This is a genomic window from Polaribacter tangerinus, from assembly GCF_038024095.1.
Classification (GTDB): Bacteria; Bacteroidota; Bacteroidia; order Flavobacteriales; family Flavobacteriaceae; genus Polaribacter; species Polaribacter tangerinus.
The window spans coordinates 1-115,343 of the sequence record NZ_CP150668.1; the positions used below are offsets into that span (position 1 = coordinate 1).

A 115,343-nucleotide genomic window follows, 5' to 3' on the forward strand; every position below is an offset into this window, starting at 1 on the left:
ATGACATTAACTGCTGATTCAGTTTGGAATGATTGCTTGTCTTTCATTAAAGACAATATTAAACCACAGGCTTACAAAACTTGGTTTGAACCAATAAAACCCGTAAAACTTTCAGGAGAAGCGTTAACTATTCAAGTACCTAGTAAATTTTTTTACGAATGGTTAGAAGAACATTACATTAAATTATTAAGAGTTGCATTGGTTAGAAAGTTAGGAAGTGATGCAAAGCTTGTGTATGATGTAAAAATGGAAAATAACTATAGTAGTAATAGACCTCAAATAGTTAAAATTCCTAGTTCGAATAGAGATCCTTTAAAACCACAAAAAGTTACAGTACCATTTGATTCTGACAAAAGAGAACTAAGAAACCCTTTTGTAATACCGGGTTTGCAAAAGGTAAAAATAGAGTCACAGTTAAATCCTAATTACAATTTTGTTAATTTTATAGAAGGAGATTCTAACAGATTAGCACGTTCTGCTGGTATGGCAGTTGCAAACAAACCTGGTGGAACTTCTTTTAATCCACTATTAATTTATGGTGGAGTAGGTCTAGGAAAAACTCATTTAGCACATGCTATTGGTGTAGATATTAAAGATAAATATCCAGACAAAACGGTACTATATATATCTTCAGAAAAATTTACTCAACAATTTATTGATTCTGTAAAATCAAACACTAGAAATGATTTTATTCATTTTTATCAAATGATAGATGTTTTAATAATTGATGATGTACAGTTTTTATCTGGTAAAGCAGGTACTCAAGATGTTTTTTTCCATATTTTTAACCATTTACATCAAAATGGCAAACAAGTAATTTTAACTTCAGACAAAGCACCAGTAGATATGCAAGATATTGAACAGCGCTTACTATCTCGTTTTAAATGGGGACTTTCTGCGGAATTACAAGCGCCAGATTATGAGACTCGTATTTCTATCTTGCAAAATAAACTTTACAGAGATGGTGTAGAAATGCCAGAAGAGATTGTAGAGTATATTGCAAAAAATATTAAATCGAATGTAAGGGAATTAGAGGGAGTTATTATTTCTATGATAGCACAAGCCTCTTTTAACAGAAAAGAATTTTCTTTAGAGTTAGCAAAGCAAATAGTAGATAAGTTTGTTAAAAATACCAAGAAAGAGGTTTCGATAGATTATATACAGAAAGAAGTGTCTAAGTATTTTGATATGGATGTAGCCACCTTACAATCTAAAACAAGAAAAAGACATATTGTTCAAGCAAGACAATTGGCTATGTATTTTGCTAAAAGACTTACCAAAACTTCTCTAGCAAGCATAGGAAATCAAATTGGTCAGCGAGATCATGCCACTGTTTTACATGCTTGTAAAACTGTAGATAATTTAACAGAAACTGATAAACAATTTAGAAAATACGTAGACGATTTAACCAAGAAGTTAACATTTTAATTTTTCTCGTCTTCTTTATTCATGATTTCTTATGAAAAAAATACTCATGGTTTGCTTGGGAAATATCTGTAGATCTCCCTTGGCAGAAGGTATTTTAAAATCTAAAGTAAATGGAAAAGATGTTTTTGTAGATTCTGCTGGAACAGCCGCATATCATGTTGGAAATTTACCTGATGAGCGTTCTATCGAAGTCGCAAAAAAGCATCAAATTGATATTACTAACCAAAGCGCAAGAAAATTTACAATGAAAGATTTTGATATTTTCGATAGCATTTTTGTGATGGATAAAAGTAATTATCACAACGTTGTTGCACTGGCAAGAGATGATAATGACATTGCCAAAGTTTCTCTTATTCTAGACGCATCAGAAAAATCAACTTTGCTAGAAGTTCCAGATCCTTATTATGGAGGGAATGAAGGTTTTGATAAGGTTTACACTATGTTAGATGATGCTTGTAATGAGATTGCAAAAAGTCTTATTTAAAATTTTTTAGGCTTTACACTCATAAATAAATTAATTAAAAATGATAGGTAAACTTTATTTGATTCCCACTACTTTAGGAGAAACAGAACCTTTAGAAGTGATGCCCTTATCAGTAAAAAAAGTAGTAGAGCAAATAGATTATTATATTGTAGAAAACGAAAAGTCTGCACGTAAATTTATTAAAAAGATTTGTCCTAAAAAGTCTCAACCTTCTTTGCAGATTATGTCTTTAGATAAATATGCAGAAGAACTAGAAACTAGAAAATATTTAGATGTTTGTAACGAAGGTAATAATGTAGGTTTACTTTCCGAAGCTGGCGTTCCTGCCATTGCCGATCCTGGTGCTACTATAGTAAAACTTGCACACGAAAAAAATATTAAGGTGGTACCACTTGTAGGTCCTTCTTCCATAATTATGGCCATGATGAGCGCTGGAATGAATGGGCAAAATTTTGCGTTTAACGGCTATTTACCGATAGATAAATCTGAGAGAAAGAAAGCTATTAAAGATTTAGAAAAACTTTCTAAAGACAAAAATCAATCTCAAATCTTTATAGAAACTCCCTACAGAAATGATAAAATGTTTGCAGATTTAAAAGCAGTTTTATCCACCAGTACAAATTTATGTATTGCTGCAGATATTACACTGCCAACCGAGTTTATAAAAACACAAACTATTTTAGATTGGAAAAGTACTCCTGTTGATATTCACAAAAAACCAGCTATATTTATTATTCATAAATAGTTACAATACCAATAAGTAATTTGAAAATTTAAATAGCAGATTTTATTCTTGGTAATAAAAACGAAACCCCAATTTTATTAGATTGTTGCGTTTCTGTCTGCTTTGATGGTAGACAAATCGTAACCAGCAAACCTTTTTAAATACAGTTGTATGCTAGCTCCATATGCGTCTGAAAATCTTCTAGCACCATTACTTCTAAGGTATTTTTTTACATTTCCAGCACCACTTAAATGTGCAGCTGCTAAAATACCTGATTCAGTAATTTTTATGCCATTTATTGTTTTTCCTACCGAACGGCTTATATCTTTCCTAAGAATCCATTTGTTTACTTTACATAAGGCTACAAAAGCTTTTTCTTGGGTTTTAGGAGATTTTAAGAAAGCTTCTTTATTGTGAATTTTAAACCGCTTTAAAGTATGTATTCCAAATTGGTATTTACCCAAATACCCTAATGTGTTTACACTATTATATTTTCCTTGAGACTCTTTAAAAGCAACAGCTTCTTTAAAAGCAATGAAGTTTTTAGGTAAATATAAAATAGTGTTTTTAATTTCTAAAGGAAAACTTAAAGGAACAACACCATTTTTTGAGTAGTTTAATTCCTTTTTATTAGAAGTGCTAATTTTTGTTGCATTTATAAAAACTAGTATTATAATGCTTAAAAATAAATATTTAAGTTTGATAAAATTATCTTTCTGTTTTGCGGTGCAAAAATACAATACAATCTATGCCTTAAAAGCTAAAAATTGTTAAATTTAATTAAAAATATAAATAATGAAATTTTAACTGTCCTTTATTGTTAATTTCAAGTGTAGGAGATGGAATTTTTATGAAATTAATAACAGAAAAAATCGATTTTAGTACTTTAGAGTTTGTTTTAACTTTCGTTAAATCGACATCTAAACTAAGGTAAAACTGTCTGTAAGGCTTTTGTTGTAACAAATTTACAGTAGAATTTTTACCGTATAACATTCCTTCGGCCCCATATCCTACAGCAATATTTAACCATTTTGGTATTTCGCTTTGTTTGTAAAAAGACCAAATATTGGCAGATAACCAATAAGTTTGTCCGTTGTAATCTTTTAATGTTTGTTCTAAAAAGTTTTTACCAAGTGCAGATGGTCTTAGTGCTGCATATTTAGTTTGATTATTAAATGAATATTTTACAGTTATTCTTTGTTCCTGCCAAAGTAATTCTTGCCCAATTAAAAGACTCGTACCAGCAGCGTTTGCAAGAATATCTCCTGTAGACGCTCCCCATTCTTTAGAAAAGCCATCTAAAATTTCTACTGCAGTTAAAAATGAAAACCCTAAAGTAGCTCCATAAATAAGTTGATTTTTCTTTGAAACACCAGACCAATCCAAAACCTCCATACCAATTTTACCGAGATAGTAAGAGGTCATAAAATGACCAACTTTATCCATTTGTTGCCATTCTGTATTGTCATTTTTAAACCTGAAGCTTCCGCGTGCATAGTCTTTATACCAAAGTTCATTTAAAGCAATTAGTGTTCCTGAAGCCAAAACACTTTCTGTAATTATTACGGTATTTCTTCTTTTCTTGTTAAGGGTATCCGATTTTTTTAAAAAAGATATTTCTTGGGCTTTCGTACAAAAAGTAACCAGTAATACAATACCAATAAAAATGTTTTTTTGAAGCTTCAAAATAAATAGTGTTTAGTTTTAAGGTTACTTAAAATATTATCTGTTAACTCCTTTTTTACTTAACCATCTTTGGTACTTAATTGCGTTTCTGTTATGTTGATAGAGTGATTTAGAAAATTCATGAAAACCAATTTTTTCAATACTTGCACACATATAAAAGTAAGCGTGTTTTTCAGCATTTAAAACAGCATCTATGGCCGATACGTCTGGCATAGCTATTAGCGTTGGTGGTAATCCTTTGTGTTTGTATGTGTTGTATTTAGAGGGCAGTTCTAAATCTTTGGTTAATACTCTTTTCACACTATAATCTTGTCCTTTTTTTTCTCTAATAGCATAAATAACTGTTGGGTCGGCTTGTAATGGCCAGCCATTTTTTAATCTGTTTAAATACAACCCAGCTATAGTGGGTCTTTCAGAATTTTGTGCAGTTTCTTTTTGCACAATAGAGGCAAGTGTAATAACTTCATTTATAGTTAAATTAATAGCCTTAGCTTTCGCTATTCTCTCAGAATTCCAAAAACGTTTGTACTCCTTTAACATTCTATTTCTAAAGTTGTCGGCAGAAATTGTCCAGTAAAATTCGTAACTATTAGGTATAAACATTCCTAAAACAGATTTTTCAGTAAAGTTATTTTCAGTTAAAAATTTCTTATCTAAAAAAGAGTCTAATAATGAAATGGAGTCAGCTGCAATTTGATGAGAAATTCTTCCTGCAAGTTTTTCTAGAGTGTCTTGGTTGTTAAAAGCAACTTTTACTGGTGTTTGGTTGCCAACACGCAACATATTTACAATTTCATTGTTAGACATTCCTTTTTTTAAAAGGTAACATCCAGGTTTTGGTTGTTTTAAGTTTTTTTGAGCGGCAACAAATAAAAAGGTGTTTTTATGTGAAGAAAAAGGACTCATTTTTTCTTTTACATTTTGTAAGTTGTCCGAAGGATAAACAAAAAGAAGGGTAGTTTTTGTAATTGTTTCGCCAAAAATTTTTTGATAATAATTGTAACTAATAACAATACCAACAAACAAGATGGTAGAAATAACGGCTATGATAAATTTTTTACTCAAGTGATTTTTTTTTATTTTGATTGAATGCGTTGTACTAGTAATTCGTCTTTATATTTTCCATTAGATAAAATCCAGTCTTTTTTTACTCCTATTTTTTCAAATTTAAACTTATTAAATAAAGAAAAGCTTTTATCATTATCAATGGTAATATTTGCATATAACTGATGCAAATTTAAGTGTTTAAAACAATAATTTATAATCATGCTTAACGCATCTGAGGCAAAACCTTTATTTTGATATTCTGGGTGAATTAAAATACCAATACCGGCCCTTTTATGTTGTGGATCAAAATCAAATAAATCGATCATTCCAATGCTATTTTTCGACTTTTTCTCTTCAATTAATAATCGTAGTTGTTTGGTTTCATAAATATCTAAATGTGCATTTTCTATGTATTGCTTTAATATGTATTTAGAAAAAGGTGTTTGAGTATGGCTAATTTCCCAAAACAATTCGTTGTTTTCAATTTCAAACAAAAACTCTAAATCTTCTGGCTCTAAAGCCCTAAGGATTGTTTTATTAGTTGATAACAGCATAAAATAATAGTTTTTTTATGTAGAATTATAGTTCAATTAAACCAGAAAAAACAAATGTTGCAGGTCCTGTTAAAAATATATTAGAATACAAACCATTATTTTCGCTAAAAGAAACCTCTAGCTTACCGCCTTGTACAGGTAATGAAATTTTATTTTCTGAGGTTTTGTTCGTTTTATGCATCGCAATAGCAACAGCAGTTACACCTGTTCCACAAGCTAATGTTTCATTTTCAACTCCTTTTTCATAAGTTCTTACTTGAAATGTATGGTTGTTAATTTTTTCTACAAAATTTACGTTGCTACCAACACCTTGGTATGAATTTCTAATTTTTTGTCCGTTTTTAACTACTGGGTAATTTTCTAAGTCAGAAACCATTTCTACATGGTGTTGAGTTCCAGTATAAAGAAAAACACTATTTTCTGTAACTTTAATATCTTGAACATCAATCATTTTAAGAGATATAATTTCATTATGTATACTTGCAAAATGGGGTCCATCAACAGCTGTAAAATTTGTTTGATTAGATACGATACCTAATTTTTTTGCAAAAGCAACAGCACATCTAGCACCGTTACCACAAAAAGTTTCGCTTCCGTCTGCATTAAAATAGCGCATTCTAAAATCGAAGTCAGAATTATTTTCAATTAAAATTACACCATCTGCGCCAATACCGAAATTTCGGTTACAAATTTTAGCAATTAAATCTATGTTGTTTGCAGGAAAAAATAGATTTCTGTTATCAATCATAACAAAATCATTTCCGGTACCTTGGTATTTAATAAATTCAATTTTCATTCGACAAATATAGTTATAATAAGGAAAACTTTTGTTTGTTAAAAACCGGTTAAAGTGCGTTAAAATCAAGTTAAACACATTTTTTAATTCTGTTAAAATTATATATTTGAATGTAAAAATTAAATCAAAATTAAAATGAAAAAAGCATTTAGTTATTTAGGTATGGCAGTTTTAGGGGGCGCAATTTCATTAGGTGGCTACCAATTGCTTTTAGATAAAGATGTAAAAGCTGCAGACTCTTTACCCAAAAATCGTTTAGAAACTATTCCAACAAATTACACAACTACTTATAACAAAGTAAATTCTGTAGAGACGTACACCGATTTTACAGTTGCTGCAGAAAAAACGATACATTCTGTAGTTCACGTAAAAAATACTGCGGTAAGAACACAAACCAATCCTTGGGCAGAGTTGTTTTATGGAAGTGGGAGAGGCACAAGAAAGTACGAACAAGTTGGTACTGGAAGTGGTGTAATAATTTCTGCAGATGGTTACATTGTTACAAATAATCATGTAATTGAAGATGCAACAGATATTGAAATTACATTAAATAATCAGAAGAAATATGCAGCGGAATTAATTGGTACAGATCCAACAAACGACATTGCGTTGTTAAAAATTGAGGTAGATTTTGATCTTCCATATACACCTTTCGCTAATTCAGATTCTGTGAAAATTGGAGAGTGGGTTTTGGCTGTTGGAAACCCCTACAATTTAACATCTACAGTAACTGCTGGTATTGTTTCTGCCAAAGGAAGAGATTTAGAAGGAAATAGAAATATAGAGTCTTTTATTCAAACAGATGCAGCAGTAAACCCAGGTAATAGTGGTGGAGCATTGGTTAATACCCGAGGAGAATTGATTGGAATAAACACCGCTATATCCTCTAAAACAGGTTCATTTATAGGATATTCTTTTGCTGTACCATCTAATATTGCTAAGAAAATTATCGACGATATTTTGGAGTTTGGTAAAGTTCAGCAGGCAATTTTAGGAATAAATGTCGATTTAACTTACAAAGGAGAAGGTGTTAAAATTGCAGGTATTTCTGAACTCACAGAGAAAACTAAAACATTCGATTTAAAAGAAGGTGATATTATTACCCGAATTAACAATGTAAAAATTACCAAGTTTTCTGATTTAAAAGGTCAGTTAACAGCTAAAAGGCCTGGAGAATTTGTAGATGTTACTATTCTTAGAGACGGAGAAACTTTTGTAAAAAATGTGCAATTGTCTAAATCTGTAGAAAGATACATTGCAAGTAGTTTTAACTGGGAACTGAAAGATTTAAACAACGACGAAAAAAAGAAAATGTCTATTTCTAACGGTGTAAAAATTATTAATAGTGATAGAGATGGTGAGTTTTATAGTTTAAAAGGGTACATTATAACTAAAGTGAATGATAAAAAAGTAAGCAACGCGAGAGAAACAGCCCAATTATTAGACAAGCTATCTACTTCAAGGCAAAGAGTTTTTATAGAAATGTTGAATGAAGAGGGCGAAATTGAACGATATATTTTTCAATAAAATAAGTATTTTCAACTTTAAATCCTGATGTAAACATCAGGATTTTTTTATGATAAAAATTTTTTCACGAAATCGATTTCGTATTTGTAAAAATTTAAATACTTTTGCCGAAAATATAATTATACTATCAGTATTATGTCAACATTAATAGATTATAACAAAGAAGTCTTATTGCAAGCAAAGACCAGAAGAGCAACTGTAGAGTTTATAAATATAGTTAACGATTTATGGTATGATAAATCTATAGAATTAGTTCTTTTTAAAAATCCTTTGGTAGACAAAAGAGCTAGTGAAGTTTTAAAGTTAATAGATTATGCAAAAGAATTTGTAAACAAACCAATAACTGTAATAGATGCATTAGAAATTGCAAAAGCTATTCAGCAAATTGAATTACCGTCTGCAAAATTAGATATTGGAAAATTGGCATATGAATGCTATTTGAGCGCCAAAAAATGCGATGACAAAGTTGCTTTTGTAAAACAAAAGTTACAAAATGCCACTGCTGTTAAAGATATAGAGCCAAAGGATGTTGTTTTATATGGTTTTGGTAGAATTGGCAGGTTACTAGCAAGAGAGTTAATGACTAAAATGGGCAAAGGTTCTCAGTTACGATTAAGAGCCGTTGTAACCAGAGGAGAAATAAATAGAACTGTTTTAGAAAAAAGGGCGTCATTGTTAAGAATTGATTCAGTACACGGAGACTTTTTAGGAACAGTAACTGTAGATGAAGAAAATAATGCTTTACTAATAAATGGTACCACCGTATATTTCATTTCGGCAAAGCAGCCAGAGGATATAGATTACACAAGCTATGGTATAAACAATGCACTAATTATTGATAATACCGGTGCCTTTAGGGATAAAGAGCAACTAAGTAGGCACCTAAAGTCTAAGGGAGCAAACAAAGTTTTGTTTACAGCACCTGGTAAAGGCGTACCAAATATTGTTCATGGAGTAAACCATAAAGAGTACCATCCAGATACTACCGATATTTTTTCTGCAGCTTCTTGTACAACAAATGCAATAACTCCAATTTTAAAGGTGATAGAAGATAATTACGGAATTAAAAAAGGGCATTTAGAAACGATACATGCTTATACAAACGACCAAAATTTAGTGGATAATATGCATACTAAAAATAGGAGAGGACGTGCCGCAGCCTTAAATATGGTTATTACTGAAACAGGAGCAGGAGCAGCGGTATCAAAAGCTATACCAGCTTTAGAAGGTAAGCTAACTTCAAATGCTATTAGAGTTCCTGTTCCTAATGGTTCTTTGGCTATTTTAAACTTGCAGTTGCGAACATCTGTAACTAAAGAAACGCTTAATTCATTAATAAAAAAATATGCTTTAGAGGGAGATTTAGTAGAGCAAATAAAATATTCTTTAGATGATGAAATGGTTTCTTCAGATATTATTGGAACAACGGCTCCATCAATTTTTGATAGTAAGGCAACTATTACAGATAAAGAAACCATTGTTGTGTATGTTTGGTATGATAACGAATACGGATATTCTCATCAAGTAATACGCCTAGCAAAGCACATAGCAAAAGTGAGAAGATTTACCTATTATTAAAATACTCTTAGTGCAAATTCATTTGACATTTTGTTAAATGTAAAAAGCCAACAGGAAACTGTTGGCTTTTGTAATATTAATAATGTTTAGCTATATATTTATATAATTTTTTTAGTTGAAAGCCATTACTGCTGCCTTAAACAAATTTGCTTTTGCTTTAAAAAATTTATTTTCTAAATCTATGGCTTTTAATTTAGAGTCAATGAGCTTACTTTCTCTGGAATTTACTAAAAAAAGTGAGCTTTCTCCCAAGAAAAATTTACGTTCTTCTGCTTTTAGTAAAACATTGTAATCTTTAACAATGTTGTTTGTGTAGTTTGTTTGAATATTATAAGATAAAAGCTCTTGCCTTAACCCACTTAATTTATTAGCAATGGTTACTTTTGTAGCTTCGTTTTCTAACGTTACATCTTTGAGCTTTATTTTTGCTAATTTTAAATCGCCACGTTCTTTTCTTAAAAATAATGGCATACTAAATTGTAAACCTCCTTTAAAGTTATTGGCAGTAAGTGTATTAATTTGATTTCGGTTTTCTGTTAAAAAATTATACTGTAAATCTAATTTAGGTAATAACCCATTTAACTTTAATCTTCTTTCTACTTCTAAACTTTCTCTTTTAAAATTTAACGATTTAATTTTCGGATGTTCATCAATATTAAAGTCTTCACTATTAAATAGCGCAATATTAAAAATAGTATCAACAGTGTTTATGGTGTTAATATCAGGAATTATATGGTCTTGTAGTTCAATAGGAGTATTGTTATTTAACCATAAAAAGGTAGCCAACTCTAACGATGATTTTACCAAATTTATTCGGGCTTTTTCTAGGTTTAATTTTCTGGTTTGTAATGTTATTCCTGCCTCTAAAGTATCAATTGCTGGCTTGTCTCCTTGCTCAAATGCACGTTTTGTGCCTTGAAATCTCTTTCTAGCATTTTCTAGAAAATCTTCGTATATTTTTTTTTCATTGTAATTTTTTAACCATTTAAAGTATGCTAACGAGGCGTTGTATAAAATTTCATTCACCAAAATTTGTTGGTCTTCTTTGGCTTGTGCAACGAAAAACTTTGCTTGTTTTAAAGCAGCCATTCGTTCATTCATTAAAAAGCCTTTTGCTATAGAAACAGAAACTCCAGCGCTATACAAACCGTCTAATGGTAGGTTGGCTTCAGGGTTTAGAAACAAGCCATCATTTTCTTCAAAGTTTGCCTTAAACTCAACACCGTACCAAGTAGGAATTTTAAATGCTGCGTTTAATTTGGTAAAATAATCTTTTTCTTTAAACTGTTTTTTATCAAAGTCAACTTCAATTTTAGGATCAAAAGCACCTCTAGATTTTAGCAATTTAGATTCGCTATTATTTATAATTAAATTGGCTTGTTTAACAATCGGGTGATAGCTTTTTACATATCCTAAAAATTCAGATAATGTAAGTTCAGACGCTATTTTATCTTGCGCATTTAAGGAATGAATTACCAATAAAAAAAGTAGCATTAATTTTTTTGTCATAGTGCTATTATTTAGCTTCAGATTTTCCTTTTTTGTTGTTTTGCGGCTGGTAGTAGTTTGGTGGAAAACTGTTTAACTGTCTCCATAACTCAAACCATATTGGTACATCTTCAAGTAAAGCTATGGTTCTTGCGCCAGAACCAACTCGAATTGCCTCAGGCCATTTATGATCTTCTTCATCTGGAGCCAAAAGAATTCTGTACATTCCGTTATCGCTAATAAATGTTTCTATTGCTACTACTTTTGCTCCGTAAGTTCCGTAAGATACATTGGGCCACCCAGAAAAAACAATTGCTGGCCATCCATCAAACTGTACTCTTACTTTTTCATCTATATGTAAAAGAGGCAGGTCTATAGGTCTTACAAAAGTTTCTACAGCCAAATCATATTTTGCAGGCATAATGCCTACCAATGATTCTCCTTCTTTAAATGTGCCACCAATTCCTCCTTTTATTGCTTTATTTATATAGCCATTCTGAGGAGCTGTAATGTATAAAAGTTTATTTCTTACTTTATAATTGCTATTATTATTTTCTAATTTAGATACTTGAACTTCAGCATCATAACTGTTAGATTGGGCTGTTCGCATATCACTTTCGGCTTTAGAAATTTTACTCATATAATTGGCTTTTACTTGAGAAATTTCCAGTCTTGCGTTTAAAATTTCGTTTCTAGAAGCTAATAATTTATTTTCTTGAGTAACTAATTTTGCTTGAGTTTCTTGAAGTTTTAAGCGTTTTTCTTCCACGTCTTTTCTAGAAAAAATGCCCTCAGCCTCTAAAGTGGTATTTCTTTCAAATTGTCTTTCTGCAATTCGAATATTAGTTTTAGCTGCTTCAAATTCTATACTGTCGCTTTTTACTTTTAGTTTGGCTTGTAACAACTTATTTTCTGCTTGCTCTAATTTAAGTTCTCGTTCTTCTTTTAAAGCTGAAATTTGTCTATCTAATGCTGCTACTTTAGATTGATAAGCACTTACAGAAGACATTTTAGCATTAATTTGCATGTTTGTTCTTTCTATAAGTTTGTCATCAAAATACTCGCTTTTCACCTCAGAAATTCTTAAAATAGTGTCCCCTTTTTTAACAAAATCTCCTTCGTTAACAAACCATTCTTCAATTCTTCCAGGTATTTGAGATTGTATATCCTGTGGCCTTTGGTCTGGTTTTAATGTAGTAACAATTCCTTTACCAGAAATGTTTTGTGTCCAAGGTAAAAAAAGTAAAATTAGCATTAACACACCAAATATCAATAAAAATTTATTGAGTGCTTTGTAGTATTTTTTATCAAAAATGGTTTTTCCAGATTTAAACCCAGAAAAATCTATTTTTGTATGTAATTGATTGTTAGAAATATTTAACATAGCGTTTAGTTTGTAGTTTTAATTTCTCCTTTTTCTAGGGTAATTATTTGAGTACAGTTTGTTTCCCAGCTTTTTCTATTACTAACCACTATTAAAGACCAAGGTCTTTCTTTAGAAGTTAAATAGCCTATTATTTGCTGACTTTCTTCATAATTAAATTGATCTAACGGATCTTCTAAAATCATTACTTTCGGAGCTTTTATAATTGCTCTTGCTAAAATAATTTTCTTAGCTACTGTAAATGATATTTGTTTTCCTTCAGGAAAAATAATAGTTTCTAAACCATTACTTTGTTCTTTTATAAATTGATTTAAACCAACTACTTCAATGGCATTAAAAATTTGTCTGTCATTTACCGATTTATTACCAAAAATTAAATTGTCTTTAATAGTTCCTTCAAAAAGAGATTCATCGGAAAGCGAAAGTCCTAATTGAGACCTGTAATGATTTAAATTTAAACTGCTTAAAGACAAATTATTTATGTAAATATTTCCTTCTGTGGGTTCAATAATACCAGAAATCAATCTTAACAAGCTAGATTTTCCAGACCCACTCTCTCCATGAACTAAAATTCTACTGTCAGATTTTAACAAAATTGAAATGTTATTTAAAATTGTTTTTTTTCTATCTTTAACATTGTAAGAAACATCATCTAGTTCGATAGTTAGACCTTCTTTAAATAGTGGTTTTTCTCCTTCTTGAGATTCTAATTTTTTATCTACAACTTGTCCTATTTTTTCAATAGATGTTAATACATCGTAAAAGGACTCTAAACCAACAATTAGTTTTTCTACAGATTGTATTACTAAAAGAATAATTATTTCTGCAGCAACAAATTGCCCAATATTCATTTCCTGACTTAAAACGAGCGCACCACCTATAAGCAATAGGCTAGCAGTAACAACTACTTTAAAGCCTACCATTTGAGAAAACTGTAAGATTAAAACTTTAAAATGATTTTCTCTTGCTTGTAAGTATTTATCTACTAAAGCATCATTTTTTTGAAGTGCTAAATTGGTATTTCCAGAAAGCTTAAAACTAACTAAGGTTCTGGCAACTTCTTGAATCCAATGTGCAACTTTATATTTTATTTTAGATTCTATTAAACTCGTTTCTAATCCTTTTTTGGCAGTAAATTTAAATACCACATATATAAGAAGAAGTAACAGGATTCCAAAAATTATAAAAAATGGGTGATAAAACGATAATAGTATCAAAGCAAAAATTATTTGTAATAATGCTGTTGGTACATCTATTAAAATTTTTGAGAGTCCTTTTTGTATCGTTAATGTATCAAAAAAACGATTTGCCAATTCCGGTGGATAAAAATTGTGCAATTCGGTCATTTTTATTTTTGGAAAACGATAGCTTAGTTCGAAAGATGCTCTTGCAAAAATTCGTTGCTGTAACGTTTCAATAATTCTTAATTGCATTAATTGTAAAGCACCAGAAAAAGTTACCCCAATAGTTACAAGAACCACTAAAACAACCCAAGAAGTAGATACTTGAGCACCCTGAATTAGGTTAATAATTGCTTGGATTCCTAATGGTAAAGATAAGGAAACAATACCACCAAAAATTGCGTAGTAAAAGATTTGAAAAATATCCTTTTTTTCTAATTTTAGCAATCCTAAAAATCGTTGCCATGGTGTGAGTTGTTTGTTATTCATATATTATTGTATCGTATTTCTTACAAGTTGTGTAATAAAATCTGTTGGTGAGTTATTATTGTTGCAGTTAGTAATAGAGGGGAAATGTTCAATTAAAAAATGCTGATGTAAACCTCCTTCTAAAATAATACTAGCCAAGCTAAGTCCATATTTATAATCGGGTTTAATTTCTGTAATCATCTCATTTAGTCTGTTTATAAGCCTTTTATAAACCTCGAAATAACCTTCTTTATTTTCATTATCTACCTCTTTTGTTAAAAAGGATTTAGAACTTTCGTTTACAATTATTCGGTACAATACCGACTCATTAACATGAGAAAAATTGCTATCTATTTCTACCTTTCTAGTGATAACTTTAATTGCTTTGTCTAATTTTTCTCCTTTGTCGGATATGCTAAAAGTTTCTATAACTAATTGGTATTCTAACCAAGCCCAAAACCAAGAAGATAGGTATAATAGAAGCTTATGTTTGCTCTCAAAATATCTGTATAAAGAACTTTCATTAGAACCTATTCTTGTACCTAATTTTTTAAAAGTAAAGTTTTCAAAACCTATTTCATCAATAAGTAAAATGCTGTGTTCAATAATTCTTTTTCCAAGGTCTGATGTTTCTGGATCTTTGATGTAAATTTTATCTGGAACAGAAATTTTTAAAACAGATAATAAATTCTTCATATTTGGTAATTTGTTTGCAAATATAATAGTATTACTTTCAAAAATGTTTACATATTATTTTTTTTTGTAATTTTTTAACATACATAAAATAACTGTAATATTTAGAATAGAAATTGTATCTTTGCATTAATTAAGGAAAAATACACTTCTAGCATCAAAAAGTATAACTTCAACTTTACTACGATTAAGATTTCAGTTCGGTATTTTGTCTTAAACAGAACACTAATTATAAACTCTTAAATTATTAATGGCAAAATCTCAACAGACATTTAGTAAAAGTGAAAAGGAAAAAAAACGTTTAAAAAAGCGTCAGGACAAAATTAAAAAAATGGAGGCTAGAAAAGCCGAGAAAGAACAAAATGGTACTTCGGGTATACAGTTTGCTTATGTAGACCATAATGGAAATTTAACAGATACTCCACCAGACCCAGAATTAAAGGTTGAATATGAATTGGAAGATATTCAAATTTCTGTGACTAAAAAAGAAGATTTGCCAGAAGAAGATCCAGTAAGAAAAGGAAAAGTTTCTTTCTTTGACACATCTAAAGGTTTTGGTTTTATTATTGATGCAGAAAATAATGAAAAATATTTTACACACGTTAGTGGTTTGGTAGACGAAATTGCAGAAAATGATAAAGTATCTTTCGAGTTAGAGAAAGGTATGCGTGGCATGAATGCAGTTAAAGTTACTAAAATATAATTGCCTCACATAATATTGTATAGCCTTTTCAAAATTTTGAAAAGGCTTTTTTTATTTTAAAATATCAAATATATAGAAATTCATTTTACTTTTTTATTTTTCTTTGTAACCTCCTTTAATCTATTATTTTAATGAAAAGTAATACAAAACTTTTAGTTTGGTGCGCTTTAATGTTGTTTTATCAGGTTATTGCCGCGCAAATTTCTGGAAAAGTTATAGACAACGAAAATGGTTTTCCTCTTGAATATGCAAGTGTTGCAGTTTTTGAAACAAAATCTAAAAAGCTAGTTACAGGTGTTGTTACAGATAGCAATGGTTTTTTTTCTATTTCAAACGTTTCGCCAAATACTTATTATATAGAGGTTTCTTTTTTAGGATATTTAACTACTACTATTAAAAATATATCTCTTTTAAAAAAAGGTGAAAAAAGGTTATTAGGAGTTTTAAAGCTAACTTTAGCAAATTCAACTCAATTAGATAAAGTAATTGTAAAATCTTCTAAAAGTAGTGTAAAGCATAAGATAGATAAACAGATTTTTAATGTTAAAAAGTTTGAAAATTCATTGGGAGGAACTGCTGTAGATATTTTACAAAATTTACCATCTGTAAGCGTAAATGGTTTGGGAGAAATAAATTTACGAGGCAGTAGTGGTTTTACAATATTATTAAATGGTAAACCTACACAAGGAGATGCAACTACAATTTTAAGTCAGTTACCTGCAAATGCCATAGAAGCTGTAGAAGTTATTACTGCACCATCTGCAAAATACGACCCTGATGGTAAAGCAGGAATTCTAAATATTATTACAAAAAAAGGAACTTTAGATGGCTTTTTTGCTCAGATAAATGTACGTGGAGGCTTTCCATCAATAGAAAATTATAGCACAAAAATTCCTGCAAAACGGTATGGTTTTGATGTAGTTTTTAACAATAGAAGTGATAAATGGAATTTTTCTAGTGGTTTTAGTTATCAAAGAAATGATAAAACAGGTAGGAGAGAAGGAGAGGTTTTTGTTGTTAATAACCTAGAAAATAAAACTACTTTTTTGCCTTCTGATGGGGAACGAAGTTTTGATGAAATTACATATAATGCTCGTTTTAATGTAGATTATACTCTAAGTAAAAATGATGTTTTTTCAATTGGTTTTTTTGCGGGTAAAAGAACCAAAGAACGTTTGGCAGATATTGTTTATAATAATAGTGCTATTGATAATACCACAAATAAAAATCTTTATCAGTTTACTTATTTTAATCATAACTTAAGAGTTCGTAAAGGAGATTTTGCTTTGGCAAGTTTCGATTATTCACATAAATTTGAGAATGATTCTAAAATTTCTACTTCTATTTTATATGAGTACACTTTTTTAGGAGGACCAACGGAAAACGACAATTTGGGCTTTCCAGATAATTCGATTGTGTATCAAAGAGAGTTTAACACCAATGATAATCCTTTAAATGGAAATCGTTTAAACTTAGATTATCAATGGAAACCTTTTTCATTCGGTACATTAGAAAGTGGTTATCAATATAGAAATTTAAGCCATACCGGAAAATTTGTTTATCAAAGAGATGGAGATATAGTTCCTGAGTTTTCTAGTGATATCAGTTTAAAAAGAACTATTCATGCTGCATACACACAACTTTCTGGAGCCAAAAAAAAATGGGAATATGTAGCTGGAGTTCGTTTGGAATCGATGGACAGAAAATATACTGAAGCTTTACAAAGTGAAACCACCACAAATGTGTACGATTACGATTTTGTAAAATTATTCCCTTCAGCGTCTCTGCAATATATGGTTGATGATAAAACCAACATCAAAACAGCCTATAGTAAAAGAGTAGAAAGAACCACTACTTTTAAAATGAATAGTTTTGCAGAGCGTGAACATTCTGAGGTTTTTGAGCAAGGAGACAATACCTTACTGCCAGAATTTATCGATTTACTGGAATTAGGAATTACTAAAAAGTTAAAAGGAGGAAATTCCATTTATGCAACCGCTTATTACAGACATGTAAATAATGTAATAAATCGAGTAAACACATTGGCGTATCAAAATAACGGAGCGGTTTTAGATAGTATAATAAACAGAGTATATTCTAACGTAGGTAAAAGTAATTCCATTGGCCTAGAAATTGGTGCAACTCTAAAACCAACTAACAATTGGACAAATTTTGTTGGAGCAAATATTTACAATTACGCAATTAACGGTGTTTTAAATTTTAAACATAGAGATGGAATTGAAAGAAACTATAGTATAAATACAAATACGACTGTTTATTCTTTCAATATAAATTCGACCTATAATTTCTGGGAAAACGCTTCTTTACAGTTTACCTTTAATTATTTATCCGATAGAAATACAGCCATGGGAGAAGATTCTCGTTTTTATTCGCCAAACTTAACTTTTCGTAAAAAGTTTATGGACAATCGTTTAACAGCAACTTTGCAATGGCAAAATATAGATATGGGCTTTTTAAAAACAAACGAACAAAGAATTACAACATCCAGACCGAATCAATTTTTTACAACAACAAACTATAGATATGAAGTAGATATGGTTTCTTTGAACCTTTCTTATACATTTAACGCAGCTAAAAATAAATCTAAATTTATCGAAAGTGAGTTTGGAAAAAGAGAGTTTTAGAGGGTAAGAATTTTTTTTTGTAAAGTCCTAAATAAAATAAAGACTTACATGTAGAGAATACATTTATACAATGTAGAGTTTTTTGCAAGTGACTTGTAATCAACACATTGTAAGTAAAAAATTAAAATAGTTTTTTATATGCTTATTACAAAGTGTTTACGAACCTTACACAAACACAAAAAAAAATTATTTGGATGAAGGTAAATTTTTATAAAACTCTAGACTTTCCACAATCAATTCCTCAGGAACTTTACAATCTAATTGATAATTTTCATAATCTTCTAAAAGCACAAAATTTACTTGCCCATTAACATTTTTCTTATCGTGTTTTAGTAAATCTATAATTCCAGTAAAATCTTCCTTTAAGAGAGTTACTTTTTCGTAAATAGACAAAACAACTTCTTTAATTTCATTTAATTTTTCTCCAGGAAAATTTAAAAGTTTGTTGGAAATATAACTTTCACAAACCATTCCTATAGCAATTGCCTCACCATGAGTTAGGTTTTCTTTATCCACAGACTCTAAATGGTAAGACTCAACTGCATGCCCAATTGTATGTCCAAAATTTAATATTTTACGAAGACTTTTTTCCTTAGGATCTTGTAAAACAACTTCGTTTTTAATCTCTATAGATCTAAAAATTAAATCATTAATATTTAAGTTTTTATTTATTTTTATTTCATTAAATAGTTGAATATCATAGGTAACTCCATATTTAATAATTTCTGCCATGCCAGATTTTATTTCTCGCTCCGATACAGTGGTTAAATAATCAGTATCAACTATAACCATTTGGGGGTTTGCAAACAATCCAATCTGATTCTTTAAAACACCCAAATCAACACCCGTCTTTCCGCCCACAGAAGCATCAACCATAGAAAGTAGTGTTGTCGGTATATTTACAAAATCTATACCTCTCTTAAAACAAGAAGCCACAAAGCCTCCTAAATCTGTTATAACTCCACCACCCAAGGTAATCATTAAACTATTTCTATCACCACCCAGTTCTGTAATTGCATTCCAAACACCAACACAGGTTTCTAAATTTTTATTAATTTCTCCCGATTCAATTTCTATAACTTCTATGCGCTTGTCGGTTGCTAAATGTGGAATAAATTTTGGGTAACAATCACTAAAAGTATGCTCATCAACTAATATAAAAAGTGTTGAGTAATTATTTTTAGCAATTAAATTTGTCAATTCTTGATATCCTTTCTCCTGAAAATGAACAGGGTAACTAACCGCTTTTATAGATTTCATGTTGTATTTATTGAAATCGCAATTTAAAAAGAAAATATTGAATTATTTGTACTCTTAGAGTATCTTTGTACTATAAAATTTTATTTGAATGAAACTTTTTGATAATACTGAAGTTGCCTTTTCTTTAAAGTCAAACTCTGAGTTAGAAAGAGCCTATTTTCTCTTTAAAATGATTCAAAACCAACCATTGGTTAAAATAGGTACTGCATTAACAAATTTCGCTTTAAAAGCCCATTTACCCGTAGAAGGCTTAATTCGCGCAACGGTATTCGATCATTTTTGTGGTGGTATAACAGAAAACGACTGTATTTCTAGTATAGATAGGTTGTATACCAAAGGAGTATCATCTGTATTGGATTATTCTGTAGAAGGAAAAGAAAGTGAAGAAGAATTTGACCACACGCTAGAAAAAATTCTCAAAATAATTGACTTTAGTCAAGAGAAGAAAGCAGTACCTTTTGCTGTTTTTAAACCAACAGGCTTTGGTCGTTTTGCGTTATTTCAAAAAATTACAGAAAAAAAAGAACTTACTGCTGATGAAAAATCAGAGTGGCTTCGAGTAAAAGAACGTTTCGATACAGTATGTAAAGCAGCACACCAAAAAAACGTACCACTATTAATTGATGCAGAAGAAAGTTGGATGCAAGATGCAGCAGACAATCTAATTGAAGAAATGATGATGCGCTACAACAAAGAACGTGCACTTATCTTTAATACACTTCAAATGTATCGTCACGATAGATTGGCATATTTAAAAACTTTGCATCAAAAAGCTCAAAAAGAAGGGTTTCATATTGGCATGAAAGTTGTTCGAGGTGCATACATGGAAAAGGAACGCAAAAGAGCAGAAGAGAAAGGATACGAGTCTCCTATTTGTTCAGATAAATTAGCTACAGACATAAATTACGATGCAGCTGTTACTTATATGTTGCAATATAAAGACATGGCTTTATTTGCAGGTACACACAACGAACTAAGCTCTTATCTGGTAATGGATTTGGCAAGTAAACACGCCATTTCTAAAGAAGACAACCGTTTGTGGTTTGGTCAATTATATGGCATGAGCGACAATATTAGCTTTAACCTGTCTTCTCTAGGGTATAATGTGGCAAAATATTTGCCTTTTGGTCCCGTTAGAGATGTAATGCCTTACTTAATAAGAAGGGCAGAAGAAAACACATCTGTTGCTGGGCAAACAAGTAGAGAGCTCAATTTATTGCAAACAGAGCGAAAGCGAAGAAAAAAGTAAAATATGCAGTCCATAGATGAAATAAAACTGCTACTTCATAGAAATAAGCTGCGTTTGCATCAAGAGCTATTGCAAAGCAAAGAGGCAATGCAGCTCATTAAAAAAGCGACCAAAACAACTTTATCTGAAGAAGAAAAGCAAAAAGTTAAAATCCAGTTGCTAGACATTTGTAAAGCAATTCCAGCTTTTACCGTATTTATGCTTCCTGGCGGCGCGCTGTTATTACCATTATTAATAAAATTGATTCCAGATATTCTTCCCTCGGCTTTTCGTGAAGACCTACCAAGTGATAAAAAGTAAATCCAAGCGCAGCAATTAGTTTTTTTTTTTGTGTGGGTTTCCTTTTTTTAAGAAAAGGTCAGGCTTTACATTATATCTTTTTTGGTTTTGTTTTTTTGCTGATTTATTTTTTTTCGAGGTATTTATTTTTATCTATAGTTAAGTGTATAGTTTCCAAAAAAGGATGCCATTTCAATCCTTAACCCTTGTTTTTAAAGTTGTTTTTTACTTTTTTAAAAATAGGATTCAATTTCTTGTGTTTGTGTTGCTTTTTTTCTATCTTTAACCTCCTTTTTACCAGCTATTTACATTTTATTTTCAAAAAAGGGTAAAAAACGCTTTAAAAATAGTTGTGAGGTTTAAAATAGGGTGTATATTTGCACCCGCTAACGGCAATTTATTTTGGTTAGTGAAGTTCATTGCTTAGTTTGTTTTTTTTGCGAAAAAAAAAGTTTTTAATTTTTCTTGTGGTATTAAGAAATAAGTTTTAAGTTTGCACCCGCTAAGAAAACGGCTATAGTTCATTAAGGGATTTTGGAATAATTTTATTTAGGTAAAGTTAGTTAGTTCGAGTCTAACATTTCTACAATTTTAGTGTTTTAGGATACTAAATAAGTTCATTGAAAATATTGAAATTGACAGCGTAAACAAAGAGTAGAATAACCGCATTATTATATAATAGTGTAAATTCTTTTGAAACTTATTCATTCATATTATAAAGATATACAATGAAGAGTTTGATCCTGGCTCAGGATGAACGCTAGCGGCAGGCTTAACACATGCAAGTCGAGGGGTAACATTGTGCTTGCACAGATGACGACCGGCGCACGGGTGCGTAACGCGTATAGAACCTACCTTTTACTAGAGAATAGCCTTTAGAAATGAAGATTAATGCTCTATAGTATTTAGTTTCGGCATCGGGATTAATTTAAAGATTTATTGGTAAGAGATGGCTATGCGTCCTATTAGTTAGATGGTAAGGTAACGGCTTACCATGACTTTGATAGGTAGGGGTCCTGAGAGGGAGATCCCCCACACTGGTACTGAGACACGGACCAGACTCCTACGGGAGGCAGCAGTGAGGAATATTGGACAATGGAGGCAACTCTGATCCAGCCATGCCGCGTGCAGGAAGACTGCCCTATGGGTTGTAAACTGCTTTTATACAGGAAGAAACACTGGTATGTATACCAGCTTGACGGTACTGTAAGAATAAGGACCGGCTAACTCCGTGCCAGCAGCCGCGGTAATACGGAGGGTCCGAGCGTTATCCGGAATCATTGGGTTTAAAGGGTCCGCAGGCGGTCGATTAAGTCAGAGGTGAAATCCCATAGCTTAACTATGGAACTGCCTTTGATACTGGTTGACTTGAGTCATATGGAAGTAGATAGAATGTGTAGTGTAGCGGTGAAATGCATAGATATTACACAGAATACCGATTGCGAAGGCAGTCTACTACGTATGTACTGACGCTCATGGACGAAAGCGTGGGGAGCGAACAGGATTAGATACCCTGGTAGTCCACGCCGTAAACGATGGATACTAGTTGTTGGGGTTTACCTCAGTGACTAAGCGAAAGTGATAAGTATCCCACCTGGGGAGTACGGTCGCAAGACTGAAACTCAAAGGAATTGACGGGGGCCCGCACAAGCGGTGGAGCATGTGGTTTAATTCGATGATACGCGAGGAACCTTACCAGGGCTTAAATGTAGTATGACAGGACTAGAGATAGTTTTTTCTTCGGACATATTACAAGGTGCTGCATGGTTGTCGTCAGCTCGTGCCGTGAGGTGTCAGGTTAAGTCCTATAACGAGCGCAACCCCTGTCGTTAGTTGCCAGCATGTAAAGATGGGGACTCTAACGAGACTGCCGGTGCAAACCGTGAGGAAGGTGGGGATGACGTCAAATCATCACGGCCCTTACGTCCTGGGCCACACACGTGCTACAATGGTATGGACAATGAGCAGCCATCTGGCAACAGAGAGCAAATCTATAAACCATATCACAGTTCGGATCGGAGTCTGCAACTCGACTCCGTGAAGCTGGAATCGCTAGTAATCGGATATCAGCCATGATCCGGTGAATACGTTCCCGGGCCTTGTACACACCGCCCGTCAAGCCATGGAAGCTGGGAGTGCCTGAAGTCGGTCACCGAGAGGAGCCGCCTAGGGTAAAACTGGTAACTAGGGCTAAGTCGTAACAAGGTAGCCGTACCGGAAGGTGCGGCTGGAACACCTCCTTTCTAGAGAAAGATGGTGAGTTACAAAAGGGGATTTTTACTCTTTGCTGTTAATTTTATACAACAAGTTACTTAATTCAAGCTATTCTAGTCTCGTAGCTCAGCTGGTTAGAGCGCTACACTGATAATGTAGAGGTCGGCAGTTCGAGTCTGCCCGGGACTACAATTTATAAAGTAATTAGTTATAGGAAATTCTAGAAGCTAGAGAATTCTACATTGTCAATTCTGAATTCGTAATTCTGAATTTCAATTAATGGGGGATTAGCTCAGTTGGCTAGAGCGCTTGCCTTGCACGCAAGAGGTCATCGGTTCGACTCCGATATTCTCCACTAGGTAATGCCAAGAGATGATGTATATTATCTTAAGGGTATTGTAAGGATCAAGATTGATATATTATTATCGGTTTTGATTTGTAACGTTCATTGACATATTGGTAAAATGATATCGTAAGAATCAAAAAGATAGAGCGTTTAGAATAGCAATATTTTAAGCGATTTTTTATAAAAATATAAAAGAGCTCGTTGTAGTAGAGATACTATAGCAAAAAGTACAATAAGTTAAGTAAGGGCGTATGGCGGATGCCTAGGCTCTCAGAGGCGATGAAGGACGTGATAAGCTGCGAAAAGCTACGGGGAGGGGCACATACCTTTTGATCCGTAGATCTCCGAATGGGGCAACCCGTCATGTTGAAGACATGACATCTCGCAAGAGAAGTGAACCCGGTGAACTGAAACATCTAAGTAACCGGAGGAAGAGAAAACAATAGTGATTCCGTTAGTAGTGGCGAGCGAACGCGGATTAGCCCAAACCAATGTTGTTACGGCAGCATTGGGGTTGTAGGACCAAGACATTTGATGCTTATTGAATTAGAACTGTTTGGAAAGACAGACCATAGCGGGTGATAGTCCCTTATAAGTAAGATAAGTTATTGATATTGGTATCCTGAGTAGTGCGGGACACGAGTAATCCTGTATGAATCCACCGGGACCATCCGGTAAGGCTAAATACTCCTGAGAGACCGATAGTGAACTAGTACCGTGAGGGAAAGGTGAAAAGAACCCTAAGTAAGGGAGTGAAATAGAACCTGAAACCGTACGCCTACAAGCGGTCGGAGCTGCATTTATGTGGTGACGGCGTGCCTTTTGCATAATGAGCCTACGAGTTACTGTTTCTAGCAAGGTTAAGATTTTAAGAATTGGAGCCGTAGCGAAAGCGAGTCTGAATAGGGCGCTTTAGTTAGTAGTAGTAGACGCGAAACCGAGTGATCTACCCATGGGCAGGTTGAAGCTGTGGTAACACATAGTGGAGGACCGAACCAGTTGACGTTGAAAAGTCTTTGGATGACCTGTGGGTAGGGGTGAAAGGCCAATCAAACTCGGAAATAGCTCGTACTCCCCGAAATGCATTTAGGTGCAGCGTTGAGTAAAAGTTTTATAGAGGTAGAGCTACTGATTGGATGCGGGGGCTTCACCGCCTACCAATTCCTGACAAACTCCGAATGCTATAAAATGTTTCTCAGCAGTGAGGGCATGGGTGCTAAGGTCCATGTCCGAGAGGGAAAGAACCCAGACCATCAGCTAAGGTCCCCAAATATATGTTAAGTTGAAAAAACGAGGTTTGTCTGCCCAGACAGCTAGGATGTTGGCTTGGAAGCAGCCATTCATTTAAAGAGTGCGTAACAGCTCACTAGTCGAGCGGACGAGCATGGATAATAATCGGGCATAAACATATTACCGAAGCTATGGATTTGTATTAATACAAGTGGTAGGGGAGCATTGTAAACTGCGTAGAAGGTGTATTGTAAGATATGCTGGAGTGTTTACAAAAGAAAATGTAGGCATAAGTAACGATAAGGGGTGTGAGAAACGCCCCCACCGAAAGACTAAGGTTTCCTCAGCGATGCTAATCAGCTGAGGGTTAGTCGGGTCCTAAGGCGAATCCGAAGGGAGTAGTCGATGGCCAACGGGTTAATATTCCCGTACTTCTTATAATTGCGATGGGGTGACGGAGTATTGAAAGCACCGCGAACTGACGGAATAGTTCGTTGAAGGCTGTATCTATAGGATCTGTAGGCAAATCCGCAGATTTTGGAGAAGGTTGATAGTACCATAAGGCTTCGGCTGCGTGGATAGTGTGCCTAAAGGCTTCCAAGAAAAACCTCTAAGCTTCAGGTTATAAGAACCCGTACCGTAAACCGACACAGGTAGTTGGGATGAGAATTCTAAGGTGCTCGAGAGATTCATGGCTAAGGAACTAGGCAAAATAGACCCGTAACTTCGGGAGAAGGGTCGCCACGCCTTTGGCGTGGCCGCAGTGAAAAGGTCCAGGCGACTGTTTATCAAAAACACAGGGCTTTGCTAAATTGAAAGATGATGTATAAGGCCTGACACCTGCCCGGTGCTGGAAGGTTAAGTGGAGTTGTTAGCATTTGCGAAGCAGTGAAATGAAGCCCCAGTAAACGGCGGCCGTAACTATAACGGTCCTAAGGTAGCGAAATTCCTTGTCGGGTAAGTTCCGACCTGCACGAATGGTGCAACGATCTGGACACTGTCTCAGCCATGAGCTCGGTGAAATTGTAGTATCGGTGAAGATGCCGATTACCCGCAGCGGGACGAAAAGACCCCGTGAACCTTTACTATAGCTTAGTATTGGCTTTGGATAAGTAATGTGTAGGATAGGTGGGAGACTATGAAGCGGCGTCGCTAGGCGTTGTGGAGTCATCCTTGAAATACCACCCTTTGCTTATCTAGAGTCTAACTCAGAGATGAGGACAGTGCTTGGTGGGTAGTTTGACTGGGGTGGTCGCCTCCAAAAGAGTAACGGAGGCTTCTAAAGGTACCCTCAGCACGCTTGGTAACCGTGCGTAGAGTGCAATGGCATAAGGGTGCTTGACTGAGAGACATACAGGTCGATCAGGTTGGAAACAAGAGCATAGTGATCCGGTGGTTCCGCATGGAAGGGCCATCGCTCAAAGGATAAAAGGTACTCCGGGGATAACAGGCTGATCTCCCCCAAGAGCTCATATCGACGGGGGGGTTTGGCACCTCGATGTCGGCTCGTCACATCCTGGGGCTGGAGAAGGTCCCAAGGGTTGGGCTGTTCGCCCATTAAAGTGGCACGCGAGCTGGGTTCAGAACGTCGTGAGACAGTTCGGTCTCTATCTGCTGTGGGCGTTAGAAATTTGCGTGGATCTGACTCTAGTACGAGAGGACCGAGTTGGACTGACCTCTAGTGTACCTGTTGTTTCGCCAGAAGCATGGCAGGGTAGCTACGTCGGGAAGGGATAAGCGCTGAAAGCATATAAGCGCGAAACCCACCACAAGATGAGATTTCTTTAAAGGGTCGTGGAAGATGACCACGTTGATAGGCTATAGGTGTAAAGGCAGTAATGTCATAGCCAAGTAGTACTAATAACCCATAGACTTATGTACGTTTCCCGCCGCAAGGCGGGAGCCACTCTTTTTTAGTTTGTTGCTTACGATCTTATTTTACCATATGTTAATTTTATACAGTTATGTGAACACGTAGCTGAAAATTTTAGGGTGGTTATAGCATTAGGGCTCACCTCTTCCCATTCCGAACAGAGAAGTTAAGCCTAATAGCGCCGATGGTACTGCATTATTGTGGGAGAGTAGGTCGCTGCCTTTCTTATATTCTTTACATAGAATATGTAAAAGCCTTGTATCATTTGATACAAGGCTTTTTTTGTTAACACTTCTCAATAACTAATACCTAAATCTTAAGCTAAATTGTTATATTTGATAATCACATTAAAATTTTTTAGAATGAAAAAAATAGTATTCTTACTTATATTTACGACAGCTTCTCTTTTTTCTCAAAAAGTAGATCTATCTTATTATCTTCCTAAAAACGTAACGTTTAATTCTGATATTCCAACACCAAAATCAGTGATAGGTCATGAGGTAGGAGAGTGGCATATTACTCATGATAAATTGGTTGAGTATATGAAATCATTAGCTGCGTCATCAGATAGAATAAGTATAGAGAACAGAGGTTTTACATATGAGGATAGGCCACTTTTATTGTTAACAATAACATCGCAAAAAAATCACTCTGAAATAGAAAAAATAAGAAATACCCATTTGAGAGCAATTAACAATTCATCTGAAGATGTTTCTAAAAGTCCAATTATTGTATATCAAGGTTTTTCCATTCATGGAAATGAGCCTAGTGGTTCTAATGCAGCATTAGCATTGGCTTACTATTTAGCAGCGGCAGAAGGACCAGAAATTAATAAGATGCTTGATAATACTATTATTTTATTAGATCCATCTTTTAATCCTGATGGATTGCAACGTTTTGCATATTGGGCGAATACAAATAGAAGTAAAAACATTAATCCAGATCCAAACGATAGAGAGTATAATGAAATATGGCCAAGAGGAAGAACTAACCATTATCAATTTGATATGAATAGAGATTGGCTACCTGTTCAATTACCTGAAAGCAAGGCAAGAATAGCTACTTTTCATAAATGGATGCCAAATATTTTAACCGATCACCATGAAATGGGAAGTAATTCTAGTTTTTTCTTTCAGCCAGGTATTCCAAGTAGGACAAATCCTTTAACTCCCAAGTTAAATCAAGAATTGACTAAAGAAATAGCAACATATCATGCAAAAGCTTTTGATAAAATTGGCTCTTTATATTATTCAGAGGAGAGTTTTGATGACTTTTATTATGGGAAAGGATCTACTTTTCCTGACATAAATGGTAGTATTGGAATTTTATTTGAACAAGCAAGTTCTAGAGGACACGCTCAAGAAACTTCAAATGGGATTTTAACTTTTCCTTTTACTATTAAAAATCAATTTACTGCTGCATTATCTACCTTAGAGGCTGCAAACAGTATGCGTGTAAAAATTCTACAATATCAACAAGATTTTTTTAAGGATTCTAAAAAAACATATTCAAATAAGGCAATAGTTTTTGGTGATGAAAAAGACGCTGCAAAGACTTATCATTTAGCTGAAGTATTAAAGAGACATCAAGTTAAGATTCATGAAGTAAATCAAGATTTTGTAATAAATAATAAAATATTTAAGAAAGGATATAGTTATGTTGTTCCGATGAATCAGCAAAATCATCGATTAGTAAAAGCGATGTTTGATGTTCGTAAAAAGTTTGCTGACAGTTTATTTTATGATGTTTCTGCTTGGACTTTTAATCATTCTTTTGGTGTTGATTATGAGGAAAACATATCACTTTCTAAAGCTGGTGATGAAATTGATGAGCTTTTTTTTAAGGAAGGAAGTATTTCTATGAAAAGTGATTATGGTTATTTAATGCCGTGGAATGAATTTTATACTCCAAAGGTTTTAAACGCAATTCTTAAAAAAGGAATTAGAGCAAAAGTGTCTATGAAAAATTTTACGAACAGTAATATATCTTATGAATATGGTACAATTTTTATTCCTGTTCAGAATCAAAAGCTATCATCTGAAGAATTGTATAATTTTTTAAATACTTCGGTATCAAATACTGCAGTTCAAATAAATGGAGTTAGTACAGGTTTAAATAATGGAATAGATTTGGGATCAAACAATTTTAGACCAATAACTGTTCCTAAAGTAGCTATGCTTGTAGGTAATGGAATTACTGGTAATGATTCTGGAGAAATATGGCATTTGTTAGACCAACGCTTTAATATTCCTTTAACAAGAATAGATATGAGTTATTTTAATAGTGTGGATATTAGTAAGTATACCACCATTATTATTCCGAATAGCTATAGTTTGGGAAAAAATACTGAAGAAAAATTGAAAACTTGGGTAAAAAGAGGAGGCGTTTTAATAGGTTATAAGAATACTGCAAGATGGTTAAGTAATAATAAATTTATAAACCTTAATTTTAAAAAATCTTCTATTGATACAATTAAAAATGTCACTTTCGAAAATAGATCTTTACAGTCAGGAGCTCAAGTAATAGGCGGCGCAATTTTTGAAGCTAAAATAGACAGATCGCATCCTATAAATTTTGGATACAAAAATAATCAAATAGCATTGTTTAGAAATTCTACTTTATTTATTGAACCTGATAAAAGAAGTTATAATAATCCTATTCAATATACAACAAGCCCTTTATTAAGTGGTTATATATCAAAAGAAAATGCAAAACTAATTAAAAATACGGTACCCTTTAAAACTCAAAGCTTAGGACGTGGTCAAGTAATTATTTTTACTGATAATACAAATTTTAGAGGTTTTTGGTTTGGTACCAATAAATTATTGATGAATGCAATTTTCTTTGGGGATAAAATGTAATATCTAAGAATTCTTAAAAAAAATAGCCTATTATAATTATAATAGGCTATTTTTTAGGAATTTATTTATTTTTATAGAGTTTGCTATGAGTTTCTTTTTGTGGTAAAATTTCTTATACCTTCAGATTTATATTAAGATTGTGGTTATCTAGCTATTTTATTAAAATAGGTTAAAATTTTAGAATTATTTATATTAAGTTTTAATAAAGGAAACGAAATAAAGTTTATGTAACACTAGTTCCATCTTTCACTGAATTCAGTGTTTTTAGCAAAACTACTTCTCCTATATCATCATGTACACCAAGCACAAGTATTTCGCTCATGAAATTTGCAATTTGCTTTGGTTTAAAGTTTAATATGGCAATTATTTTTCTATTTATTAGGTTTTGTATCGTATAATTACCTGTTATTTGTGCACTTGTTTTTCGTATTCCTAATTGTCCAAAGTCGACTTTTAATTGAAAAGCCGCCTTATTAGCAATAGGAAAATCTTTTACTTCTATTATTGTACCAACTCGTATATCAATTTTATTAAAATCGTTAATTGTAATTTTTTCTTTTATAGTTTTCAAAGCCAATTTTTACGTTTTAATAGTTCTTTAATATGTGCAAAATGATGATTACAGTGCCATGCATATATTGCGATGCTTTCTTTTAAAGAAATTTCTTTTTTATCGGTTGGGTGATAAAAACTTTTCTCCAATTCTTTGAAGTTTAACGTATTTAATAAATATACCCATTTTGCGTGTAACGTTCTTAAGGCATTAATGGAAAGTGATATTGGTGCTTCTTTAGAGTCTTTTAAAGCTGCCCATCTTTCTTCGTAGTAAGGTTTTATTGTTGGTGTATTTTCAGTTAATGCCCATTTAAATCTATTATAAGAATTATGATGACTATCATAACAATGATGAATAACCTGTTTTATTGTCCAACCATTTGGCTTATAGGTTGTATTTAACTGTTCTTCAGAAAGGTTTTTAACTAATTCTTCAAGTGATTTTGGAAATTCCTCTAGAATCGCAATCCAATTAATGATGTCTTTTTCTGAGATGTTTTCAGGAATACTTGGCTGACCAATCGGATATTTTAGAGTCTCAATATTCATTTATTATTTATTCAATATTTTTAACATTCTTGTAGAGTTTCTATTTTCTGGGTTAATAGATGTTGATTTCTTGTAATTTTCTATGGCCTTTAAAGTGTCTTTATTTTTTAAAAATGCTTCTGCCAAACTATTATAAGCATTAGAGTTATTTGTGTATAATTGGGTATTGGTACTTTCCTGAAATAGGTTGACTAAAAATTAAACCATTAATTACAGTCACTTATGAAAACAAAAAATGAACACTGGCTAAAAAAAAGCTACCAAAAAGCAACTCTAGAAACCAAACTTTTAGTCGTTGACCAAATCTTAAACGGACAATTATCTAGAAGTGCTGCTTCTAAAAAATATGATATTCCTAGAACAACAATTACTTATTGGTTGAGAAAATATAGTACCTTAGTGCAACAAAACATAGGTATGAGCAAAAACGATCAAATTAAAAAACTTAAGGAAAAAATTGAAGAACTAGAGTTTGTAAAGGACTTTCAGCAAGATATTATTGCAGATATGGAACTCATTACAGGAGTCGATATGTCAAAAAAGTCATTGCCCAAAACATTAGCAAAAGAGATAGAACAAAAAAAGAAAAACCGTTTAAAAGAAAGTGGTTCTATGAGTGTTTTGGGATTAGTAAACAAGCTTTCTACAAAAGACTCAAAACACAACAAAAACAACAAATAGACCAACAAAAGCTAATCAAAATGGTTAAGGATTATCGCAAATCTGTAGGATCTAAAACTGGTGGTGTAAAACTATACCATGCCCTCAAAAAAGACTTCATTAATGCGGATATTAAAATGGGAAGAGACAAGTTCTATCGATTTCTAAGAAGCAATAACTTACTGATTCCTAAACGCAAAAATTACATCACCACAACAAACTCTAACCATATGTATAAGAAATATAAAAACCTAGTGAAAGACCACGTTCCTAATCGTCCTGAACAACTTTGGGTAAGCGATATCACATACATTAAAACCGAAAACGGGCACAACTATTTAGCCTTAGTTACAGATGCTTATTCTAAGCAAATTATGGGCTATAAAATCGACAATCATATGAAAACATCGCTTTGTAAGGACGCGCTTGCTATGGCTATTAAAAATAGAAAATATCCCAATAAAAAGCTTGTACATCATTCCGATAGAGGTTTTCAGTACTGTAATCCTAAATACACTGATTTTGCTGAAAGTAACGGAATCACAATGAGTATGACTGAGCAATACGATCCGTATGAAAATGCAGTTGCCGAACGTATCAATAGAACTCTTAAATATGAATATGGGTTAAAACAAACCATTAAAAACACCCATTTAGCCCAAAAAATGACTAAACAAGCTGTACACATCTACAACAATTTAAGGTTGCATTATAGTCTAGCGTTAAGAAATCCGGCAGAAGTGCATCTCAACCCTAATATCAAATACAAATCATATCGAAAAAATAATGTAAATTTACCTGAAATAAAGATCTAATAACTTAATTAGTTCAAATTATTTTTTTACCTCTTTAAAGGCTGAAAAAAATTGTTTGAACGTGTAAAAAAAAAGTCAACCTATATCAGTATAATACAATTTATTTTAAAAATTTCTATTGCCTTTTTGTTTTGATTTTTTCTAAGAAAACTGTACCCTAATTTATTTATTGTACTTCTACTGATACTAAGGTTTAAAGAATCTTGTTTTTTTATTTTTAGATATGCTTGTAACGCTTTGTCAAATTCTCCACTTTCAACTAATTCTAGTGGAGTTTTTTCGTTTTGTTTTAGTTTTTTAAAAAAATACTTCTCTCCTTTATGTTCCACTTTTTCAGCAAGTTCAATATGAACATTGGGCTTTGAAATAAATATGATTTTTTCATTTAATTCTTTCATGTAAAACGTACTATCGTTTACTTTTAAAGGTCGAATATTTTCATCACCTCTCCATTTAATAAAAAGCTCATTATTTTTAAAATAAATTTCTATTACCTCATTAGCATTAAAAAGATATCTTCCAGAAAACTCTTTTATAAAATTTTCTGAATTTTTTTGAGGAGAGCAGGAAAAGAATAGTAAGAATGTTAAAAGTAGTACAACTGTTTTTTTCATTGATAACTGTTATTTTAATTGCTCCTACAATGTATAAAAAATAGCATTAAAAAAAGTTTTTTTTGATTATAATCTGTAGCGTTTATAAAAAAATGTATTCAATTTATTAATTTAAGTAAAAAGTAAATTTCACTTTCCACTAGACATCGTATGGATAAAATGATTAAAATGTTGTTTTTTAAGTATTTACAGAAGTTAGAAAGTGTTAGAAATAATGCACAGTAGTTACAAAGAGGATAAAAACTTTAATTATTTGTTACTTTTGGTAATTGATTATTTTAGATAAAAAAATAAAAAATGGCAAAAACATTATTTGACAAAGTTTGGGATTCTCATGTAGTTCGTAGTGTAAAAGACGGACCTGATGTTTTTTTCATAGATCGTCATTTTATTCATGAAGTTACAAGTCCTGTTGCTTTTTTAGGATTAGAAAGTAGAGGAAATACAGTTCTGTATCCAGAAAAAACATTTGCAACTGCAGACCATAATACACCAACAATTAATCAACATTTACCTGTAAAAGATTCGCTATCGGCTAATCAATTAGATGCTCTAGAAAAGAACGCCGCTAAGTATGGTATTTCTCACTGGGGACTTGGAGATGAAAATAATGGAATAGTGCACGTTGTTGGTCCAGAAAACGGAATTACATTACCGGGTGCAACTATAGTTTGTGGAGACTCTCATACTTCTACCCATGGCGCTTTTGGAGCAATTGCTTTTGGTATTGGTACATCAGAAGTAGAAATGGTATTATCTACTCAGTGCATTATGCAACCAAAACCAAAAAAAATGCGTATTAGTGTAAACGGCAAATTAGGTTCTGGTGTTACACCAAAAGATGTTGCTTTGTATATAATATCTAAGCAAACAACTTCTGGTGCAACTGGTTTTTTTGTAGAATATGCAGGAGATGTTTTCCGAGAAATGTCTATGGAAGGGAGAATGACAGTTTGTAACTTATCTATAGAAATGGGAGCAAGAGGCGGAATGATAGCGCCAGATAATAAAACTTTCGAATATATTAAAGGTCGTTCTAAAACACCGAAGGGTAAAGATTGGGACAAAGCTATGGAGTACTGGGAAACACTTTACACCGATGAGGGTGCAACCTTTGACGCCGAGTTTACTTACAATGCCTCAGATATTGAACCGATGATTACTTATGGTACTAATCCAGGAATGGGAATAGGAGTTTCAAAATCTATACCAATGGCTGCAGATGCAGAAGGAGGTGCAGAAACTTACAAAAAATCTCTAGGTTATATGTCTTTTAACGAAGGAGAAGCCATGATTGGTAAGCCTATAGATTTTGTGTTTTTAGGCTCCTGTACTAATGGAAGAATTGAAGATTTTAGAGCTTTTTGCTCTATTGTTAAAGGAAGAAAAAAAGCATCGAATGTAACTGCTTGGTTAGTTCCTGGTTCCCATAAAGTTGTGGCACAAATTAAAGAAGAAGGTTTAGATACTATTATTTCAGAAGCTGGTTTCGAGTTAAGAGAACCAGGTTGTTCTGCTTGTTTAGCCATGAATGATGATAAAATTCCTGCTGGAAAACTATCCGTTTCTACCTCAAATAGAAACTTTGAAGGAAGACAAGGACCAGGTTCTAGAACATTATTAGCCTCTCCGTTGGTAGCCGCTGCTTCAGCAGTTCAAGGAGTAGTAACAGACCCTAGAACATTATTGTAGTAGTGTTTTAAATTAATAAACTTAAGTTAAATAAAATTAAATGGCTTACGATAAATTTAATGTATTAAAAAGTACAGCGTACCCTTTACCAATTGAAAATGTAGATACAGATCAAATAATTCCTGCTAGGTTTTTGAAAGCTACTGAGAGAGTAGATTTTGATAAAAACTTTTTTAGAGATTGGAGATATAATTCAGATGGTACTCCCAAAAAAGATTTTCCTTTAAATAATGAAATTTACAGCGGTTCTAAAATTTTGGTTGCCGGCAGAAACTTTGGCTCTGGTTCTTCAAGAGAACATGCAGCATGGTCTGTGTATGATTTTGGGTTAAGATGTGTAATTTCTTCAGCTTTTGCAGATATATTTAAAGGGAACTGTTTAAATGTTGGTGTTTTACCTGTTCAAGTTTCGCCCAAATTTGCAGACACATTGTTTGATGCAATTATGAATGACCCAAAAACAGTTATCGAAGTAGATTTACCAAACCAGAAAGTAACATTGTTAGCTACAGGGCAAAGTGAGTTTTTTGAGATTAACACCTACAAAAAAGATAATATGTTAAATGGTTTTGATGATATAGATTACCTGAAAAACATTGAACAAGAAATAACAACATTTGCCCAAACCAGACCATTTTAAATTTAATTACTCTTAAATATTAATCTTTTTTATTTCCAAAGATGATTGTTCGAAATGTTGAGATAATGGATACAACACTCCGCGATGGTGAACAAACCTCTGGAGTTTCTTTTTCCGTTTCAGAAAAATTAACAATAGCAAAACTATTGTTAGAGGAATTAAAAGTAGATAGAATAGAAGTTGCCTCTGCAAGAGTTTCTGAAGGAGAACTAAAGGCAGTTAAACAAATAACTAGCTGGGCACTAGAAAATAATCATCTTCATAAAATTGAAGTGCTAACATTTGTAGATGGTGGGAAATCGATAGAATGGTTATTAGACTCTGGTGCAAAAGTTCAGAATTTATTAACCAAAGGTTCTTTTAATCATTTAAAGTATCAATTAAAAAAAACACCTACTGAACATTTTGAAGATATTAAAAATACTATTTTATTAGCTGCAAAAAATAACATTCAAACAAATGTTTATTTAGAGGATTGGTCTAACGGAATGCGAAACTCTAGAGATTATGTATATCAATTCTTAGACTTTTTAACCACACAAAGTATCAAGAGAGTTTTACTACCAGATACATTGGGTATTTTAACACCTACTGAAACTTTTGATTTTCTCAAAGAAATACGATTAAAATATCCTGAATTACACATCGATTTTCACGGTCATAATGATTATGATTTAGGTGTTGCCAATGTAATGGAAGCAGTAAAAGCAGGAGTTAATGGTTTACACTTAACGGTAAACGGTATGGGAGAAAGAGCAGGAAACGCACCGATGGCAAGTGTTTTGGCTGTTATTAAAGATTTTTTAGTTGATGTAAACATTACAACTAACGAAAAATCACTTCATAAAATAAGTAAATTGGTAGAAACGTTTTCTGGATTTAGAATACCTGTTAATAAACCAATTGTTGGTGCAAATGTTTTTACTCAAACAGCTGGTATTCATGCAGATGGAGACAATAAAAATAATTTATATTTTAATGATTTATTGCCAGAGCGATTTGGTAGAAAACGAAAATATGCTCTAGGAAAAACTTCTGGTAAGGCAAATATTCAAAAAAACTTACAAGACTTAGGAATTCGTTTAAACGATGATGAACTCAAAAAAGTAACACAACGTATTATTGAATTAGGAGATAAAAAGGAAGTAGTATCTCAAGAGGACTTACCTTATATTATTTCTGATGTGTTAGACTCTGATACAATAGAAAAAAGAGTTATTGTAGAAAATTATGTGCTCGGTCATGCAAAAGGCATGAAACCCTCTACTACTTTAAAGTTAAAAGTAGAAGGTATTTCTTATGAAGCACATGCACAAGGAGATGGACAGTTTGATGCTTTTATGAATGCATTAAGAAAACTATATAAAACTCATAGCAAAAGAGAAATTCCTAGCTTAATTGACTATGCTGTTAGAATACCACCCGGAAGTCATTCTGATGCTTTGTGTGAAACTATTATTACTTGGAAAAAGGAAAAACATGAATTTACAACCCGTGGTTTAGACTCAGATCAAACTGTTTCAGCTATCAAAGCCACAGAAAAAATGCTAAATATTATATAGATAATTATCGAAAAAACAACTATAATTTACAAAATATGAAATTAAATATTGCTGTTTTGGCAGGAGACGGAATTGGACCAGAAGTTATTGATCAAGCGGTTAAAGTTTCGGATGCAGTAGCTAAAAAATTCGGACATGAAATTAACTGGAAACCTGCATTAACAGGAGCAGCAGCCATAGATGAAGTAGGTGAGCCCTACCCAGATGAAACACATGAAATTTGTAAAAGCTCAAATGCTGTTTTATTTGGTGCGATTGGTCACCCAAAATATGATAACAATCCATCGGCAAAAGTACGACCTGAGCAAGGATTACTTAAAATGCGAAAAAAACTAGGACTTTTTGCCAATGTAAGACCTACTTTTACATTTCCTTCACTACTAGATAAATCGCCTTTAAAAAGAGAACGTATAGAAGGTACAGATTTAGTTTTTTTACGAGAGTTAACAGGCGGAATTTACTTTGGCGAAAAAGGTAGAAGAGATGAAGGAGAAACAGCTTACGATAATTGTGTATATACAAGAAAAGAAGTTGTTAGATTGGCAAAAAAGGGATTTGAACTTGCAATGACAAGAAATAAAAAGTTGTGTTGTGTAGACAAAGCTAATGTACTAGAAACTTCGAGACTTTGGCGAGAAACTGTTCAGTCTATGGAAAAAGAATATCCAGAAGTTACCGTTTCTTATGAGTTTGTAGATGCTGTAGCTATGCGCTTGGTTCAATGGCCAAATAGTTATGATGTTTTGATTACAGAAAATTTATTTGGAGATATTTTAACAGATGAGGCCTCGGTAATATCTGGTTCTATGGGGTTAATGCCTAGTGCTTCATTAGGAGCTAATATTGGTTTGTTCGAACCAATTCATGGTTCGTACCCTCAAGCAACAGGTTTAAATATAGCAAATCCGATGGCTACAATTTTATCTGCAGCGATGATGTTTGAAAATTTCGGATTGCTAGATGAGGGTAAAGCAATTAGAAATGCAGTAAATAATGCACTTGAAAAGGGAATTGTTACTGAAGATTTATCGAATGGAGATAAAGCTTTTGGAACTAAAGAAGTTGGAGATTGGTTGGCAAATAGTATTTAATTCCAAATTATCTATTCTTACATAAAAAGTCATAAAAGCAACTAAATGCTTTTATGACTTTTTTATTTTATGAAATACTATTTACAAATTCCAAAAACACTTTTTTATGTAATGCTAAATTTAAATTACCAGAAACTGATGTTCTAACGATATAATCTTTATCTCCTTCTTTAGTAGTACCTTGAGTTGATGTAGCAGGTATAGTCCAATAGCAACCTTTTAATTGACCATAACTTACACAAAATTTACTTTCGTCTGGTATTTTAGTTATCATTAAATTAATTAATTGTAAGTTAAGTGCTCTTTTGTATGTTTCTTTCTCTTCCTCAGAATTTCCCTTTGTTGGTAGGTCTAAAGAAAATACAGAAGGTTTAAATCCCATTTCTGCTAAATCTTCAGAAACAAAATTTATTTTAGAATTGGGTAATATTTTTTTAATGTAGTTTACAAATTCTTTAGTGTTTTTATATGCCTCATCTATTCTTGTAATCATAGAAGGAAGTTGCTCTGCTAGTATTTTGTATTGAAGCGGTGTTGCTTCATTGTCGCATATTGTTAAATGCGTTGCAATTTTATGCTGATATTTTGTTGCTTTATTATTGGTAACACAATATCCTGCTGTACATCTTCCACCACTTGGAAACTTTGAGCCGCTGGCATAGGATATAACTTTAACATTAGAGAGTATTTCATTATCGCCTAAAAAATTTACATTCGGACAGAAAGTTTGGTCCAATATAAAAACTGGACTAACAGCAATTTCTCTGTCTTTTGTGTATCTTTTTTTATTTAACACTTTTTGTAAGTCGTTTAAATTTGGCACTTCAACTCTAGGGTTTGTTGGTATTTCTGCTATAATATATGGAACAGCATTATCAAGAGCTACACGCTCTAACACCAACTCGGTACTTTTTACCATGTTATTTTCACCATCTACCGGTAAGTCAACTATTTCTACATTATCAATACATTCTGCAACACGCCTAGCTTGGTCATTGGTTCCGCCATAACAATTAGGTGGAACAATAAATTTTATTTTCTTTGTTGGATGATTATCAATTGCATCATGAATCAATCCCATCATAATTGCATATTGTATAGATAAACCACTAGAAGCAACAATTGCATTAGATGATGTTTTTGTAATTTTTTTTAGAGCATTGATAACCTTATGTTTATCTAGCTCAGAGTTATTTGTAGGAATCGATAACGTAGATTTGTTTACAAAACTTTGTAAAAGATGTAAACAGTTTATCGGAGTCATAGCGATAGTTTCTCGCCTTCTAACATGTTGTATTTTTGAAATATATTGATTGTTTTTTATTGGTTCTATTATAAGTATGCTGCCATAAAAATCAAATATATGTAGATGGAAATCAGCTTTTATTTTTTTTGAAAAGGGTGAAATTTTAGTATGATTAGTTACATGAACAACACTTCCATCGAATTTGGGAGTATTCATAAAATGTTCTTCAGTGGTAATTTCAAAATTGTAATTATAGACATTTTTTAAAATTTCTGAATCTAAAAAATCTGTATGATTATTATCAGTAACAATTAATGTTTTTTTATTTTCTAATAAATTGGTTCTTAGAATAGCTAAAATAGGTGTCGTTTTTGAGGCAAAGCTAATAACATTATCTGACTCGATATTATTTAATTTAGCGATACTCCATTCTAACAAGCAAGATAACGGATGACCTAATCGAATATAATCATAAGCAGTTGGTAAATTTTCTAATTCTTTTATGGAATGTATATTTTTTTGGTATAGGTTTTCTAATTCTACTGTAAATTCCTTTTTTGCTTTAGATTCGTTATAAATATCTAATCTGTGAGTAGTTAAATGTAACCAATCTGAAGGCATATTTTTTAAAACTTCTTTTAGGTAATTTATCATAGTATGTTTTCTCTTTATTTTGATGCTTTTTTATCGGTTATACTTTTTCTTTTAAAGCTGCAATTTCATCACGCAGTTTTGCTGCAACAATAAAATCTAGATTTTTTGCTGCAGTTTCCATTTCTTTTCTTTTGTTACGAATTCTTTTTTCTATCTCTTCTTTGGGTAAATATTGAACCTCTTGTTCTGCCGCAACTTGTTTCGCATTTTCATAATGATAACTCGATACAGCAGATTTTGTTAAGGTATCTTCAATTTTTTTATTTATTTGAGTAGGTGTAATGTTATTTTTAATATTGTAAGCTATTTGTTTTTCTCTTCTTCGTTCTGTTTCATCAATAGTCTTTTGCATACTTTTGGTCATTTTATCAGCATACAAAATAGCCAAACCATTTACGTTTCTTGCAGCTCTTCCCACTGTTTGAGTTAGAGATTTTACATTTCTTAAAAAGCCTTCTTTGTCAGCATCTAAAATTGCTACTAAAGAAACTTCAGGTAAATCGAGTCCCTCACGTAGTAGGTTTACGCCAATTAATACATCAAATAAACCCTTACGCAAATCTTGCATAATTTCTACACGCTCTAAAGTATCAACATCCGAATGAATATAACGACAACGTATATTTACTCGAGTTAAATACTTGGTGAGTTCTTCTGCCATTCTTTTGGTTAGTGTGGTTACCAAAGAACGTTCGTCTTTTTCTACTCGAAGTTGTATTTCTTCAATTAAATCGTCTATTTGATTTAAGCTAGGTCTTACTTCTATTGGAGGGTCTAGCAGGCCAGTTGGTCTTATAATTTGTTCTACAAATACTCCTTCAGTTTTTTGTAACTCATAGTCTGAAGGTGTTGCAGAAACAAAAATTGTTTGATTTTGAATAGCCTCGAATTCTTCGAACTTAAGAGGTCTGTTATCCATTGCTGCTGGTAATCTAAAACCATATTCAACCAAGTTTTCTTTTCTACTTCTATCACCACCATACATTGCGTGGGTTTGAGGAACTGTAACATGGCTTTCATCAATAATCATTAAATAATCATCAGGAAAATAATCTAACAAGCAGAAGGGTCTTGTTCCTGGTTCTCTACCATCTAAATATCTCGAATAATTTTCTATTCCTGAACAGTATCCTAGTTCTCTAATCATCTCTAGGTCAAATTCTGTTCTTTCTTTAATTCTTTTTGCTTCTAAAGGTTTACCAATTTCATTAAAAAAGTCGACTTGCTTCATCATATCTTCTTGTATTTGATGAATTGCATTTTGTAGAATATCAGGTGAAGTCACAAAAAGATTTGCAGGATATATGCTTAATTCATCAAAGGTATTGATAACCGAGTTATTTTCTAAATCGAACAATTCAATTTCTTCTATTTCATCACCAAAAAAGTGAATTCGATAGCCATTATCTCCATAAGAAGGATAAATAGTAACAACATCTCCTTTTACTTTAAAGGTTCCGCTTTTAATTTCATGTTCTGTCCTAGAGTACAAGCTTTGCACCAATTGATGCAAGAATTTTGTTCTAGAAATTTGTTGACCAACAGCAACCGGAATTACATTTTTTTTAAATTCAGCAGGATTTCCAATACCGTACAAACATGAAACTGAGGCAACAACTAAAACATCTCTTCTTCCCGAAAGTAAGGATGATGAAGTGCTTAGCCTTAAGCGCTCAATGTCTTCATTTATAGATAAGTCTTTTTCTATATAAGTACCAGTTACAGGAATGTAAGCCTCTGGTTGATAATAGTCATAATAAGAAACAAAATATTCTACAGCATTTTCTGGAAAAAACTGCTTAAATTCGGAATACAGTTGTGCTGCTAAGGTTTTATTATGGGCTAAAACTAATGTAGGTTTTTTTACTTCTTGTACTACATTGGCTATCGTAAACGTTTTTCCAGACCCTGTAACCCCCAATAATGTTTGATACTTCTCTCCAGCTTTTATGCTTTCAGAAAGTTCTTTAATTGCTTGTGGCTGATCTCCAGTAGGAGAGAAGTCTGATACGAGTTTAAATTCCATACTGTAAAAATACGGATACTAATTGTATTTTTATTTTCTAATAAGACTAAAATTTTTAGTTTTTTTTGAAGAATGTTAGCACTAATTTATCCATCCTACTTTCTTTCTCCATGCTTCATAGCTTTGCTTAAGTTTTAATGCATCTTTAGGAGGATGTTGGTTTTCTTTTTTTGCGATATTATTTAAAATTTCAGTTTGTTCCTCTATAGAATTTAATCCAATTGATTTTCTTCTCTTGTTAACTTTTATTATACATTCAAGAGGATTCGGTGCTAACTTACCATTTTTATCCCAGTCAAATTGTGTACCAAAAAATTGTTTTTTATTCTCAAATACTGCAATTCTGTCTTTTAAATACGCATTATTTATTTTACTAGCATTGTTTTCTTTAACAACTATTTCTAGAAGTTTTTGACATTTTTTCATAAATTGTGGTTTGCTAATTGCATGCTGAATTATTAACCACGCTGCCTCATGTGCTTCTTTTCCAACTTTTTGAATTGTTGGATATCCATGTTTATCAATAATTGTTTCTAATATTTTAGCATTTTCAATATGAATTTTTTCCATTTCTGGGTGATATTCATCATTAAGTATACCTTTCCTAATTAATTCATCTCTAACTCTTATATCAGTATTTTTTAATTTTATAATTAGACTAGCTATTTTATCAAAATCAGCCATAAAACATTTTACCTTCTCAAAAGTGAGAAGTTTCCTTTTTTGTTGATTATTGGTTTGTTATTATCTGCAGGCACAAGTGTAATATTGTACCAATAATCGTCTGATGGGAGTAGTTTGCTGTTGTATGTTCCGTTCCATCCGTTGCTATCTATTGGTATTTCTGCTACGAGTTTACCGAATCTGTTAAAGATGGTAATTTTGGCATTAGGATAAAATGTTTTGTTGGCACCTTTTATAATCCAAGTATCATTTTTACCATCTCCATTAGGGGTAAAAAATTTAGGGAATTGCAATACAGATAATTGCAAAGTAGCATCAGGAGCACAGCCATTTTTATCATTTACAATTAGGGTATAAATTCCGCCTTCTAAGTTTTCAAAGATTGTTTCATCTTGAAAAGGAGTAGTGGTATTTAGATCTTCATTTCTCAGTGCAAATTGGTAGTTGCCAATTCCGATATTATTGGATATGGTATCAATAGAAACAGAGAGGTTATTTTCTCGATTCAAGGCATTTGCTTCATCAACAATTGTTACAAAGCTTCTTTCTATCGTTGCAGGATTAGAAGCGTTTACGGTTATGGTTTGACTTCTAGAGCAATTGGTTCCGTTGGTAGTGGTTGCGGTAACGGTGTAATTTCCTCCTTTGTTAATAGGCGCTGTTTGTGTATTCGCTACAATATTACCCAGCGCATCGGTCCATAGATAGTTGTAAATTCCTGCGGGATTTTCAGCTTCAAGAAACATTGGAGTATCATTTAAACAAATAATTTGCGGACTCGTAATAGCAAAGCTAGGTAAAGGGTTTACGATTACTTGAAAAGAGGCATCATCGTTTACACATCCAGTAGCTTTGTTTTGTATGCGCACAAAAAAGGTTTCTGTGGTATTGGTGTTTGTATATGGCGATGCTACGGCGTTTGTACCGTTGGTTGCTTGTTGTGGTGTTTTGTGAAAGGTTACCTCAAAATCGTCTGTGTCTTGAGAAGCACCAAGGAGTTTTGGAATTTGACTGTCTAAATCAATGGATTGAATAATTCCGTTTGTATCATCACCATCTGCATCATCATCGCAATAGGAGAGATTAGAGACAGGCGTAAACACAGGTTCTTTATTAATAATTACTTTAAAATTAGAGAGGTAGTTTACACAATTAGTTTCGGTATTTACAATTCGTACATAAATTGTTTCTTGGTATGGTGTTGTGTTTTCTATGGGAGAACTCAGCGGATTATTTCCGTTTTGAGCTTCTAAAAATTCTCTGTGATAGGTAATCTTAAATTTGGTAGGATCTTGAGTGCCAAGAATAGTACTTGTTTGTAATTCTAGATTGATGTTTTTAGAGTAACCGTTAATAGCCGAACCATCTAAGGCATCATCACAGACTTCTAAATCTGAGACAAAGTTTGCTGTAGGAACTTTATTAACAATTACAAAGAAAGAGGTGTGGTCTGTAAAACAACCGGTAATTTTATTGGTAACTCGAACAAATATTTCTTGCTGGTCTTTGGTGGTGTTTTTAAAAGGAGAAGCAAGCGGATTGCTGCCAGAGTTGGCTTCTTCTGCCGATTTGTGGTAGGTAACCTCAAAATCGGAAGGAGATTGAGAGCTGCCTAAAATACGCGCATCGTTGTCGGTAAGCATAAAACCATCTACAAAACCATCCGTAGAGAGTCCGCTAACAGCATCATCACACAAGGTTAAATTTTCTGCAGCATTGGCAATTGGAACAGAATTAATTTGAACATAAAATTGTCCTAAACCTTGGCAATCGTTATTTACATTGCTTAAAATTTTATAATAAATAGGAAATTGAATTCCTTGAGTTGTGGTAGTTACTTCATTTTTCGAAATATCATTTCTAAAGTTTGATATATCTATTTCGTTTAAGCTACTGCTTCGATCATCTTTATTTTCAAAGAAAGAAACGGTAGTATTAGCAGGAGCATTAATACCTGATAAAATGGCTGTCTTGTCTAGAGTAAAGGCAGAAATATTGTCTGTATCGTTGTTTAAACTTGGATTATCATCTCCATTTGGCGCAAGAAAATCGTCACAAACAGGAGTTTGAATAGTATTGTAGGCATTGTCTGATGTAGCACCAACATTAATGGTTAAGCTAACAATATCTCTTGTACACCCAAAAGAAGTGGTAACCTTCGCATAGACAGTTTTAGATGTATTAATAGGAATAGCGTATGAAGTAATATTTGTAATTTTTGTTGTTCCTAAATTATCTTCAAAATACTCAAATGAAATACCTGCACTTTCTGATATTGATGTCTCTGCGAGTGTTAAATTTACTGTGGTTGTGGTACTAGTATCGGTGTCACTTACACAATGATTAAAAACAGGATTAGGTTTAATTACAGGTAAAGGATCTACTATTAATTCGATGGTTTTGCTAGCGTCATAACAATCGGCATTATTTATGTTTTCTACTCTAATAAAAACAGTTGTATTGTTTGTAACGCTGTAATCGGTGTCTTTATTTATTATTGTGCTACTATCATTAGTTTCTGCACCAGCCAAAGAAGTATGATATGAAACATTAAACTGGGAGCTTGGTAAACTTCCTAATATTTCTGAGTCTCTGGTGTTTAATACAAATGTATTGATTATTCCGTCTGTATCGTCGCCACTTTCTAAATTATCACAAATTCTGTAGGGCTCAGGTTGTGTTGCAATAGGTAATTCTGTAACGATTAAGTTAAAATCAGTAATATCGTAGCAGGCACTTGGTGCTTTTTTATTTTGAACTCTGGCATAAATGGTTTGTGAGCCAAACGAAGTAAGGTTTTTATAATTAGATGGTATGGTATCAACTCCTATTGTTGCTTTTGCAAGATCATCAAAATATAAAATTTCAAAATTTGCAGGGTTGGCAGTACCCAAAATTTCTGATGCTGTTAAAGCTCTCAAGTCAAAAGTATTAAACCCGTCATTATCTTCATCACAAACAGGAGGTATATTTGTACTGTTTGCTTTAGCAGCTTCAAAAACGTCTACATTAAAAGTACCATTGTATTCTATATCATTTCCACATTCGTCTTTAAGGTTTATTTTTAATGTATAAGCTCCAATATCTGCTGTGCTAATATTATTTAAGTTTAATTTATAATCTGGTGCAGCAGCAGATAATATCGTTTTTGTGGTTCCGTTGTCAAACGCCCATTCATATATAATATCTGTTCCAGTAACTTTTTCTGGGGTAATCGTTTTATTTTCTCCAATACAAAATTGCAAATCTTTAAAGTTTATTACTTCATTGGTTTCCTTGTCTTTAATTTCTATTGGTAATAACAAAGATGATAGAAAAGGAGGTAAGCCTTGCGATGCGGTTACTGCGCCTTCTCCAACTTTAACAGATAAGTGAGAGTAATTGCAAGCATCTTTTAATTGTTCTGGTCTGTTAATTACACTAATAAAATTAGATTGGTTAGACGTCCAATATATTTTCCCATCAGGACCTAGTTGTAGTGCGCCTCTAGAATTAAAATAGGTATGAATTAAATAAATGCTTTCATTTATTTCTTCGATAGTTGGTTTGGTTAAATCTATTTGATAAAGTGATTCATTGGCATCTCTAAAGTTTCCGGTGGATAAATACAATCTAGAACTAGAAGGAGAGAACTCTACACCATAAACATTATCAAAAATATTTATTCTATTAGTAATCGTAGAATTTTTAAAATTAGTTACTTTCCCTGTTTGGTCATCAAAATCGAAAATAAAAGCTCCTTCTGGCATGTTACCAGCAACGAGTGTTGTTCCGTCTGGAGAAACTTTTAGGTAACCTCTTGGATCTTGGCTGGAGTATGTTGGAACTTTGCTGATAGTTGGATTGTTTATATTTACCCCAGAATTATCAACTTTATAGGCATAAAACGTATCAAAAAAAGTAGATATTACCCAAAAGGCATTACATTCTTTAGCTCTAACTGCGGTAACTTTTTCAGACCAATTTACATGGTTTACTACGCTTCCTAAACTAACAGGTCCGGCCACAACATCTCCATTACCGCCATTGGCAGACATATCTATAGTATAATACCAAAAACCAGCATTGTCACTAGAACGAGCACCTACTGTAAATAAATAATAAATATTCGGTTTTCCTGGTGCAGGTACTGTTAATGCTGCTTGTGAGCTAGATGCATCTCCCTGTAATCCCACTCCGTTTGGCATCGGGCTATTATTTTTATCCCAAACGGTTAAGTTTTTTGAATTTGTTGAGGGGGCACCCACATAAAACAATAAGTTTCCGTTTACATCAGAAAAAGAAGAGCACCCCTCTAGAGTGCTCAGACTACTGCCATTAACTGGTACTGGTTTCCCAGAGTTAAAATCTAATGCAGCATTGTTACCAAAGTACCAAAAGTTGGCTTCTTTTTGGGCAAAAGAAATAGATACAGTAAAAAAAAATAATATAGGGAATAAGTACTTCATTTGATGTTTTTAATATTCTAAAACTCAAATATATTTAAAAACTACTACAAATCCCTCTTTTTTAACAAAGCATAAGACAAATAGATGAATATAAAAGTCCAAATTAGTACAATACTTACACTAAAGAATTCTACCGAATAATTTTTTGTAAAAGTTTCGCCAATTTGAGAAGCTACAGATTTTACAGCTCCTAATCTAGAAAATGGTTCTTTAATAAGGTTTGAAAGAGCTTCTAAAGGTAAAAACTGCATAATAGCATTAACTTTCTCAGAAATATTTTCCTCTCCTCTAAGGTTAATGAATAAAAAACCTCGAAAAAGGTTTTCAATAATAGACCAAACAACCATAGCTCCTACAGCGAAGGCAGATCTTTTTACTAAAATTCCAAAGAATAAACCCATGCTAAAAAAGCCTACAAGCTTAATAAAAAAGGCAAACAAGTAGCTTAAATCAGTAACAATAATAGAAATTTCGTTATAGTCTGAATACACAAAACCTAATATTAAAGAAACAACAAAAACAAATAGGGTAGAAATACAAGCAAAAGCAAGCACAGCGTAAAATTTAGACAGTATAAACTCTTTTTTACTTAAGCCATCTATAAGGTTTTGTTTTAATGTTTTATAGCTATATTCATTAGACATCATTGAAACTATAACTAATAATAAAAAGAATTTTAAGATAGCGGCAATGTAAGTATTAAAGTGCCAGATATAAGGAAAGTTAAAAATTCCCATTTCGGCAAGATGAAACTTTATGGGACCAATATTAAATTTTATAGCAGCAATTAATGCAATACATGTAAGAAGTCCGAAATAAATTAGAGATAGTACTTTACTTGCTGTGTTGTATTTTAATTTATGAAACTCTATGGTTAAAAGGCGTAACATTTATGTTTTATTTTAGTTGATATTTTTTGAAAGTTTGCACTGTTTTAAACAATTTAATTATTGTTTGTTAAATCTAAAAACTGCTGTTCTAAACTTGGTTTCCTTTTAACAAGGTGACTTAAAACAATACCTTTCTTAAAGAGAAAAGCATTCATTTCTTCAGCAGAAATACTTTCGTTTAGAGTGGCAATAATAGTTTCTTGTTCTTTAGACACTTTGTGTATTGCACTTAACTCTTTAAGCGCTTTTATTAAAAGAGTATCATCTTTTGCTACTTTTAATTCAAAGAAGCCTTTAGAAGCAGTCATTTCATCAACTCTACCGCTGTACAATTTTATTCCTTTTCTAATAACTACTACATGAGAGCAAACTTTTTCTACCTCGTCGAGTAGGTGAGAAGCCAATAATATGGTAGTTCCTGTACTAGCAATTTTATTAATTATAGTTCTAATTTCGTGAATTCCTTGAGGGTCTAAACCATTTGTAGGCTCATCTAAAATAAGTATTTCAGGATCATTTAGTAGTGCAGATGCAATAGCCAAACGCTGTTTCATACCCAAAGAAAATGTTTTAAACTTACTGTTTTTTCTTTCAAAAAGATTTACTGTTTTAAGTTTTTCATCAATTTTTTCAGATGATATTCCTTTGATTGTACAGATTAACTTTAAATTTTGCTCAGCAGTCATGTATGGATAAAAGTTGGGTCTCTCTATAATAGCACCCACTTTTTTTAAAGCCTCGTGAGTAGATAACTTTCCGTTAAACCAAGAAAATGAACCAGAGGTTCGGTTTACTACATTTAAAATAATTCCTAGAGTGGTAGATTTTCCACTTCCATTTGGACCAAGTATGCCATAAACATTTCCTTTTTGTATATCAAAAGAAAGGTTATTAACAGCATGAACTGATCCGTATTTTTTATCGAGGTTTTTGAGAGATAAGATTGTTTCCAAGTAAAAAAGTATTTAGTCGATTATGTTATTTAAGACGACTAATTTACACTTTTGTTACCAAATGTGGTGATATCAAATAAAATTGTAACCAAAAAGTTACAAGATGAAAGTTTGACAAGTAAATTTTATGTTGATTATCTATGTGATATTAATACTCATTATAGTCAAAATCATCATCGAAATGACCATATTCATCATCATTATCATCGTCTGCAAAAGGATCTTCTAGTTTATCGGCAATAAATTCTTTATCGGGAGCTTTTTCTGGAATTTCCCCCACAGAGAGTATAATTTGAGGTAAGTTTTCTTTATTTTCTGTTGATATTTCAATCACCTCAACATAAAAAGTCCACATTTTTAAAAAATCGTAAACATAAATTAATTTATCATTCTCTTGAGGTAATGTTTCACTTAAAGTACAATTGTGCATACAAATACCTGTTCCTGCTTCCTCCATATTAAACAAAGGTATTTCTTCCCCTTGGTTCCATTCGTTATCAGTTCTGTAAAAAGAGGCCATTTCTTGCCCTTCAAAACCAAATGACTTGGCAATACTTAAATGAAAGCTTTCTAAACTAATAGAATCGCCTACTAAAATAGTTCTAATTACATCTTCTTTACTGTCTAAAATTACCCGTATTTTGTACATATTATGCTTTAACTTTTCTGCAACAAAAATACAATTTTTTATATGTATTTTTACATATTTAATATATGAATATGGATAAGTCTACTATTTTAAATGCCTTTAATGAACGGTCGAAAAATACACTAATGGAAACTCTTGATATTGAATATATTGATGTAGGAGATGATTTTTTAACAGCTAAAATGCCTGTTACTTCAAAAGTGCATCAACCTTATGGACAACTTCATGGAGGAGCCACTGCGGCTTTAGCAGAAAGTGTAGGTAGTGCTGCTTCTAATTTTTTTATACACAACGAGCGTCAATTTATAAACGGAATTCAATTGTCTATCAATCATATAAAGAGTATGAAAGAGGGAATTGTATTTGCCACAGCAAAAAATATTCACAAAGGTAGAACGACTCATTTGTGGGAGGTGAAAGTTACCGATGAGGAAGGTAATTTAATCTCGGTAGCAAAAATGACAAATATTGTTTTAGATATTAAAAAATAATACTTTTTACAAGATATTTATGAACTCTAAAATAGCAGATTTTTTTTCTAAGAAACTTCCTTTTGTGGTTTATAGAAAGCCAAACGAAAATTTAATAAATGGTTTATTTATGAACAATTCTAAGTTAGTCTTTACCCAAGATTTTAACGAAGAGGGTTTTGTTTTTGCTCCTTTTGATAGTGATAAAAAAGCTGTTTTATTTCCAATTGATAACGCTACTTTAATTTCAGAAAGTTTTCATAGTAACATAATTAACAAGCAAGTATTAGCTAAACAAAATAGTGTTGATGACATTAAAAACGCTCATTTAAAGATTGTAAAAAATGCTATAGAAAAAATTAGTCAAGGAGATTTAAAAAAAGTGGTCATTTCTAGAAAAGAGTTAGTATCATTAAATAGTTTTGATGTTATTTCTCTATACAACAAACTTTTAACTACATATGCAACTGCTTTTGTATATGTTTGGTATCACCCAAAAGTTGGTTTATGGTTTGGAGCTTCTCCAGAAACTCTTTTAGAAACTACCAATACTCATTTTAAAACAATGTCTTTGGCAGGAACACAATTAGACAAAGGAACAGCCAATATTATTTGGCAAGCTAAAGAGTTGGAGGAGCAGCAAATGGTTACCACTTTTATAGAAAAACAGCTTCGCGATATTTCGTCAGATTTAAAAACGTTTACCACAGAAACTGTAAAAGCTGGCTCTTTGCTACATTTAAGAACCAAGGTTACTGGTGTTTTAAAGCCTAAGACTTCTTTAAAAAATTTGATAAGAGCTTTGCATCCAACACCGGCGGTTTGTGGATTGCCAAGAGATAAGGCAAAGGAATTTATACTTCATAATGAAACCTATGACAGAACTTTTTATACCGGATTTTTAGGTGAAATTAATTTTAAAAGCCAAGAAGATAATACTCTTAAAACAGCACTTTTTGTTAATTTAAGATGCATGAATATTAAAGATAAAGATGCTTGTATTTATGTAGGAGGTGGTATCACTAAAGAAAGCGACCCACTAAAAGAGTGGGAAGAAACAGTTTCTAAATCTTTAACAATGAAAAAAGTACTTATTTAATTCTATACTATTATTATTCTTTCCTTCAATTATACAAAAAACCACCTTAGTAATTTAAGGTGGTTTTTAAAGCTATTAAATTCAAATTAATTACACAAAAGAGGGTTACAAAGCCTCTCTTAAAAATTAATTACCAAGTATTGTGCCAAACTGTAATATCTAATTAAAAATATAATTATTTTAACTTTAACTTAATTTTTTAACAAAAATAACGACTCCAATTATAGAATCGTTATTTTTAAGAATATTATAATATTTTATAGCTATTGCTTATATAGCATGTTTGTGAGCTTTGTATGAAGAGCGCACTAATGGTCCACTTTCCACATACATAAAGCCCATTTCTAAGCCTATGGTTTCGTATTTTTTAAACTGTTCTGGTGTTATAAATTCTTTTAGTGGTAGGTGCATTTTTGTTGGTTGTAAATACTGTCCAATAGTAATAATATCACAATTTACATCACGCAAATCTTTCATGGTTTGTATTACTTCTTCTTCTGTTTCACCAAGTCCCAGCATTAAACCAGTTTTTGTTCGCATTCCGTTTTGTTTTAAATATCTTAAAACTTCCAAACTTCTATCGTACTTTGCTTGAATTCTTACCTCCCTTGTTAATCTTCTAACAGTTTCCATATTATGAGAAACTACCTCTGGATGAACTGCTATAATTCTATCCATTTGTTTCGTATTTCCTTGAAAATCTGGAATTAAGGTTTCTAGAGTCGTATTCGGATTTGCTCTCCGTATAGCTTCTACAGTTTCTGCCCAAATTATAGAACCACCATCTTTTAAGTCATCCCTATCTACAGAGGTTATTACGGCGTGTTTAATACCCATAATTTTTATTGAACGGGCTACTTTTTCAGGTTCGTCCCATTCTACCGTTTCTGGTCTTCCTGTTTTTACTCCACAAAAGCCACAAGAACGTGTACAAATATTTCCTAAAATCATAAATGTAGCCGTTCCTTCTCCCCAACATTCTCCCATATTCGGACAACTACCACTTGTACAAATGGTGTTTAGTTTGTATTTATCTACCAAACCACGTAATTCGGTATATTTTTTTCCAACAGGAAGTTTTACACGAAGCCATTTTGGTTTTTTAGGTCTTTCTGGAGCTATTACAGATTCTATTGCCATTTTTATTGAATTTGAAATGCAAAGATACAAAGGAAAGATTAAAATTGTTGTTAAAATCTAACGAAGAGTGAGGGCTTTAGATTCTTTTAAGAAAAAATAATTTAATAATAAATTCTATGAAGTTATTTTTTTTACTAAAGAATTTTTTACAAACTAATTATAAACCATAAGCTAAAACTGATTAGAAAAATAATACCAATAATGCTTACTATTTTTAAATAAATACCAGGTCTGTAATTTTCTGGTGTATGTTTCCCAGTGATTAATTTGTAATTTAAAATAGCGTAAAAAGGAGCTGTTAGAAATGATAATATGGTCGCAATTTTAATAAGCATTCCCATATTGTTTATAAAATAGTTGAGAATACAAAAAGTGCCAATAAATAGTAGAAATATCCAAAACCAGTAACCTTTCTTAAAGCGAGTATTAAAAAGAAGATTCGTTGTTTTATTCATTGCTCTTGGCGAAGCATCTAAAGTTGTTATTGTCGTACTAAACATTGTTGTAAAAGCGGCAATTGCTATGAATATATATGAGTAGCTTCCTAAGTTTTTTGTATATAAGTTAATGAGTTGTTGTGCAAAAAGTCCTCCTTTATCAGAAAAATTTTCTCCAGATTTATACATCACTAAGGCCCCTAGAAGAACAAAACATATTCCTAAAAATAAGGCTCCTAAATATCCGATATTAAAATCGAATATCGCAGCATTTTTTGAAGCTCTTTTTAAGTTACTTTTGTCTTTTTCTACAGACCAAATAGAATGCCAAATAGAAATGTCTAGTGGTGCAGGCATCCATCCTAAAAATGCAATAAGAAATGTAATTTCTACACTACCAGATGGTAAAATTTGGGCAACATTAAAGGCTTCTTTTGTGTTTGTAAATGCAACTAAAAGTGCAATAATGGTGCTAATGGTTAGAATAGCTATTATGTACTTCATTAGGTTGTCTAAGAGTCTGTATTTTCCAAATAGCAGAATAAAAATACTCACTAACATTATAATAACAGACCACGTTACTAAATTTGTGGTAATGCCAAATATTTGAGAAGCTAAACCAGCGGTTACGATAGTTACAGCCGCTTGAATGGTAAACATGGTAGCAAAATTAATTAGGTAATAAATAGCGAGTAATGGTTTGCCCATTTTTTTATAACCATCTAACAAGGTTTCTCCTGTTGCTGCTGCATATCTTGGTCCAAACTGAAAAAACGGATATTTGAAAATATGTGCTAAAAAAACTGCCCAAATAAGTCCAAATCCAAATTCTGCACCAGCTCTTGTAGACTGTACCAAATGTGAAACACCAATTGCAGCACCAGCAAACAGTAATCCAGGTCCAATAGATTGTAGAATTTTTTTTCTCATTATCGGTTCTATTTTAAGTAGTTTTAAGCTAAAATAGTAGCACTTAAGTTACATTGCTAATATCAATTTTATAAAAAAGTTAGTTTTTGTTTATAATGGCAGCAAGTAGTTTTTTTGCTCTTAAAAGTTTAACCTTAACATTATTAATTGGTTCTTCTATTTGCATAGAGATTTCTTTGTAGCTTAATTCTTGAAAATAACGTAATTGAATTACTTGTTGGTATTTAGGCTTTAATTGCTTAATGTCTTGTAAAAGTTTTGCTAAGTTTTGTTCTCCTATTATTTTGTCTTCGGGAGTTGGACTTTCATCAATAACTAAATAAACCTTGTCTTCTTGCTCTTTTGTTGTTTCAATAGAGTTGTTTTTTTTTCGAAGTAAATCGATATGGATATTTTTAGATATTGTTATTAGCCATGTTTTAAATACATAGGTATCGTTATAACTTTCAATTTTATCAAAAGCTTTTGAAAATGTTTGAATAGTAATATCTTCAGCATCATTCTCGCTTTTTGTTCTTTTAAGCTGATAATTATATACTTGAGGCCAAAATAAATCTAGTATATAACGAAAAGCAGCCTGATTACCATTTTTTGCTTTGTTTATATAGTCCGATAAATTAGTGCGTTCTATTTCCAATGAGTTGGTTTTGATATAAAATTTGTTATAAAGATACTAAATTGAAATAATAATAAGCCAATTTCTAGTAAGGGTATATAAAATGTAATACCTCTTTCTTTAAACTTATTTGCCACTAAAGTTAGTACTGTAATCTGTACACCAAAATAGAGGCAAAAACTTACAGAAACAAATTCAAAAGAGTAGGAGATCGCCAAAAATATACCTATTATATATATCATAATTTTAGTAAAAAAGAAATTGGCAAGAAGTATTTTGTGCTTATTTTGATAATAATTAGCTGTAGAAATATGTCTTCTTTTTTGTCGAAACCATTTTTTAAATGAGGAGGGAGCATTTGAAATAGTAAAACTTTTGGGGTGTATGCAAAGAGTTGTGTTTTCTTTATTGGCAGCATCTTGTATAAATAAATCGTCATCTCCAGATTTTATATGCAAGTGACTTGCAAAACCTTTTACTTTATAAAACTCCTTTTTCTGATATGCCAAATTTCTTCCAACTCCCATATATGGAATTCCTATTTTGGCATAACTGAAATATTGAATTGCAGTTAATAAAGTTTCGAAACGCACAAACAAATTTACTAGAGTTTTGTTTCTTTTGTATTTACCATATCCTAAAACAATGGTCTTATTTTGGTTAAAGTACTTTGCTGTTTCAGAAATCCAAAATTTTGAGGCTGGTTTACAATCTGCATCTGTAAAAAAATAAGGTTTCATACTTTGCAGCTTTAATACCTAGGGTAAGTGCATATTTTTTATTCCCCCAGAAATTTTCGTTATTTTCTACATTAACAATTTTAACATTATCGTTCTCTTTTTGAAATTCTTTCATAACAGAAAGAGTTTCATCAGTAGAACCATCGTTTATAAGTACAACTTCAAAAGAATGGTAAGATTGATTTAGAATTGTTGGTATGTTTTCCCGTAGATTTTCAGCTTCATTTTTTGCACATACTAATACTGAAACACCATTTATGCCACTACTTTTATGAGTAGTGTTTTTGTGAAAAAGTAATGATGAAAATAAAATATAATACAGAATTTGTATGCCAATAAAAGCCACAAATATGCAGATAAGAATGGCTATAATCATCTATAAAAATGTAAATTAGTTGTGTTGTGGCTCAGAGCATGAAGCATATTCTTCTGGCGTTTTACCGCAAAAACCACAAGATTCTCCTTCTTTATTTAACATAGGATTTTGACTGGCACAAGTTCCAGCAAATTTACCGTCTTTTTTTGCCCAAATTTTAATAGCAATTCCGGCTACACCTAAACCTAATAATCCTAAAGTAAGAAGTAGTAATTTCATAAATTTAATTTCTAATACAAAGATACATAATCTACATTTTATCAAAAAAGAATAGATCACTAAATTTTTAAGTACTAATCATAAAGCTTCCTAAGCTTATAGGCTTTTAAAAATTAGTAATTAAATAGAATTTAAAATAGTTGTTATTGTATGATATTTACTTCAATTTCGAGTGAAATGTCAAATTTTTCGATAACAGATTTTTGAATTTTTTTAGCTAAATTATAAATTTCTATACCTGTGGCATTGCCATAGTTAACTAGTACCAAAGCTTGATTTTTATGAACTCCGGCATCACCAAAACGTCTACCTTTAAATCCGCAATTTTCTACAAGCCAACCAGCAGGAACTTTTACTAATGTTTCGGAAACTGGGTAGCTTGGTATTGAACTATATACCTTTTTAAGAGCGTTATAATGTGATAATTTTATAACTGGGTTTTTAAAAAAACTACCACTATTTCCTATTTCGTTTGGGTCGGGTAATTTCGATTTTCTAATGGCAATTACAGCATTAGAAATATCTTTTATTGTAGGAGATGTAATTTTTTGTGTTGCTAATTCTGTTTCAATAGCACCATATGAACTATTAATTTTATGCTTATTTTTTGTGAGTTTAAAACTAACAGAAGTAATTATAAAAAGATTTTTATGGGTGTTTTTAAAAATAGAATCTCTGTAACCAAATTTACATTCTTCACCAGAAAATGTAACTAATTTACCTGTTTCAATTTCTAAAGCTTCTACTTTTGTTATGGTGTCTTTTACTTCAACACCATAAGCTCCTATATTTTGTATTGGGCAAGTTCCAACATTACCGGGAATTAAAGATAAGTTCTCTAAACCTCCATAATTTTCGCCAACACACCATAAAACAAAATCATGCCAATTTTCTCCTGCATTCACAGTTAAAAAAACACTGTTGTTACTTTCTTTATCAATAGAAATCCCTTTAATGTCTATAAGTATTACTAACTGTTCTAAGTTTTTAGTTAGCAACATATTACTACCTCCAGAAATCAAAAAAAAGTCTTTTTCTGTTTTTAACAATTGTTGTAGTTCGTAAACAGAAGTAACTTTTACAAAACGTTTGGCATTTACAGAAATACCAAACGTATTGTATTTTTTAAGAGATATATTTTTTTGAATATTCAATTAATTTGGGTATTTTTTTAAAGCTTCTTCTAGAATTTTTACTGAATTTAATAAGTCTTGTTTATTCAAAACATACGCAATTCTAACTTGATTTTTTCCTTCACCTGCGGTAGAGTAGAAGCCACTGGCAGGAGCTACCATAACGGTTTCGTTTTGATAATTAAAACTTTCTAATAACCATTGTGCAAAATGGTCTGAGTCTTTAACAGGCAATTGAGCAACACAATAAAAGGCTCCTTTTGGTTTCGCTACTTTTACACCATTTATTTTTTCTAATGCGCTAATTAATGTATTTCTTCTTTCAACATACTCCTCTATTACGTTATCAAAATATGATTGCGGAGTGTCTAAAGCCGCTTCACTAGCTAGTAATGCATATGTTGGCGGACTTAATCTTGCTTGTGCAAATTTTATAGCTGTTTTTATAAAAGCTTCATTTTTAGAAACAATACAACCAATTCTTGCGCCACACATGCTGTAACGTTTAGAAACAGAATCTATAACAATTGCATTATTTTCTAACCCTTTAATAGACATTACAGAAGTATGTTTTAATCCGTCATAAGCAAATTCTCGATATACTTCATCTGCAATTAGAAATAAGTCGTGTTTTAAAACCAATGCTTTTAATTTATCCATTTCTTCTTCAGAATATAAATATCCAGTAGGGTTTCCAGGATTGCAAATTAAAATAGCTTTGGTATTTTTTGTAATTAATTTTTCGAATTCTTCAATTTTAGGCAATGCAAAATTATTTTCTATTTTAGAAATAACGGGCACAACATTTACTCCCGAAGCTGTAGAAAAACCATTATAGTTTGCATAAAAAGGTTCTGGAATTATAATTTCATCTCCCGGGTCTGTAATACTTCCAATGGTAAATAAAAGTGCTTCAGAACCTCCCGTAGTGGCAATAATGTTATTAGCGTTTACAGGAATATTGTTTTTTACATAATAATTTGCAAGCTTTTCTCTATATGTTTCCGATCCTTCAGATCTGGCATAAGAAAGCGTTTCGATAGTGTTGTTTTTAACAGCATCTAAGGCAATCTGAGGAGTTTTAATATCTGGTTGACCAATATTTAAATGGTACACTTTTACTCCTCTTTTTTTTGCATCTTCTGCGTAGGGCACCAATTTTCTGATTGGTGATTCTGGCATAGCGACTCCTTTTTTTGATATTGCTGGCATATTTTTTAAATCTTAATTTATTCAACGCAAATTTGCGAAATTATTTTCACATCTTTAAATTTAATATGGTTTGTTTGGCTGTAATTATCGCTTTTTTAATGTTTCTGAATAATCTCTTACTACACGTATTATTAAAGTTTTATAATACTGAACTTCGTTTCATATTTGTTTTTAAAAAAATACGAACTAATTTTCTACTAAAAATAGATAATTGTATTTTTGTCGACTATATTTAAAAAATAAATCCAAAGTATGACAATTCCATCTAAATATGATGCAAGCAAAGTAGAGGATAAGTGGTATAATTACTGGATGAAAAATAATTATTTTCATTCAACACCAGATGACAGAGAGCCTTATACAATTGTAATTCCACCACCAAATGTTACAGGAGTTTTGCATATGGGGCACATGCTAAATAACACCATTCAAGATGTACTTATTCGTCGTGCTCGTTTGTTGGGTAAAAACGCCTGTTGGGTTCCTGGTACCGATCATGCATCTATTGCTACAGAAGCAAAAGTTGTAGCAAAATTAAAAGAACAAGGCATTAAAAAGTCCGATTTAACTCGAGAAGAGTTTTTACAACATGCGTTTGATTGGAAAGAAGAATATGGAGGCATTATTTTAGATCAACTAAAAAAATTAGGAGCCTCTTGCGATTGGGAAAGAACGGCATTTACAATGGATCCAGAAATGTCTGAATCGGTAATTAAAGTTTTTGTAGACTTGTATAACAAAGGCCATATTTACAGAGGATATAGAATGGTTAATTGGGATCCTGAGGCAAAAACCACCCTTTCTGATGAAGAAGTAATTCACGAAGAACGCCAAGGAAATTTATATTATATAAATTATAAAATTGCCAATTCTAAAGAGGTGTTAACCATTGCAACAACAAGGCCAGAGACTATTTTTGGAGATACTGCAATTTGTATTAACCCTACGGATGAACGTTTTAGTCATTTAAAAGGACAAAAAGCAATAGTTCCTTTGTGTAACAGAGTTATTCCAATTATTGAAGATGAGTATGTAGATGTTGAGTTCGGAACAGGTTGCTTAAAAGTTACGCCAGCGCATGATGAAAATGATAAAAATCTAGGCGATAAACATCAGCTTGAAATTATTGATATTTTTAATGACGACGCTACTTTAAATTCTTTTGGTTTACATTATGAAGGAAAAGATAGATTTAAGGTTCGTAAAGAAATAGCAAAAGAGCTTGATGATAAAGGCTATTTAATAAAAACAGAAGTACATCTTAACAAAGTAGGAACTTCAGAAAGAACCAAAGCAGTAATTGAACCAAGATTATCAGATCAGTGGTTTTTAAAAATGGGTGAATTAGCAAAACCTGCAATAGAAGCTGTTCTAGGAGAAAATGCGGATGTAAATTTATATCCTAAAAAGTTTGAAAACACCTACCGTCACTGGATGGAAAATGTTCGTGATTGGAATATATCTCGCCAGCTTTGGTGGGGACAACAAATTCCGGCTTTTTATTACGGAGATGGGAAAGAAGATTTTGTAGTTGCCGAAAACATAGATATAGCACTCGAGTTAGCAAAAGAGAAAACAAATAATAACCAATTAACTACAGAAAATTTAACTCAAGATGAAGATGCTTTAGATACTTGGTTCTCCTCTTGGTTGTGGCCAATGTCTGTTTTTGACGGTATTAGAAACCCAGATAATGAAGAGATTACCTATTATTATCCGACAAATGATTTAGTAACAGGACCAGATATTTTATTCTTTTGGGTTGCTAGAATGATTGTTGCAGGATATGAATATAAAGATCAAAAACCTTTTAATAATGTCTACTTAACTGGTTTAGTTAGAGATAAACAACGACGAAAAATGTCTAAGTCTCTTGGGAATTCTCCCGATGCATTAAAATTGATTGAAGATTATGGTGCAGATGGAGTGCGAGTTGGCTTATTATTGAGTTCTGCAGCAGGAAACGATTTAATGTTTGATGAAGATTTATGTCAGCAAGGTAAAGGTTTTGCAAACAAAATTTGGAATGCTTTTCGTCTAATTAAAGGGTGGGAAATAGATACTAATTTGCCACAACCACAAACAGCAAAACTTGGTTTAGAATGGTATGAATCTAAGTTTCAGAAAGCATTAGCAGAAATAGAAGATCATTTTTCGAAGTACCGACTTTCAGATGCTTTAATGGTAATTTATAAGTTGATAAATGATGATTTTTCATCTTGGTTATTAGAAATTGTAAAACCTGCATACCAAAAGCCTATTGATAAAGTTACTTTCGACGCAGTTATTAATGTTTTAGAAAACAACTTAAAAGTTCTGCATCCTTTCATGCCTTTTATTACCGAAGAAATTTGGCAATACATATCAGACAGAAAAGCTTCAGAGGCCTTAATTATTGCAGAATATCCTACAATAACATCCTATAATTTGCAATTATTAAAAGATTTTGATTTTTCTACAGAAGTTATTTCAGGAATAAGAACTATTCGAAAAGATAAGAATATAGCATTTAAAGATGCTGTTGAATTGTTTGTAATTGATAATGATGATAATTCCGATATTTTTTATGACATTATAAAAAAATTAACAAACACCTCTAGCATTCAAAAAGTGTCTGAAAAAGTAGAAGGAGCTTCCTTTAGAGTAATGTCTAATGAATATTTTGTACCAATTTCTATAGAGAATATAGATGTGGAGGCAGAAGTTAAAAAGTTAGAAGCTGAGCTAAAAAGGGCACAAGGTTTTTTAGTAGGAATTTCTAAAAAATTATCTAATGAACGTTTTGTGGCTAATGCACCAGAACAAGTGTTAGCATTAGAAAGAAAAAAAGAAGCCGATACTTTAGCAAAAATTGCTACTATAAAAAGTAGTTTATCTTCTTTGCGGTAAAGTTAATTGCAATTAAAATATTTTTTAACATAAAAAACCTCATAATTTAAATTATGAGGTTTTTATGTATTTAAATAATATGATGTTTTATTTTACATCCATTAACTCAACATCAAAAATAAGTGTAGCATTTGGCGGTATAACACCACCAGCTCCTGCTGCACCATATGCTAAGTTTGCTGGTATTACAAAACGCGCTTTGTCTCCAACATTTAATAGTTGTATTCCTTCATCCCAACCTGCAATAACCTGACCAACACCAACATTAAAGTCGATTGGTTGTTTTCTTTTATAAGAAGAGTCAAAAACGGTACCATCTAACAACTGACCTTTGTAATGAACAGAAACACCAGCTCCTTTTGTTGCTTTTTTTCCGTTACCTTTTTGTAAAACTTGGTATCGTAAACCGCTTTCGGTTTCATCGTAGCCAGCTGCAACTTTATCTAACAATTCTTTTTGCTTGGCTTTTTCTTCTGCTATTCTTTTTTCTCTAGCGCCTTCAAAAGTTCTAAAAGCTTCAACAGCATTAAACTGTTCGGCCTCTTCACCAACTCTTACAATTTCTAAAGAAGTTAACTCGTCTCCTTGAGCAATTGTATCTACAACTTCTTGCCCTTCAACAACATTTCCGAAAACTGTATGTTTACCATCTAGCCAAGGTGTTGGAACATGAGTAATGTAAAATTGAGAACCATTTGTTGCTGGTCCGGAGTTAGCCATAGCTAGCTTTCCTGGAGCATCGTGTTTTAAATCAGGATGAAATTCGTCGTCGAATTTATACCCAGGATTTCCTGTTCCTGTTCCTAAAGGACATCCACCCTGAATCATAAAGTCTGGTATTACTCTATGAAATTTTAATCCGTTGTAATAAGGAGTTCCTTGTTCTTTTATAGCATTTTCTAAATTACCTTCTGCCAATGCAACAAAATTACCTACAGTTCCTGGAGCTTTTTCATTTTCTAATTGTACTAAAATTTCACCTTTAGATGTGGTAAATTTTGCATAGATTCCGTTATTCATATTCTTTATTATTTAATTAATTTTTATTTTTTGATATTTATTATAGAAAAATTATAACTAACACCAATATTTATATTTGTTGAGTTTACGTTACCAAAAGGAGACCACATTTGACCTCCAGAAACGAATGCCGAAAAATCTTCTGTTAAATGAAAGTTGATTCCTGCAGTTGGTCTAATTAAAACTCCTTCTCCAGTATCTACTCGTCCACCACCTGCAACACCTAAACCAGCTTCTGCAAAAATAGAATATTTTCCATCAATAAAACGATTGCTTTTAATTCCGAGCCCGAAAAGTCCGTGTGCATATCCACCAGATTTTCCTTGGTAAGCAAAAGATGCTTCTCCAGAAATGTAATATCTTTTAGTGATATCGTAATTTATCTTAACCGCTATTTGTTGCAAATCGCTACTTGGAATACCAAATTTTGCCACATCAAAATACGTTTGGTGTTGAGCACTTATTTCCATTCCTTGTGTTTTAATTTCACTAAATTTTTCTGAAGTAATAGGGTCTTTTATTCCACCACTTAAACCGTAATATTTTAATCCAAAACCAGCAGTATATGCTTCAAAAGTACCACCAATAGCTCTATGATATCCACCATGAACGCTCAAACCAAAATTATCTGTAATTCGAATATCTGCTCCTGCACTAGGATACATGGTTAAACCACCTTCTTGATAAATTCTTCCTCCTGCACCACCAATACCAAATTTTCCAAATACATTTAAGTATTTTGTTGATATAAAGTTTTTACCAGCACCAATAAACAAGTCCATAAATCCAGAAATTAATCCACTGTACATAGTATCTACATGTGCATATATAAAAGCATTTTCATTTAAATAGCGTTGGTATTCAAAACCGATAATATATAATGTATTTCTAATGGATTTATTTCCTTGGTAGGAATCTGTTCTGGAATCTCCTACAGGAAAGAAATAGTCAAATTTTACTTGTTGTACAGTTTTTACAGCAGGTTTTTTCCAAAAATTGTCTGTAGCGATATTGTCTATCATAAACTCTAATTGCGCATCTTCATAAGACGCAGCTCTAAGAGTACTTGGAATTTCTACAAAAAAAGAGATATTATCATTTTTAATGAATCCTGTAAAAAAGTCTACATTCCCATATTGTACACCAAAAGAATAATTTTCTTTTTTGTATTGCAAGCCTATATTTGAGTATACTATACCACCGCCATCAACCAAAACTCTGTAGCCTCCACCGCCACCAAAGTGAACGTTTGCATCGAAATATAAGTTTTTGTATATTTTTTTATTAACTCCTAAATTAACTCCTAATGTAAACAAGCCTCCTTGATCTCCGGTTACGGCAAAATGCATTCCGGCACCTGTATATAGCCAACTGTTTAAAGGGACATTATAGTTTATACCCACTAAACCCATGGTAGGTTTTAACTGAAACCCATTTCCATAAATGTTTTGTTCGTCGGGCATATGAACTGTGGTGTAGTTTAATCGAATACTGTTATTTAACTCTCTGGTGTTTAATTGTGAATACGATTTTTTAGTTTGAGAAAAACTAGCAAAATTGATAAAAATCAATACTATTAGGAATTGCTTTTTCATTGTATTATTTATTAAATTCGCTTGTAAAATGAAGGTTTACAGTAGGATATTTACTTTTTGTCATTTGTATAGTAAATTCAGAGTCTGCTAAAAATACAAGCTGACCTTGTTTGTCTTTTGCTAAGTAACGTTGTTTTACACGTTTAAATTCTTTAAACTCCTCGTTTTTATGGTCTTGAGGTTCTACCCAACACGCTTTGTAAACACTTAAATTTTCGTAAGAACATTTTGCACCATATTCATGTTCTAAACGATACTGAATTACCTCATACTGAAGTGCACCAACAGTTCCTATTACTTTTCTACCATTAATATCTAATGTAAATAGTTGAGCAACACCTTCATCCATTAATTGATCTAAACCTTTGTATAGCTGCTTAGACTTCATCGGATCTGCATTATTTACATATCTAAAATGTTCTGGCGAAAAACTTGGAATTCCTTTAAAGTTTAATTGCTCGCCTTCTGTAAGTGTATCACCAATTTTAAAATTTCCGGTATCGTGAATACCAACAATATCACCAGGGTATGATTCTTCTACAATTTCCTTTTTCTCTGCAAAAAATGCATTCGGACTAGAAAATTTTACTTTTTTACCATTTCTTACATGAAGGTATGGTGCGTTTCTTTTAAAAATACCAGAAACAATTTTAATAAAAGCGAGTCTGTCTCTATGCTTAGGATCCATGTTTGCATGAATTTTAAACACAAAACCGGTTAGTTTCTTTTCTTTTGAATCTACCAAACGCTCTTCTGCTTTTTTTGGTTGAGGCGAAGGGGCAATTTCTATAAAGGCATCTAATAATTCTTTAACACCAAAATTATTTAAGGCCGATCCGAAAAATACAGGCTGTAAAGAACCGTCTAAATATTCTTCTCTGTTAAACTCTGGGTATACTTCTCCAATCAGTTCTATTTCTTCGCGAAGTGTTTCGGCGGCTTTATTACCAATAATAGATTCTAATTCGGGGTTTGCCAAATCATCAAATTCAATACCCTCTGAAATTGCAGTTTTATTATCACCAGAAAATAAATTTAGTTTCTTTTCCCAAATATTATATATTCCTTTAAAATCGTATCCCATTCCAATAGGAAAACTCATAGGAGTAACGTGCAAACCTAATTTTTGCTCAACTTCATCTAATAAATCGAAAGCGTCTTTACCTTCTCTATCTAATTTATTTATAAAAACGAGCATTGGTATGCTTCTCATTCTACAAACTTCTACTAATTTTTCTGTTTGTGGTTCTACACCTTTAGCTACATCAATTACTACAATTACACTGTCTACAGCAGTTAAAGTTCTAAATGTATCCTCTGCAAAGTCTTTATGACCGGGCGTATCTAAGATGTTTATTTTTTTATCTTTATAAATAAATGCTAGTACAGAAGTGGCCACAGAAATACCACGCTGACGCTCTATTTCCATAAAATCGGAGGTAGCTCCTTTCTTTATTTTATTGTTTTTAACAGCACCAGCCTCTTGTATTGCTCCACCAAAAAGTAACAGTTTTTCTGTTAGGGTTGTTTTTCCAGCATCTGGATGCGAAATGATACCAAAAGTTCGTCGTCGTTTTATTTCCTCTAAAAAGCTCATCTACAAAATTTGAGCTGCAAATATAGGTTTTATTCTATAATTTAAAGAGAGAATTAATGTGCTTTGCTATTCAAAAAGGAGCAGTAATTTTTATGAATTACATTATTTTGGCACTTATAAACTTTAAAGGATATGTAAATGTATGTTGTAAAAAAAGAAAACCATATTTAATCTATTATTTCAATGGTCATTCGAATATCTTCTGTGGGCCATTCGTCTCTTCCAACAGGTACTTTAGATATTTTATCCATCGTGTCGAAACCAGCAATAACTTCGCCAAAAACGGTATGTTCATTGTTTAAGTGATGAGCGCCAGAACGACTGTGAACAATGTAAAATTCGAATGGATTAGATTTTTTATACGGATTATTTTCCCATTCTCTGGTGGCTGCAAGCGCACCATATTTATGAGTTCGATGTTTTTTAAATTCAGGATCTAAAGTGTAATTTCCATAGAGTCTTCTCTGATTCTGAGTATAAGTCTCGTCTGAATTTCCACCTTGTATTACAAAGTTTTTGGCAACCCTGTATATTTCTGTAGTATTAAAATACTTTATTTTAGTTAAAAAAATAAAGTTAGCTCTGTGTATGGGAACATCATCATAAAGTCGAATTTTAATATTTCCAAATTTAGTTTTTATGATCACTTTATTTTCTAAATGCTGTTTTCCGTAAGCAGTAAAAAAATTATTGACATTCTCTTTATTTAAGCTATCCCAACGTTTTTGAACTTGTTTTATTTCTTTTTTTTGAGATTCTTTCTTAGTGAAAATAGTATCCGTATTAATAAACTTTTCTTTTACAACCACTTCTTTTTTACATTGAAAAAATGTGTACAATACAATAAGTAGAAATAGGGTGGTAAATTTTTTCATTTTTCAAATATAAATCATCAAAATAAAAGAATAAAAAAAATGAATTGATTTAATATTTTTTTAGGCTTTATTGCTATTTCTATTTCTTATTTTTGTAACAATGAAAGAACAAGTTATTTTAGTAGACACTAAAGATACCCCAATCGGTTTAATGGAAAAAATCGAGGCGCATGAAAAAGCGCTTTTGCACAGAGCATTTTCTGTATTTATATTTAATGATAAAGGTGAGTTAATGCTGCAACAAAGAGCCGCATCTAAATATCATTCTCCTTTGTTATGGACAAATACTTGTTGTTCACATCAAAGAGATGGAGAAACAAATATAGCCGCAGGAAAAAGAAGGTTGCAAGAAGAAATGGGATTTGTAACCGACCTAAAAGAAGTGTTTTCTTTTATTTATAAAGCTCCTTTTGATAATGGTTTAACAGAGCATGAGTATGACCACGTAATGGTTGGGCACTTTAACGGAAAACCAATTCTTAACAAAGACGAAGCAGAGAACTACAAATGGATGTCTTTAGAAGATGTAAAAAAGGATATTGCTATGCAACCATCAATTTATACTGAATGGTTTAAAATTATTTTTGACAAATCATACGAAAAACTAAAAAATGCCTAAAGTTACCGTTCATAGAAAAGCACATTTTAATGCTGCACATAGATTGTATAGAAAAGATTGGTCTGACCAAAAAAACTTTGAAGTTTTTAATAAGTGTAGTAATCCTAACTTTCATGGCCATAATTATGAACTAATTGTTTCTTTAACTGGAGAGATAGATATAGAAACGGGTTATGTATATGATTTAGGTATCCTTAAAAACTTTATAAAGTCTGAAATAGAGGAGGCTTTCGACCATAAAAACTTAAATTTAGAGGTTCCAGAGTTTAAAGAATTAAATCCTACAGCAGAAAATATTAGCGTAGTTACTTATAATAAACTTAGACGTTTATTGCCCAAACATCTCGATTTAAAAGTAACATTGTACGAAACACCTAGAAATTTTGTTACTTATTCTGGGGAATAAATTTAATATATACTGTTTTTAAAAAATAAAAAACCTCGTTAAAACGAGGTTTTTTATTTAACATTTAATTGGTGTACAATTAATTTTTCTGTTTGTTTTTAAACTCACTAAATTTATCACCTTCCTTTTTAGGCCAATTATTGTTCGACGTATCAACATCTGCAGTTTCAAAATCTGGATCTACTACTATGCTTTTAATTTCTTTTGTAGAAGCAAATACTCTTTTTGCAGAAGTATCATCTTTCATCCAAATTTGAGCAGGAAAAGTTTCTCTTTTGGTAGTTCCGTCGGCATAGGTTAATTCCACAATTAAAGGCATTACCAAACCTCCTGGCTTTTCAAATTCTACAGAATAAATGTAAGAAGGTACTTCTTTACCATCTGCATATTTATCCATAGCATTTGGGTTTGCATCTTCTTTTTTATCTGTAATGTAAACCAAGTCTCCTAAACCATCAAAATATTGTTTGTACTGCTCTTTCAATTTAGCAACTCTTTCACTTGGTTTGTCGGTTAAATATAAGGGTTTTACTTCTTTAATACCAATATCTGTAACATCAGTTGTGTAAAACCATCCTCTCCAGAACCAATCTAAATCCATACCAGACGCGTCTTCCATAGAACGGAAAAAGTCTTCTGGGGTTGGGTGTTTAAACATCCATCTTTGAGAGTAAGTTCTAAATGCATGGTCAAATAACTCTGGACCCATTATTGTTTTTCTTAGAATGTACAAACCAGCAGCAGGCTTTGTGTATGCGTTCGGGCCGAATTGCTTTACATAATCTCCTTGAGACATAATAGGAGAGAGGTTAGATTGGTCTCCACCCATATACCTAGTTATGTTTTTTGCTGGATTAATAGCAAATAATTCTGGGTCATATTCTAATGAAGCTAAAATTTCTACAAATGAGTTTAATCCTTCATCCATCCATGTCCACTGTCTTTCATCTGAGTTTACAATCATTGGAAAAAAGTTATGTCCAACTTCATGAACTATTACACCAATCATTCCTTTTTTAGTTCTATCAGAATATGTTCCGTCAGGGTTTGGTCTTCCAAAGTTAAAGCAAATCATTGGGTACTCCATTCCTTGTCTTTCAGAATGCACAGAAACAGCTTTAGAGTATGGATAGTCAAATGTTAATTTAGAATATTCAATTAATGTTGTAGCGACTGCTCTTGTAGAGTGCTCTTCCCATAATGGGTTTCCTTCTTTAGGATAAAGAGACGTAGCCATAACAGTTTTACCGTTTATGTTTACAGCCATCGCATCCCAAATATATTTTCTTGAAGTTGCAAACGCAAAGTCACGAACTTTGTCAGCTTTAAACGTCCATGTTTTGGTTTTTGTAGAACGTCCTTTTTCTGCTTTTTCAGCTTCTTCTTGCGTTACAATTAAAACAGGATTATCGAAAGTTTGTCTTGCTTTTTCAAAACGTTTACGTTGTGTTTTTGTCAATACTTCCTTTTCGTTTTGTAGCGTTCCTGTAGCTTCTACTATGTGATCTGCAGGTACAGTTAAGTTAACTAGGTAATCTCCAAATTCTAAAGCAAATTCGCTACGCCCCCAAAATTGCATATTTTGCCAACCTTCCACGTTGTTATAAACTGCCAATCTAGGAAAAAACTGTGCAATTGTGTAGTTGTTGTTTCCATCAGGAAACGTTTCTAAACCTGAACGCCCACCATCTTTGTTGATGTCGTTTATTAGGTAGTTCCAAGAAATACTGAATTCGAATTTTTTACCAGGAGCTAACGGCTGTGGTAAATTGATTCGCATCATTGTTCTATTGATGAAGTGAGATAAAGGTTTACCGTCTGTTTCTACTTTAGTAATGTTGTAGCCAAAGCCTTTTTTTTCACCCATGTATGAACTTTTAAAGTTTTCTGGTGTTACAAAAGGAGCAGCACTATTAGACTGTGCCAAAGGTGTTTTAGAGTCATCTGCTCTCATGTTTTGGTCTAATTGTACCCACAAGTACTCTAAATGATCTTTAGAATTGTTGTGATAGGTAATTTTTTCATCACCGTAAATTCTGTTTGCACTTTCGTCTAAACGAATGTCCATTACATAATCTACTTTTTGTTGTGTGTACTGATGACCTGGTGCACCCGAAGCAGCATGTTGATCATTAGGAGTTGCGAAAAGATCTTTTAGTTGCCTAAACTTGTTTTCATCGGTGTGACCTTGTTGTGTTTTCTTTTTTTCTTTTACTTGTTCTTGAGCAATGGCTGAAAAACTAATAAAGAAAAGTGAAAATACGAATAAAGAAAGTTTTTTCATTTGTTGATATATTTTATAATACGCCGACTAATTTAAGAATATAACTGTGATTACTTTAAATTTTGTTAAAATTTAACATTCCTTTATTAATTAATATATCTAAGCATTTAAACTTTATAGCTTCTTTATTATTGTTTGTATTGAATAAAAAAAAGCCTTCAACTTTACTGCTGAAGGCTTAAATTGATACTATTACAAAGTATTAATTTTTAATATTCGATTTAAATTTACTAAACTTATCAGTCGTTTTTTTAGGCCAGCTGTTGTTGCTAGTGTCTACATCTGCAGTTTCTAAATCTGGGTCTACTGTTATCGAGGTTATTTGTTTACGAGAGTTTATTGCTTTGGTAACTTCCTTATCGTTATATCTCCATATTTCAGCAGGATACATTTTTTTATCTTTAGTACCATCCTCGTATGTAAACTCTACAATAATTGGCATTACCAAGCCTCCTGGTTTGTTAAATGTAATTTCATAAAAATATTGGTCAGATGCATTTTTAGATTTAGATATTTTTAAACCTTCAGAGGTGTCTTCAATAAAATTAATGGTGTTTTCATCTTGACTTTCTGCATAGAATTTTTTCACATTTTTAATTCCTATATCAGTTACATCTGTAGTGTAAAACCATCCTCTCCAAAACCAATCTAAATCTACACTAGAGGCATCTTCCATAGTTCTAAAAAAGTCGGCAGGAGTAGGGTGCTTAAATTTCCATCTTTTTGCGTATGTTTTAAATGCATGGTCAAATAATTCTTTACCCATAATAGTTTCTCTAAGCATCCACAAACCTGTGGCTGGTTTACCATAAGCATTGTTTCCAAAGCTGTAAACATTTTCTCCTTTTGTCATAATAGGAGCTAATGTGGCTTGATCTCCAGCCATATATCTAACAATATTTTTAGGGTATCCTCTAACGATAGGGAAATTTGGATCGTAATCTTTTTCTGCCAACATTTCCATAAATGAATTCAATCCTTCATCCATCCAGGTCCATTGTCTTTCATCTGAATTAACAATCATAGGAAAAAAATTGTGACCTACTTCATGAATGGTAACTTTTATCATTCTGTATTTTACTCTGTCTGAATAGCCACCATCTGGTAAGTCTGGTCTTCCTGGGTTAAAGCAAATTTGTGGATATTCCATTCCCATTTGACCATCTACAGAAATTGCTTTGTGGTAAGGGTAATCGAACGTGTATTTAGAATAAGTTTTTAATGTTTGCGCTACTGCTCTTGTAGAGTGGTCTCCATACAAAGGATTAGCTTCTTTAGAATATAAAGATTCTGCCATTACGGTTTTGCCATTTATATCTACAGCCATTGCATCATAAATAAATTTTCTAGAACTGGCAAACGCATAATCTCTTACGTTTTCGGCATAAAATTTCCAAGTTTTTGTTTTCTTAGATTTGGTTTTTTCGTTTTCTTCTGCCTCTTTTTGTGTTCTTATAATTACCGGATTGTCGAAAGTTTTTCTAGCTTTTTCTAACCTTTTTAATTCCTTTTTAGAAAAAACTTCTTTAGGATTTTTTAAAACTCCGGTAGCTCCTAGCATATGATCGTCTGGAGTTGTAATATTTACTGTAAAATCTCCAAACTCTAAAGCAAATTCACTTCGCCCCCAAAATTGGTCGTTTTGCCATCCTTCTACGTTGTCATATACACACAATCTTGGGTAAAATTGTGCAATTACATAATTGTTATTGTTATCTTCTGCAAAATGCTCGTAACCAGATCTACCACCTTGCGTTCTGTGGTTATTAATATTATACCACCATTTTATATTAAATTGAAATTTTTCTCCTGAAGCTAATGGTTTAGCTAGGTTAATTCGCATCATGGTTTGGTTTATGGTGTAAGACAACTTACTACCATCTGTATTAGTAACACTTTGTATTTTAAAACCACCATCAAAAGGAGCATCTACATAATTCGTTTGAAACCTGTTTTTTGCAATTTTATTAGGAATTTTTGTTGGCTGAATATCAGGAGTTTTTGAGTCGGCAGCTCGCATATTTTGGTCTAACTGCACCCATAAATAAGCCAAAGTGTCATCGGAGTTGTTATGATAGGTAATACGCTCATCACCATAAATTCTAGTGTTTTCATCATCTAGAATTATATTCATTTCATAATCTACTTTTTGCTGCGTATATTTTATACCTGGTGCACCAGAAGCAGTTCTTTGTAAGTTTGGTGTTGGCAAAAGATCTTTCATTTGCCTAAACTTATTTTCATTTGTATGTCCTTGTTTTGTAATTTTTTCTTGTGCAAATGCACTTGTAATAAAAACAAGAGATAGGAGGAGTAAACCTATTTTTTTCATAATTTGAATGTTTATTTGTTGATTTATTAATAGTTTAATTTTTCTTTAAAGGTCTCTTTAGTTAGCAATACACTTTTATTTTTTTTACCTACTTTAGATTTTACTAGATTTTGTTGTGTAGGAAAGTGTTTTAAAAGTATGGTGTTTGTAATATCTATATTAGAAACGCTGCTAATGTTTTCAATTTCTAAGTAAAAGAAAACAAGGTCTCCTTCATATTCTTTGCCAAGATATTTAAAATCTTTCGAAATAGTATTTATTTTGAACGAGAGTTTATCTTTCAAATATTTTTCAAAATAAATATCGTTATTTTTTAATTCAGCTTTTGTGGTAAGTTGTAAATCGATATTATAGTCATTGTTTAAGGCCAATTCAATATCATCCATAAAAACATTTATTATAATTTGAACCGACTTTTCTTCTTCGTTGTATTTTATTTGTGTTAAGCTAAGGTAATATTTGTGGGTTGCAAATGATAATAGTGGTATTGCTAATAAAAAAAGTAAATATTTTTTGATGTTCATTTTAAAATCTAAATTATGATGCCAATTTACTCTTTTTTTATAATTTCTAGATAACTTTTACTTTCTGTTTGAAAAATTTTAATAACCTCTAATAGCTTTTTTTCTTTATGTAAATTTTCTATTCCCAAAGGATTACAGTATTCTAAAAAATGAAAATAATTATCTACTGGTATTTTAAGCTCTTCGAAAAAGAATTTTTCACCAAGTTGTGATAATATTTTATACGGAAAAGCCTTTTTTCTTGCTAATTTTTTTCTAAGCGCCCATAAACGTTCAGAGTATTTAAAAGGGATATTTGCAGTAGCACCAGCACCTGCCATAGCAATTGCCCCAGACATTGTATTTACAATAGGCGGTTTTACTTTGTCCATATCGTCTGGTAATTCTACCACCTTCATATCTACCTCAGAAAAATCCATTACTGCATTTAGCAAAGAGTCTTTTTTATTTGTGGGAACCGATTTTGAGTCGATACTCAAACTTCCCATTAAATTATGCCTTTTAAGTTCGAAGGTATCTAGAACAATTGTTTGGTTATTTAATCTAACAGAAAGTAATTTATTTAAAATAATTTCTTTAGTAATTTTTACAAAGCTTGTTTTATGTTGAATGGAAGATATTCTGAGCGAATCTCCTGCTTTTACAAAAATTCTAAAAATTCCATTTTCGGAAGAAAATGTACCTTGAGCTGTTTTTAAATTGATAATATTTGCATTTTTAACAGTACTAAGTGAGTCTGAAACTTTACCATTTATAAGCGTTCTTCTTTCTTGAGAACACAAGAAAAAAGAATTAAATATAAGTACTAATAAAAATAGCTTTTTTGGCATATATTCATAATTTTTAGCAAATTAAGAAATTGTACGCTTTTATAATACATTTATAAACTAATTTTCTGTTAAAGGTACCATCCAGTTTTTAAGGGTTAAAAATATGTTTGCTTCTTTTTTTAGTGTTTTAATTAATAGCATAATTTTATCGTTTTGGTACTGTTCGAAAATTCCTGAAAAAGTGCAATAAGTTATAAATTGATAGTATTTTTCTTTTGGGATTTTTAATTCTTCATAAAAAAATACGGGACCTAATAAATGTAAAAGTTTATCTGGAAAAACCTTTTTTGCCAATAATTCTTTTTCTAACATTTTAACTTTTCTGATCCTGAACTAGTGGAAGTAGTAATACCAAAACCTTCAAATCTGTTGTTGGGTAATCTTATTTTGGTAGATTTTGTTAAATGTGTTTCGTTTAAATTTGTTCCCATTTTAGAAATTTTATAGGTGTCCATTTTTTTTAAGTCTTCAACAATTTTATTCACAATTTTATTTTTGTAATGAGTTGGTGTTTTTTTGATATCTATTTGTAATGTACCGACAAGTTTATTTTGCTCAATAACAATTTCAGCTAACACATTTACTTTTTTAGATAAAGTAATTGTATTTTTAGAAGTTTTATTTAAATGTTTGGATTTTACAGCAATAATTTTTGATGTATAGCCAATAGAAGTAATATGAAAAGTATCATTCTTATTTGCAACTATAGTGAATAAAGCGTTTTCATCAGAAAATGTACCTTTTTTCTGTTTTAGCATTTATAATATGCACATTTTTAACACTACCTAGAGAGTCTATAATTTTTCCATAAAATGTTTTTTTTATGTTTTGTGATGAACAAAAAAAGGAGATAAATGAAAATACAAATAATAATTTTTGTTTCATTTGGTATAATTAGTAACTTTTTTTAGTTATTTTTCTTAAAATCATACTAATAGAATTATAAAATGATGTTAAAGGGTTTTTACTTAAAATTATTATATTTTTGAGGTATGAAAAAAATGATTGTTGCAAGTACTTCTACTGTTTTTGGTAGTGATTATTTAGAATATTTACTCCCTACTCTTAGAGAACATTTTAAAAATATCGAAAATTTGATTTTTATTCCGTTTGCCAGACCTGGAGGAATTTCTTACAATGATTATACAGCTATTGCACGCAAAGCTTTTGCAAATATTGGAATAGATGTTAAAGGGATTCACGAATATAAAAATCCAAAAGAAGCGCTAGCTACTACAAAAGCGATTTTTACGGGCGGCGGAAATACTTTTGAGTTGGTTCATCAACTTTATAAGCAAGATGTTTTATCTACTTTAAAAAAGGTCATTGAAAATGGTACTCCTTATTTAGGAACTAGTGCAGGAAGTAATATTTGTGGTGTTAGCATGATGAACACCAATGATATGCCTATTGTGTATCCGCCAAGCTTTAATACTTTAGCTTGTATACCATTTAATATTAATGCTCATTATTTAGATCCTGTAGTGGGCTCCAAGCACATGGGCGAAACAAGAGAAACTAGAATTAAAGAATTTCATGTGTTTAATAACACTCCTGTTTTAGGTTTACGAGAGGGAAGTTGGTTAGAAGTGATGGATAGCACTGTTACTCTAAAAGGAAATTATAGCGCGAGATTTTTTCAAAAGGATGCCACTCCCATAGAAATAGCAAGTGGCAAAATAATTGGAGATTTTATCTAATTGATTTGTTCATAAAAGTACAAAAAAGTACTATTAGTAAGCAACATAATCTACAATTTCCAATCCGTATCCAATCATACCAACTCTTTTCGTTTGTTGTGAATTGGTAATTAGCTTTAATTTATTTACATTAATGTCATGTAAAATTTGCGCCCCAATGCCAAAGTCTCGATTATCCATTTTAATAGCAGGAGCCTTTAGATCTCCATTTTTTTGATTTTCTTTAAGTCCCTTTAATCTACTTAAAAGGTTTTGTGGTTGATACTCTTGATTAACAAAAATAATAGCTCCTTTTCCTTCTTCGTTTATCACTTTAAACATTTGATCTAACTTTTTATCGGCATTATTTGTTAGTGTTCCCAGAATATCATTATTTACTAAAGTGGAGTTTACTCTTGTTAAAACGCTTTCATTTTTTTTCCAAGAACCTTTTGTAAGAGCAATGTGAACTTGATTGTTGGTAGTTTGTTCATAAGCCCTTAATCGGAAATCGCCGAAACGAGTGGTAATATTAAAATCTTCCTTTTTCTCAATTAAGGAGTCGTGTTCCATTCTGTAAGCAACAAGATCTTCGATTGAAACAATTTTTATATCGAATTTTTGGGCAACTTTTAAAAGTTCTGGTAAACGTGCCATTGTACCGTCTTCATTCATAATTTCTACAATAACACCTGCAGGTTCTAAGCCTGCCAACCTTGCAAAATCAATAGCAGCTTCTGTATGCCCCGTTCTTCTTAATACGCCGCCCTCTTTAGCTCTTAAAGGAAATATATGGCCTGGTCTAGCTAAATCGAATGGCTTTGTTTCTTTACTAATTAAAGACTGTACAGTTAACGACCTGTCTGAGGCAGAAATACCTGTTGTTACTCCTTTTCCTCTTAAATCTACAGAAATGGTAAAAGCTGTTTCCATTGGATCTGTATTGTTTTGAACCATCATACCCAGTTCTAACTCTTTACAACGTTTTTCGGTTAAAGGTGTACAAATTAAACCACGCCCATGTGTTGCCATAAAGTTTATCATCTCTGGAGTTACTTTTTCTGCAGCAGCTAAAAAGTCACCCTCATTTTCTCTGTTTTCATCATCTACAACAATAATAATTTTACCATTTCTAATATCTTCAATGGCTTCTGAAATAGTATGTAATTGCGACTTGCGTGTGGATGTAGGTTGGGTCATATTTTAAGGTCTTTTTTAGACTTAAGTTTGTTAAAAAATAGTTGAATTGGTTGTAAAATAGCATCAATATTAAAAATTCCTTTATCTCTTGCTGCTCTACGAGTTAATAAGATTCCGAAAGGTATCATTACAAAAGCAGATATCCAAGACCCCAATAAAGAGGACAAAGAACTTTCTTCTGCTAGGTTTTTGCCAAAAGTATTGCCGAAAAAATAAATAACATATATAGAAATGGCGAGTATCATAGGGAGTCCAAAACCACCTTTTCGAATAATAGAACCAAGTGGTGCACCTATAAAGAATAGAATAAGACAAGAAAAAGACAGTGCAATTCTGCTGTAATATTCTGTATCGAAAAAATTAAGTGTTTTTCTTTTCCATTTAATACTATCCATATTATTTTTTACATTATTTAAAGCACTCGACATTTTGTTTGTAGCGCTGTTTAATATGGTAATTTTTTCTTGTAAATGATAGTTAGAAAGTGTACTAACAGTGTCTAAATCTTTAGGTTTTAGAGAGTCTTTGTATTTGTATAAATCTTTTGCAGATGTTATTGAAGCAATACTTTTTGCTCTTGCAGCCAACATTTCGTCATAGGTAGCTTTTAAAACTGGTATGGTGTCATTTAATTGCTCTAATGTTCTCATATTAAAGCTGTTTTTTACTCTTTCTTCTTCTAAAGCACCATCTCCCATAACATTAGAAATATCGATATTAAATTCGTACTCTTGAAATGTTGCTTGAGATGCAGGCATTTTTTCTCTTTTAGAGGGCGATCTAGAAGATTTAGTATGGTCTTCGTAATAGTAACCGTCATATAAAATGAAAGTCATATATCTGCTTCCTTCTTCTGAAAGAATTTTTCCTCTTTTAGCAGTTATCACTTTTTGATTTCCGTTTCTTGCACTAAGGTCGTATATCAAAACGTTTTTTAACAAGTTTTCATCTTCACCATATTTTTCATCAAATTTTATTTGATAATTTGGCAAATCGCTATTAAAACTACCTGCTACTAGAGCTAATGCAGGCTTTTTCATTTTAATATTATAGTATAAATTTCGTTGCTTTAGTGTCGCATAAGGAAAAATATTATTTAAAAATAAGAAGTTAATTCCGCTTAGTATAAAGGTTAAGAATATAAGCGGTCTTACTAATCTTTGTAGAGAAATACCTGCAGATTTTGCAGCAGCAAATTCGTAATTTTCACCTAAATTACCTAAAGCCATAATAGAGGAGAGGAGTACCGCAATAGGAAGTGCCTGAGGTACAATACTAAGTGAACTGTAATACAAAAATTTTAAGATAAACCAAATACTTATTCCTTTGCCAGCAATGTTTTCGAAGGTTTGCCATAAAACCTGCATTACCAATACAAATAGTACTATAAGAAAGGTTGCAACAAAGGGAACCAGAAAGGTTTTTAAGATGTACTTATCTAAAATTTTCATTGTCGCAAAAGTAGTTTCTTAAAATTAATTTAGCTACTAATTTTCTGTTAATTGAAATTGTTAATCAATAATATATCCTTTGTCTAAAAACTTTTGTTTGTTAAAAGAAAATAGACTGCTATCTAAATTTTCATTTTTTTTAAAAGTATCAATAGTAAAGGTTGTTTTAGCATTGTTCTCTCCGGTTTGGATTAATTTGTAAATATGCTTTGTTTTAGCATCTATACCTAATTCTACTTTTACTATTTCAGAGTTACTGTCTATGGGGTTTAATGTAATAAACTGAATATCTCTTCCTTTGATATTTTTTAATTTTCCCATTTTAAAATTGTAGCCTTCTTTGTAAAAAGTTAATAGTTTAGAAGGGTATATAAAACCATCTTCGCCTCCTAAATCTCCTTCGGTAATAGAAACCTCTTTTTCATCGTTATTGATAATGTGTAATTTATTACCATCAAAAATAAACTGGTTTCCTAAGTAGTTTAAGCTGTATTTTTCTCCTTGTAAGTTTATTTCTCCACGAATTGGTGGTTCATCGCCCTCTTTTATACCAGCATCTTCATTACTTAATGTCTGACTAAAACCAATGTACATATTTTTGTATGCACTCATTTTAGTAGAAACTTCATCAAGCATTTTTTTTGCTTGAACAGAGTTTTGAGAATAGGTATTTGTGTATGTGCTAATGATGAATAATAAGAATACTATTTTTTTCATGTGAATTAAAATTACTAGTTTATTACTATTATTTATTGTTGTTCATTTTCTAATAATTGTTCTAAGGCAATTAAATCAGGTACCAATACTTGTCTTGCTTTACTACCTTCAAAGCCTCCCACAATTCCTGCAGCTTCTAGCTGGTCTATTAATCTTCCGGCTCTGTTGTAGCCTAATTTTAACTTTCTTTGTAGTAAAGATGCAGATCCTTGCTGTGCTGTAACTATAATTTCTGCAGCTTCTTTAAACAATTTATCTCTATCAGCAATATCAATATCAATACTTGTGCCACTTTCATCATCTACATATTCTGGTAATTGATATGCTTCTGCATAGGCTTTTTGGGAGCCAATAAAATCGGTAATTTTTTCTACCTCTGGTGTGTCTACAAAAGCACATTGAATTCTTTCAATATCATTTCCGGCGGTATACAATAAATCTCCTCTACCAATTAATTGGTCTGCACCTCCTGCATCTAAAATTGTTCTAGAATCAATTTTAGAGGTAACTCTAAAAGCTATTCTGGCTGGGAAATTTGCCTTAATAATACCTGTAATAACGTTTACCGAAGGTCTTTGTGTTGCTACAATTAAATGTATTCCAATAGCTCTTGCCAATTGAGCTAAACGTGCAATTGGGGTTTCAACTTCTTTTCCGGCGGTCATTATTAAATCTGCAAATTCGTCAATAACCAAAACAATGTATGGTAAAAATTGATGCCCTTCATTCGGGTTTAATTTTCGTTTCTTAAACTTTTCATTATATTCTTTAATATTTCGAACCATTGCAGCTTTTAACAAGTCGTAACGGTTGTCCATTTCTATACATAAAGAGTTTAGTGTGTGAACAACTTTTGTGGTATCTGTAATAATAGCGTCTTCTACATCTGGTAATTTTGCTAAGTAATGACGCTCAATTTTATTAAAAAGTGTAAGTTCTACCTTTTTCGGATCTACTAAAATAAATTTTACTTCTGCAGGATGCTTTTTGTACAACAATGATGTAAGAACTGCATTAAGCCCTACAGATTTTCCTTGTCCTGTTGCACCTGCCATAAGTAAATGCGGCATTTTTGCTAAGTCTACAACAAAAGTTTCGTTTGAAATTGTTTTTCCTAATGCAATAGGAAGCTCCATAGGAGATTCTTGAAATCTTTTAGACGAAATAACAGAATGCATCGAAACAATGGTAGATTTTTTATTCGGCACCTCTATACCAATAGTTCCTTTTCCTGGTATTGGAGCAATAATTCGAATTCCTAATGCAGATAAAGAGAGTGCAATATCGTCTTCTAAATTTTTAATTTTAGATATTCTTATACCTGCTTCGGGTACAATTTCATATAAAGTAATTGTTGGGCCAACTGTTGCTTTTATTTCTGCAATACCAATTTTATAATTTTTTAAAGTTTCTACAATTCTGTCTTTGTTAGCCTCTAGTTCTTCTGGGTCTATAGAAATTGTTTCGTTGTACTGTTTTAATAAATTAAAAGAAGGGAATTTAAAATTAGAAAGTTCTAAAGTTGGATCAAATTCGCCAAAATCTTTAACAATTTTATCAGATAAATTTTCTGTACTCAGTTCTTCATCTTTACTGATAGCAACATCTATGGCAACTTCTTTTTCGTTTGTTGACTCTTCATTGTTATCATTATTATCAATTTTAAGAACAGGTTCTAAATTCTCTTCTTCAGAAAGTGATGCGTCTTCTTTTTGTGTTGTTACATCAGAATAGTTAGAGATAGTAGGCTTTAGGTCGATAACAGATTTTTCAAATTCTGATTTTTGTGACACCTCTAATTGTGCTGAATTACTAGTGTCTTCATTTGAAGTAATTTGGGTTTCATCATCTAAAAGATGCTGATTATGAGTGTCTTCTTCAAAGGGTTTTTCTGCAGTGTTTTTATTTTCTTTACGGGCTTTATATTTTTCTATAAAATGCTCGAAAGTAAGTTTATATCTAACAACAATATAACTTATAAAAAAGAAAATTAGTAGTATAATAAGTCCTGTTTTACCTATAAAAGTTTGTAAATACTCATTAATTTCAAAGCCAATAATACCAGATAAAACGGCTAACTTTTTATGTAAAAAACCTAGAGTTACAGAAATGAGAAGCATGGCAACTAAACCCCAATTCCAAGAAATTACCATTTTTGCAAGTTTGCGTTTGAAAAGAACAGAAACTCCGGTGACGAATAGTTGAAAGCTTACTATAAAAGCAGCAATACCGAAACCATCATATATAAAAAAATGACTTAAACTGGCGCCAATTTTACCTAACCAATTACTACTTTTTATTGATTTATCTGATAATTTGTTCAGAATACTTTGGTCTTCTTGCCAATTAAAGAAAAAAGAAACAAATGCAACAAATAAAAATAAGGCAAAGCACATTAAAAAAACACCAATAATTGTTTGTGCCTGTTTTGTTTTTAAAAAAGCAAAAAATGTTGATTTATTTTCAGAGTTAGGGGATGTACCAGTTGATTTTTTTATGCTGATTCTCTTTTTAGCCATGAACTGTTTTCTAATATTTTAATTTTAGCAATTAATAACTGCAGCTAAAATAATAAATTGATTTTTGGTATGTATATTAAGCCTGCAATTATTAGTGAAACAATTGCCGCAAATGTAGGTGCTCCAGCAGCAATATCTTTAATAAATCCTATTTTAACATGAAAATCTGGATGAACAAAATCGGCAACTTTTTCGATAGCAGTATTTAAAGCTTCTGCAACGAGCACCAAACCGATAGCCAAAAACTGTAGCATCCATTCGGTAGTAGAAATAGAAAAGTAGTATCCTAAAATGCTTGCAATAATTCCAAAAGCAATTTGAACTTTAATGCTATCTTCTGTAGTAATTAGTAGCCAAGCACCTTTAAACGCGTATTTTAAACTTTTTAGCCTTCCTTTTACAAAGCTATCATTTGAGTTTTTCATACTAAATATTAAATCGCTTTTAATGCAGTAGAATAGTTTGGTTCGTCTGCAATTTCAGAAACTTGCTCTGTGTGGGTAATAAATCCGTTTTCATCAATAACAATTACGGCTCTAGAGTGCAAGTTTGCTAACGGACCGTTACTAATTTCTAAACCATAATTTTTGCCAAATTTACCTGTGGCAAAGTCGGAAAGCATTACTACATTTTCGATGCCTTCTGCACCACAAAAGCGCGCTTGAGCAAATGGTAAATCTCTAGAAATACACAATACAACCACATTATTTAAGTTTGCTGCTTTTTTGTTAAATTCTCTTACAGATGTAGCACAAGTGCCAGTATCTACCGAAGGAAAAATGTTTAAAACAATTTTTTTTCCTTTAAAATCAGCTAAACTTTTAGTTTCTAATCCTACAGAAACCAAACTAAAGTCTGCTGCTTTTGAACCAATTTCTGGTAGGTTACCAACTGTGTTAACTGCATTTCCTTTTAGGGTAATTTGTGCCATATCTTTTAGAATTTAGTTTTTTCAAAAGTAACTATTTTTATTGAAAATAATTACTCAAAAACAGATTAGTTCATATTCATTTCTGTGCTTTGAAATATGTATCTTCGCAAACTCAAAATAAATAAAATTACATTGATTATTTCGCAATATACCAAAGAGTTCGCATATAATTGGAAGCTAGCAGCTCCTGTAATGTTAGGCATGCTGGGCCATACATTTGTGAGTTTTATAGACAATATAATGGTAGGTCAAATAGGTACTGCAGAACTAGCAGCAGTTTCTTTAGGAAATAGTTTTATGTTTATTGCAATGTCTATCGGTATTGGTTTTTCTACCGCTATAACGCCTTTAATTGCCGAGGCAGATGCTTCAGATAACTTACAACAAGCAAGGTCTGCCTACAAAAACGGACTTTTTTTGTGTACTACTTTAGGAATACTATTATTTTTGCTGATATTCTTTTCCAAGCCATTAATGCTTTTAATGCAGCAGCCAGATGAGGTTGTTGCGCTTGCAATTCCGTATTTAAATTTAGTAGCTTTTTCACTAATTCCCTTGGTAATTTTCCAAGCAATAAAGCAGTTTAGCGACGGAATGTCTATGACAAAATATCCAATGTATGCAACATTGTTGGCAAATATTATAAATGTAATTTTAAACTACCTACTTATTTTTGGTAAGTTTGGTTTTCCAGAATTGGGTATTGTAGGAGCAGCATACGGAACTTTAGTGTCTAGATTTGTGATGGTTATATACTTGTGGGTAAAGTTAAGATTTAACAATAGAAGTTTTAAGATTGTAAAAAATATTCAATTCTTTTCTTTGGATTTCTTGATGATAAAAAAAATTATAAACCTCGGTTCATTAAGCGCAATGCAAATGTTTTTTGAGGTTGCTATTTTTACATCAGCAATTTGGCTTAGCGGTCTTCTTGGTAAAAATCCTCAAGCTGCAAACCAAATAGCTTTAAATTTATCTTCTATGACATTTATGGTTGCAATGGGCCTAAGTGTTGCTTCTATGATACGGGTTGGAAATCAAAAAGGATTGCAAAATTATAGAGAATTGCGAAGAATTGCTTTTTCAATTTTCTTATTGGGTGTTATTTTTGCAGTCTTTTTTGCGCTTTTGTTTTTCATTTTTCATGAGAGCTTGCCATATATTTATGTAGATTTAAAAGATACACTTAACTATAAAGACAATATCGAAGTGTTGTCTATTGCATCAAATTTATTATTGGCAGCTGCTTTTTTTCAAATTTCAGACAGTATACAAGTTGTTGTTTTAGGGGCGCTTAGAGGTTTGCAAGATGTGAAAATACCTACAATTTTAACCTTTGTTTCTTATTGGATAGTAGGTTTTCCTGTTTCTTATTTTTTAGGAAAAGAAAATATGTATGGTAGTTTTGGCATATGGTTAGGCTTGTTGGCCGGTTTAACAACTGCTTCAATATTACTTTATATAAGATTTAATTCGCTAACTTTAAGGCTTATTAGAGAAAAACAAGAAAATGTTTCTTTAACATAAATAGATAAATACAAATTAATTTTTTAAACAATAGTTAATGGATTTACCAAAGTTTTTACTTGCAGATAATAGCAATTACCCAGATGATATTTTTGTATTGCATACAGAGTTTCCTCGTTTTATGATGAATTTAAAAAATGATGAAATAGAATGGTTTGAAGATTTAACTGGAGAAAAAGAAGAAGATATAACAACAGAATTAGCCGATTTAATGGATAAAGCTGGAAATTTTTACGATGAAGAAATGAAGAAATATGAAGATTAATAAGAATAATTTTAATAAAAAAATGCCTTGTAATTATGTAAATACAAGGCATTTTTATTGAGAAGTAAATTTATTCTTGTTTATTTTCTGTAATTACGATTCCTAATTTTTTTATCACCAAATCAGTAATATCATATTTAAAATCGATATACCCAAATTGGTTTCCTGTAGTTGTAAAAATTTGCGAATATCCATTTTCTTTTGCTACCGAAGCAATGGCATCATTAAGTCTTTTGTATAATGGACGCATTAGCTCATCTCTCTTTAATCCCATTAAAGTAGTTCCGTTTTTTTTGTATTTTTGAATATCTTGATCTAACGCAGATAATTCTGACTGAATTACACGCTTTTCAAGATCGTTCATTTCACTCTCTTTTTGCTTATAATCATCAAGCTTTTCTTTAAATTCTGCTACTTTAATACTAAAGGAAGAGTCTAATTTTGCACCATATTCTTTCGCGAGATCTACTACTTTTTTTGCCTCTGGCATATTATTAATAATGTAATCGCTGTCTATAGTTCCAACCTTGTTCTGAGCAACAGTAATTGTACAAATTAGGGAAATAAATAAAGTAATAATGTTTAATTTCATGAGTTAAGTTTAAGCCACAAAGATAAAAAAGCAGATGAATTACAAAAGCTAGAAATTAATTATTTAAATTTTTCTTTTTCTGCATCAATAGCAGTAACAATAGTTTCATAGGGTGTTTTATAGTCGAACCACAGAGTTTCTGAATCTTTTTTGAACCAGGTTAATTGTCTTTTGGCAAACCTTCTTGTATTCTTTTTTATTTCTGAAATAGCAAAATCTAACGTATAATTACCTTCGAAATACATAAAAAGTTCTTTATAGCCAACAGTTTGCAATGCATTTAAATTTTTGTATTGATATAATTTTTTGGCCTCTTCTATTAAACCGTTTTGTATCATTATATCTACTCGTTCATTAATTCTGTTGTAAATAATTTCTCTTTCGGCAAGCAGTCCTATCTTAATACTGTTAAAATTTCTAGGTTTTTTTGGTTTGTTTTTAAAAACGGAGTAAGGTTTTCCTGTACCAATACAAATTTCTAAAGCTCGCATTACCCTATGCGGATTTTGAAGTTCTATTGTTTGATAACTTTCAATATCTAACTTTTTTAGTTTTTTTTGTAAAACCTCAATTCCATGTTCCTGCAATTCTTGGGTAAGTACGTCACGAATTTTTGGTGATATTTCAGGAAAATAATCTAAGCCTTTTAAAACAGCATCTACATACAAACCACTTCCTCCAACCATTATCAAATTTGTGTTATTTTTATGTAATTCTGTAATTTTTGCCAGAGCATCTCTTTCAAATTCGCCAACATTATACGAATCAAAAATACTTTTATTTTGTATGAAATAATGTTTTGCAGCAGCCAATTCGTTAGGTTCGGGTACCGCTGTTCCAATAGCCATTTCTTTAAAAAATTGCCTTGAATCGCAAGAAACAATTGCTGTTTGGTAGTTTTTTGCCAGTCGAATACTCATGGCGGTTTTACCAATAGCTGTTGGTCCAACAATGGTAATTAATGTAGGTAGTTTGTTTGTAATCATTCGTTTAAGGTACTACCGCAATGATAGCAGTAAATAGCATTTTCTTTGTGGGAGTCTTTTAAACAATTAGGGCAAGCTTGTGTATTTGTTGGTAAATTGTTGGTTCTTGTCATTTCTGAACTTACAATTCCTGTAGGAATGGCAATAATTCCATATCCTAAAATCATAATTATACTTGCAATTAATTGCCCTAATGGTGTATGCGGATAAATATCTCCAAAGCCAACTGTGGTAAGAGTTACAATTGCCCAATAAACACTTCTTGGTATGCTTGTAAAACCATTTTCTGCCCCTTCCACCATATACATAACAGTTCCTAAAATGATGCACAAAATAATTACAAAAAACATAAAAACAGCAATTTTTGCTCTACTAGCTCTTATGGCTACCAACAACTTATTTGAGGCACCAATATATCTTGCCAATTTTAAAATTCTAAAAACTCTTAATAGGCGTAAGGCCCTTAAAGCTACTAAGTGATGGGAACCAACAAATATAAATGATAAATATTTTGGCAAAGTTGCCAATAAATCTATAATTCCATAAAAACTAAATATATATTTTAATGGCTTTTTTATGGCAATTATTCTCATAATGTACTCTATGGTAAAAAGGATGGTAATTACCCATTCGCCAATATCTAAAAAAGCATGATATTTTGTATCAAAACTTTCTATACTTTCTAACATTACCAGTAAAATACTGGTGATAATTGCTGTAAATAAAATGACATCAAAAATTTTACCTTTTTTGGTATCTGCTTCATAAATAATTTCATGAAGTTGATGTTTCCAGCTTAAATTCTTTTTTGAACTACTCAAAATGTGTCTAATTTTTACGTTTACAATATTACAAATATTTCATTAGATGTTCATGTGAACTCCAAACTTTCTCTATACTTTTCTATATCCTAAATCAATATGACATATTCTTTTTGTTAAAGTTTGGTATATTATATTTTTTACGATTATTGACCTAAACATTTTTTATTTATTAATTATTTTCGCATTTAAATTTTTAATTCATGAAATATAAAGGATACTTTTCACTATTGTTTGTGTTTATAACATTTGCTGCAGTTTCACAAATTTTAAAAGGGAATGTCGTAAATTCTTTTAACGAACCTTTAGAAGATGTTTATATCATCAATAAAAAAAATAATTACCATACACATACCAATCAAAATGGTTATTTTTTGATTGAAAATATTACTTTAGGTACTGTTTTAGAGATGAGTATTCTTGGTTACAAAAAAAGAGCGGTAACAGTTACAAATCAAATGTTACAAGAAGGCGTTGTAATTGTATTAGAAACTACATTTTACCAATTGGATGAATTGGTGCTTAGAAATGAAATTAATGCAATGCAAACAATTTCGAATATCGATTTGCAAGTAAATCCAGTAAATAATTCTCAAGAAATTTTAAGAAAAGTTCCAGGCTTAATTATTGGTCAACATGCTGGAGGAGGAAAAGCAGAACAGCTTTTTTTACGTGGTTTTGATGTAGACCACGGAACAGATGTAGCGTTAAATTTTGATGGGATGCCTGTAAATATGGTTTCACATGCACACGGGCAAGGATATAGCGATTTGCATTTTGTTATTCCAGAAACAATTCAAAAAATAGATTTCGGTAAAGGTCCTTATTATGCTCAAAACGGCGATTTTAACACCGCTGGTTATGTAAATTTTTCTTCCAAAACTACATTAAAAAATAATCTTTTATCATTTGAGTCGGGTCAATTTAACTCTAATAGAATTGTTGCGTTGGTAAATCTTTTTGAAGATAAAAAACAAGAAAGTGCTTACATAGCGCTAGAAAATATAAATACAGATGGGCCTTTCGAATCGTCACAAAACTTTAACAGATTCAATATTTTTGGAAAATATACTACCTTTTTAAAAGGAACAGATAGAGTATCGGTAAGTGCTTCTCATTTTACAAGTACTTGGGATGCCTCAGGACAAATTCCCGAGAGAGCTGTTAAAAATGGCACAATATCTAGATTTGGTGCTATAGATGACACTGAAGGAGGAACAACTTCTAGAACGAATATAAATATTCAATATCGTAAAACGATAGCAGACAATTCTTATTTTACAACTAATGTTTTTTACTCTAAATACGATTTTGAACTATTTTCTAATTTTACATTCTTTTTGGAAGATCCAATAAACGGAGACCAAATAAAGCAACACGAAGATAGAGCTATCTTTGGAGCAAATGCTCAGATTTTAAGCAATAATAATTTGGGTGATTTTACCTTTAAACTCACAAAAGGTGCAGGTTTTAGATTCGATAATATTAACGATAACCAATTGTTAAGAACTAAAAATAGAACCGAAATTCTTGAAGAAATTCAATCTGGAGATGTAAGGCAAAACAATATGTATGCCTTTTTAAATGCAGATTTTGAGATTGGAAAATTTAAAATTTCTCCAGCACTTCGTTTCGATTACTTTAAATTTAATTATAACAATGTTTTAACGACTAATTACAGTACACTGTCTAAAACGAAAGCCATTGTAAATCCGAAACTAAATTTTTTATACACTCCTAACCAGTCAATTCAGTGGTTTTTAAAATCTGGAATTGGTTTTCATTCAAACGATGCAAGAGTTGTGTTACAACAAGGAGCAGACAAAGTTTTACCGAGAGCTTATGGGGTAGATTTTGGGGCTATTTGGAAACCTGCCAATCAATTCGTGCTAAATGCAGCTGCCTGGTATTTGTTTTCTGAAGAGGAATTTGTGTATGTTGGAGATGCTGGTATAGTAGAGCCTTCTGGAGAATCGGAACGTTTTGGATTGGATATAGGTTTTCGCTACCAATTAACCGATTGGTTGTATATAGACTCAGATGCAACCATTACAAAAGCGAGAAGTCTAGAGGCAATAAAAGGAGAAGACTTTATTCCTTTAGCACCAGATTTAACTATTGCTGGTGGACTTTCTTTTAATAATTTAGGAAATTTTTCTGGAGGATTTAGATATCGTTTTATAGACGATAGACCAGCAAATGAGGATAATTCTATTATTGCTGAAGGATATTTTGTAGCAGATTTCAATATCAATTATCAATTAGGTAAAACTACATTTGGTATTGCTGTTGATAATATTTTTGATACCAATTGGAACGAAACACAATTCGCCACAAATTCTAGATTGCAAAACGAAACACTGCCAGTAGAAGAAATACATTTTACACCAGGAACTCCATTTTTTGCAAGAGCAAGTATTAAATATCAGTTTTAACTTCTAATTATTTGTTGATGTAAAGTTGCTAAAATTTAAAAGAATCAATTTGGTATCTTTGAGTTTTAAATCTTTATCACAATGAAAAAAACGGTTTTAGTATTTTTAGTTTCTTTATGGTTATGGTCTTGTAGTTCAAATTCATCTAGTGAACCCGTAGTTTATTTTAAGAAGTATGATGAAAAATTAGCGGTCGAGAAACAGCAAAATCACCCTAAAAAAAGGATGCAGTTTACAATGTTTCAATCGAAATATTTAGATTTAAATACTGTTTATGAGCCTTTTAATGATGCTTTGTCTGATTTTTCGGAATCAGAATACTTAAAACTAAAACCACTTATTTTAGAAAAAGACATTCCATTTTTACAACAACAAATACAAAACGGCAAACTTTCTTACGAAAAACTTACACTGTTTTATTTATATCGAATTAGAAAGTTTGAGAGCGATAGCCTTTTAAGTTTAAATAGTATTATTTCTATAAATCCATCGGTACTAAAAGAAGCAAGATTAAGAGACAAAAATAAGCCTAGTAATACAGAAAACTCTTTGTACGGTATGCCAATTCTGTTAAAAGATAATATCAATACAATTGGTATGCCAACCACAGCTGGTGCATTAGCATTAGCTAACAATAAGCAAACAACAGATGCTTTTATTGTAGAAAAATTAAAAGAAAATGGCGCGTTGGTTTTAGGGAAGGTAAACTTAAGTGAATGGGCTTATTTTTTCTGCTCTGGCTGTCCTTTAGGATATTCTGCCGTTGGTGGTCAAACCTTAAATCCTTATGGTAGAGCTGTTTTTGAGACTGGTGGAAGTTCTTCGGGTAGTGGTGTTGCAGTAGCAGCAAATTTTGCAGTAGCTGCAGTAGGAACAGAAACTTCTGGCTCTATAACTTCACCTTCTAGTTTAAATTCTGTGGTAGGTTTAAAACCCACTATTGGTGTTTTTAGTAGAACAGGTATCGTGCCAATTTCTAGTACTTTGGATACGCCAGGACCCATGACTAAGAGTGTTATTGACAATGCCATTTTTATGAATGCAATGAGAGGTTACGATAAAAGTGATAGCGCATCAAAAGAGCTAAAAGAAGATTACTTTAAAGAGGGTTTTTCTAAAAGTATTAAAAACGTGAAGCTTGTTTTTTTAGCGTCGCTGATGAAAGATTCAATTTATGCAGCTAGCATAGATAAATTTAAGAAAATGGGAGTAGAGCTGGTTGAAGAAAAACCAAGTTCAGTTCCTTTAAACGGCTTTATAACATTGTTAAATATAGATATGAAGCACGATTTACCAAATTACTTTTCTAATGCTGCAGCAAAAAATATTTCTTTACAATCTGTTAAAGATGTTACCGATTTTAATAGTAAAGATAGTTTGTTAAGGGCGCCTTATGGTCAGCAATTATTACATGGTATTGTAGCCGATACCACGAGTTTAAAAACCCTATCAGTTATTAAAAATAACCTTGCTACCTCAGGTAAAGAATATTTATCTAGCCTAGAAAAAGAAGGCGTTACTGCCATTTTATCTATTAACAATTATCATTCTTCATACGCTGCAGTTGCAAAATACCCAACATTAACTGTGCCAATGGGATACCGAAAGTCTGGCGAACCTGTTAGCTTAACATTTATAGGAAAGCCTTTTACAGAAAGAAAGCTTTTAGAAATAGGATATGCATTTGAGCAATTTACAAATAGTAGAAAAATGCCTAAAAACTATCAGTAGAAAGAATTTATGTTGTTCAAAAGAACTATTTTTGCAGCCGTTTAAAACAAGTGAATAAAATCAATAAATAAATAGTTTATCAATAAGTAGTAGAGTATTGGTAATAAATGAAGCATATGCGTACAAAAAGCATCAAAAAAAATAAAATTAACGTAGTTACTTTAGGTTGTTCTAAAAACGTTTATGATTCTGAGGTTTTAATGGGACAACTAAAGGCCAATGGAAAGGAAGTGGTTCATGAAGACCCCAATGATGATGGTAATATTGTTGTTATAAACACCTGTGGCTTTATAGGCAAAGCTAAAGAGGAATCTATAGATACCATTTTGCAATATGCCAAAAGAAAAGAAGCAGGAGAAATTGATAAAGTTTTTGTTTCTGGTTGTTTAAGCGAACGTTATAAACCAGATTTAGAAGCTGAAATTCCGAATGTAGATCAATATTTTGGAACGCACGATTTACCTAATTTACTTAAAGTTTTAGAGGCAGATTACAAGCATGAGTTAATTGGAGAACGTTTAACAACCACACCAAAACATTATGCGTATTTAAAAATTGCAGAAGGTTGTGACAGGCCTTGCTCTTTTTGTGCAATCCCTTTAATGAGAGGAAAGCACAGATCTACGCCAATTGAAGATATTGTTACCGAAGCAGAAAAGTTGGCTGCGAAAGGAATAAAAGAAATAATGCTTATTGCTCAAGATTTAACTTATTACGGATTAGATATTTATAAAAAAAGAGCCCTTGCCAAGTTGCTAGAGGAGTTGGCTAAGGTAGATGGTATTGAGTGGATTCGAATGCATTATGCTTTTCCTACCGGTTTTCCGATGGATGTTTTAGAGGTGATGAAAAGAGAGCCTAAAGTGTGTAATTATTTAGATATTCCTTTACAGCATATTAATACCGAGTTATTAAAATCTATGAAACGTGGTACTACTCACGAAAAAACTACGGCATTGATACAAAAGTTTAGAGAAGTTGTGCCAAACATGGCTATTAGAACGACTTTAATTGTTGGATATCCTGGCGAAACTGAAGAAATGTTTCAAGAGTTAAAAGATTGGGTAGAGGAAATGCGATTTGAGCGTTTGGGGGCTTTTGAGTATTCTCATGAAGAAAATACAGGGGCTTATGTTTTAGAAGATGATGTGCCAGCAGATGTGAAGTTTAGAAGGGTAAATGAAATAATGGAAATACAATCTCAAATTTCTTGGGAATTAAACCAAGAAAAAATAGGCAAAACATTTACCTGCCTATTTGATAGAAAAGATGGCGAGTATTTTTATGGTAGAACAGAGTCTGATTCTCCTGATGTAGATAATGATGTATTGGTAGATGCAAAAGAACATTATATAAAAATAGGGGAGTTTATAGATATAAAAATTCATGATGCTGGTGATTACGACTTATACGGAACTCCGGTAAAAGAGCAAGAAAAACCAATACCTTTGCATCAAAAAAGACAATAGTTTTTTTTTAGACTTTTACTCCTTTACAACAAGTTATTTAAAAGTTTATTTTATAATCTATCAGAATTTAGAAAGAAAACAGCATTGGCAACAATTAGCTTTCCGTTTTCCCAAAAAGCTCTAAATAATGGGTTGTTTGTCATATAAACTACACTACCATTACCAATGGTATCTTCACCAAATAATAAAGATTTTGGCACATTTTTTACTGCTTCTTTGCCCGCAAAGCCAGAAACGTTTTTTGTGTCTTCAGAAAAGTAAGCAACATTATATCCGTTTTCTAAATAATGGTAATTTTTTGCTCCTACTTTTAAAGAAAAATAATAGTTTTCGTAGCCAAAAGCAAGCGGGTGAGAAGTATCTACGTTACTTTTAAAAATGCTACCAGTTATCATTTTTTCTACACTTTTTCGCTCTCTTTTATCATAAGGTATCATTAGTGTAGAAGAAGCGTTTTGTTCATTAGATTTTTCTCGTAAAACAAAACCATTGGTATCTGCAAATAGCGATAATGCATTTCCCATTGCAACGATAGTACCGCCATTTGACACCCATTTTTTTAGATTTTCCAAAACTTTTTTATGTACAATATGACTGTAGTAACCACTTGGTAAAATTATTACATCATATTTAAATAATTCTACCTCTGGTAAATCTTTTGTTTGAAGTATAGTGATAGGGTATTGTAACTCTTTTTCGAAAAAATGCCATATTTCTCCGAAGTTTAAAGAATTTGTTTCATCACCAGAAAGCACCAATATTTGTTGCTTTTTTATGGGTTTTACAAAAGGAGAACCAAAATCTGCTCCCTCAGAAACCAATCCAGAAGTTACTACATTTAATTTTCGTTGATGCTTATTGGCAATTTCAATAAGTCTGGTATCAAAATCGTTGTTTTTATTATCATTTCTTAACAAAATTAGCGAACCCTTTTCGTAAAATTTCCCTGCTGTATTAAACGCTTTTTCTGAATACCTTGGAACTATATTATTTTGTAATAAATCTGCTAAAAAACGTGCATCTTTTACGCTGTTCCATTTAGAAATGTACGCATACGCATTTGTATTGATTTCATTAATAATAGGTTTGTTAGTAGCTTTATTTTTTGTAGATGCAACTTTGTTTTTACTTGCAATAGCTTTAAAACCGTAGGCATAAGGTATAGACCATGCAGTAATATCATATGTTAGAGAGTCTACAATTGCTGCTTTAGGCTCAAATAATACATGCACCATTTTCCCTTTTGGTTGATCTGTGTGAATGACCAAGTCGTTCTGCGAAACAAGCATTTTATCATTTTGTTGCGTACTATAATCATATCCTTTTACACTGCCATTTTTTGCTGCTTCATAAGTAATTTCATGAATATCTAAAAGTGCTTTTAAGCGGTTTATTTTGTCTTGATTATCATTTTTTAAAACAAAACTTTTGTAGGTTAAAGCATCATTTTTAAAGAATCTTGTAAACTCTATATTTAGTTTTTCGGCATTATTGTTTGCAATTTCAACAGTGGAAAGGCCAGAGGTAAGGTGGTGATACGCTCTATCTTTTAAAGTTAATATTTCATTTTCATCTGTTTTTACTCCCAAACCAGCTAAAGAATGTCCTGCTTGCTCATAAGTGAGTCCGATTGCCCCCATAAAACTCGGATAGGTGTCTCCGTAACTCGGATAAAACAAATCGAATCTTTCTTTGGTAAAATACAACCATCCTTTTTTATCAAAATACATGGCATTATTATTTCCTATTGCTACTTGAAAATCTCTTTGCCATTTAGTTATGTTAGTATGATAAGGTGCAGCAGCAGGTGCAAAATAGTAAGGGTTATTCATATATTGTTCATGAAAATCTACATGTATATGAGGCATCCATTTGTTGTAAACGGCAATACGATGCTTAGTTTCTACTTGTGTTGCCCATGCCCAATCTCTATTTAAATCGAATAAATAATGATTTGGTCTTCCGGATGGCCAAGGCTCATGATGTTCTTTGCCATTAATATCTGTGTTATATGGCGTACTTTTTACTTGATGATACCAATTTACGTAGCGATCTCTACCATCTGGATTTGAAGAAGGATCTATAATTACTAGAGTATTTTTTAATAAATGTTTTTGGGATGTTGCCAATTCAAAAAGCGTTAGCATAGCAGCCTCACTACTAGATGCTTCGTTTCCATGAACATTGTAGCTTAACCAAACAATGGCTTTTTTATTGGTATTATTATTTGAAGCCCCGCTCATTTGAGAAATATTACTTCTTCTAATTTCATCAATATTTTTAATATTTTCTTCTGAAGAAATGATACCTATATATAAAGAACGGTGCTCATTGGTTTCGCCATACTTTTCTAATTTTACGTTGGTTAGTTTATTGCTAACATATTTAAAATAGTCTATAACTTTATGATGTCTGGTAAAACGTTCTCCGATTTCATAACCAAGAAATTCAGCAGGAGATTTGATGTTGTTTGAAAAGATAGAAAAAGATACTAAAAATACTAGAGTACACAGTTTATGTAGAACTTTCATGAAATTTTTGTTAGAGGATTTTTTCAAAAGTAAGCAATAATCTTAATAATTATAAACTATTATCTAAAAAGCTGTTAAAAAAATGATAGTTTTATTATTTGATATTTTCCGACAGAAAAATATTGTATTTTTATCAAAAATTAAAGGGCTATTTATAGGCTCAATCAAATTTCTAATTTTTAAAGAAAATTAGTGTTTAATATATATGAAAGTAACACAAATACCTTTTAAAGATACTGGTTTTTTTTCTAAAATAATGAAAGATTATATAGATGAAAAGGAAACAATACAACCTTTTTATCATAATTTTCCATCAATTACTGGCTTTTATAATCAGTTAGAAGAAAAAGAAAAATCATTTCGTTTACAAAGTAGATTGGCTTTAGTTTCTGCATTAGATAAGCAATACAAAGGGTTTTCTGTTTCAGAAAAAACAGCAGATAATATTGAGTTATTAAAACGACAAAATACTTTTACAGTTACTACGGGGCATCAATTAAACCTTTTTACAGGGCCATTATATTTTATTTATAAAATTATATCTACTATAAATTTATCAGAAGAATTAAATGAGAAATTTCCCGACAAAAAAGTTGTTCCTGTATATTGGATGGCTACTGAAGACCATGATTTTGAAGAAATAAATTTCTTTAATTTTGAGGGCAAAAAAGTACTTTGGAATCATAGGAGTGGTGGAGCAGTGGGACGTTTTACAACTGATGGATTACAAGAAGTTTTTGAAGTTTTTTCGAAACAATTAGGTGGCTCTAAAAATGCCAATTATTTGAAAGAACTTTTTTCGAATGCCTATATTAATCATAAAAATTTAGCGCAAGCGACTCGATATATTGCAAATGAATTGTTTAAAGAATTCGGACTGGTAATTGTTGATGGTGATGATACAGTTCTTAAACAAGAATTTTTACCTTTTATAAATGATGAAATAGAAAATAAAACATCATTTAAAGAGGTTTCTGAAACTATAAAAATTTTAGAGAAAAACTACAAAATTCAGGTAAACCCGAGAGAAATTAACTTGTTTTATTTACAAGATAATTCGAGAGAACGCATTATTTATACCAATGGTGTTTTTAAAATAAACAATACAAATATTACCTTTAGTAAAGAAGAAATATTGGCGGAGGCAGCAGCGAACCCATTGGCTTTTTCACCAAATGTAATTATGAGACCTTTATATCAAGAGGTAATTTTACCAAATATTTGTTATATCGGTGGAGGAGGAGAGATTGCTTATTGGCTTCAATTAAAGGCTTATTTTAGTAAAGTATCCATTCCTTTTCCAATATTACTTTTAAGAAATTCAGTTCAAATTATTTCAGAAAAGCAACAACATAAATTAGATAAGTTGCATATTTCACATCGCGAACTATTTTTAAAACAACATCAATTATTGTCTAAAAAAGTAATAGAAAATTCGGATATAAAAATTGATTTTGATGCAAAAATAGCATATTTGAAGTCGCAATTTGCTGAGTTGCAAGAAGTAGCCAAAAAAACCTCATTTTCTTTTGTAGGAGCTGTAAATGCTCAAGAAAGAAAACAAATTAAAGGATTGGAAAATCTTCAAAAAAGATTGCTGAAAGCAGAGAAAAAAAGGCAAGAAGATTTGGTAGAAAGGATTAAAGAACTTCAAAATGATTTGCTTCCAAACCAAAGTTTAGAAGAAAGACAGCGTAATTTTTCTGAATTTTATCTATCCTACGGAAATTGTTTTATTAGTCATTTAAAGGAATCTTTAAAACCATTAAAATTAGAGTTCACCATACTAAATATCTAATTTGCAGTAATTTAAACTTGTTAATTTTACAGATTAATTAGTACTAATAACTATACATGAAAGAAAAACAACTTCATCCTAAAAATAAATTTAACAAAGGTTATAATTTTAACGATTTAATAGTTCTAAATCCGAGGTTACAACCATTTGTTAAGAAAAATAATTTTGATTTTTTTACCATAGACTTTTCAAATCCGATAGCGGTAAAAGAGTTGAATAAAGCCTTATTGTTTTCTTACAAAGAAATTAAAATTTGGGATTTTCCAGATGAAAATTTATGTCCACCGATACCTGGAAGACTCGATTATATTCATCATTTAAAAGCCTTAGTAGGCGAAGATAAAGACATCTCTATATTAGATATTGGTACAGGAGCAACCTGTATTTACCCTTTACTTGGAGTTGCTGAATATAGCTGGAATTTTGTAGGAACAGATATTGATTTAGATTCTTTAGATACAGCACAAGACATTATTGATGATAACAATTTAGCACATAAAATTTGTCTTAGAAGACAGTTTGATGAGCAAAACATACTAAAAGGAATTCTTGAAAAAAATGATTCTTTTTCTGCAGTAATGTGTAATCCTCCTTTTTACAAATCGGCAGAAGAGGCACAAGGCGCAAACAGGCGAAAGAGTAAAAATTTAGGAAATAACGCGGTAAGAAATTTTTCTGGAAATCATAATGAACTTTGGTATATTGGTGGAGAAAAAGCTTTTTTACACAACTATTTGTATGAAAGTTCTCTTTATAAATCTCAAAGCAAGTGGTTTACAAGTTTAGTTTCTAAAAAAGAAAATATAGAAAGTCTAGAAAAGTCAGCTAAAAAGTTAGGTGCGATACATTTTAAAATAATTCCATTAAATCAAGGAAATAAAGTAACTCGAATAGTGGCATGGCAATATTAAATACTGCTATTATTATTCATAATTTCTAACACCAATTCTTTTGTTAACGGTTTACCATTGGCCGCCTTTTTTATGTTTTCGAAAGAAAAAATAAAGCTACAACCTTCTTTGTAATTGGAGCAACCATAGGCATTTTTGCCCTTTAAAATATGTCCGGTTTTACATTTAGGGCATTGTATAATATCTGTTTTTTGTGCCTGAGCTTTGGTAGATTTTTCCTCTTTTTTAGGAGCAAGTTCTATGGTAAAATCATCTGTAAAATGGAGTAAACCAGTAACTTTACCAGAAGTTGTTGTAAACCCTTTTAAATTGGTAGTACATCCTTTATCTACTAAACGGATTAATTGATTTTCTGATATTTTTTTTCCAAAAATTTCAAAAGGAATTGTTAGGGTACACTGGTTTTTGTATTCCGAACATCCATAAGCAGATTTGCCTTTTAAAAGCTTTCCTTTCTTGCATTTCGGACATGTTTTTTCAAGAAGACTTTTTTTCTTTTTAGAAGTCTTTTTTGTAGTATTATTTGGTATATCTGTACTTAAATTATCTGCAGAAGAAATTCGTTTCGAAATTTTGTTTGCACGCACTTCATAGACTAGTTGGTCTACCATTTTTTTCATGTTGTTAATAAATGTACCTGCATTAAATTCTCCGCGCTCTATTTCTTTTAACCGTTTTTCCCATCTACCTGTAAGTTCTGCAGATTTTAATAGTTCGTTGTCTATAATGTTTATTAGGTCGATACCTGTTTGGGTGGGAAGTACCAGTTTTTTCTTTCGCTCAATATATTTTCTTCGAAATAATGTTTCAATAATACTTGCCCTAGTAGAAGGTCTACCAATGCCATTTTCTTTCATGAGTTCTCGCATTTCATCATCATCTACTTGCTTGCCAGCAGTTTCCATAGCCCTTAGTAAACTTGCTTCGGTATAATTTCTTGGCGGTTTTGTTTCTTTTTCTAAAAATGAAGGTTCATGAGCGCCTTTTTCGCCTTTTACAAAAGAAGGAAGTGTTTTGTTTTCGGTGTCGTTTTTAGCTTTTTCTTCACCTTTTGTTGTCTCAAAAACAACTCGCCAGCCTTTGGTAATAATTTCTTTTCCTGTTGTTTTAAAAGGTACAGTTGCAGCCTTACCAATAACAGCAGTATTAGAAACATCAGAATCTGGATAAAAAACTGCAATAAAGCGACGAGTAATAATATCGTATACTTTTTGTTGATTGTATTGAAGGTTACCTTGAATACCGGTGGGAATTATTGCATGGTGATCTGTCACTTTTTTATCATCAAAAACACGCTTCGATTTTTTTATTTTTTTACCCAGAAGCGATAGTGTTAATTCATTATAATTGGTAAGTTTGGATAAAATTCCTGCAACTTTTGGGTACACATCATTAGGTAAAAAAGTGGTATCAACTCTTGGGTAGGTTACCACTTTCATTTCATACAATTTCTGAACAATTTTTAAGGTCTCATCAGCAGAATAGCCAAATTTATTATTACAGTATACTTGTAAGCCCGTTAAATCAAAAAGTTTTGGAGCGTACTCTTTTCCTTTCTTTTTGGTTACAGAAACTATTTCAAACGGAGCTTCTTTAACTTTATTTGCCAATAATTGTCCATCTTCTTGTTTAAAAAATCGACCTTCTTCATAATTAAAAAGAGTATCTCTATACGTTGTTTGAAGTTCCCAATAGGGCTGTGGCTTAAAATTCTTAATTTCTAAAAAGCGATTTACCAACATGGCAAGGGTAGGAGTTTGAACTCTACCAACAGAAAGTACTTGTTTATAACCACCATACTTTACGGTATATAAACGAGTTGCATTAAGACCTAAAAGCCAATCTCCAATAGCACGAGAAAAACCGGCATAGTATAAATTATCGTATTTTTCGGCAGGTTTTAAGTTTTTAAAACCCTCTTTAATAGCTTCTTCCGTAAGGGAAGAAATCCATAAGCGTTTTACTTCACCTTTATACTTGCATTGATTGATTACCCAACGTTGAATTAATTCTCCTTCGGTTCCCGCATCCCCACAATTTATAACTAATGAAGCTTTTTCGAACAATGATTTTACAATATTAAATTGCTTTTTTATACCAGCATCTCCTGTAACTTTTGTACTAAAACGCTCCGGAAGCATAGGAAGGTTGTTTAAATCCCAACTTTTCCAATGAGGTTTGTAATCTTTAGGCTCAAATAACGTACATAAATGTCCGAATGTGTAGGTAACTGCATAACCATTTCCTTCATAAAAGCCATCACGTTTTGTGTTGGCTCCGAGTATATTGGCAATTTCTCTTGCGACACTTGGTTTTTCGGCTATACAGACTTTCAAATAAATTATTTTTAAAGCATCGAAAATAAGAAATTATTTTAATCAAAAAACAAAAGTATGTGTAACTTATTAAGACATTATATTTTGTTTTTAATTAAACAGAGTGATAGAAGTTTTCTTATTCCTTATATTAGCGTTCAAAAAACCTATTTAACATAATATAAATTATAGTACATTTTTAATTAGGGATTATCCAGTGGATGATTCATAATTAAAAGCTATTTAGAACAATCTTCGTATTTATTGCTGTGTAGCTATAATTATCTATTTTGTAAATATCCCACAAAGTTCTCGTAAGCTAATAAATATTGTTATTTGGGTGTTTTAACATTCGTCAACAAGTTCAATTATAATATCGTAGAATCTTGTAATTGATATTATTCAATGATATTATTGGATCAAATTAATAACTTAAAAAAGGTGTATTTATGAATACACCTTTTTTATTTAACAAACTTCAATTTTATTCAATATCATAAAGTTTAGCAAATGTCTTTTTCTGAATAAGTTTGATTTTTTCAAATTCTTCTTTACTGATAGTTTTCTCTCTTTTTTAAATGAATTTTCAAAATTGTTTAAACTCTCATAATTATTACTTTCAAAAATAGTCTCTATACTTTGTTTATTAGTCGAGTTATCTTTAATGATATCATCTTCATTGGTACATCCAATAAAAAACAAAGTAAATATTAAAATGGTAAAAAATTTAATCTTCATAAATTTATTTTTTTATTAATAAATAAAGTAACAAATATTATGCTACTGTTTCTTATACCTACAATTTACAAAAACATTAAAATATTTATAAATTAGTTAAAAATTCAATTTCATAAAATTTATGATTTTGCGACAAACTGATTAGAATATCAAAAAAAATATTCTAAAATACTTCGACAATTATTCTGGTAATGGTACAAAATCATTATCTCCAGTAATCGTTTGAAATTCTTGATTTTTCCAATCTTTCTTTGCTTTTTCTATTTTTTCTTTGTTCGAAGAAACAAAATTCCAGTGAATAAATCTTTCTTCAGGAAATGGTATGCCACCAAAAATAAATATGGTAGAATTTTCTTCAATTTCAAAAGAACAAAGTGTACTCTCATTCGCCACCAAAATTTGCTTTTCTGTATAGGTGTTTCCTTCGCTAAAAATTGCTCCTTTTAAAATGTAAATTCCACTTTCGCCATATAAATCTTTACCACAATTTATGGTTTTCTTTTGCGTACTATTTATTTCTAATAAAAACAACTCACTATGAACAGGAACTGGAGAAATTTTATCAAATGCTTTACCTGCAATTAGTTTATAATGCAAACCATTATCCAACCAACTAGGGAGTTTATCAGCAGAAATATGACTAAATTTAGGTTCTATATCTTCTAGCTCTTTCGGTAAAGCAATCCAAATTTGTAGACCATGAATTGCTTTTTTCTTACCTCTAAGCCTTTGTGGGGTTCTTTCGGAATGCACCACTCCTCTACCCGCTGTCATCCAATTTACAGCACCAGGATTTATCTCTATTTCTGTACCAATACTGTCTTTATGAACTATACTGCCCTCAAATAAATAAGTTAAAGTAGAAAGCCCGATATGAGGATGAGGTGGAACATCTAAATTTTCATTTTCAGACATTTTGGTTGGTCCCATATGGTCTATAAATGAAAATGGTCCAACCATCCTTTTAGATCTAAAAGGTAACAGTCTGCCAACTTTAAAGTTACCTATATTAGCTGCTCTTTCGGGAATTATTAATTGAATATTAGACATATTAGTTTGAAATATTGTAAGGTTTAGAAAAGTTTAAAAGTATGTAGTATCTTTACTAATTATTACAAATTTAGGTTAAAAGTTATAATTTTTTTTCTTTTTGATATGATTTATTAATTAGTTGAAACTTAGATATTGTTTAAATTGATGAAAGCAAAAGGTGTTAAAACATATCAAAAAGTCGATGCAAATAAAGAGCATGCAAGTTTTGGGATTTCTAAAATGGAAGATGTTTATGAGCAACGAAAAGGAAAAATAGATGCGCCCCATCGACATAATTATTTTACAGTATTAATTATAGAGAAAGCTTCTGGGAAGCATAAAATTGATTTTAATACTTATAAGCTCGATAATAAACAAGTTTATTTTGTGGCTCCTGGTCAAGTACACCAAGTGATTGAAGAGGATGTTTCCTATGGTTTTGTAATGACTTTTTCAAATCAATTCCTGATTGAAAACTCTATACCATTATCATTTATAGATAGTTTAAACCTTTTTAATAATTACGGTCAAAGTCCTCCTTTACTGCCTAATGAAAATCAGTTTGGTGATATTTTACAGTTTTCTGAACAAATTTTAAAGCTGTTTCATAGTAATTCTCCAATGAAATTACTGTCGATTGGGGCGTTTTTAAAACTATTATTAATAGAGTGTAACACCATTTGCTCTATCAATCCGGTAGATTTGGCAAGTGATGTTTCGAGTGATATGTTGGTTAGAAATTTTAAAAGTGAAGTAGACATTCATTATAAACACGAACATTCCACCTCATTTTATGCAGAAAAATTATTTATTACTCCAGATCATTTAAACCGAACTATTAAAGCTAAAATAGGAAAAACTGCTAAAGACTACATTCAAACAAGAATTATTATTGAAGCTAAAAGATTGCTATATTTTACAGATTTATCTGCTAAAGAAATTGGTTTTAATTTAGGATTTAATGAACCATCTAACTTTAGTACTTTTTTTAAAAAACATACAAACGTATCTCCTCATAACTTTAAGAAAAGTCAATTAAAATCATAATAATTACCAATATCGGATTTTTATAAGTTTTCCCCTTTTTTTTATATTCTACCCCTCATTCTTTACATATACCTTTGTACCGTACTTAAACGGTTACGATAAATACTGTTTTTAAAGTAACAAAATAATAGTCATAAATTTAAATATATAGTTATGAAATCAATACTTCACAAAGCAGCTACAAGAGGAAATGCAGATCATGGTTGGTTGCAATCAAAACACACGTTTAGTTTTGCTAATTATTACAATCCAGATAGAATGAACTTTGGTGTTCTTAGAGTTTTAAATGATGATAGTGTTTCCGAAAACAAAGGATTTGGCACACACCCACACCGAGATATGGAAATTATATCAATTCCGTTAGAGGGCGATTTAAAGCACATGGACAATATGGGAAATTCGACTGTAATTAAATCTGGAGATGTTCAAGTAATGAGTGCGGGAACTGGTGTGATGCATTCAGAGTATAATAACAGTGCAGAAAATCCTGTAAAATTTTTACAAATTTGGGTACTACCAAATAAAAAGGATGTAACGCCAAGATACGACCAAATTACTTTAGACGTATCGGACCGAGAAAATAAACTACAACAAATAATTTCTCCCAACCCCAATGATGCAGGAGTTTGGATACACCAAGATGCTTGGTTTTTTATGACAAAATTACACCAAGGAAAAAATATTTCTTATACTTTAAAAAAACCTAAAAAGAACGGAGTGTACGTATTTGTTCTTAGTGGAAGTGCCCAAATTAATTCGCAAGAATTAGATGAAAGAGACGGTTTTGGTCTGTGGGATATCGACACTTTTAATATTTCTGCAACAAGCGATACTGAAATTTTATTGATGGAAGTTCCTATGGAACTGAATAACTAAATAATAATAATAATAATAATAATAATAATAATAATAATAATAATAATAATAATAATAATAATAACAAATTTTAATAAAATGAGTACAAAAACAAACTGGGTCATAGACCACGCACATTCTGAAATAGCTTTTAAAGTAAAACATATGATGATATCTACTGTTACAGGTTTTTTTGAAGATTTTACAGCTTCAGCAGAAACAGAAGGAGATAATTTTGATAATGGAAACTTTACTTTTAGTGCTAAAACAGCCTCTATTATTACTAAAAACAACGATAGAGATGCTCACTTAAAATCTGATGATTTCTTTAATTCGGAAGCATTTCCCAACATGACTTTTGTATCTAAATCTTTTAATGGAGAAGAACTTGTAGGAGATTTAACTATTAGAGACGTTACCAAAGAGATTTCTTTAACTGCAGATTTTAATGGAATTGCAGTAGATCCTTACGGACAAACAAAAGCAGGATTTGAAATTTCTGGTGTAATTAATAGAAAAGATTTTAATTTAACTTGGAGCGCAGTTACAGAAGCAGGAAGTATTGTTGTTTCTGATAAAGTAAAATTGGTAGTTGATGCTCAATTTATAAAGCAAAATTAAGCTAACTTTTTTTTAATATTCGATAAAGAGACTACCTTTAAAGGTAGTCTCTTTTTTAGTTATTACTACAATAAAAAAGATACCTTTGTAAAAAATATTAATAATATGAATTCAGAAAATATCACTTTAAATGTGCTAAATACCCCTTTAGAAAGTTGCTCTTGCAATCCGTTAACTGGCTATTTTAGAGATGGTTTTTGTAATACTACACCAGATGATTTTGGTACACATGTAGTTTGTGCAATTGTAACAGAAGCTTTTTTAAAATTCTCTTTGTCTAGAGGAAATGACTTAATTACACCTAACTTACATTGGAATTTTCCGGGACTAAAACCCGGAGATAAATGGTGTTTATGTATTTCTAGATGGTTAGAAGCTGAAAAAGCTCAGGTTGCTCCTTTGATAGATTTAAAAGCTACCCATATAAATGCCTTAAAATATGTATCTATAAGCTTATTAAAAAAATATGCAGTATAATTAATCGTTTATAAACGGCACCTTGTAATCTGTAAAGATGGTGGTTTTATTTGTTACAAATCCACTGTAATAAATTGATGTTAAATACTATCTTTGCAGCCTAAAATAATTATATTTTATCGTTTTATGCCTTTTAAAAAACTACATCCTTATTTAAAAGAAAAGTTAGTAAGCTTACAAATTACAGCACCATCAACATTTCAAACAAAATGTATACCTACCATTAAAAGTGGTGCAAATGTTTATGCTGTTGCTCCTGAAGGAAGTGGAAAAAAAACATCCTTAATTCTTACTACATTGCATAAATTACAGTGCAAAGAAGAAGGTGTAGCGCCCAGAGCTGTAGTTTTGGTAGAAAGTAGAGAAAAAGCAATTGAAATGTATGAATCTTTTTTGGCTTTTACCAGATACTCAGATATTAGAGTGTATTTAGGTGATGAAAAAGAACATATAGATTTACTTAAGTCAGAGATTTTTGAAGGTATTGATGTACTTGTTTCTACACCGCTTATTATGAATAAACTTCTCTTATTAGAGGGATTAAATACCACTCAACTAAAAATATTTAATGTATATGAGGCTTCATTTTTAAGTCACAAACCTTCCTACTCTGCCCTTTTAGCTATTACACAAAGTATTCATAAATGTCAGTATGTTATGTATACAGATAAAATTACCGATCCATTAAAAAGATTAGAGTCATTTTTTATGGAACACGCAAAAAAAATTCACATATAACATTTTTAGTATTCTTTTTTAAGAGGTATTTATAACAGTAAAGCGATTTTTTTATGTGGATGTATTTAGGTTTATTGGCGGCTTTGTTTTTAGGCTTGCACAACTTGTGCAAAAAACATGCTGTACAAGGTAATGAAGTCTTTCCTGTATTGTTTGGTACTATTCTATCTGGGTTTTTAATACTCCTACCCTTTTTTGTAGCAACTATATATGCTCCTGAATTCATGAAAGATGTAGGTTTTTACATTTCTCCAATTTCATATAAAATTCATGGTTACATCATTATTAAATCTGTAATAATGGCAAGTTCTTGGGTATTGGCATATCAAGCTTTAAAACATTTACCCATAACTATTGTTGCTCCAATAAGGTCTGCTGGTCCGTTTTTTACTTTTATAGGAGCCATTTTAATATATAATGAACAGCCAAACTTTTCGCAATGGATTGGTTTTTTCTTAATTATACTATCAGTAATGCTTTATGCTAAAATTGGTAAAAAAGAAGGAATTGTTTTTAAGAGTAATAAGTGGATTTTTGCAATAATCGGCGCTACTTTTCTAGGAGCTTCTAGCGGATTGTACGATAAATTTTTGATACAGAAATTAACCTTAAATCCACAAACACTTCAGTTTTGGTTTTGTTTCTATACGGTTCTCATTTTACTTCTTATTTTGTCAGTTACTTGGTTTCCGTATTCAGAAAAAAGAAAGGCTTTTACATTTAGATGGTCTATTGTTGGTGTTGGTGTTTTATTACAATCGGCAGATTATTTTTATTTTAAGGCTCTACAAGATCCAGAGGCATTAATTATGCTACTATCTGCAATTAAAAGAAGTCAGTTAATTATTGCGGTTGTAGTAGGTGGACTTATTTTTAAAGAAAAGAATAAACGTAAAAAGTTACTTCCTTTAGCAGGTATTTTAATTGGTATTTTTCTTATCCTATACTCCTAACTTTTATTGCTCTATCGACTGAGCATCAAAAGCTATGATAGCACCATCTTCAAATTCGGGTGTTACTTCTATTGGATTACAACAAACCTCACAATCCTCTATGTAAGTTTGTTTGCGAATACTGGCATCTAAAATCATAGATATTTCTTCCCAACAATACGGACACTGAAAAAAATGTTCTTGCTCCATTATGAAAGTAATTAGTGTAACAATTTTTCAAAAATAGCATAAAAAAATCGTTACTAGATATAACTAATAACGATTTTTAAACAGTTGATTAAAAAAATGATTACAATTCTTTAAATATTGCATGCATCATTCTTTTCTTATCATTTATACTTTCTTCTAAGGCTATCATTGTTTCGGTTCTTTTAACACCTGGCACATCATCTATGGCATAAATAATGTCTTTAGCATCATTGGTTCCTTTAGCTCTTACTTTACAAAAAATATTATATTTTCCTGCAGTAACATACGCTACAGTTACATTTGGTATATTTCTCAAATTATTTATAACATCTTGTGTCATTGATGTTTTTTCTAAAAAGACACCTACGTGGGCTATAAAAGAATATCCCATTTTTTCGTAGTTTAAAGTTAATGTAGACCCCTGAATAATTCCTTCATCTTCCATTTTTTTTACTCGAACATGAATTGTTCCGGCAGAAACTAGTAATTGTTTTGCAATGTCTGTAAAGGGGGTTCTTGCATTCTCAATTAGAATATCTAAAATTTGATGATCGATTTCGTCTAAAATAAACTTTTTCATTATTTGTATATTATTCAATATTAGCCACAAATTTATGAATTAAATTTAACTAAACAATGAAAAAAGTAAGAAAAATCTAATAAAATTAGCTTTCGAAAACGATTTCGTGGTGTCCAATTTTGCCATTTAATGATTTTTCAGGTACTTTTTCTAATGAAGACACCAAAGAATTGTTAATTATTTCATCTTTATATTGAAAGGCAATATCATTTTCTGAATTTTTGTATCTATGAATAACATCATAAAAAATAGTATCGTTATTGGGGATTGTAAAGTAGCGTTCGAAAGAATCAAAAATGCTTGTTGTGGCAATATAAGATATCCCAGAGAGTATTGCTATAAAGGTGAATTTTCTAGATATTTCTCTATTGTAATCATTTGGGTAATGTCCGGACTCAATTAGAATGGTGTTATAACCAAGTTTTTGAAAATTATCTCCAGTGGCTGTCGGATAAAACTCATCAGTATACCTGCCAATAAAACCAGGAATTTGTTGCTGAAGTATATCGTTCATTGCTATAATAACATTCATTGTTTGTTTTCTCCCTTCAGTTAGCTTTCTAGTTTCCTCTTCCGAAGGTGCTAAAAAAGAAATGGTTGCAGGGTTTGTTGTTCCCGAAACATTAAATATTGTTCTTTGATCGTGAAGGTTGAAACAAAACTGCGGATTAAAATCTTCTAAAACAGCTCTCAATAATTTACTCTCTTTTGCAACTCTATCTACGGCATCTCTATTTAAATCTACATTATTTGCATTTACTCTTGTAAATGCTTGTGCTCCGTCTGGATTTAGCATAGGGATAAATAAAAGGGTGCAGTTTTCTAGAATAAAAGATAATTCTTTGCACTGCTCTGTAAAACAGTTAAAGAGGTCGAAAAGAGCTTTGGTTCCTGTTGCTTCGTTTCCGTGCATTTGAGACCATAGCATTATTTTTTTTTGGCCACTTCCTATTTTTAATTGATAAATAGGTCTGCCCTCTTCTGAAGTTCCAATTTTAGAAACTATAAATAGTGAAGCATGTTTTCGAAATAATTCTTCAATATCATTTAATGTTATCCATTTTCCAAATAAAGCTTCCTCTTTATATTGTGTAAATAATTGTTCTAAAAATTCGCTGTTTAATGTACTCATGTTATAATCTAATATTTTGTAAAAATAATAGTTTCATACGTGTCATCAAACTAAAATGTTACAATTGTAAAACACAGAAGTATTACAATTGTAAACTGTAAAACAACTCAGTTATTTTACTTTTGTAAACAAAAAGTGTTTTTTAAAAAATAATGGTTTATGTACTAGGTTTATAGCATAGTTAAATACTATAATTTATATATAAAATACTTTAAATTAGTTTATTATAGTATTTATATGAAGTTTTAATTTAATGCTATTTTAGGTGTTTTTAATATACGTTAAAATAATTATTGCATTTAAAAATTAAAGTTTTACATTTGTAAAAGTATAGTGATTTACAATGATAAACAGTATTGATTTTACAAATAGATTAAAAAAATTGATGGATTATTATGAAATCTCGGCATCTATCTTTGCAGATAAAGTTGGGGTTCAAAGGTCTAGTATCTCTCATATTTTATCTGGAAGAAATAAACCTAGTTTAGACTTTGTTTTAAAAGTTACTACAGAGTTTAAAGAGGTAACTCTGGAATGGCTAATTCATGGAATTGGAAATTTTCCAGCTAAAACAGATGTTGCGGCAGTTAACACTACTACTCCACTTTCTGTAAACAATAAAATAGCAACGGAAACATCTCACAAAAAAGTAATACAGAAAATATTGGTTTTTTACACAGATGGAACTTTCGACGAGTTTAAAAATTAGTGTAAGTGCAAGCTACAAAGTAATTTTATAAAGTACTAATAAGCGTCAACATCAATAATAAAACGAATGGGTCTAAAATCTTTTACTGCTTCGAACGTACTTTTAATGTTGTTTAACTGGTTTTTGGTTTGAAGTAGCGACTGTTTTGGTGGTATTTTAATAATAATATTCTTTATATATTGATTTCTAATTCTTGCAACAGAAGGTGCAGTTGGACCAAGAACATGTTCGCCAAAAGAGTTGTACAAAGCTTTAAACAACCAGTTAACGCCACTATCTAATTTTATATAGTCTCTGTGTTTTAAGGTAATTTTAATAATTCTGTAGTAGGGCGGATATTTATATTGCCATCTTTCTTGTAGTTGTTCTTTATACATTTCTGTATAGTTAGTGGTAGATACTTGCTGTAAAATTTGATGAAAAGGATTGTAGGTTTGAATGGCTACATTACCTTGTTTTTTACTTCTTCCTGCTCTGCCAGAAACTTGCACCATCATGTCATAGGCTCTTTCATGTGCTCTAAAATCTGGAAAATTAAGCATTGTATCTGCATTTAAAATACCTACTAAAGATACATTTTCAAAATCTAACCCTTTCGATAGCATTTGGGTCCCTACCAATATATCTATTTCTTTTGCCTCAAAAGCACCAATAATTTTTTGATATCCAAATTTACCTCGTGTAGTATCCAGATCCATTCTTCCTATTTTAAAATCTGGAAATAATGTTTTTAATTCTAATTCTATTTGCTCTGTTCCGAAGCCTTTGGTATCTAAAGTATTACTTCCGCAAGCGGCACAACTATTAGGCATTGCTCTTTGATAATTGCAATAGTGACAACGTAGTTCGTGTTTAAACTTGTGAAACGTTAATGTAACATCGCAATTAGGGCATTCTGGAGAAACCCCACAAGTGTTACAGGTTACAATTGGCGAATAACCACGCCTATTTTGAAACAAAATTACCTGCTCTTTTTCATTTAATGCATCTTGAATTAATTGTATCAATCGGTCGGAGAAATGACCGGTCATTTCCTTTTTACGATACTTTTCTTTAACATTAATAAGTTCTATTTTAGGCAACTGTACATTACCATGTCTTCTATTTAATGCAACAAAACCGTATTTTTTTTCTTGTGCATTATAATAAGATTCTAAAGAAGGTGTTGCAGAGCCTAAAAGTATTTTAGCATTGTGCATTTTTGCCAAAACAATAGCCGCATCTCGCGCATTATATCTTGGAGAAGGTTCAAATTGTTTGTAAGATGTTTCGTGTTCTTCATCTATAATAATTAAACCAAGGTTTGTAAATGGTAGGAAAATTGAAGATCTAGCGCCTAAAATAATTTTAGTTTTAGGTTGTTGTGTTAAAATATTATTCCATACTTCTACCCTTTCATTTATAGAATATTTGGAATGAAATACCGAAATCTGGTTTCCAAAATAATACTGTAGTCGTGTTATAATTTGTGTAGTGAGTGCTATTTCTGGCAACAGGAATAATACTTGTTTTCCTGCGTCTATAACTTCTTGAATTAATTTTGTATAAACTTCTGTTTTGCCTGAACTAGTAATGCCATGCAAAAGGGTTACATCTTTAGATTTGAAAGTTTCCTTAATTTCAGAAAGTGCTTTTTCTTGGTGCGGATTTAAAACTTTTAAATCATTTTCTTGGCCAGAAAATTGAACTCTATCTGTTTGAATTTCGTAAGTTTCAAAAATGTTTTTAGCTTCTAAACTTTTAATAATGGCAGAAGAAATTCCTGCTTTTTCTGATAAAGTTTTAACTTTTATTGGTTTTTTACTTGTGGCTAATTGAAAATAAGTAAGTACCGCTTTACGTTGTTTCTTGGCTCTAGATAGCTCTTCTAATAAACCATTTAAACTACTATCTGAATTGTAAGAAGCGTTCAAGCGAATGTATTTTACTAACTTTGGTTTGTACTGCTCGTAAATTTCTTCTTTTATATAAACTGCCGATTTTTTTATAAGTGAATTCACAATTGGCATCACTTTCTTTTTTCCTAAGATATCAGCTACTTGATGAATTGTTAGTTGCGACTGATGCTGCAACGCTTCAAATATTAAAAATTCATCGTCTTCTAACTCATTTTCATTTATAAAGGTTTCGTTTTTGTATACAATTGTTTCACTTTCTAATAAAAAAGCTGAAGGTAAAGAGGCTCTATAAACATCTCCTAAAGAACACATATAATAGTTGGCAACCCATTGCCAATGTTGCAATTGAAGTTCGTTTACTATGGGTGTTTCATCTAAAATTTGATGAATTTCTTTTGCTTCATATAACGTTGGTGCTGTGGTATGTATTTTAAAAACCAAGCCTGTATACATTTTTGTTTTACCAAAAGAAACTGCAACTCGCATCCCTTTTTTTAAGAAATTAGCTTCTTGTTCTGTTACAGTATATGTAAAAGTTTTTTGAATAGGAATGGGCAATATAAGATCGATGAAATGTTGCAAATCGGTATGCTAGAATATAATTTTTAATATAGTTTATAATATCTGTTTATCAACTTGTTAAAATTACACAATTTTGCTTTGGTATGTATAACTTATTATTTTCTGTTTTTAGCCCTGATTGAAGCGGCATCCTTTTTGTTGTTTTTACAAAAAGATACAGCGAAAAGCAGGAAATGGCTTCATACAAAAATATTAATCATCGGTATTATTTAGTTCTTTTACTTTACGACTTCCTTCGTATAATTCGTATTTTACAAATTTACAATCTAAATCGCCATTTTTAAGGGCTATCCTTTTCGAGGTTCTTAGTCCTACCGATTTTAAAGCATCGGTGTCTGAAGTAATTAGCCAAGCTGTAGAACCCGGATAATTGTGTTTTAATGTATCGCCAATTTTTTTGTAAAATTCTTGGGTATCAATATTTAATCTCTCGCCATAAGGCGGATTGAAAAGTATGGTAGTATTGCCAAATACTTCTTTTTTTGAGTTGAAAAAGTTTACATGATGCACGCCTATAAACTCATCTAAATTTGCATTTACAATATTATCTTGTGCTTTTTTAACTGCTGATGGCGCTTTGTCGAACCCCATAATTTTAAAATGAGAAGAGCGTATTTTCTTGAGAAGTGCATCTTGAATTGTAAAGTACAAATCTTCGTCATAGTCTTTCCAATGCTCAAAAGCAAAAAGTTTTCTGTTGATATTTGCCGGAATATTGTTAGCAATCATTGCTGCTTCAATTAAAATAGTACCGGAACCACACATAGGATCTATAAAATTTTCATCTCCAGTATATCCAGATAATAAAATCATACCAGCTGCTAAAACTTCGTTAATTGGTGCAATATTGGTTGCTGTTCGGTATCCTCTTTTGTGTAAAGAATCTCCCGAAGAATCGATAGAAACAGTAAGCCAATCTTTTTGAATGTGAACATGAATTTTTACATCCGGATATTTTAAATCTACATTCGGTCTTTTACTGTACTTATGTCTAAAATAATCGGCAACAGCATCTTTAGATTTTAAAGAAATGTAATGAGAATTACTTGTAAAATTTTTGGAGTTTACAACTGCACCAATCGCAAAAGTGCCTTCTACCTCGAGGTAATTTTCCCATTTTATTTTTTGAATAGCTTCATATAAATCTTCTTCATCATAAATTTTACATGTTTTTATGGGTTTTAAAATTCGAACAGCCGTTCTTAGTGCCATATTTGCTTTGTACATAAAACCTTTATCGCCCCTAAAAGAAACACTTCTTACTCCTTCTTTAATATCTTGAGCGCCAAGGTTTTTTAGTTCATTAGCCAATACTCCTTCTAAACCAAAGAGCGTTGTAGCTGTCATTTTAAAATCTCTGTCCATTTTTTCTTGTAAAATTGACTACAAAAATACATTTTATAAACAGGAATTAACAAAGTAAGAGTGTCATTTTTTAGTAAGTTATCATATAAAAAATACAAATATGTGTTGTAAGCTTCACAATTCTTTTGGTAATGACTTTATTGTATTTGATGTTTGTGCATTTTTCATTTTTTAAAATGTAAGATTTGGTTACTTTTACAGACTTAAACACCATTAAAAAAGTATAAATTATATACCAATCCTAACATTTACGAAATAAAGAAATTTAAATAATGAAAAATAAAGATTGGTTTACAGAGTGGTTTAATACCAAATATTACCATATTTTATATAAGGATAGGAATGACAACGATGCACAGTTGTTCATGAAAAATATTACTGAATATTTAAGACTTCCAAAAACAGCACATATTTTAGATTTACCATGTGGTAAAGGCAGACATGCTGTGTATTTAAATTCTCTAGGCTACCAAGTAACTGGTGCCGATTTGTCTGAAAATAGTATACAAGAAGCAAAAAAGTTCGAAAATGAAAAGCTACAATTTTATGTAAGCGATATGAGAGCTCCAATAGAACAATCTTATGATGCTATTTTTAATTTATTTACAAGTTTTGGTTATTTCGATGATGACCATGAAGATTTATTAATTCTAAAAAACATAAAGAATGCATTGTATAAAAACGGTGTTTTTGTGTTCGATTTTTTAAATGCAACTTTTGTAAAAAAACATTTAGTTACTGAGGAAGTAAAAATTATAGATGGAATACAGTTTGATATTAATAGAGCTATTAAAAACGGATTTATCTATAAAAATATCTCATTCTTTGCTGATGAGAAACAGCACGAATTTACAGAAAAAGTAAAATATTTAGATGTAAAAAAAATGATAGATTATTTAGAAAATGTTGGTTTTTCTATTGAACATATTTTTGGAGACTACGAATTGACTGATTTTAACGAATCTACCTCTAACCGATTAATTATTGTGGCAAAATGAGTTATTTATTATTAATTTTTTCAGTTCTTTTAGGTTCATTATTGGTATTATTATTAAAGCCAAGTAATAAAATTGTTCGCTTATTATTAGCGTTTAGTGGTGCGTACCTTTTGTCGGTTACTATTTTACATCTTATACCAGAAGTTTACACTCCTACTATAGACTCTAAAAGGATAGGTATTTTTATTTTAATTGGTATTATTTTACAGTCTATACTAGAATCGTTTTCTAAGGGTGCAGAGCATGGTCATATACATATTCATTCGAACGGTAAAAAATTTCCAATGTTACTTTTTGTAAGTTTATGCCTGCATGCTTTTTCAGAAGGATTACCAATTCATCATGCAAATGATAATTTATTATGGGCTATAATTGTACATAAAATTCCAATAGCCATAGTTTTAACTTCTTTTTTGTTATATACAAAATACCCAAAAAGAGTCGTTTTTACCTTTTTATTTTTCTTTGCATTAATGAGTCCGTTAGGAGTTTTAATAGGTAATGAAATTTCTTTTTTCACTACTTTTTATAGAGAAATAACTGCTTTAATTATTGGGGTGTTTTTGCATATTTCAACAATCATTCTTTTTGAAAGTACAGAAAATCATAAGTTTAATTTACAAAAGTTTATGGCAATACTTTTAGGTATTTTACTAACTATTTTTACGTTATAATATTTTTTAGTTTACAAACAATTGCTACACAGTGGTATTAAAGTTACTAATTATTTTAAATCAAATAAACTTTTATTTTTTGAAGCTTAGTAAATGATTAGACACAAAAAAAGAGGCGCTGTAAAGCGCCTCTTTCATTCTGTTTATAGATTAAAATTGGTTAATTGTCATTCTTTTTTTCTTCGTCTTTAGAAGCTTTATTCCAAATTTTTATTTCATCATCTTCAGTTACACCCTCTAAAACTTCTACGTTTACACCATCTGAAGTTCCTAATTTTAAAGTTTTCTTTTCATAAGTTCCATCACCGGTTTTAACTTCTACATATGGTTCTTCTGTTTTTTTATCAAATCTAAGCAATGCTTCTTTTATAGAAAGAACACTGTCTTTTTTTACCAAAACAATATCTGCATTTGCACTGTAACCAGCTCTAATAAAAAACTTATCATCTAAAGAAACATCTGCTTTAATTTTAAATTGAACAGCACCACCCTCTTCCGTTCCTTTCGGAGCGATGAAATTTAATTTAGCAGGAAATTTTTTACCTTCTATAGCTCCAATAGAAACTTCTATGTTAGTGCCCTTAACTAGTTTTCCAACTTCAGACTCGTCTACCTTACCTTCAAAAATCATTTTACTCATATCTGCAATTGAAGCAATAGTAGTACCAGCATTAAAGTTGTTTGATTGAATTACTTGGTCTCCTTCTTTAACAGGAATTTCTAAAATAGTTCCAGACATTTGCGCCAGAATATTTGTGTTTGCGGTTCCTGCAGAACCAGCAGATCCTTTTTTAATAATCAAGTAATCGTTTTGTGCATTTTTAAGATCTTGCTTTGCTTGGTTATAAGTTAGTTCTACTCCCTCATATTCTGCTCTAGCAATAACTCCTTTTTCAAATAAATTTTTAGTTCTATTGTATGAAATTTCGGCATTGTTTACTCTTAACTTTAAATTGTCTACTCTACCTTTAGCACTAATTAACGATTGCTCGTTAGGAACCACTCTTACAGTAGCAATTAAATCTCCTTTTTTAACTTTAGAGCCTTCTAGTAATACAACCTTATCTATAATACCTGTTATTTGAGGTTTAATTTCAATTTCTTCTAGAGGTATTACTTTACCTGTAGCTACAGTTTTTTTAACAATAGTTGTTTTAAAAGGTGTTTCTGTTTCATATTCTAAAATACTTTTTTTGTTCTTTTTACCGAACCAAATAAGTGCTGCAATAAAACCTATTGCGATAATAATTAAAATAATTTTTGATCTTTTGCTCATGATTTATGGTTAATTAATTTTATTCTTCTCTTAATGCTTCTATAGGTCTTACAATTGTTGCCATATGTGCAGGTATCAAACCTATTAAAGTACCCAGCACAATTAATGTGGTAAATGCTATTAAAATTATTGGAATATCTACCGTTGGATTTATAAGTGCGGCATCGGGTCCTTGACCAAATGCAGAGTCTATTAAATATAAGATTAAGCTACCAAAAATAATTCCTAGCATTCCTGCAATGGTGGTTAAAAAAACCGACTCTAATATTATTTGTTGACGAATACTTTTTGGTGTTGCTCCTAAAGCTCTTCGTATTCCAATTTCTTGTGTTCGTTCTTTAACTGTTATCAGTAAAATATTGCCAATTGCAAATACTCCAGCAATTAAAGTAGCAATACCTACAAACCAAGTTAAAAATTGCATTCCTGTTAAAAAGCCTGTTACTTTTCCGATTTCTTTTCCAAGATTAACACTTCCAAAAGCTCTTTCATCTTCTGGGTGTACTTTATGTAAACCTTTTAAAGTAAGCAGTACATCTTTTTCCATTTGTTCAATGTCTGTTCCTTCATTGGCGGTTATCATCATCCAATCTACATTATTGGCTGTATTGTACACTTTTCTGAAGGTAGAAAAAGGAATATAGGCACAATCTCCATCAAAATCTATAGTGTTCGATGGTTTGTAGACGCCAATTACTTTATAGTTGATATTGTTAATTTTTACATATTGTCCGATAGGAAACTCGCCTTTATCAAACAATTGTATGTACATATCTTCGGAAATAACGGTAACTTTAGCAGTAGATAAAATATCATTATCATTTAAAAACCT

At 31.5% G+C, this 115,343-nt stretch carries 95 protein-coding genes, 2 tRNA genes and 3 rRNA genes (1 of these 100 running past the window's edge); 43 read left to right on the top strand and 57 right to left on the bottom strand.

The genetic code is table 11. The features are described 5' to 3' along the window. From dnaA to WHD54_RS00015, 3 genes are read left to right on the top strand one after another with little or no spacing between them, the layout of a single operon-like run. Positions 1 to 1,428, top strand: a complete 1,428-nt coding sequence (dnaA, locus tag WHD54_RS00005; protein WP_088324872.1) for a chromosomal replication initiator protein DnaA — start codon at positions 1 to 3, stop codon at positions 1,426 to 1,428. Between the two features lie 31 nt (positions 1,429 to 1,459). Further along, complete coding sequence (locus WHD54_RS00010; protein ID WP_088324871.1) at positions 1,460 to 1,912, top strand: low molecular weight protein-tyrosine-phosphatase; 453 nt, start codon at positions 1,460 to 1,462, stop codon at positions 1,910 to 1,912. Positions 1,913 to 1,952: 40 nt separating this feature from the next. Next, the gene (locus tag WHD54_RS00015; RefSeq protein WP_088324870.1) at positions 1,953 to 2,657 is read left to right on the top strand and encodes an SAM-dependent methyltransferase; all 705 of its coding nucleotides are present in this window, start codon (positions 1,953 to 1,955) and stop codon (positions 2,655 to 2,657) included. Positions 2,658 to 2,734: 77 nt separating this feature from the next. On the opposite strand, the gene WHD54_RS00020 is transcribed toward WHD54_RS00015, so the two are convergent. The 5 genes from WHD54_RS00020 to dapF are packed head-to-tail and all read right to left on the bottom strand — an operon-like array spanning position 2,735 to position 6,719. Next, positions 2,735 to 3,376: a peptidoglycan-binding protein LysM gene (locus tag WHD54_RS00020; RefSeq protein WP_088324869.1), complete on the bottom strand. Its 642-nt coding sequence runs from the start codon at positions 3,374 to 3,376 to the stop codon at positions 2,735 to 2,737. Positions 3,377 to 3,416: 40 nt separating this feature from the next. Beyond that, the gene (locus WHD54_RS00025) at positions 3,417 to 4,322 is read right to left on the bottom strand and encodes a DUF2279 domain-containing protein (protein WP_088324868.1); all 906 of its coding nucleotides are present in this window, start codon (positions 4,320 to 4,322) and stop codon (positions 3,417 to 3,419) included. Positions 4,323 to 4,358: 36 nt separating this feature from the next. Continuing rightward, positions 4,359 to 5,387 (bottom strand): endolytic transglycosylase MltG, encoded by a 1,029-nt coding sequence (gene mltG / locus WHD54_RS00030; RefSeq protein WP_088324867.1) that lies wholly within the window; start codon positions 5,385 to 5,387, stop codon positions 4,359 to 4,361. An 11-nt stretch (positions 5,388 to 5,398) separates the two neighbouring features. Further along, positions 5,399 to 5,923 carry a GNAT family N-acetyltransferase gene (locus WHD54_RS00035; RefSeq protein WP_088324866.1) on the bottom strand — a complete coding sequence of 175 codons (525 nt, stop codon included), beginning with the start codon at positions 5,921 to 5,923 and terminating at the stop codon, positions 5,399 to 5,401. A gap of 25 nt (positions 5,924 to 5,948) precedes the next feature. Continuing rightward, complete coding sequence (gene dapF / locus WHD54_RS00040) at positions 5,949 to 6,719, bottom strand: diaminopimelate epimerase (RefSeq protein ID WP_088324865.1); 771 nt, start codon at positions 6,717 to 6,719, stop codon at positions 5,949 to 5,951. A gap of 135 nt (positions 6,720 to 6,854) precedes the next feature. Between dapF and WHD54_RS00045 the strand changes: the two genes are divergently transcribed. Both WHD54_RS00045 and WHD54_RS00050 read left to right on the top strand, forming a co-directional pair. Beyond that, positions 6,855 to 8,246 carry a trypsin-like peptidase domain-containing protein gene (locus WHD54_RS00045; RefSeq protein WP_088324864.1) on the top strand — a complete coding sequence of 464 codons (1,392 nt, stop codon included), beginning with the start codon at positions 6,855 to 6,857 and terminating at the stop codon, positions 8,244 to 8,246. 135 nt (positions 8,247 to 8,381) lie between these two features. Then, positions 8,382 to 9,824: a glyceraldehyde-3-phosphate dehydrogenase gene (locus WHD54_RS00050; protein ID WP_088324863.1), complete on the top strand. Its 1,443-nt coding sequence runs from the start codon at positions 8,382 to 8,384 to the stop codon at positions 9,822 to 9,824. 111 nt (positions 9,825 to 9,935) lie between these two features. Here WHD54_RS00050 and WHD54_RS00055 read toward each other — a convergent pair whose 3' ends face one another. From WHD54_RS00055 to WHD54_RS00070, 4 genes are read right to left on the bottom strand one after another with little or no spacing between them, the layout of a single operon-like run. Further along, complete coding sequence (locus tag WHD54_RS00055; RefSeq protein WP_198943175.1) at positions 9,936 to 11,333, bottom strand: TolC family protein; 1,398 nt, start codon at positions 11,331 to 11,333, stop codon at positions 9,936 to 9,938. Between the two features lie 7 nt (positions 11,334 to 11,340). After that, entirely contained in the window at positions 11,341 to 12,696 is a 1,356-nt protein-coding gene (locus WHD54_RS00060) for an HlyD family secretion protein (RefSeq protein ID WP_088324862.1), read from the bottom strand. A gap of 5 nt (positions 12,697 to 12,701) precedes the next feature. Continuing rightward, on the bottom strand, positions 12,702 to 14,366 hold the full coding sequence (locus WHD54_RS00065; protein WP_088324861.1) for a peptidase domain-containing ABC transporter: 1,665 nt from the start codon (positions 14,364 to 14,366) through the stop codon (positions 12,702 to 12,704). Positions 14,367 to 14,369: 3 nt separating this feature from the next. Next, positions 14,370 to 15,041, bottom strand: a complete 672-nt coding sequence (locus WHD54_RS00070; RefSeq protein WP_088324860.1) for a TetR/AcrR family transcriptional regulator — start codon at positions 15,039 to 15,041, stop codon at positions 14,370 to 14,372. Positions 15,042 to 15,288: 247 nt separating this feature from the next. Here WHD54_RS00070 and WHD54_RS00075 point away from each other — a divergent pair, with 247 nt between their 5' ends. Then, positions 15,289 to 15,741 (top strand): cold-shock protein, encoded by a 453-nt coding sequence (locus WHD54_RS00075; protein WP_088324859.1) that lies wholly within the window; start codon positions 15,289 to 15,291, stop codon positions 15,739 to 15,741. A 131-nt stretch (positions 15,742 to 15,872) separates the two neighbouring features. Then, positions 15,873 to 18,386, top strand: a complete 2,514-nt coding sequence (locus WHD54_RS00080; RefSeq protein WP_088324858.1) for an outer membrane beta-barrel protein — start codon at positions 15,873 to 15,875, stop codon at positions 18,384 to 18,386. 186 nt (positions 18,387 to 18,572) lie between these two features. On the opposite strand, the gene aroB is transcribed toward WHD54_RS00080, so the two are convergent. Continuing rightward, positions 18,573 to 19,646: a 3-dehydroquinate synthase gene (gene aroB / locus WHD54_RS00085; protein ID WP_088324857.1), complete on the bottom strand. Its 1,074-nt coding sequence runs from the start codon at positions 19,644 to 19,646 to the stop codon at positions 18,573 to 18,575. A gap of 88 nt (positions 19,647 to 19,734) precedes the next feature. Here aroB and WHD54_RS00090 point away from each other — a divergent pair, with 88 nt between their 5' ends. From WHD54_RS00090 to WHD54_RS00125, 8 genes are all read left to right on the top strand, one after another. After that, positions 19,735 to 20,895 carry a proline dehydrogenase family protein gene (locus WHD54_RS00090; protein WP_088324856.1) on the top strand — a complete coding sequence of 387 codons (1,161 nt, stop codon included), beginning with the start codon at positions 19,735 to 19,737 and terminating at the stop codon, positions 20,893 to 20,895. A gap of 3 nt (positions 20,896 to 20,898) precedes the next feature. After that, on the top strand, positions 20,899 to 21,195 hold the full coding sequence (locus tag WHD54_RS00095) for an LETM1 domain-containing protein (RefSeq protein ID WP_088324855.1): 297 nt from the start codon (positions 20,899 to 20,901) through the stop codon (positions 21,193 to 21,195). Between the two features lie 704 nt (positions 21,196 to 21,899). Further along, a 16S ribosomal RNA gene (locus tag WHD54_RS00100) occupies positions 21,900 to 23,417 on the top strand. Between the two features lie 86 nt (positions 23,418 to 23,503). Further along, a tRNA-Ile gene (locus tag WHD54_RS00105) sits at positions 23,504 to 23,577 on the top strand. Between the two features lie 92 nt (positions 23,578 to 23,669). After that, positions 23,670 to 23,743, top strand: a tRNA-Ala gene (locus WHD54_RS00110). Between the two features lie 221 nt (positions 23,744 to 23,964). After that, positions 23,965 to 26,845, top strand: a 23S ribosomal RNA gene (locus tag WHD54_RS00115). 107 nt (positions 26,846 to 26,952) lie between these two features. Beyond that, positions 26,953 to 27,062, top strand: a 5S ribosomal RNA gene (rrf, locus tag WHD54_RS00120). Together the 16S, 23S and 5S rRNA genes with 2 tRNA genes alongside form the textbook arrangement of a ribosomal RNA operon. A 137-nt stretch (positions 27,063 to 27,199) precedes the next feature. Beyond that, entirely contained in the window at positions 27,200 to 29,698 is a 2,499-nt protein-coding gene (locus WHD54_RS00125) for a M14 family metallopeptidase (RefSeq protein WP_088324925.1), read from the top strand. A 223-nt stretch (positions 29,699 to 29,921) separates the two neighbouring features. Here WHD54_RS00125 and WHD54_RS00130 read toward each other — a convergent pair whose 3' ends face one another. Beyond that, complete coding sequence (locus WHD54_RS00130; RefSeq protein ID WP_317043164.1) at positions 29,922 to 30,269, bottom strand: tRNA-binding protein; 348 nt, start codon at positions 30,267 to 30,269, stop codon at positions 29,922 to 29,924. After that, positions 30,266 to 30,802, bottom strand: a complete 537-nt coding sequence (locus WHD54_RS00135; RefSeq protein ID WP_088324924.1) for a YfiT family bacillithiol transferase — start codon at positions 30,800 to 30,802, stop codon at positions 30,266 to 30,268. Before WHD54_RS00135 ends, WHD54_RS00130 begins: the two co-directional genes overlap by 4 nt. A 222-nt stretch (positions 30,803 to 31,024) precedes the next feature. Here WHD54_RS00135 and WHD54_RS00140 point away from each other — a divergent pair, with 222 nt between their 5' ends. Next, complete coding sequence (locus WHD54_RS00140) at positions 31,025 to 31,483, top strand: helix-turn-helix domain-containing protein (protein ID WP_340766635.1); 459 nt, start codon at positions 31,025 to 31,027, stop codon at positions 31,481 to 31,483. Further along, complete coding sequence (locus WHD54_RS00145; RefSeq protein ID WP_340767760.1) at positions 31,429 to 32,277, top strand: IS3 family transposase; 849 nt, start codon at positions 31,429 to 31,431, stop codon at positions 32,275 to 32,277. Before WHD54_RS00140 ends, WHD54_RS00145 begins: the two co-directional genes overlap by 55 nt. An 80-nt stretch (positions 32,278 to 32,357) precedes the next feature. On the opposite strand, the gene WHD54_RS00150 is transcribed toward WHD54_RS00145, so the two are convergent. Beyond that, positions 32,358 to 32,891 (bottom strand): hypothetical protein, encoded by a 534-nt coding sequence (locus WHD54_RS00150; RefSeq protein ID WP_088324915.1) that lies wholly within the window; start codon positions 32,889 to 32,891, stop codon positions 32,358 to 32,360. A 297-nt stretch (positions 32,892 to 33,188) separates the two neighbouring features. On the opposite strand from WHD54_RS00150, the gene leuC reads away from it, so the two are divergent. From leuC to leuB, 4 genes are read left to right on the top strand one after another with little or no spacing between them, the layout of a single operon-like run. Next, a complete protein-coding gene (gene leuC / locus WHD54_RS00155; RefSeq protein WP_088324914.1) occupies positions 33,189 to 34,583 on the top strand; it encodes a 3-isopropylmalate dehydratase large subunit in 1,395 nt (464 codons plus the stop codon). Between the two features lie 40 nt (positions 34,584 to 34,623). Then, positions 34,624 to 35,223, top strand: coding sequence for a 3-isopropylmalate dehydratase small subunit (gene leuD / locus WHD54_RS00160; protein ID WP_088324913.1), 600 nt, complete (start codon positions 34,624 to 34,626; stop codon positions 35,221 to 35,223). Between the two features lie 41 nt (positions 35,224 to 35,264). After that, entirely contained in the window at positions 35,265 to 36,785 is a 1,521-nt protein-coding gene (locus WHD54_RS00165) for an alpha-isopropylmalate synthase regulatory domain-containing protein (protein WP_088324912.1), read from the top strand. A 35-nt stretch (positions 36,786 to 36,820) separates the two neighbouring features. Then, positions 36,821 to 37,876 (top strand): 3-isopropylmalate dehydrogenase, encoded by a 1,056-nt coding sequence (gene leuB, locus WHD54_RS00170; RefSeq protein WP_088324911.1) that lies wholly within the window; start codon positions 36,821 to 36,823, stop codon positions 37,874 to 37,876. Between the two features lie 67 nt (positions 37,877 to 37,943). Here leuB and WHD54_RS00175 read toward each other — a convergent pair whose 3' ends face one another. The 7 genes from WHD54_RS00175 to WHD54_RS00205 form a co-directional block, all read right to left on the bottom strand. Beyond that, positions 37,944 to 39,776, bottom strand: a complete 1,833-nt coding sequence (locus WHD54_RS00175; protein ID WP_088324910.1) for a PLP-dependent transferase — start codon at positions 39,774 to 39,776, stop codon at positions 37,944 to 37,946. Between the two features lie 37 nt (positions 39,777 to 39,813). Beyond that, positions 39,814 to 41,802, bottom strand: coding sequence for an excinuclease ABC subunit UvrB (uvrB, locus tag WHD54_RS00180; RefSeq protein ID WP_088324909.1), 1,989 nt, complete (start codon positions 41,800 to 41,802; stop codon positions 39,814 to 39,816). A gap of 81 nt (positions 41,803 to 41,883) precedes the next feature. Continuing rightward, the gene (locus WHD54_RS00185) at positions 41,884 to 42,486 is read right to left on the bottom strand and encodes a DUF6624 domain-containing protein (RefSeq protein WP_088324908.1); all 603 of its coding nucleotides are present in this window, start codon (positions 42,484 to 42,486) and stop codon (positions 41,884 to 41,886) included. Positions 42,487 to 42,494: 8 nt separating this feature from the next. After that, positions 42,495 to 46,934, bottom strand: a complete 4,440-nt coding sequence (locus tag WHD54_RS00190) for a T9SS type B sorting domain-containing protein (RefSeq protein ID WP_340767465.1) — start codon at positions 46,932 to 46,934, stop codon at positions 42,495 to 42,497. Positions 46,935 to 46,978: 44 nt separating this feature from the next. Further along, a complete protein-coding gene (locus tag WHD54_RS00195; RefSeq protein WP_088322661.1) occupies positions 46,979 to 47,824 on the bottom strand; it encodes an ABC transporter permease in 846 nt (281 codons plus the stop codon). 53 nt (positions 47,825 to 47,877) lie between these two features. Then, complete coding sequence (locus tag WHD54_RS00200; RefSeq protein WP_088322662.1) at positions 47,878 to 48,777, bottom strand: ABC transporter ATP-binding protein; 900 nt, start codon at positions 48,775 to 48,777, stop codon at positions 47,878 to 47,880. A gap of 148 nt (positions 48,778 to 48,925) precedes the next feature. Continuing rightward, positions 48,926 to 49,426: an IS1096 element passenger TnpR family protein gene (locus WHD54_RS00205; RefSeq protein ID WP_088322663.1), complete on the bottom strand. Its 501-nt coding sequence runs from the start codon at positions 49,424 to 49,426 to the stop codon at positions 48,926 to 48,928. A 65-nt stretch (positions 49,427 to 49,491) separates the two neighbouring features. Between WHD54_RS00205 and WHD54_RS00210 the strand changes: the two genes are divergently transcribed. Both WHD54_RS00210 and WHD54_RS00215 read left to right on the top strand, forming a co-directional pair. Beyond that, positions 49,492 to 49,917 (top strand): PaaI family thioesterase, encoded by a 426-nt coding sequence (locus WHD54_RS00210; protein WP_394364869.1) that lies wholly within the window; start codon positions 49,492 to 49,494, stop codon positions 49,915 to 49,917. 19 nt (positions 49,918 to 49,936) lie between these two features. Next, complete coding sequence (locus WHD54_RS00215; protein WP_233130948.1) at positions 49,937 to 50,995, top strand: chorismate-binding protein; 1,059 nt, start codon at positions 49,937 to 49,939, stop codon at positions 50,993 to 50,995. 270 nt (positions 50,996 to 51,265) lie between these two features. On the opposite strand, the gene lipA is transcribed toward WHD54_RS00215, so the two are convergent. The 8 genes from lipA to WHD54_RS00255 all read right to left on the bottom strand — a co-directional run bounded on the left by lipA (position 51,266) and on the right by WHD54_RS00255 (position 57,798). After that, positions 51,266 to 52,135, bottom strand: coding sequence for a lipoyl synthase (gene lipA / locus WHD54_RS00220; RefSeq protein ID WP_088322665.1), 870 nt, complete (start codon positions 52,133 to 52,135; stop codon positions 51,266 to 51,268). 146 nt (positions 52,136 to 52,281) lie between these two features. Then, a complete protein-coding gene (locus WHD54_RS00225) occupies positions 52,282 to 53,502 on the bottom strand; it encodes an Nramp family divalent metal transporter (protein ID WP_088322666.1) in 1,221 nt (406 codons plus the stop codon). A gap of 79 nt (positions 53,503 to 53,581) precedes the next feature. Further along, entirely contained in the window at positions 53,582 to 54,139 is a 558-nt protein-coding gene (locus WHD54_RS00230) for an RNA polymerase sigma factor (protein ID WP_198943126.1), read from the bottom strand. Next, the gene (locus WHD54_RS00235; protein WP_317043133.1) at positions 54,130 to 54,858 is read right to left on the bottom strand and encodes a glycosyltransferase family 2 protein; all 729 of its coding nucleotides are present in this window, start codon (positions 54,856 to 54,858) and stop codon (positions 54,130 to 54,132) included. The genes WHD54_RS00230 and WHD54_RS00235 overlap by 10 nt, the downstream gene beginning before the upstream one ends. Then, positions 54,824 to 55,234 carry a glycosyltransferase gene (locus WHD54_RS00240; protein WP_317043134.1) on the bottom strand — a complete coding sequence of 137 codons (411 nt, stop codon included), beginning with the start codon at positions 55,232 to 55,234 and terminating at the stop codon, positions 54,824 to 54,826. The genes WHD54_RS00235 and WHD54_RS00240 overlap by 35 nt, the downstream gene beginning before the upstream one ends. 15 nt (positions 55,235 to 55,249) lie before the next feature. Further along, complete coding sequence (locus WHD54_RS00245; protein ID WP_088322668.1) at positions 55,250 to 55,453, bottom strand: membrane or secreted protein; 204 nt, start codon at positions 55,451 to 55,453, stop codon at positions 55,250 to 55,252. A 143-nt stretch (positions 55,454 to 55,596) separates the two neighbouring features. Then, positions 55,597 to 56,607, bottom strand: a complete 1,011-nt coding sequence (murB, locus tag WHD54_RS00250) for a UDP-N-acetylmuramate dehydrogenase (protein ID WP_088322669.1) — start codon at positions 56,605 to 56,607, stop codon at positions 55,597 to 55,599. Next, the gene (locus WHD54_RS00255) at positions 56,608 to 57,798 is read right to left on the bottom strand and encodes a pyridoxal phosphate-dependent aminotransferase (protein WP_088322670.1); all 1,191 of its coding nucleotides are present in this window, start codon (positions 57,796 to 57,798) and stop codon (positions 56,608 to 56,610) included. Positions 57,799 to 58,050: 252 nt separating this feature from the next. Here WHD54_RS00255 and WHD54_RS00260 point away from each other — a divergent pair, with 252 nt between their 5' ends. Continuing rightward, positions 58,051 to 60,687 carry a valine--tRNA ligase gene (locus WHD54_RS00260; RefSeq protein ID WP_088322671.1) on the top strand — a complete coding sequence of 879 codons (2,637 nt, stop codon included), beginning with the start codon at positions 58,051 to 58,053 and terminating at the stop codon, positions 60,685 to 60,687. Positions 60,688 to 60,774: 87 nt separating this feature from the next. Here the strand turns inward: WHD54_RS00260 and WHD54_RS00265 are convergent, their stop codons facing one another. From WHD54_RS00265 to WHD54_RS00280, 4 genes are all read right to left on the bottom strand, one after another. Continuing rightward, entirely contained in the window at positions 60,775 to 61,707 is a 933-nt protein-coding gene (locus tag WHD54_RS00265) for a peptidylprolyl isomerase (protein ID WP_088322672.1), read from the bottom strand. A gap of 23 nt (positions 61,708 to 61,730) precedes the next feature. Beyond that, positions 61,731 to 63,302 (bottom strand): hypothetical protein, encoded by a 1,572-nt coding sequence (locus tag WHD54_RS00270; protein WP_088322673.1) that lies wholly within the window; start codon positions 63,300 to 63,302, stop codon positions 61,731 to 61,733. Between the two features lie 4 nt (positions 63,303 to 63,306). Further along, positions 63,307 to 64,899, bottom strand: a complete 1,593-nt coding sequence (locus WHD54_RS00275) for a peptide chain release factor 3 (RefSeq protein ID WP_088322674.1) — start codon at positions 64,897 to 64,899, stop codon at positions 63,307 to 63,309. Positions 64,900 to 65,066: 167 nt separating this feature from the next. Next, complete coding sequence (locus tag WHD54_RS00280) at positions 65,067 to 65,774, bottom strand: peptidylprolyl isomerase (RefSeq protein WP_088322675.1); 708 nt, start codon at positions 65,772 to 65,774, stop codon at positions 65,067 to 65,069. Positions 65,775 to 65,874: 100 nt separating this feature from the next. Between WHD54_RS00280 and idi the strand changes: the two genes are divergently transcribed. Together idi and WHD54_RS00290 are read left to right on the top strand one after the other, a co-directional pair. Beyond that, a complete protein-coding gene (idi, locus tag WHD54_RS00285; RefSeq protein ID WP_088322676.1) occupies positions 65,875 to 66,393 on the top strand; it encodes an isopentenyl-diphosphate Delta-isomerase in 519 nt (172 codons plus the stop codon). Beyond that, positions 66,386 to 66,799 carry a 6-pyruvoyl trahydropterin synthase family protein gene (locus WHD54_RS00290; RefSeq protein WP_088322677.1) on the top strand — a complete coding sequence of 138 codons (414 nt, stop codon included), beginning with the start codon at positions 66,386 to 66,388 and terminating at the stop codon, positions 66,797 to 66,799. Before idi ends, WHD54_RS00290 begins: the two co-directional genes overlap by 8 nt. Before the next feature lie 79 nt (positions 66,800 to 66,878). On the opposite strand, the gene WHD54_RS00295 is transcribed toward WHD54_RS00290, so the two are convergent. The 6 genes from WHD54_RS00295 to WHD54_RS00320 form a co-directional block, all read right to left on the bottom strand. Continuing rightward, the gene (locus WHD54_RS00295) at positions 66,879 to 69,083 is read right to left on the bottom strand and encodes a M1 family metallopeptidase (protein ID WP_088322678.1); all 2,205 of its coding nucleotides are present in this window, start codon (positions 69,081 to 69,083) and stop codon (positions 66,879 to 66,881) included. Positions 69,084 to 69,285: 202 nt separating this feature from the next. Beyond that, complete coding sequence (locus WHD54_RS00300) at positions 69,286 to 71,415, bottom strand: M1 family metallopeptidase (protein WP_088322679.1); 2,130 nt, start codon at positions 71,413 to 71,415, stop codon at positions 69,286 to 69,288. 26 nt (positions 71,416 to 71,441) lie between these two features. Next, a complete protein-coding gene (locus WHD54_RS00305; RefSeq protein WP_088322680.1) occupies positions 71,442 to 71,939 on the bottom strand; it encodes a DUF6702 family protein in 498 nt (165 codons plus the stop codon). Positions 71,940 to 71,965: 26 nt separating this feature from the next. Continuing rightward, positions 71,966 to 72,769: a hypothetical protein gene (locus tag WHD54_RS00310; RefSeq protein ID WP_088322681.1), complete on the bottom strand. Its 804-nt coding sequence runs from the start codon at positions 72,767 to 72,769 to the stop codon at positions 71,966 to 71,968. A gap of 57 nt (positions 72,770 to 72,826) precedes the next feature. Further along, positions 72,827 to 73,081, bottom strand: coding sequence for a hypothetical protein (locus tag WHD54_RS00315; protein WP_088322682.1), 255 nt, complete (start codon positions 73,079 to 73,081; stop codon positions 72,827 to 72,829). Beyond that, positions 73,075 to 73,527 carry a hypothetical protein gene (locus tag WHD54_RS00320; RefSeq protein WP_088322683.1) on the bottom strand — a complete coding sequence of 151 codons (453 nt, stop codon included), beginning with the start codon at positions 73,525 to 73,527 and terminating at the stop codon, positions 73,075 to 73,077. The genes WHD54_RS00315 and WHD54_RS00320 overlap by 7 nt, the downstream gene beginning before the upstream one ends. Before the next feature lie 234 nt (positions 73,528 to 73,761). Between WHD54_RS00320 and pepE the strand changes: the two genes are divergently transcribed. Continuing rightward, positions 73,762 to 74,469, top strand: a complete 708-nt coding sequence (pepE, locus tag WHD54_RS00325) for a dipeptidase PepE (protein WP_088322684.1) — start codon at positions 73,762 to 73,764, stop codon at positions 74,467 to 74,469. 33 nt (positions 74,470 to 74,502) lie between these two features. Here pepE and ribB read toward each other — a convergent pair whose 3' ends face one another. Genes ribB through tpx form a run of 6 tightly spaced genes read right to left on the bottom strand, consistent with a single transcriptional unit; the run spans position 74,503 to position 81,266 of the window. Then, complete coding sequence (ribB, locus tag WHD54_RS00330) at positions 74,503 to 75,648, bottom strand: 3,4-dihydroxy-2-butanone-4-phosphate synthase (protein WP_088322685.1); 1,146 nt, start codon at positions 75,646 to 75,648, stop codon at positions 74,503 to 74,505. Beyond that, the gene (locus WHD54_RS00335; RefSeq protein ID WP_088322686.1) at positions 75,645 to 77,099 is read right to left on the bottom strand and encodes an LptF/LptG family permease; all 1,455 of its coding nucleotides are present in this window, start codon (positions 77,097 to 77,099) and stop codon (positions 75,645 to 75,647) included. The genes ribB and WHD54_RS00335 overlap by 4 nt, the downstream gene beginning before the upstream one ends. Before the next feature lie 60 nt (positions 77,100 to 77,159). Next, positions 77,160 to 77,816, bottom strand: a complete 657-nt coding sequence (locus WHD54_RS00340) for a LolA family protein (RefSeq protein WP_088322687.1) — start codon at positions 77,814 to 77,816, stop codon at positions 77,160 to 77,162. Between the two features lie 32 nt (positions 77,817 to 77,848). Continuing rightward, positions 77,849 to 80,335, bottom strand: a complete 2,487-nt coding sequence (locus WHD54_RS00345; protein WP_088322688.1) for an FtsK/SpoIIIE family DNA translocase — start codon at positions 80,333 to 80,335, stop codon at positions 77,849 to 77,851. Between the two features lie 44 nt (positions 80,336 to 80,379). Then, positions 80,380 to 80,760 (bottom strand): diacylglycerol kinase family protein, encoded by a 381-nt coding sequence (locus tag WHD54_RS00350; RefSeq protein ID WP_088322689.1) that lies wholly within the window; start codon positions 80,758 to 80,760, stop codon positions 80,380 to 80,382. Positions 80,761 to 80,768: 8 nt separating this feature from the next. Next, positions 80,769 to 81,266: a thiol peroxidase gene (gene tpx / locus WHD54_RS00355; protein WP_088322690.1), complete on the bottom strand. Its 498-nt coding sequence runs from the start codon at positions 81,264 to 81,266 to the stop codon at positions 80,769 to 80,771. A 132-nt stretch (positions 81,267 to 81,398) separates the two neighbouring features. Between tpx and WHD54_RS00360 the strand changes: the two genes are divergently transcribed. After that, entirely contained in the window at positions 81,399 to 82,793 is a 1,395-nt protein-coding gene (locus WHD54_RS00360; RefSeq protein ID WP_198943127.1) for an MATE family efflux transporter, read from the top strand. 37 nt (positions 82,794 to 82,830) lie between these two features. Further along, on the top strand, positions 82,831 to 83,058 hold the full coding sequence (locus WHD54_RS00365; RefSeq protein WP_088322692.1) for a hypothetical protein: 228 nt from the start codon (positions 82,831 to 82,833) through the stop codon (positions 83,056 to 83,058). Positions 83,059 to 83,128: 70 nt separating this feature from the next. Here the strand turns inward: WHD54_RS00365 and WHD54_RS00370 are convergent, their stop codons facing one another. From WHD54_RS00370 to WHD54_RS00380, 3 genes are read right to left on the bottom strand one after another with little or no spacing between them, the layout of a single operon-like run. Next, positions 83,129 to 83,650: an OmpH family outer membrane protein gene (locus tag WHD54_RS00370; RefSeq protein WP_088322693.1), complete on the bottom strand. Its 522-nt coding sequence runs from the start codon at positions 83,648 to 83,650 to the stop codon at positions 83,129 to 83,131. Between the two features lie 59 nt (positions 83,651 to 83,709). Continuing rightward, entirely contained in the window at positions 83,710 to 84,636 is a 927-nt protein-coding gene (miaA, locus tag WHD54_RS00375) for a tRNA (adenosine(37)-N6)-dimethylallyltransferase MiaA (RefSeq protein ID WP_088322694.1), read from the bottom strand. Beyond that, positions 84,633 to 85,457, bottom strand: a complete 825-nt coding sequence (locus WHD54_RS00380; RefSeq protein WP_088322695.1) for an ion transporter — start codon at positions 85,455 to 85,457, stop codon at positions 84,633 to 84,635. The genes miaA and WHD54_RS00380 overlap by 4 nt, the downstream gene beginning before the upstream one ends. A 203-nt stretch (positions 85,458 to 85,660) precedes the next feature. Here WHD54_RS00380 and WHD54_RS00385 point away from each other — a divergent pair, with 203 nt between their 5' ends. From WHD54_RS00385 to rimO, 3 genes are all read left to right on the top strand, one after another. Further along, complete coding sequence (locus WHD54_RS00385) at positions 85,661 to 87,892, top strand: TonB-dependent receptor (RefSeq protein ID WP_088322696.1); 2,232 nt, start codon at positions 85,661 to 85,663, stop codon at positions 87,890 to 87,892. An 81-nt stretch (positions 87,893 to 87,973) separates the two neighbouring features. After that, entirely contained in the window at positions 87,974 to 89,623 is a 1,650-nt protein-coding gene (locus WHD54_RS00390) for an amidase family protein (RefSeq protein ID WP_088322697.1), read from the top strand. 116 nt (positions 89,624 to 89,739) lie between these two features. Further along, the gene (rimO, locus tag WHD54_RS00395; RefSeq protein WP_088323331.1) at positions 89,740 to 91,092 is read left to right on the top strand and encodes a 30S ribosomal protein S12 methylthiotransferase RimO; all 1,353 of its coding nucleotides are present in this window, start codon (positions 89,740 to 89,742) and stop codon (positions 91,090 to 91,092) included. A 50-nt stretch (positions 91,093 to 91,142) separates the two neighbouring features. Here the strand turns inward: rimO and WHD54_RS00400 are convergent, their stop codons facing one another. After that, a complete protein-coding gene (locus tag WHD54_RS00400) occupies positions 91,143 to 93,623 on the bottom strand; it encodes a M14 family metallopeptidase (RefSeq protein WP_088322698.1) in 2,481 nt (826 codons plus the stop codon). 205 nt (positions 93,624 to 93,828) lie between these two features. On the opposite strand from WHD54_RS00400, the gene bshC reads away from it, so the two are divergent. Both bshC and rlmF read left to right on the top strand, forming a co-directional pair. Then, complete coding sequence (gene bshC / locus WHD54_RS00405) at positions 93,829 to 95,421, top strand: bacillithiol biosynthesis cysteine-adding enzyme BshC (RefSeq protein WP_088322699.1); 1,593 nt, start codon at positions 93,829 to 93,831, stop codon at positions 95,419 to 95,421. Positions 95,422 to 95,477: 56 nt separating this feature from the next. Then, positions 95,478 to 96,332, top strand: a complete 855-nt coding sequence (rlmF, locus tag WHD54_RS00410) for a 23S rRNA (adenine(1618)-N(6))-methyltransferase RlmF (RefSeq protein ID WP_088322700.1) — start codon at positions 95,478 to 95,480, stop codon at positions 96,330 to 96,332. Here the strand turns inward: rlmF and WHD54_RS00415 are convergent. Together WHD54_RS00415 and WHD54_RS00420 are read right to left on the bottom strand one after the other, a co-directional pair. After that, on the bottom strand, positions 96,329 to 98,668 hold the full coding sequence (locus WHD54_RS00415) for a type IA DNA topoisomerase (RefSeq protein WP_088322701.1): 2,340 nt from the start codon (positions 98,666 to 98,668) through the stop codon (positions 96,329 to 96,331). The genes rlmF and WHD54_RS00415 overlap by 4 nt on opposite strands. 897 nt (positions 98,669 to 99,565) lie before the next feature. Beyond that, on the bottom strand, positions 99,566 to 100,435 hold the full coding sequence (locus tag WHD54_RS00420) for a pirin family protein (protein ID WP_088322703.1): 870 nt from the start codon (positions 100,433 to 100,435) through the stop codon (positions 99,566 to 99,568). 147 nt (positions 100,436 to 100,582) lie between these two features. Here WHD54_RS00420 and WHD54_RS00425 point away from each other — a divergent pair, with 147 nt between their 5' ends. From WHD54_RS00425 to WHD54_RS00450, 6 genes are all read left to right on the top strand, one after another. Next, positions 100,583 to 101,464, top strand: a complete 882-nt coding sequence (locus WHD54_RS00425; protein WP_088322704.1) for an AraC family transcriptional regulator — start codon at positions 100,583 to 100,585, stop codon at positions 101,462 to 101,464. A gap of 153 nt (positions 101,465 to 101,617) precedes the next feature. Continuing rightward, positions 101,618 to 102,340, top strand: a complete 723-nt coding sequence (locus WHD54_RS00430) for a pirin family protein (RefSeq protein ID WP_088322705.1) — start codon at positions 101,618 to 101,620, stop codon at positions 102,338 to 102,340. A 78-nt stretch (positions 102,341 to 102,418) separates the two neighbouring features. Next, positions 102,419 to 102,940, top strand: a complete 522-nt coding sequence (locus WHD54_RS00435) for a YceI family protein (protein WP_088322706.1) — start codon at positions 102,419 to 102,421, stop codon at positions 102,938 to 102,940. Positions 102,941 to 103,045: 105 nt separating this feature from the next. Next, a complete protein-coding gene (locus tag WHD54_RS00440; RefSeq protein ID WP_198943128.1) occupies positions 103,046 to 103,417 on the top strand; it encodes a DUF2237 family protein in 372 nt (123 codons plus the stop codon). 126 nt (positions 103,418 to 103,543) lie between these two features. Beyond that, positions 103,544 to 104,155, top strand: coding sequence for a DEAD/DEAH box helicase (locus WHD54_RS00445; RefSeq protein ID WP_088322707.1), 612 nt, complete (start codon positions 103,544 to 103,546; stop codon positions 104,153 to 104,155). A gap of 53 nt (positions 104,156 to 104,208) precedes the next feature. Next, on the top strand, positions 104,209 to 105,108 hold the full coding sequence (locus WHD54_RS00450; protein ID WP_088322708.1) for an EamA family transporter: 900 nt from the start codon (positions 104,209 to 104,211) through the stop codon (positions 105,106 to 105,108). A gap of 3 nt (positions 105,109 to 105,111) precedes the next feature. Here the strand turns inward: WHD54_RS00450 and WHD54_RS00455 are convergent, their stop codons facing one another. The 3 genes from WHD54_RS00455 to WHD54_RS00465 form a co-directional block, all read right to left on the bottom strand. After that, positions 105,112 to 105,297 (bottom strand): CPXCG motif-containing cysteine-rich protein, encoded by a 186-nt coding sequence (locus WHD54_RS00455; RefSeq protein WP_088322709.1) that lies wholly within the window; start codon positions 105,295 to 105,297, stop codon positions 105,112 to 105,114. A gap of 100 nt (positions 105,298 to 105,397) precedes the next feature. After that, positions 105,398 to 105,877 (bottom strand): Lrp/AsnC family transcriptional regulator, encoded by a 480-nt coding sequence (locus WHD54_RS00460; RefSeq protein ID WP_088322710.1) that lies wholly within the window; start codon positions 105,875 to 105,877, stop codon positions 105,398 to 105,400. Positions 105,878 to 105,962: 85 nt separating this feature from the next. Further along, entirely contained in the window at positions 105,963 to 107,009 is a 1,047-nt protein-coding gene (locus tag WHD54_RS00465; protein WP_088322711.1) for a M14 family metallopeptidase, read from the bottom strand. A 343-nt stretch (positions 107,010 to 107,352) separates the two neighbouring features. Here WHD54_RS00465 and WHD54_RS00470 point away from each other — a divergent pair, with 343 nt between their 5' ends. Continuing rightward, positions 107,353 to 107,718 carry a helix-turn-helix transcriptional regulator gene (locus WHD54_RS00470; RefSeq protein WP_088322712.1) on the top strand — a complete coding sequence of 122 codons (366 nt, stop codon included), beginning with the start codon at positions 107,353 to 107,355 and terminating at the stop codon, positions 107,716 to 107,718. A gap of 35 nt (positions 107,719 to 107,753) precedes the next feature. Here the strand turns inward: WHD54_RS00470 and priA are convergent, their stop codons facing one another. Both priA and WHD54_RS00480 read right to left on the bottom strand, forming a co-directional pair. Further along, entirely contained in the window at positions 107,754 to 110,198 is a 2,445-nt protein-coding gene (priA, locus tag WHD54_RS00475) for a replication restart helicase PriA (protein WP_198943129.1), read from the bottom strand. Between the two features lie 192 nt (positions 110,199 to 110,390). Next, on the bottom strand, positions 110,391 to 111,563 hold the full coding sequence (locus WHD54_RS00480; protein ID WP_088322714.1) for a THUMP domain-containing class I SAM-dependent RNA methyltransferase: 1,173 nt from the start codon (positions 111,561 to 111,563) through the stop codon (positions 110,391 to 110,393). Between the two features lie 272 nt (positions 111,564 to 111,835). Between WHD54_RS00480 and WHD54_RS00485 the strand changes: the two genes are divergently transcribed. Together WHD54_RS00485 and WHD54_RS00490 are read left to right on the top strand one after the other, a co-directional pair. Further along, complete coding sequence (locus WHD54_RS00485; protein WP_088322715.1) at positions 111,836 to 112,561, top strand: class I SAM-dependent methyltransferase; 726 nt, start codon at positions 111,836 to 111,838, stop codon at positions 112,559 to 112,561. Next, positions 112,558 to 113,235 carry a ZIP family metal transporter gene (locus tag WHD54_RS00490; RefSeq protein WP_088322716.1) on the top strand — a complete coding sequence of 226 codons (678 nt, stop codon included), beginning with the start codon at positions 112,558 to 112,560 and terminating at the stop codon, positions 113,233 to 113,235. Before WHD54_RS00485 ends, WHD54_RS00490 begins: the two co-directional genes overlap by 4 nt. A 160-nt stretch (positions 113,236 to 113,395) precedes the next feature. On the opposite strand, the gene WHD54_RS00495 is transcribed toward WHD54_RS00490, so the two are convergent. Both WHD54_RS00495 and WHD54_RS00500 read right to left on the bottom strand, forming a co-directional pair. Further along, positions 113,396 to 114,511 carry an efflux RND transporter periplasmic adaptor subunit gene (locus WHD54_RS00495; RefSeq protein WP_088322717.1) on the bottom strand — a complete coding sequence of 372 codons (1,116 nt, stop codon included), beginning with the start codon at positions 114,509 to 114,511 and terminating at the stop codon, positions 113,396 to 113,398. Between the two features lie 19 nt (positions 114,512 to 114,530). Further along, positions 114,531 to 115,343, bottom strand: partial view of an ABC transporter permease gene (locus WHD54_RS00500; RefSeq protein WP_088322718.1) — the 3' portion only. Its footprint extends 432 nt past the window's final position; 813 of the gene's 1,245 nt are visible here — the last part of the coding sequence; the start codon falls outside the window, past its right edge; it ends in the stop codon at positions 114,531 to 114,533.

What these genes read in the sequence shown, in the direction of transcription:
- dnaA (WP_088324872.1), top strand. Translation starts at nt 1, where the DNA reads ATGACATTAACTGCTGATTCAGTTTGGAATGATTGCTTGTCTTTCATT.
- WHD54_RS00010 (WP_088324871.1), top strand. Translation starts at nt 1,460, where the DNA reads ATGAAAAAAATACTCATGGTTTGCTTGGGAAATATCTGTAGATCTCCC.
- WHD54_RS00015 (WP_088324870.1), top strand. Translation starts at nt 1,953, where the DNA reads ATGATAGGTAAACTTTATTTGATTCCCACTACTTTAGGAGAAACAGAA.
- WHD54_RS00035 (WP_088324866.1), bottom strand. Translation starts at nt 5,923, where the DNA reads ATGCTGTTATCAACTAATAAAACAATCCTTAGGGCTTTAGAGCCAGAA.
- dapF (WP_088324865.1), bottom strand. Translation starts at nt 6,719, where the DNA reads ATGAAAATTGAATTTATTAAATACCAAGGTACCGGAAATGATTTTGTT.
- WHD54_RS00045 (WP_088324864.1), top strand. Translation starts at nt 6,855, where the DNA reads ATGAAAAAAGCATTTAGTTATTTAGGTATGGCAGTTTTAGGGGGCGCA.
- WHD54_RS00050 (WP_088324863.1), top strand. Translation starts at nt 8,382, where the DNA reads ATGTCAACATTAATAGATTATAACAAAGAAGTCTTATTGCAAGCAAAG.
- WHD54_RS00055 (WP_198943175.1), bottom strand. Translation starts at nt 11,333, where the DNA reads ATGACAAAAAAATTAATGCTACTTTTTTTATTGGTAATTCATTCCTTA.
- WHD54_RS00060 (WP_088324862.1), bottom strand. Translation starts at nt 12,696, where the DNA reads ATGTTAAATATTTCTAACAATCAATTACATACAAAAATAGATTTTTCT.
- WHD54_RS00065 (WP_088324861.1), bottom strand. Translation starts at nt 14,366, where the DNA reads ATGAATAACAAACAACTCACACCATGGCAACGATTTTTAGGATTGCTA.
- WHD54_RS00070 (WP_088324860.1), bottom strand. Translation starts at nt 15,041, where the DNA reads ATGAAGAATTTATTATCTGTTTTAAAAATTTCTGTTCCAGATAAAATT.
- WHD54_RS00075 (WP_088324859.1), top strand. Translation starts at nt 15,289, where the DNA reads ATGGCAAAATCTCAACAGACATTTAGTAAAAGTGAAAAGGAAAAAAAA.
- WHD54_RS00080 (WP_088324858.1), top strand. Translation starts at nt 15,873, where the DNA reads ATGAAAAGTAATACAAAACTTTTAGTTTGGTGCGCTTTAATGTTGTTT.
- aroB (WP_088324857.1), bottom strand. Translation starts at nt 19,646, where the DNA reads ATGAAATCTATAAAAGCGGTTAGTTACCCTGTTCATTTTCAGGAGAAA.
- WHD54_RS00090 (WP_088324856.1), top strand. Translation starts at nt 19,735, where the DNA reads ATGAAACTTTTTGATAATACTGAAGTTGCCTTTTCTTTAAAGTCAAAC.
- WHD54_RS00095 (WP_088324855.1), top strand. Translation starts at nt 20,899, where the DNA reads ATGCAGTCCATAGATGAAATAAAACTGCTACTTCATAGAAATAAGCTG.
- WHD54_RS00125 (WP_088324925.1), top strand. Translation starts at nt 27,200, where the DNA reads ATGAAAAAAATAGTATTCTTACTTATATTTACGACAGCTTCTCTTTTT.
- WHD54_RS00135 (WP_088324924.1), bottom strand. Translation starts at nt 30,802, where the DNA reads ATGAATATTGAGACTCTAAAATATCCGATTGGTCAGCCAAGTATTCCT.
- WHD54_RS00140 (WP_340766635.1), top strand. Translation starts at nt 31,025, where the DNA reads ATGAAAACAAAAAATGAACACTGGCTAAAAAAAAGCTACCAAAAAGCA.
- WHD54_RS00150 (WP_088324915.1), bottom strand. Translation starts at nt 32,891, where the DNA reads ATGAAAAAAACAGTTGTACTACTTTTAACATTCTTACTATTCTTTTCC.
- leuC (WP_088324914.1), top strand. Translation starts at nt 33,189, where the DNA reads ATGGCAAAAACATTATTTGACAAAGTTTGGGATTCTCATGTAGTTCGT.
- leuD (WP_088324913.1), top strand. Translation starts at nt 34,624, where the DNA reads ATGGCTTACGATAAATTTAATGTATTAAAAAGTACAGCGTACCCTTTA.
- WHD54_RS00165 (WP_088324912.1), top strand. Translation starts at nt 35,265, where the DNA reads ATGATTGTTCGAAATGTTGAGATAATGGATACAACACTCCGCGATGGT.
- leuB (WP_088324911.1), top strand. Translation starts at nt 36,821, where the DNA reads ATGAAATTAAATATTGCTGTTTTGGCAGGAGACGGAATTGGACCAGAA.
- WHD54_RS00175 (WP_088324910.1), bottom strand. Translation starts at nt 39,776, where the DNA reads ATGATAAATTACCTAAAAGAAGTTTTAAAAAATATGCCTTCAGATTGG.
- uvrB (WP_088324909.1), bottom strand. Translation starts at nt 41,802, where the DNA reads ATGGAATTTAAACTCGTATCAGACTTCTCTCCTACTGGAGATCAGCCA.
- WHD54_RS00185 (WP_088324908.1), bottom strand. Translation starts at nt 42,486, where the DNA reads ATGGCTGATTTTGATAAAATAGCTAGTCTAATTATAAAATTAAAAAAT.
- WHD54_RS00190 (WP_340767465.1), bottom strand. Translation starts at nt 46,934, where the DNA reads ATGAAGTACTTATTCCCTATATTATTTTTTTTTACTGTATCTATTTCT.
- WHD54_RS00195 (WP_088322661.1), bottom strand. Translation starts at nt 47,824, where the DNA reads ATGTTACGCCTTTTAACCATAGAGTTTCATAAATTAAAATACAACACA.
- WHD54_RS00205 (WP_088322663.1), bottom strand. Translation starts at nt 49,426, where the DNA reads ATGTACAAAATACGGGTAATTTTAGACAGTAAAGAAGATGTAATTAGA.
- WHD54_RS00210 (WP_394364869.1), top strand. Translation starts at nt 49,492, where the DNA reads ATGAATATGGATAAGTCTACTATTTTAAATGCCTTTAATGAACGGTCG.
- WHD54_RS00215 (WP_233130948.1), top strand. Translation starts at nt 49,937, where the DNA reads ATGAACTCTAAAATAGCAGATTTTTTTTCTAAGAAACTTCCTTTTGTG.
- lipA (WP_088322665.1), bottom strand. Translation starts at nt 52,135, where the DNA reads ATGGCAATAGAATCTGTAATAGCTCCAGAAAGACCTAAAAAACCAAAA.
- WHD54_RS00225 (WP_088322666.1), bottom strand. Translation starts at nt 53,502, where the DNA reads ATGAGAAAAAAAATTCTACAATCTATTGGACCTGGATTACTGTTTGCT.
- WHD54_RS00235 (WP_317043133.1), bottom strand. Translation starts at nt 54,858, where the DNA reads ATGAAACCTTATTTTTTTACAGATGCAGATTGTAAACCAGCCTCAAAA.
- WHD54_RS00240 (WP_317043134.1), bottom strand. Translation starts at nt 55,234, where the DNA reads ATGATTATAGCCATTCTTATCTGCATATTTGTGGCTTTTATTGGCATA.
- WHD54_RS00245 (WP_088322668.1), bottom strand. Translation starts at nt 55,453, where the DNA reads ATGAAATTACTACTTCTTACTTTAGGATTATTAGGTTTAGGTGTAGCC.
- WHD54_RS00255 (WP_088322670.1), bottom strand. Translation starts at nt 57,798, where the DNA reads ATGCCAGCAATATCAAAAAAAGGAGTCGCTATGCCAGAATCACCAATC.
- WHD54_RS00260 (WP_088322671.1), top strand. Translation starts at nt 58,051, where the DNA reads ATGACAATTCCATCTAAATATGATGCAAGCAAAGTAGAGGATAAGTGG.
- WHD54_RS00265 (WP_088322672.1), bottom strand. Translation starts at nt 61,707, where the DNA reads ATGAATAACGGAATCTATGCAAAATTTACCACATCTAAAGGTGAAATT.
- WHD54_RS00270 (WP_088322673.1), bottom strand. Translation starts at nt 63,302, where the DNA reads ATGAAAAAGCAATTCCTAATAGTATTGATTTTTATCAATTTTGCTAGT.
- WHD54_RS00275 (WP_088322674.1), bottom strand. Translation starts at nt 64,899, where the DNA reads ATGAGCTTTTTAGAGGAAATAAAACGACGACGAACTTTTGGTATCATT.
- WHD54_RS00280 (WP_088322675.1), bottom strand. Translation starts at nt 65,774, where the DNA reads ATGAAAAAATTTACCACCCTATTTCTACTTATTGTATTGTACACATTT.
- idi (WP_088322676.1), top strand. Translation starts at nt 65,875, where the DNA reads ATGAAAGAACAAGTTATTTTAGTAGACACTAAAGATACCCCAATCGGT.
- WHD54_RS00290 (WP_088322677.1), top strand. Translation starts at nt 66,386, where the DNA reads ATGCCTAAAGTTACCGTTCATAGAAAAGCACATTTTAATGCTGCACAT.
- WHD54_RS00295 (WP_088322678.1), bottom strand. Translation starts at nt 69,083, where the DNA reads ATGAAAAAACTTTCTTTATTCGTATTTTCACTTTTCTTTATTAGTTTT.
- WHD54_RS00300 (WP_088322679.1), bottom strand. Translation starts at nt 71,415, where the DNA reads ATGAAAAAAATAGGTTTACTCCTCCTATCTCTTGTTTTTATTACAAGT.
- WHD54_RS00305 (WP_088322680.1), bottom strand. Translation starts at nt 71,939, where the DNA reads ATGAACATCAAAAAATATTTACTTTTTTTATTAGCAATACCACTATTA.
- WHD54_RS00310 (WP_088322681.1), bottom strand. Translation starts at nt 72,769, where the DNA reads ATGCCAAAAAAGCTATTTTTATTAGTACTTATATTTAATTCTTTTTTC.
- WHD54_RS00315 (WP_088322682.1), bottom strand. Translation starts at nt 73,081, where the DNA reads ATGTTAGAAAAAGAATTATTGGCAAAAAAGGTTTTTCCAGATAAACTT.
- WHD54_RS00320 (WP_088322683.1), bottom strand. Translation starts at nt 73,527, where the DNA reads ATGCTAAAACAGAAAAAAGGTACATTTTCTGATGAAAACGCTTTATTC.
- pepE (WP_088322684.1), top strand. Translation starts at nt 73,762, where the DNA reads ATGAAAAAAATGATTGTTGCAAGTACTTCTACTGTTTTTGGTAGTGAT.
- ribB (WP_088322685.1), bottom strand. Translation starts at nt 75,648, where the DNA reads ATGACCCAACCTACATCCACACGCAAGTCGCAATTACATACTATTTCA.
- WHD54_RS00335 (WP_088322686.1), bottom strand. Translation starts at nt 77,099, where the DNA reads ATGAAAATTTTAGATAAGTACATCTTAAAAACCTTTCTGGTTCCCTTT.
- WHD54_RS00340 (WP_088322687.1), bottom strand. Translation starts at nt 77,816, where the DNA reads ATGAAAAAAATAGTATTCTTATTATTCATCATTAGCACATACACAAAT.
- WHD54_RS00345 (WP_088322688.1), bottom strand. Translation starts at nt 80,335, where the DNA reads ATGGCTAAAAAGAGAATCAGCATAAAAAAATCAACTGGTACATCCCCT.
- WHD54_RS00350 (WP_088322689.1), bottom strand. Translation starts at nt 80,760, where the DNA reads ATGAAAAACTCAAATGATAGCTTTGTAAAAGGAAGGCTAAAAAGTTTA.
- tpx (WP_088322690.1), bottom strand. Translation starts at nt 81,266, where the DNA reads ATGGCACAAATTACCCTAAAAGGAAATGCAGTTAACACAGTTGGTAAC.
- WHD54_RS00365 (WP_088322692.1), top strand. Translation starts at nt 82,831, where the DNA reads ATGGATTTACCAAAGTTTTTACTTGCAGATAATAGCAATTACCCAGAT.
- WHD54_RS00370 (WP_088322693.1), bottom strand. Translation starts at nt 83,650, where the DNA reads ATGAAATTAAACATTATTACTTTATTTATTTCCCTAATTTGTACAATT.
- miaA (WP_088322694.1), bottom strand. Translation starts at nt 84,636, where the DNA reads ATGATTACAAACAAACTACCTACATTAATTACCATTGTTGGACCAACA.
- WHD54_RS00385 (WP_088322696.1), top strand. Translation starts at nt 85,661, where the DNA reads ATGAAATATAAAGGATACTTTTCACTATTGTTTGTGTTTATAACATTT.
- WHD54_RS00390 (WP_088322697.1), top strand. Translation starts at nt 87,974, where the DNA reads ATGAAAAAAACGGTTTTAGTATTTTTAGTTTCTTTATGGTTATGGTCT.
- rimO (WP_088323331.1), top strand. Translation starts at nt 89,740, where the DNA reads ATGCGTACAAAAAGCATCAAAAAAAATAAAATTAACGTAGTTACTTTA.
- WHD54_RS00400 (WP_088322698.1), bottom strand. Translation starts at nt 93,623, where the DNA reads ATGAAAGTTCTACATAAACTGTGTACTCTAGTATTTTTAGTATCTTTT.
- bshC (WP_088322699.1), top strand. Translation starts at nt 93,829, where the DNA reads ATGAAAGTAACACAAATACCTTTTAAAGATACTGGTTTTTTTTCTAAA.
- rlmF (WP_088322700.1), top strand. Translation starts at nt 95,478, where the DNA reads ATGAAAGAAAAACAACTTCATCCTAAAAATAAATTTAACAAAGGTTAT.
- WHD54_RS00420 (WP_088322703.1), bottom strand. Translation starts at nt 100,435, where the DNA reads ATGTCTAATATTCAATTAATAATTCCCGAAAGAGCAGCTAATATAGGT.
- WHD54_RS00425 (WP_088322704.1), top strand. Translation starts at nt 100,583, where the DNA reads ATGAAAGCAAAAGGTGTTAAAACATATCAAAAAGTCGATGCAAATAAA.
- WHD54_RS00430 (WP_088322705.1), top strand. Translation starts at nt 101,618, where the DNA reads ATGAAATCAATACTTCACAAAGCAGCTACAAGAGGAAATGCAGATCAT.
- WHD54_RS00435 (WP_088322706.1), top strand. Translation starts at nt 102,419, where the DNA reads ATGAGTACAAAAACAAACTGGGTCATAGACCACGCACATTCTGAAATA.
- WHD54_RS00440 (WP_198943128.1), top strand. Translation starts at nt 103,046, where the DNA reads ATGAATTCAGAAAATATCACTTTAAATGTGCTAAATACCCCTTTAGAA.
- WHD54_RS00445 (WP_088322707.1), top strand. Translation starts at nt 103,544, where the DNA reads ATGCCTTTTAAAAAACTACATCCTTATTTAAAAGAAAAGTTAGTAAGC.
- WHD54_RS00450 (WP_088322708.1), top strand. Translation starts at nt 104,209, where the DNA reads ATGTGGATGTATTTAGGTTTATTGGCGGCTTTGTTTTTAGGCTTGCAC.
- WHD54_RS00455 (WP_088322709.1), bottom strand. Translation starts at nt 105,297, where the DNA reads ATGGAGCAAGAACATTTTTTTCAGTGTCCGTATTGTTGGGAAGAAATA.
- WHD54_RS00460 (WP_088322710.1), bottom strand. Translation starts at nt 105,877, where the DNA reads ATGAAAAAGTTTATTTTAGACGAAATCGATCATCAAATTTTAGATATT.
- WHD54_RS00465 (WP_088322711.1), bottom strand. Translation starts at nt 107,009, where the DNA reads ATGAGTACATTAAACAGCGAATTTTTAGAACAATTATTTACACAATAT.
- WHD54_RS00470 (WP_088322712.1), top strand. Translation starts at nt 107,353, where the DNA reads ATGATAAACAGTATTGATTTTACAAATAGATTAAAAAAATTGATGGAT.
- WHD54_RS00480 (WP_088322714.1), bottom strand. Translation starts at nt 111,563, where the DNA reads ATGGACAGAGATTTTAAAATGACAGCTACAACGCTCTTTGGTTTAGAA.
- WHD54_RS00485 (WP_088322715.1), top strand. Translation starts at nt 111,836, where the DNA reads ATGAAAAATAAAGATTGGTTTACAGAGTGGTTTAATACCAAATATTAC.
- WHD54_RS00490 (WP_088322716.1), top strand. Translation starts at nt 112,558, where the DNA reads ATGAGTTATTTATTATTAATTTTTTCAGTTCTTTTAGGTTCATTATTG.
- WHD54_RS00495 (WP_088322717.1), bottom strand. Translation starts at nt 114,511, where the DNA reads ATGAGCAAAAGATCAAAAATTATTTTAATTATTATCGCAATAGGTTTT.